Raw genomic sequence first — 106,906 nt, forward strand, 5'->3', positions numbered from 1 at the left:
CTGCCGGAAGGCACGGAGATGGTGATGCCGGGCGACAACGTGACGGTCGACGTGCAGCTGATCGTGCCGATCGCCATGGAGGAGAAGCTGCGCTTCGCAATCCGTGAAGGCGGCCGCACCGTCGGCGCCGGCATCGTCGCTTCCATCGTCGAATAAGAACAAGAGATCTGTCGCGGGCGGGGTAACGCCCGCGCCGCGCCAGAACAAGGAACGACCAGATGAACGGGCAAAATATCCGTATCCGACTTAAAGCGTTCGACCATCGTGTACTCGATGCCTCGACGCGCGAGATCGTCTCGACGGCAAAGCGCACGGGCGCCAATGTGCGTGGCCCGATCCCGCTGCCGACGCGTATCGAGAAGTTCACGGTCAACCGCTCGCCGCACATCGACAAGAAGAGCCGCGAGCAGTTCGAGATGCGTACGCACAAGCGCCTGCTCGATATCGTCGATCCCACCCCGCAGACCGTCGACGCTCTGATGAAGCTCGACCTCGCCGCGGGTGTGGACGTCGAGATCAAGCTCTAAGGCTAAGAACATGAGCCCGAGGTTCGTCCGAAGGCTCCTCTGAAGGAAGAACGAAAAAATGCGTTCAGGTGTAATTGCACAGAAGGTCGGCATGACCCGCGTCTACAACGACGCAGGCGAACATGTGCCGGTCACCGTTCTCCGCATGGAGAACTGCCAGGTCGTGGCGCAGCGCACCCAGGAGAAGAATGGCTACACGGCCGTTCAGCTCGGTGTCGGCCTCGCCAAGGTGAAGAACACGTCGAAGGCGATGCGCGGCCACTTCGCGACCGCTTCCGTCGAGCCCAAGGCCAAGCTGGCCGAGTTCCGCGTGAGCCCGGAGAACCTGGTCGAAGTCGGCGCCGAGATCACCGTCGACCACTTCGTCGCGGGCCAGAAGGTGGACGTTACCGGCACCGCGACCGGCAAGGGTTTCCAGGGCGTCATCAAGCGGCACAACTTCGGTGGCGGCCGCGCGACCCACGGTAACTCGGTTTCGCACCGTACGCACGGCTCGACCGGCCAGCGCCAGGACCCCGGCAAGGTGTTCAAGGGCAAGAAGATGGCCGGCCACATGGGCGCGACCCGCGTCACCACGCAGAACGTCGAGGTTGTGTCGACCGACGCCGACCGTGGCCTGATCCTGATCCGCGGTGCCGTTCCCGGCACCAAGGGCGCCTGGATCCTGGTGCGCGACGCCGCCAAGTCGGCTCTGCCCGAGAACGCGCCGAAGCCGGCCGCCGTGCGCGCCAAGGCTGAAGCCAAGGCCGATACGGCCGTCGAGGGAGCATGACAATGGATCTCAAGATCACCACCCTCGCTGGCAAGGACGCCGGCAAGCTGACGCTCAGCGAAGAGATCTTCGGTCTCGATCCGCGCGAGGACATCCTGCAGCGCGTCGTGCGCTGGCAGCTCGCCAAGAAGCAGCAGGGCACGCACAAGTCGAAGGGCCGCGCGGAGATTTCGCGCACCGGTGCCAAGATGTACAAGCAGAAGGGTACGGGCCGCGCCCGTCACCATTCGGCTCGCGCTCCGCAGTTCCGCGGCGGCGGCAAGGCCCACGGCCCGGTCGTGCGCAGCCACGAGCATGACCTTCCCAAGAAGGTGCGCGCTCTCGGCCTCAAGCATGCGCTGTCGGCCAAGGCGAAGTCGGAAAGCCTGATCATCGTCGACGAGCTGACGCTGACCGACGCCAAGACCAAGGCGCTGACGGCAAGCCTGGCCAAGCTCGGCCTGTCGAACGCCCTCGTCATCGGCGGCGCGGAGCTCGACCTGAACTTTGCGCGGGCTGCTGCCAACATCCCCAACATCGACGTGCTGCCGATCCAGGGCATCAACGTCTACGACATTCTGCGCCGCGGCACGCTGGTCCTTTCGAAGGCCGCCGTCGAGGCTCTCGAGGAGCGCTTCAAATGACGGACCTTCGCCACTACGACGTGATCGTCTCTCCGGCGATCACCGAAAAGTCGACCATGGCCTCCGAGCAGAACCAGGTCGTTTTCAACGTCGCCAAGAAGGCGACGAAGCCCGAGATCAAGGCGGCTATCGAGGCGCTGTTCAGCGTCAAGGTGACGGCCGTGAACACGCTCGTCCGCAAGGGCAAGCTGAAGCGGTTCCGCGGCACGATCGGCCGGCAGGGCGACGTGAAGAAGGCGGTAGTCACGCTGGCTGACGGCCACTCGATCGACGTCGCCACGGGCCTCTGAGACACGGGGCGAGGATAGCAAGATGGCTTTGAAGACTTACAATCCCGTAACGCCGAGCACGCGCCAGCTCGTGCTGGTCGACCGCTCCGCCCTCTACAAGGGCAAGCCGGTCAAGGGCCTCACGGAAGGCCTGACCAAGTCGGGCGGCCGCAACAATGCCGGCCGCATCACGGCCCGCTTCATCGGCGGCGGTCACAAGCGTTCGTACCGCATCATCGACTTCAAGCGCCGCAAGTTCGACATGACGGCGACGGTCGAGCGCATCGAGTACGATCCGAACCGCACCGCGTTCATCGCGCTGGTGAAGTACGAGGACGGCGAGCTGAACTACATCCTGGCGCCGCAGCGTCTGGCCCCCGGCGACAAGATCGTCGCCGGCAACGCGGTCGACGTGAAGCCCGGCAATGCGATGCCGCTCGCCTCGATGCCGGTCGGCACGATCATCCACAATGTCGAGCTGAAGCCCGGCAAGGGTGGCCAGGTCGCCCGTTCGGCCGGTTCCTACGCACAGCTCGTCGGCCGCGACCAGGGCATGGCGATCCTGCGCCTGAACTCTGGCGAGCAGCGCATCGTGTCGGGCCAGTGCCTGGCGACGGTTGGCGCCGTGTCGAACCCCGACCACGGCAACGTCAATCTCGGCAAGGCCGGCCGCAAGGTCTGGCTGGGCAAGCGTCCGCATAACCGCGGCGTCACCATGAACCCGGTTGATCACCCGCATGGCGGCGGCGAAGGCCGCACCTCCGGCGGTCGTCATCCGGTCACGCCGTGGGGCAAGCCGACGAAGGGCAAGAAGACGCGGTCGAACAAGTCGACCGACAAGTTCATCGTTCGCTCGCGCCACCAGCGCAAGAGCTAAGAAGAGGTAGTCAGAAGTGACACGTTCAGTCTGGAAGGGCCCGTTCATCGACGGCTATCTGCTCAAGAAAGCCGACAAGGTGCGCGAAGGCGGCCGCAGCGAAGTGATCAAGATGTGGAGCCGTCGCTCCACCATCCTGCCGCAGTTCGTGGGCCTGACCTTCGGCGTCTACAACGGCCAGAAGCACATCCCGGTGTCCGTGAACGAGGACATGGTCGGTCACAAGTTCGGTGAGTTCGCTCCGACCCGCACCTATTACGGTCACGGCGCGGATAAGAAGGCGAAGAGGAAATAAGATGGGCAAGGCCAAAGCTCCGCGCAGGCTTGCTGACAACGAGGCGCGTGCCGTGCTGCGCACGATCCGTGTCAGCCCGCAGAAGCTGAACCTCGTTGCGCAGATGATCCGCGGCAAGAAGGTCGCGTCGGCGCTCAACGACCTGGAGTTCTCGCGCAAGCGGATTTCCGGGACGGTGAAGAAGACGCTCGAGTCGGCGATCGCCAACGCGGAAAACAATCACGACCTCGATGTCGACGCGCTGATCGTGGCGGAGGCCTATGTCGGCAAGTCGATCGTCATGAAGCGTTTCCACGCTCGTGGCCGCGGCCGCGCCAGCCGCATCGAGAAGCCGTTTTCGCACCTCACGATCGTCGTTCGCGAGGTCGAGGAAAAAGGAGAGGCTGCATAATGGGCCAGAAAATCAACCCGATCGGCTTCCGCCTCGGCATCAACCGGACCTGGGATTCGCGCTGGTACGCGAACACCGGCGAGTACGCCAAGCTGCTGCATGAGGATCTGAAGATCCGCGAGTACCTCGAGAAGGAACTCAAGCAGGCGGCCATCTCCAAGGTGGTGATCGAGCGTCCGCACAAGAAGTGCCGCGTCACGATCCACGCCGCCCGCCCGGGCCTGATCATCGGCAAGAAGGGCGCCGACATCGAGAAGCTTCGCAAGAAGCTGACCGAGATGACGCAGTCCGAGACGCACCTCAACATCGTCGAGGTTCGCAAGCCGGAGATCGACGCGACGCTCGTCGCGCAGTCGATCGCCCAGCAGCTCGAGCGTCGTATCGCGTTCCGCCGTGCCATGAAGCGCGCCGTTCAGTCGGCGATGCGTCTCGGCGCAGAGGGCATCCGCATCAACTGCTCGGGTCGTCTGGGCGGCGCGGAAATCGCCCGCATGGAATGGTACCGCGAGGGACGCGTGCCGCTGCATACGCTGCGCGCCGACGTCGATTACGGCACCGCCGAAGCGCAGACCGCCTATGGCATCTGCGGCGTCAAGGTCTGGGTGTTCAAGGGCGAGATCCTGGAGCACGACCCGATGGCGTCGGAGCGTCGCGCGACCGAGGGTGAACAGCAGCCGTCCGCCCGCAGGCGTGAACGCGAGAACGCCTGAGCGGCGAAGGAATTGGAGTAACGAAAGATGCTGCAGCCAAAGCGCACGAAATTCCGCAAGCAGTTCAAGGGCCGCATCCACGGCGCCGCCAAGGGCGGCACCAACCTGGATTTCGGTGGCTTCGGACTGAAGGCGCTCGAGCCGAACCGCGTCACCGCGCGTGAGATCGAGGCGGCCCGCCGCGCGATCACCCGCGAGATGAAGCGCGCCGGCCGTGTCTGGATCCGCGTGTTCCCGGATCTTCCGGTGACCTCGAAGCCGACCGAAGTCCGCATGGGCAAGGGCAAGGGCGCGGTCGACTACTGGGCCTGCCGCGTCAAGCCTGGCCGCGTCATGTTCGAGATCGACGGCGTCTCGGAAGAGATCGCCCGCGAGGCACTGCGTCTCGGCGCCGCCAAGCTGTCGGTCAGGACGCGCTTCGTACAGCGCATCGCAGAATAGGAAGGGACGCCACGATGAAGGCCTCCGACGTCAGGACCAAGACCGCCGACCAGCTCAACGACGAACTGGCTAGCCTCAAGAAGGAGCAGTTCAACCTGCGCTTCCAGAAGGCGACCGGCCAGCTCGAGAAGACGGCGCGCGTCAAGCAGGTCCGCAGGGACATCGCGCGCATCAAGACCATCGCCGCCGAAAAAGCTTCGGCCAAGAAGGTATAAGGACAAGACCATGCCAAAGCGCATTTTGCAGGGCACCGTCGTCAGCGACAAGAACGAGAAGACCGTCGTCGTGAAGGTCGAGCGTCGCTACACGCACCCGGTGATGAAGAAGACCGTTCGTTCGACGAAGAAGTACAAGGCGCACGACGAGAACAACGCCTGCAAGGTGGGCGACAGCGTGTTCATCCAGGAATCGAAGCCGATCTCCCGGGACAAGCGCTGGGTCGTCGTGACCGACGCACAGGCCTAGACAACAATAATTGGATTGACGGGGAGGGCGCGAGCCGGTCCCCGGTGAAGGAAGAAGGCGGCCAGTCATGATTCAGATGCAAACAAACCTCGACGTCGCGGACAACTCCGGCGCCCGTCGTGTCATGTGCATCAAGGTGCTGGGCGGCTCGAAGCGGAAGTATGCTTCGGTCGGCGACATCATCGTCGTTTCGATCAAGGAAGCCATTCCGCGCGGCCGCGTTAAGAAGGGCGATGTGATGAAGGCGGTCGTCGTGCGCACCGCCAAGGACATCCGCCGCCCTGACGGCAGTGTGATCCGTTTCGACAAGAACGCGGCCGTTCTGGTCGACAACAAGAAAGAGCCAGTCGGCACCCGTATCTTCGGGCCGGTTCCGCGCGAGCTTCGCGCCAAGAACCACATGAAGATCATCTCGCTGGCGCCTGAAGTGCTGTAAGGAGCCGGAAATGCAGAAGATCAGAAAAGGCGACAAGGTCGTCGTCCTGGCCGGCAAGGACAAGGGACGCACCGGCGAGGTGCTGTCGGTCCTGCCGAAGGAAGACAAGGCCGTCGTTCGTGGCGTGAACCAGGTTCGCCGCCACCAGAAGCAGACCCAATCGCAGGAAGGCGGCATCATCACCAAGGAAGCGCCGATCCACCTGTCCAACCTGGCTATCGCCGACCCCAAGGACGGCAAGCCGACCCGCGTCGGCTTCCGCGTCGATGGCGACAAGAAGGTGCGTTTCGCCAAGCGCTCGGGAGAAGTCATCAATGGCTAAGGCAGCAGCACAGGCCCAGGCTAAGGCTAAGATCCAGCCGCGCCTCCGCAAGGTCTATGAAGAGCAGATCCGCAAGGCTCTGATCGAGCAGTTCAAGTACGACAACGTCATGGAGGTTCCGCGCCTCGACAAGATCGTACTGAACATGGGCGTCGGCGAGGCGACCGGCGATTCCAAGAAGCCTTCGGTCGCTGCCGAGGACCTCGCTCTGATCGCCGGCCAGAAGGCCGTCGTCACGCGGGCCCGCAAGTCGATCGCCGGCTTCAAGGTGCGCGAGCAGATGCCGATCGGCGCCAAGGTGACGCTCCGCAGCGAGCGCATGTACGAGTTCCTGGACCGCCTGGTCACGATCGCGCTGCCGCGCGTCCGCGACTTCCGCGGCCTGAACCCGAAGAGCTTCGACGGCCGTGGCAACTACGCCATGGGCATCAAGGAGCACATCGTGTTCCCGGAGATCAACTACGACAAGGTCGATCAGATCTGGGGCATGGACATCATCGTTTGTACGACCGCCAAGACGGACGACGAAGCCAGGGCGCTGCTCAAGGGCTTCAACTTCCCCTTCCGGCAGTAACGGCAGCGAGCAAAGGAAAATCTGAATGGCAAAGACCAGCTCAGTCGAGAAGAACAAGCGTCGCCGGAACCTGACCGCGCGCTACGCCGCCAAGCGCGCCGCGCTGAAGGCGATCGTCATGGATCAGTCCCGTCCGCTCGAGGAGCGCTTCCGCGCGCAGCTCAAGCTGTCGGCGATGCCGCGCAACGGCGCCAAGATCCGCATCCGCAACCGTTGCGAGGTGACCGGCCGTCCGCGTGCGTACTACCGCAAGCTCGGCATGTCGCGCGTGGCGCTTCGTGAACTCGGCAACTCCGGGGCTGTCCCCGGGCTCGTCAAGTCCAGCTGGTAAGGAGGACCGAGATGTCTTTGAGTGATCCTCTCGGCGATATGCTGACCCGCATCCGCAACGCTTACGGCCGCAAGAAGTCGAAGGTTTCGACCCCGGCCTCGAAGCTGCGCGCCCGCGTGCTTGAAGTGCTGAAGGCGGAAGGCTACATCCGCGACTACAGCCAGACCGACTTCGACAACGGCAAGTCCGAGATCGAGATCGAGCTGAAGTATTTCGACGGCGCCCCCGTGGTCCGCGAGATCGCCCGCGTTTCGAAGCCCGGCCGGCGCGTCTACGTCTCGGCCAAGTCGATTCCGCACGTCGCCAATGGCCTCGGCATCGCCATCCTTTCAACTCCGAAGGGTGTCATGGCCGACCACGATGCGCGCGAGCAGAACGTCGGCGGCGAAGTGCTTTGCCAGATCTTCTGATCGGCTGAACAGACACGAGAACGAGGAGACGATAATGTCTCGTATTGGCAAGAAACCCGTATCCGTGCCCCAGGGCGTGACCGCCACGGTCGACGGCCAGACCGTCACGGCGAAGGGTCCGAAGGGCGAACTCAAGTTCGTCGTCAACGAGGAAGTGCTGGTCAAGATGGACGACGGCCAGATCGCCGTCGAGCCGCGCGACCAGTCGAAGGCGGCGCGTTCCAAGTGGGGCATGTCGCGCACGCAGATCGTGAACATCCTGAACGGCGTGAAGGAAGGCTTCGAGAAGAAGCTCGAGATCAACGGCGTCGGCTACCGCGCGGCGATGCAGGGCAAGAACCTGCAGCTTGCTCTGGGCTTTAGCCATGACGTGGTCTATGAGACCCCGCAGGGAATCACCATCGCCGTGCCGAAGCCCACCGAGATCACCGTTTCGGGCATCGACAAGCAGCAGGTCGGCCAGGTCGCGGCCGAGATTCGCAAGTACCGCGGCCCCGAGCCCTACAAGGGCAAGGGCGTGAAGTACGCCGAAGAGCGCATCGTGCGCAAGGTCGGCAAGAAGAAGTAACCGGCGCGCGCCTTGCCTGGAAGCGGAGCTTCCGGGCAGGGCCGTTCCAGCAACGCCACGGAGGCGCGGCCGCGGGAGGTTTTCCTACCGCACATGGCGGCCTCCGGTAGATGAAGGCAGAAGAGACATGGCATCCAAAGAATCCACGCAGCGCCGCGCGCAGCGCATCCGTCGTCAGATCAAGGCCGTAGCCAATGGCCGCCTGCGTCTGTCGGTGCACCGTTCCTCGAAGAACATCCACGCCCAGATCATCGACGACGCCAAGGGTCACACGATCGCGTCGGCGTCGACGCTGGAGAAGGATCTGAAGGGTTCGCTGAAGACCGGCGCTGACGTCGCCGCCGCCGCCGCCGTCGGCAAGCTCGTCGCCGAGCGCGCCGCCAAGGCCGGCGTCAAGGAAGTGGTCTTCGACCGCGGTCCCTACATCTATCACGGCCGCGTCAAGGCGCTGGCCGACGCCGCCCGCGAAGGCGGCCTCGACTTCTGATTCAAGCCGCCGGCCGCCACGGCCGGCAAACAGCAACCCGTGCTTCCGGAAAAGAACAAGGACAGGATATGGCACAGGAACGTAGAGAAGGCGGCCGCGACCGCCGGGACCGCGAGGAGCGCGACAGCGAGTTCGTCGACAAGCTGGTCCACATCAACCGCGTCGCCAAGGTGGTCAAGGGTGGCCGTCGCTTCGGCTTCGCCGCGCTCGTCGTGGTCGGCGACCAGAAGGGCCGCGTCGGCTTCGGCCACGGCAAGGCCCGTGAAGTGCCGGAGGCGATCCGCAAGGCGACCGAATCCGCCAAGCGCGACCTGATCTTCGTGCCGCTGCGGTCCGGCCGCACGCTGCACCACGACGTCGAAGGCCGTCATGGTGCGGGCCGCGTCCTGCTGCGCGCCGCCAAGGCCGGTACCGGCATCATCGCCGGCGGCCCGATGCGCGCCGTCTTCGAGACGCTCGGCATGCATGACGTCGTCGCCAAGTCGATGGGGTCGTCGAACCCCTACAACATGGTGCGCGCCACGTTCGATGCGCTGAAGAGCCAGATGCATCCGAAGGATGTGGCCGCGCAGCGCGGCATCAAGTACTCGACCCTCCAGGCTCGCCGCGGCAACGCGGTCGCGGCCGACGAGTAAGTCGACGCCAGAGGATCATCACGATGGCCAAGAAAGCTACCAAGACCGTGACCGTCGAGCAGATCGGCAGTCCGATTCGCCGGCCGAAGGAGCAGCGCGCGACGCTGGTCGGCCTCGGTCTCAACAAGATGCACCGCCGCCGGACGCTGGAGGACACTCCTTCGGTGCGCGGCATGATCGCAGCCGTTTCCCATCTCGTTCGCGTCGTCGAAGAGAAGTAAGGGCAGGGCGCGAGGAGAAAGACGATGAAACTCAACGAACTGAGCGACAAGGAAGGCGCGACCCATTCGCGCAAGCGCCTCGGGCGCGGCATCGGCTCGGGCTCCGGCAAGACCGCCGGCCGCGGCGTGAAGGGCCAGAAGGCGCGCTCCGGCGTCGCCATCAACGGCTTCGAGGGCGGCCAGATGCCGCTCTACCGCCGTCTGCCCAAGCGCGGCTTCAAGAACCCGAACGCCAAGGACTTCAACGCCGTGTCGCTGGCCCGCATCCAGGCCGCGATCGACGCCAAGAAGCTTGACGCCAAGGCGACAGTGGACGCCGAGGCGCTCGTCAAGGCCGGTGTGATCCGCCGCGCCCGCGACGGCGTGCGTCTGCTTTCCGACGGCGAGCTCAAGGCCAAGCTGTCCTTCGACGTCGCCGGCGCTTCCAAGGCCGCGATCGAGAAGATCGAGAAGGCCGGCGGGTCGGTCAAGCTTCCCGCCCAGGCGGAAGCCTCCGAGTAACGGGCCCTTCGGACGGGCGGCGGCACGCTGTTGCCGCCGCTTGCAACTTCGTCGCCCGCAGCCTATCTCGAAGCCTCGGCGACGCGTGACGTCTGGACGGTACCGGTAGACCGGCCCAACTCGGCGCGACCAAGCGGAGAACTTGCATGGCATCGGCTGCAGAACAACTTGCATCCAATCTGAATTTCGCAGCCTTCGCCAAGGCAGAGGATCTCAAGAAGCGCATCTGGTTCACCCTCGGCGCTCTCCTCGTCTACCGCCTCGGCACCTACATCCCGCTTCCCGGCATCAATCCCAACGCCTTCGCGCAGGCCTTCCAGCAGCAGTCCGGCGGCGTGCTCGGCATGTTCAACATGTTCGCGGGCGGCGCCGTCGAGCGCATGGCGATCTTCGCGCTGGGCATCATGCCCTACATTTCCGCCTCCATCATCATGCAGCTCATGACGTCGGTCATCCCGACGCTCGAGCAGCTGAAGAAGGAAGGCGAGCAGGGCCGCAAGGTCATCAACCAGTACACGCGCTACGGCACCGTGCTGCTGGCCGTCGTGCAGGCCTACGGCATTTCCATAGGCCTCGAGAGCGGCAACGGCATCGTCGCCGATCCCGGCATCTTCTTCCGTATCTCCGCCGTCATCACGCTCGTCGGCGGCACCATGTTCCTGATTTGGCTGGGCGAGCAGATCACCGCCCGCGGCATCGGCAACGGCATTTCGCTGATCATCTTCGCGGGTATCGTGGCCGGCCTGCCGCACGCCATCTCCGGCACGCTCGAGCTCGGCCGCACCGGCGCGCTCTCGACCGGCCTGATCCTGGCCATCATCGTGCTGGCCATCGTCGTGATCGCGCTCATCGTCTTCTTCGAGCGCGCGCAGCGCCGGCTGCTGATCCAGTATCCGAAGCGCCAGGTCGGTAACCGCATGTTCCAGGGCGATACGTCGCACCTGCCGCTCAAGCTCAACACCGCGGGCGTCATCCCGCCGATCTTCGCGTCCTCGCTGCTGCTCCTGCCCGCGACCGTCGCCGGCTTCTCGGCCACGACCAACTTGCCGGCCTGGGCGTCGACGATCATCGCCGCGCTCGGCCACGGCCAGCCGCTCTACATGGCGTTCTACGCCGCCATGATCGTCTTCTTCGCCTTCTTCTATACGGCGATCGTCTTCAATCCGAAGGACACGGCAGACCAGCTCAAGAAGCATTCGGGCTTCATCCCCGGCTACCGCCCGGGCGAGCGCACCGCCGAGTACATCGACTATGTGCTGACGCGCATCACGGTCATCGGCGCCATCTATCTCGTGTGCGTCTGCCTCCTGCCTGAGTTCCTCATCTCGGCGACTGGCGTACCGTTCTACCTCGGTGGCACTTCGCTTCTGATCGTGGTCAGTGTAACGCTCGACACGGTTGCGCAGATCCAGGGTCACCTGATCGCGCACCAGTACGAGGGGCTGATCAAGAAGTCGAAGCTGCGCGGAGGAAAGAGGGGACGATGAGACTGATACTGCTTGGTCCGCCGGGGGCGGGCAAGGGGACGCAAGCGCAGAGGCTGGTCGAGAAGTACGGCATACCTCAGCTTTCCACGGGCGACATGCTGCGTGCGGCGGTTGCCGCCCAGACGCCGGTCGGATTGAAGGCGAAGGCGGTCATGGATGCGGGCGAGCTCGTGTCGGACGACATCGTCAACGCCATCGTCGCCGAGCGAATCGACCAGCAGGATTGCGCCGGCGGCTTCATCCTCGACGGCTACCCGCGCACGCTCGCGCAGGCCGACGCGGTGCAGAAGATGCTGACGGACCGCGGCCAGAAGCTCGACGTGGTGATCGAGCTCGTCGTTGACGACAAGGCGCTGGTCGGCCGCATCGCCAGGCGCGCCGAAGAGACGAAGGCCGCCGGCAAGCCGGTGCGCAAGGACGACGACCCGGCTGTGTTCCCGGAGCGGCTGCGCGAGTACTACAAGAAGACCGCCCCGCTGACCGGCTACTACTACGCCAAGGGGCTGCTCACCGGCGTCGACGGCATGGCCGGCATCGACGATGTCACCGCCGAGATCGAGGCGGTGCTCGGCAAGGTCGGCGCGAAGGTCTGAACGGACGGTTGACGGGGCTGCGCCGCTGGACTATAGCGGCGCATCTCCAAATCAGGCGTGAGGCTGCCGGGTCCTAGGGACAAGGCGGCCTTGTTGAATTGGAAGATACCCGCAAGGGCCGGCCTCCACCGGACGCGGGTCGACAACAACCCGCCGGACAGCAGAGCTGAAGCCGGCCTACATGGAGATGAAGATGGCCCGTATAGCAGGCGTCAACATACCGACCAACAAGCGCGTCGTGATCGCGCTCCAGTACATTCACGGCATCGGCAAGAAGTTCGCGCAGGAGATCGTCGAGAAGGTCGGCATTCCGCTCGACCGCCGCGTGAACCAGCTCACCGACGCCGAAGTTCTTCAGATCCGCGAGGCGATCGACCGCGACTACCAGGTCGAGGGCGATCTGCGCCGCGAGACCTCGATGAACATCAAGCGCCTGATGGACCTCGGCTGCTACCGTGGCCTGCGCCACCGCCGCAACCTGCCGGTCCGCGGCCAGCGCACGCACACCAACGCCCGCACCCGCAAGGGCCCGGCGAAGGCGATCGCAGGCAAGAAGAAGTAATTAGGGGAATAGGGAAGCAAGGGAGTAGGGCGATATGTGATGCCTTTGCGGCCGTCCGCAGCGCTCCACATACGCCCCTATTTCACTGCTCCCCTACTCACCTCTGGTGTAGCCGCTGGCGTTACGGCGGCGTTGAGATCGATAGAAAGGTAAGACATGGCCAAGGAAGCCGCACGCGTCCGCCGTCGCGAACGCAAGAACATCTCGTCGGGCACCGCCCACGTGAACTCCACCTTCAACAACACGATGATCACCATCACCGACGCGCAGGGCAACACCATCGCTTGGTCGTCGGCCGGCGCCCAGGGCTTCAAGGGTTCGCGCAAGTCCACCCCGTTCGCCGCGCAGATGGCTGCCGAGGACGTCGCCCGCAAGGCGCAGGAACACGGCATGCGCATGCTCGAGGTCGAGGTCTGCGGTCCGGGTTCGGGCCGTGAGTCGGCGCTGCGCGCGCTCCAGGCCGGCGGCTTCACCATCACCTCGATCCGCGACGTGACGCCGATCCCGCACAATGGCTGCCGCCCGCGCAAGAAGCGCCGCGTCTGACCAGCCGGCTTTAACACTGCCGCGCGAGCTTCCGGCCCGGAACCGGTCCTGACGCTCCTCCGCGGGTTTCCATGGCGACCGCCACGATTGGATGGTGGCGGTACAACGGAAGGAAGACCAGATGATCCAGAAGAATTGGCAAGAGCTGATCAAGCCGAACAAGATCGAGTTCACGTCGAAGAACAAGACGCTGACGACGCTCGTCGCCGAGCCGCTCGAGCGCGGCTTCGGTCTAACGCTCGGCAACGCGCTGCGTCGCGTGCTGCTGTCGTCGCTGCGCGGCGCCGCCGTCACCGCCGTCCAGATCGACGGCGTGCTGCATGAGTTCTCGTCCATCGGCGGCGTCCGCGAGGACGTCACCGACATCGTGCTCAACATCAAGGAAATCGCCATCAAGATGGAAGGCGACGGACCCAAGCGCATGGTCGTGCGCAAGCAGGGGCCGGGCGCCGTCACCGCCGGCGACATCCAGACTGTCGGCGACGTCGAGATCCTCAATCCCGACCATGTCATCTGCACGCTCGACGAGGGCGCGGAGATCCGCATGGAGTTCACCGTCGACACCGGCAAGGGCTACGTCCCGGCCGACCGCAACCGCGCCGAGGATGCGCCGATCGGCCTGATCCCGGTCGACAGCCTCTACTCGCCTGTCAAGAAGGTCTCCTACAAGGTCGAGAACACGCGCGAGGGCCAGGTTCTCGACTACGACAAGCTGACCATGACGATCGAGACCAACGGCTCGGTCACGGGCGAGGACGCCGTGGCGTTCGCCGCGCGCATCCTGCAGGACCAGCTTGGCCTGTTCGTCAACTTCGACGAGCCGCAGAAGGAAGTCGCTTCCGAGGCCGTCACCGAGCTCGCCTTCAACCCGGCGCTGCTCAAGAAGGTGGACGAACTGGAACTGTCGGTCCGTTCGGCAAACTGCCTGAAGAACGACAACATCGTCTATATCGGCGACCTGATCCAGAAGACCGAGGCGGAGATGCTGCGCACTCCGAACTTCGGCCGCAAGTCGCTGAACGAGATCAAGGAAGTGCTGGCGGCAATGGGCCTGCACCTCGGCATGGAAGTGCCGGATTGGCCGCCGGAGAACATCGAAGATCTCGCAAAGCGCTACGAAGACCAGTACTGAGCCGCAGTAGAGCATGGTGCCAAGGACCGGTTCGTCCGGTCCGACGGCCATGCGGAAAACCATCAGGGGCCGTGGCCTCTTGAACAACTGAAGAAGGAAGACAGCCATGCGCCACGGTTTTAAGGGCCGTCGCTTCGCTCGCAGCGTAAGCCACCGCAAGTCCATGTTCGCCAACCTCGCCGTGTCTCTCATCGAGCACGAGCAGATCGTCACAACGCTCGAGAAGGCGAAGGATTTGCGCCCGATCGTCGAGAAGCTCGTGACGCTCGGCAAGCGCGGCGACCTGCATGCGCGCCGCCAGGTGATCGCCCGGATCGGCAACGAGGACGTCGTGAAGCGTCTGTTCGACGTGGTCGCTCCCCGCTACGCAAGCCGCAACGGCGGCTATCTGCGCATCATGAAGGCGGGCTTCCGCCACGGCGACAACGCCGCGATGGCCGTGATCGAGTTCGTCGACCGCGACACCTCGGCCAAGGGTGCTGCCGACCGCGCACGCGCGGAAGCGGAAGATGCCGGCGAGAGCGAAGCCGCAGCCTGATCCGCGGATATCTTGAAAGAGTTTAAGGGGCCTTCGGGCCCCTTTTCGTTGCTATCGTGTCCGCCACGCTGCATCCCGAAGCGTCAGCGGAGGCAATCCATGTTCGAGAAGTTGATGGCACCGATGGCCTTTGCCGCCATGCTTCTGTCCTGGTGGGCCGCGGTCGCTGGGGGAGGGGATGATGCGATGATTCTCGAGGCGGTCCTTGCCGGCAACCTGCAGCAGGTGCGCATGCTGGTCGATCGTTCGGACCTCGAAGTGCGGGACGGGCAGGGGCGCACGGCTCTGCTGCTCGCCACGCGGGCCGACAATGTCGAGATCGCCCGGCTGTTGATCGAGGCCGGCGCCGACGTCAACGCCAGGGATGCGATCAAGGACACGCCCTACCTCTATGCCGGCGCGGAGGGGCGCGACGAGATCCTGAAGATGATCCTCGCCACCGGCCGGGCCAACCTGAAGGACACCAATCGCTATGGCGGCACCGCCCTGATCCCCGCGGCGGACAAGGGCCATCCATCGACGGTGCGTCTGCTGATCGCGGCGGGCGTCGAGATCGACCACGTCAACAATCTCGGCTGGACGGCCTTGATGGAGGCGGTGATCCTCGGGGATGGCGGCCCGGTCCATCAGGAGATCGTCGGCATCCTGGTCGACGCCAGGGCCCGGCAGATACCCGATCGCGACGGGATCACGCCGCTAGAGCATGCGCGCCGGCTCGGCTTCGGGGAAATCGCCGAGAGGATGGTCTCCGGGCCGCGATAGTCCGCGCGCTCAGCAGCCGATGATGTAGCGGCTGTATTTTCCGGTGATCGCCTTCACCGTCAGGATCGCCGCGAAGCTGATCGCCAGCACCAGCGCGAAATAGAGCGCGAGGTCCGCCATCGGCTCGCCGACATGCGGCGACAGGACTTCCGGCATGCGCATCAGCACGGCGATCACGATGGCATGCACGAAATAGAGCCCGAAACTGTTCTTCGCGATGAAGGAAAGCGGCTTTGCCGCGTGCCTGCCCCACAGCGCGAAGAAGCCGCAGAAGAGGAAGAAGCCGACATATTTCTGGACAAGCATCATGTCGAAGGCCAGCGGCAGCCAGCCGTCGCCGGCGGCGCGCTCGATGTTGCTGGTGTTGTTCAGCACCAGCGCCTGCACCACGGCCGTCGCCAGCATGAGGATGGCAAGGAGGGCGACCGTGCCCGGGCGCGCGACGACCGCGAGGATGCGCTCGCGATACTCCCAGAACACCATGCCGAACATGTAGATGTTGGCGAAGTAGAGGAAGCTGTGGAACGGGTTCAGGTTGTCGAGCGGGCGGTGCACCCACATGGCGACGAGGAAGGCAACTGCGACCAGCGCCAGGCGCGGTCCAGGCTTCATGCGGATGAAGCGGTCGAACAGCGGCGACGCCAGGAACACCAGGAAGATGAAGGGGATGTACCAGTACGCATTGACCATGCGTCCGGTCGTCATCAGCACGACGAGGTCGACGAAGCCGCTATGCGGGTAGGCGACGCCGTCCTTGAAGCTCTCGACGTAGAAGGCGCCGGCCGCGATTTCCGCCAGCGCGATCGGCGTCGCCATGAACAGATAGGGCAGGCCGATGTACAGGGCCTTGCGGCGCATGAACTCGCCATAGGCCATCCGGCCATGGAACACCTGGCGGTAGAGGAAGCCGGAGATGAAGACGAAATAGGCGGTGCCGCTGTTGATCAGCGAGGGGATCACGTTGATGAGGGCGATGCGGGTGGTCGGGTCCTCGTCGGCGAAATGCGTCCAGGCGAGCGCGAAGGTGTGGCCGCAGACGATCAGCAGGATCGCCAGTGCCCTGAAATATTCGATGTAGGCGACATGTTCCCTCGTTCGGGCGGCTGTCTGCGTCGTGGGCACTACCGCCTCATGACGGCCGCGGACGGATGCTATGTCGCTCATCGATGGTCTCGGTATGCGTATCGGTCCGGCGACTATCTATCATCGAGCTGAAGGACGCCAAGCATCATCCTTACCAAAGGGTTAACGGCGATCTGCGTACCGGAATGTGAACCGGCGCTGTCGGGCCTGGCCATTTGCTTTGCACAATCGTCGGGAAAGTGGCATGCGTTCTGCGCTCAAACGCAGGGGATTCTAGATGGACGCGATACGAGTTGGCCTGGTTCTGCTCGGGCTGTGCCTGGCCGGTCCGGGCGTGATCACGGCGACGGTTGCTGCTGCGCAGGAAGGCGAGGGGCTGAGCGACGTCCTTACCGACCTGCTGCGCGGATCCGACGGCGCACCGCTCGCGGGGCCTGAGCGGCGTCTGCCGTTCGGCCGCGAGGACATGCAGCTTTCCTTCGCGCCTCTGGTCAAGGAGACGGCGCCGGCCGTCGTCAACGTCTATGCGTCCAAGAAGCCGCGCGAGGTCCGCTCGCCCTTCGAGGGCGATCCCTTCTTCGAGCAGTTCTTCGGGCGGCAGATGCGTCCGCGCGCGCAGAACTCGCTCGGTTCGGGAGTCATCGTCGACGCCGGCGGCCTCGTCGTCACCAACTTCCACGTCATCCGCGGCGCCGACGAGGTGAAGGTCGCGATGTCCGACGGTCGCGAGTTCGCCAGCCGGGTTCTCCTCAAGGACGAGTCGCTCGATCTCGCGGTGCTCAAGATCGATGCGCCGGAGCCGTTCCCGGTGGTGCCGATCGGCGATTCCGACGCGCTTGAGGTCGGCGACCTCGTGCTTGCGGTCGGCAACCCGTTCGGCGTTGGCCAGACGACCACCAGCGGTATCGTGTCGGCGCTGGCGCGCACCCATGTCGGCGTCTCCGACTTCGGCTTCTTCATCCAGACCGACGCGGCGATCAACCCCGGCAATTCGGGCGGCGCGCTGATCAACATGGGCGGACAGCTGGTCGGCATCAACACCGCCATCTTCAGCCGCAGCGGCGGCTCGATCGGCATCGGCTTCGCCATCCCCTCCAACATGGTGCGCGCCGTCACCCAGGCAGCGGCCAGCGGCAGCGATTTCTTCGAGCGGCCCTATCTCGGCGCCGATTTCGAGGAAGTGACCGCGCAGATCGCCGAGTCGCTCGGAATGGCCAGGCCGACCGGCGCGCTGGTCTCGGCGGTCGCCGCCGACGGCCCCGCCGCCAAGGCCGGACTGCGCGCCGGCGACGTCGTGCTGACCCTCAACGGCGCCGTCATCGAGCATGTCGACGCGCTGAGCTACCGGCTTGCCACCCAGAACATCGGCACCCAGGCCGAGCTGAAGGTGCTGAGCCAGGGCGACGAGAAGACGGTCGGCGTCGATCTCGTCCGCGCGCCCGAAGGCGCCAACGCCGCGCCCGTCATGATCCGCGGCCGCAGCCCCTTCGCCGGCGCCAAGGTGGCCGATCTCTCGCCGCGCCTTGCGCAGCGTCTCGGCCTCGACGCCGACATCAAGGGCGTGGCGGTGGTCGACATCGACGGCAGCTCGCCGTCGGCCCGCTTCGGCTTCCAGCCGCGCGACATCGTGCGCGAGGTGAACGGCGAGGAGATCGACACGGCCGACAAGCTGAAGCAGGTGGCGGAGACGCCGTCGCGCTGGTGGCGCTTCACCGTTGAGCGCGACGGCAAGCTGCTGCGGCAGACGCTCAGGTTCTGATGGGCGACCTCTTCGGGCCAGACGAGCCGGACGGGGCGCGCGCCGCCGCGCCGCTCGCCGACCGGCTGCGCCCGAAGACGCTGGCGGACGTCGTCGGCCAGGAACACCTGACCGGCGACGACGGCGTCCTGACGCGGCTGATCCGCTCCGGTTCGCTTGGCTCGATGATCTTCTGGGGGCCGCCTGGAACCGGCAAGACGACGGTGGCCCGTCTGCTCGCCGGCGAGACGCAGCTTGCCTTCGAGCAGATCTCTGCCATCTTCTCGGGCGTCGCCGACCTGAAGAAGGTCTTCGATGCCGCCAGGCTGCGCCGGCGCAGCGGCCGCCAGACGCTGCTCTTTGTCGACGAGATCCACCGCTTCAACCGCGCCCAGCAGGACAGTTTCCTGCCCGTCATGGAAGACGGCACCGTCGTCCTCGTCGGCGCAACGACCGAAAACCCGTCCTTCGAGCTCAATGCCGCCCTGCTGTCGCGGGCGCGCGTGCTGGTCTTCAACACGTTAGGCGAAGAGAGCCTGGAGCGGCTGCTCGCCCGGGCCGAGGAGGTCGAGGCAAGGCCGCTGCCGCTCGACGCGCAGGCGCGGGCGGTCCTGCTGCGCATGGCCGACGGCGACGGCCGCGCCGCGCTTACGCTTGCCGAAGAGGTCTGGCGCGCCGCCGGGCCGGGCGAGGTGTTCGACGCCGCCCAACTGCAGCACATCGTGCAGCGGCGCGCGCCGATCTACGACAAGGGCCAGGACGGCCACTACAACCTGATCTCGGCCCTGCACAAGTCGGTGCGCGGCTCCGATCCGGATGCCGCGCTCTACTACCTCGCGCGCATGCTCGACGCCGGCGAGAACCCGCTCTATCTCGGCCGGCGCCTGGTGCGCATGGCGACCGAGGATATCGGCCTGGCGGACCCGCAGGCGCTGGTCATCGCCAACGCGGCCAAGGACGCCTACGACTATCTCGGCTCGCCCGAGGGCGAACTGGCGCTCGCCGAGGCGACCGTCTACCTCGCCACCGCGCCGAAATCGAACGCCGTCTACACCGCCTACAAGGCGGCGATGCGCGCCGCCAGGGAGCACGGCTCGCTGCTGCCGCCGAAACACATCCTCAACGCGCCGACCAAGCTGATGAAGGAAGAGGACTACGGCGCGGGCTATCTCTACGACCACGACCAGCCCGACGCCTTTTCGGGTCAGGACTACTTCCCCGAGGCCATGCAGCGCCGCACCTTCTACGATCCGCCCGAGCGCGGCTTCGAGCGTGAAATCAGGAAGCGGCTCGACTATTGGGCGCGGATCAGGCGCGAGCGCGGCGACGGCTGATCGGCGCTCGCAAAGCGCTTCGCAGCGGCCCGGCTGCCCTCGCTCTGTATCGGCTTCGTTGCGTACCCGGCACGCGGTGCCGCGCTTCAAGGCATGATCCGGTTACAGCCAGGCAAATACTACCAACGTCCGGCGCGATCGCTACCTCGGTCGCGTGACAACCGTCTGCCGAGCCGCGGCGACTGCCGCGGCGCCAGGTCCGGTCCAAAGCGAGGACGTTCAAGACATGAGCAGCACCAGACATTCTCTGCCGCAGATGACGGATGGCCTGTTTCTCACCGATGGTGGCATCGAGACGACCCTCATCTTCCACGACGGCTTCGACCTTCCCTGTTTCGCGGCCTTCACCCTCCTCAGGGACGAAAAGGGCATGCGGGCTCTCCGCCGCTACTTCGCCCGCCACGCCGCCGTCGCCAGGAAGAACGGCATGGGCTTCGTCCTGGAAAGCGTAACCTGGCGTGCGAACCGGGACTGGGCCGAAAAGCTCGGCTACTCCGCTCCGGAGCTCGAGCAGGCGAACCGTGACGCGATCCGGCTCCTGCGCGACATCAAGGCGGAATACGAGACGCCGGCCACGCCGATGCTGATCAGCGGCTGTATCGGCCCGCGCGGCGACGGCTACGACCCCGGAACGGCGATGAGCCAGGAGGAGGCGCAGGCCTATCATTCGCAGCAGGTGCGCATCTTCGCCGACGAGAACGTCGACATGGTGTCCGCCATGACCATGACCAACGTCAACGAGGCGATCGGCGTGGTCCGCGCCGCGCAGTCGGCCGAAATCCCGTCGGTGATCTCGTTCACCCTCGAGACCGACGGCAATCTGCCGACCGGCGACAGCCTGGGCAAGGCGATCGAGGCGGTCGACCGGGCGACCGGTGCGGGCCCGGCCTACTACATGATCAACTGCGCCCATCCGACCCACTACGAGAGTAAGCTCGCCGCGGGAGAGCCCTGGCTCGCGCGCATCGGCGGCATGCGCGCCAACGCGTCCAGGCTAAGCCACGCCGAGCTCGACAACGCCACCGCGCTGGACGACGGCAATCCCGTCGAGTTCGGCCGCCAGCTCGCCGACATCCGCGCGCGGCTGAAGCACGTGCGGGTTCTCGGTGGCTGCTGCGGCACCGACCATCGCCACATCGAGCAGATCGCGATGAGTTGCGCCGAGGTCGGGGCTGCCTGACCCTTCCGGCGAGGTGGCCGGGGGACTGTTCCCGGCCGCTTCGCATTGTGGGAAGATGCATCGCGGGCGGGCTCCGCATCGGACGCAAGCGCATCCCGCCCGAATGGCGGTGTCCATGACCCGATCCGACGACCATCGACTGACGGAGGCGCGTTTGCACTACGGCCGCATGATGGCCGAGGCGAGCGGCTCGCCGGACCCGCGCATCGGTCGCGTGTTCGAGACGCTGGCGCGCGAAGACTTCCTGCCGCCTGCGCCCTGGCGCATTCTCGGCGCCCACCGCTATGAGGAGGTTCCGGCGTCGGATGCGGCGCAGCTCTATCGCAACGTCCTTGTTGCGATCGATGCCGAACGCGGCATCAACAATGGCGAGCCTTTCCTGCACGCGCAATGGATCGGCGCGGTTGCCCCGCAGCCGGGAGAGAGCGTCGTCCATGTCGGCGCAGGCGGCGGCTATTACACCGCCGCGCTGGCGCTTCTGGTCGAGCCGGGCGGCTTCGTCGTGGCCTACGAGATCGATCCCCAGCTTGCCGTCATGGCCGGGCGCAACCTCGCGCCCTATGCGAATGTCAGCCTGCGCGGCGCCGATGCGGTGACCGCAGCGCTGGACGAGGCCGATATCCTCTATGTCAACGCCGGCGTGGTCGCGCCGCCGCTCGCCTGGCTGCGCGCGCTGAAGCCCGGCGGCCGCATGATCTTCCCGTGGCGTCCCGCCCGGGAGATCGGCCTGACGGTCCTCGTCACGCGGGCGCCCGGGGGTTATGCAATGCGGATCGTCGGCGGCTCCTGGTTCATCCCCTGCGTCGGGGCGTCCGACGCGCGGCTCTGCCTGAAGACGCCGATGCCCCGCGATGCGCAGTCGGCGCGGTCGATCGTGCCGGCCGCCGACCGCGCGCCGGATAAAACCGCTGTGGCGATCTATCCGGAAATCTGGTTTTCGTCCGCGGCGATCGGAGTCGTCGAACCCACCAGTGACAATTGATAAGATCCGATTAGGTGATTTCAAACAATTGCCTGACAGTATTTCCTCATGGGCAAGGCTAATGGAGAAGTCGCTGTGGGCGATCCTGCCAGGCTGATATCGAGGAAGACAGGCGACTGGTGGCAGGACGACCGCCGAAACTGGTGCGCATACTGTGGCGTCTCCTTGGGCGAGGCCGACATCGGGCTCGAACGCAAGAGGACTTACGATCACGTCATTCCGCGCGCCCACAAGGGGCGTCACGTTACCATCCCGGCCTGCCGGCCCTGCAACGCCACGAAGGGAAAGACCGGCTTGCCCGAATTCATGACGAGCGAATACTTCTCGTCCATCCGCAAGAAGAGGAAGCCGAACCAGTGGTCGCTGCGCGACCTATGGCTGGTAATGGCGCTGGCGGCGGTCGAGCAGGCGAGAAGCAATGCTCAAGCATGGCCGGTTGACGCGAGAGACAGCGATTGACCCTCCGCGCCGACGCGGGCAATAGACTCCCATGTTCCATCTCTTCCTAGTCGCCCTCGGCGGCGCCGTCGGCGCCTCGCTGCGCCATCTCGTGAACCTGTCGGCGTTGCGGCTCGCCGGCCCCAACTTTCCCTGGGGCACGATGGCGGTCAACATCGTCGGGTCGTTCGCGATGGGCGTTTTCATCGAGCTCCTGGCCCGCCGCTTCAACGCCTCCAGCGAGCTGCGCCTGTTCGTCGCCACCGGCATGCTCGGCGGCTTCACCACCTTCTCGGCCTTCTCGCTCGATGTAGCCGTGCTCTGGGAGCGCGGCCAGACACTGCCGGTCATCGGATACACCGTCGTCAGCGTTGTCGGCTCGATCCTCGCCATCTTCCTCGGCCTGTGGCTGGCAAGAAGTGCTGGCTGAGGCTCCGGGCAGGTGCTATTGCGCGCTGCGCAAGGGTTAGAGCGATGGCAGGCGTAGAGCAGATCAAGGTCGAGGACGGCGAGTCGGGCATGCGGCTCGACCGCTGGTTCAAGGTCCATTATCCGGGCCTGGGCTTCGGCCATCTTCAGAAGCTGCTGCGCTCCGGCCAGATCCGCGTCGATGGCGGGCGCGTCAAGGCCGATTCCCGCGTCGAGCCCGGCCAGACGGTCCGCGTGCCGCCGCTGCCCGTCGACAAGGCCGGCAGCGCGCCGCTCACCGCCAAGACCATTCGCGGTCAGGACGACGGCGATGTCCTGCAGCGGATGCTGCTGCATGAAGACCCAAAGGTGTTCGTCTTCAACAAGCCCGCGGGGCTTGCGGTGCAGGGCGGCTCCGGCGTCACGCGCAGTGTCGATTCCATGCTGGAAGCCTGGCGCAACAAGAAGGGCGAGAAGCCGCGGCTGGTGCACAGGCTCGACCGCGACACGTCCGGCGTGCTGGTCGTTGCGCGCACCCGGCTTGCCGCGATGAAGCTCGCCGAGGCGTTTCGCGAGCGCGAGACCGGCAAGACGTACTGGGCGCTGGTCAAGGGCGTGCCGAAGAAGCGCGAGGACAAGATCTCGACCTGGCTGGTCAAGGAGCAGACGCCCGACGGCGACCGCATGCGCGTCGCCAGGCACGGCGAGGAGGGGGCCGACCACGCCATCTCCTACTACCGCGTCGTCGAGCAGGCCGGGCAGTCGCTGACCTGGCTTGAAATGGAGCCCTACACCGGCCGCACCCACCAGCTGCGCGTGCATGCCGCCCATATTGGCTGCCCGATCATCGGCGATCCGAAATATTTCGAGGCGGATACCAACTGGGAGTTTCCAGGCGGGCTCCAGAACAGGCTGCATCTGCACGCGCGCCGCATCGTCATCCCGCACCCCGACAAGGGCGTCATCGACGTCACCGCGCCGATGCCGCCGCACATGCGCCAGAGCTGGAACCTGCTCGGCTTCGACGAGGCCAGCGGAGACGCGGAGTGAGCACTGCCGCGGTGCTCGATCGACGCGAGGCGATCGACAGCTTCGCCGTCGCCGTCATGATCTGCCTGACGCTGTCATGGGGCATGAACGGCGTCGCGGCCAAGCTCACCAATACCGGATACAGTCCCCTGTTCCTGGCGATGGTGCGCTCGGCGATCGGCTGCGCGCTGGTCGTGCTGTGGTCCCGGTGGCGGGGCATCCGGTTGCTGGAACGCGACGGCACGCTGGTTCCCGGGCTCGTGGTCGGGCTGCTGTTCGGCGTCGAGTTCATGCTGATCTTTGTCGGCCTCGACTACACCTCCGTCACGCGAAGCACGCTTCTCGTGAACACCATGCCGTTCTGGGTGCTGGTCGCCGGCCACTTCTTGCTCGGCGAGCGCATCACGGTGCGCAAGACGGCCGGCCTCCTGCTTGCGTTCGCAGGGCTCGTTCTGGTGTTTTCCGACAGGTTGAGCCAGCCCGGCCCCGACGCGCTGGTCGGCGACGTCATGAGCCTGGCTGCCGGCCTCGCATGGGCGGCCACCAGCATCGTCATCAGGCGGACCCGGCTCGCCGCCGTCGCCGCCGAGAAGCTGCTGGTCTACCAGTTGGCGGTTGCAGCGCTGCTTGCGGCGGTGTTCCTGCCGCTCGGCGGCCCGCCCATCCGCGACGGCAATGCACTCGCCACCGGCGCGCTTCTTTTCCAGGCCACCTACATCGTCGGCGTCACCTACGTGATCTGGTTCTGGATGGTGCAGCGCTACCCCGCCACCGGCCTTGCGAGCTTTACGGTCCTTACGCCGATATTCGGCGTGCTTCTCGGCTGGCTTCTGCTTGGCGAGCCGCTCGGAATGACTATCTTTCTGGCAATGGCGTTGATCGTGGCGGGGCTGGCGCTGGTCAACCGATCCCCGAGGAAGGCATTGGGTCAATAATGCGCGACATTCTGAACGATCTCGAGGCAGGCCGGCTGCTGTCCGATCCCGATCCGATGCGGCGCGCGCAGTTGCAGATGCGCACGCCGATGCCCAAGCGGTTCTACAAGGAGGCGGCCGTTGCCGAACGCGACGGCGGTTTCACCATCGAGCTCGACGGCAAGCCGGTCAAGACGCCCGGCAAGTCGCTGCTCGTCCTGCCCACGGCGCGCGCTGCGCAACTCGTGGCCGACGAGTTCTCGGCGCAGGAAGAGCGGCTCGACCTCGCCACCATGCCGGTCTACCGGCTGGTCAACACGGCCATCGACGGGGTGGCGGCCGATCCGCAGGCGGTGATCGAGGACATCCTGCGCTTCTCGTCCTCCGATCTTCTCTGCTATCGCGCGGCCGGTCCCGATACGCTCGTTCGCCGGCAGGACGAAGCCTGGGATCCCGTCATCGACTGGGCGAGGGCGGCGCTCGGCGCGCGCCTCAATCTCGCCGAAGGCGTCATCCATGTCGAGCAGCCGAAGGATGCGATCGCCGCGCTCGGCGTCCACCTCGGCCAGCGCGCCGAGCCCGTGCGGCTGGCCGCCCTGCATGTCATGACGACGCTGACCGGTTCGGCCCTGCTCGCGCTTTCCGTCGATTTCGGCGAGCTCGACATCGAGGCCGCCTGGCGCGCGGCCAACATCGACGAGGACTTCCAGGCCGAGCAGTGGGGCCACGACGCCGAGGCGGTCGCCCGCAACGTCGCCCGCAAGCGCGACATGACGGCGGCCGCATCGCTGATCGAGGCGATGCGCGCCTGACGACGGAATTCGCTCCGCCCCATTGACCTTCCACCGGCTGGAACCCGTAGCACCGTCGCAGCCCCGCGCCAGACGTCGCGGCGGCAGTGTTGGAATGTGAGGATATTCGATGAGACGGATTGTTACTGCGCTGTCCATGGCCGCCCTTCTGGCGGCCGGAGCTTCGATCGCCGTGGCTGGCTCGGACCTGTCGCCGGGCTCGAAGGCGCTCGAAGAGGCCAACGCGGCCATGCATCATGCGATGGCGGTCGAGATGACGGGCGATGTCGACGTCGACTTCATGCGCGCCATGATCCCGCACCATCAGGGCGCGATCGACATGGCCCGGATCGTCCTCGAATACGGCAAGGATCCGGAAACCCGCAAGCTGGCCGAGGAGATCGTCAAGGCGCAGGAAGCGGAAATCGCCTTCATGAACGAATGGCTGGAGCGCAAGGCCGCGGCCGGCGAGGATAATGCCGCCGGCGCCGGCCACGCCGACCACTAGCCGCAAGCGCCCGCAACAAAAAAAGGGTCTCGCGCGCGAGCGCGGGACCCTTTTTGGTCTGGCCCGGAGGCCGGCGTCAGTTCTTGCGCGGCCCCGACGCCTCGTCGACCGCGTCCTGGTGATACCAGGCGGTCTCCGGGGCGATCTTCAGCTTGCGGATCGCGCGGACTTCTGCCGCGAATTTGGCCTTTGCGCTCAAATTTGAGGCAGTGCGTCGTCCGCCTGCCGGGAATGCCAGAATTTTCGCCGACGGGCGATGCATGCTCGCGTCCATTGTCGGAATCCTTGCCGTCATTTCCTTTGACTGAATCAAATAATCAAACGCCGGCCTCTTGCAAGTGAAATGGGCATGATGCCTAGAAAAATATCAGAAGCTGCATAAACAACGTGCAATCGGGTCTCTTGCCGCGCGCGTCGGCAGCGCCGCGCCGGAACTGCCGTCGCACGATGCGATTTCGCGCTGTTGCCGGCATGCGTCCAGCGAACTGGCACGCGGCTTGCTTAACGTCTTCTGACTGCGGCCGTTCAGGCCGGAGGCGCCCCCAGGCGGGCACTGGTTGCACAGATCACTTACGTGAGGTCAGAATGACGAAGTACAAGCTCGAGTATATTTGGCTCGACGGCTACACCCCGGTTCCCAATCTCCGCGGCAAGACGCAGATCAAGGAATTCGATTCCTTCCCGACGCTCGAGCAGCTTCCGCTGTGGGGCTTCGACGGCTCGTCGACCATGCAGGCAGAAGGCCATTCGTCCGACTGCGTGCTGAAGCCGGTCGCGCTCTATCCCGATCCGGCCCGCACCAACGGCGTGCTGGTCATGTGCGAGGTCATGATGCCCGACGGCGTCACCCCGCATGCCTCCAACAGCCGCGCCACCATCCTCGACGACGAGGACGCCTGGTTCGGCTTCGAGCAGGAGTACTTCTTCTACAAGGACGGCCGTCCGCTCGGTTTCCCCGAGCAGGGGTATCCCGCCCCGCAGGGCCCTTACTACACCGGCGTCGGCTACAAGAATGTCGGCGACGTCGCCCGCCAGCTCGTCGAGGAGCATCTCGACCTTTGCCTCGAGGCCGGCATCAACCACGAAGGCATCAACGCCGAGGTGGCCAAGGGCCAGTGGGAGTTCCAGATCTTCGGCAAGGGCTCCAAGAAGGCCGCCGACCAGATCTGGATGGCCCGCTACCTGCTGCTGCGCCTCTGCGAGAAGCACGGAATCGACATCGAGTTCCACTGCAAGCCGCTCGGCGACACCGACTGGAACGGCTCGGGCATGCACTGCAACTTCTCGACCAAGTACCTGCGCGAAGTCGGCGGCAAGGCCTATTTCGAGGCGCTGATGGCCGCCTTCGACAAGAACCTGATGGACCACATCGCGGTTTACGGCCCCGACAACGACAAGCGCCTCACCGGCAAGCACGAGACGGCGCCCTGGAACAAGTTCAGCTACGGCATCGCCGACCGCGGCGCCTCGATCCGCGTGCCGCACTCGTTCATCAAGAACGACTACAAGGGCTACCTGGAAGACCGCCGCCCGAACTCCCAGGGCGACCCCTACCAGATCGCCTCGCAGGTGCTGAAGACCATCGCGGAAGTCCCGACCGGCGCCGAGAAGAAGGCCGCCGCCTGAGCATTGCCGTCATCGAAGAAGGGGCCGCGTCTCGCTCGCGGCCCTTTTTTGTTGCGCGGGGCAGGGCGCCGCGGTAACCGCGCCGTTGCGCTCCGGATGCCGGCGCGGCGTCATCCCGCAACGCCGCCGGCCCAGAACGCTCCCCGAGGAGCACCATGATTGACGATCCGCGCGGACAGATCGAATACGGCGAGCAGGGAGCCGGGCCGACGCTTGTGCTGGTGCCCGGGTCGTGCAGCACCGGCGCCGCCTGGCGGCCGGTCATGAAGGCGCTCGAAGGCCGCTATCGCTTCGTCACCACCAGCCTGCTCGGCTACGGCGAAACCGCCGAGCGGCGCAGCGACGCCGACCCGTCCGTCCTGCCCGAGGCGGAGGCGCTGGAGGCCGTCATCGAGCGCGCCGGCGGCGAGGTTCATCTCGTCGGCCATTCCTTCGGCGGCGCGGTGGCGATGATCGTCGCCATGCGCGGGCGCGTCCCGGTCAGGAGCCTGGCAATCTTCGAGGCGCCGTTGCCGTCGCTGCTCGCCGGCGTCGGCGAGGCAGCCCACCGCCGGGCCTTCGCCGACATGACCGATGCCTATTTCGCCGCCTACCGGACGGGCGACCGCCTGGCGATCCGCTCGATGATCGACTTCTACGGCGGCGCGGGAACCTGGGCGTCCTGGCCCGACAAGGTGCGCGACTACGCCGTCGCGACCACGCCCGTGAACCTGCGCGACTGGGCCTGCGCCTACCGCTATCCGCTGACGCCGGCCCAGCTTGCGACCATCGACATGCCGGTCTCGGTGGCCGTCGGCGCGGCCAGCCATCCTTCCGTCTGCCGCGCCAACGGCATCGTCGCGAGCGCCATCCCGGGTGCCACATTCCGGGCGATCGGCGGGGCCGCCCATTTCATGATCTCGACGCATCCCGTGCAGGTCGCCGAAATCGTCGAGCAGACGGTGCGCCGGGTCGACGCGCCGGTCCTCGCGGCCGCGGCGCAGGCGCCGCGCGGAAACTGCTGCCGATAGGGGCCCCGGCCGCGCGCGTCCGTTCAGGCCTTACCGGCCCGGCCCGAAAGTCTGGTAGAGCCAGATCGAGATGTCGCTCTCCAGCGGAAAGGAGAGCATGCCCATCACCGAATAGCCGAGCAGCCAGGGCATGAAGTAGAAGCGGATCATGAAGAAGAACCAGGCCACGAACAGCGGCACCAGCGGCTGGATCAGGAAGCCTGGCGTGATCGGCCTGAACAGCTTGATGATCGGGTCCGTCACCCTGACGAAGAAGCGCATGAAGAAGAAGCTGGAATCCTCGCGCAGGAAGATGCCCATCGCCACGCGCCCGATCAGCGTCCACATGATGACGCCGAGCACATAGTCGATGACGATCACCCAGAGCGGGTGAATGAAGATCATGTCTTCCAAGATGCCCCTCCCAACACGAAGGGGCGGGACCGGGTCCCGCCCCTTCTCTACTGCTTAGCTCTGGTCAGTGACCGGAGGCAAGGATCGGCTTGCCGGACGGGATGCGAACCTCGTCCACCATGTCCTGGATCTCCTTGGAGGGCTCGCGCGTCGCAAGCGTCACCACGACCATGCAGACCAGGCTCACCGCCATGCCGACGATGCCGAAGCGCACGTCGTCGATGCCGAACCAGGGCGTCATGATCTTGTTGAAGACCAGGTAGAGGTAGAGCGATCCGGAAACGAACCCGCCGATCATGCCGGCGATCGCCCCCGCCGTGTTGGCCCGCTTCCACCAGACGCCCAGGACGAGCGGGAAGAAGAGACCGGAGCACGCGAAGTCGAACGCCCACGCGACCGCGCCCAGGATCCCCGTCAGCTTGAGCGACGCCACGATGGCGGCGGCCGCGCCGATGAAGAGCAGGATGACGCGGGCGACGGTGAGACGCCGCTTCGTGTCAGCCTTGGGGTCGATCATCTTGTAGTAGAGATCGTGGCTGAGCGCGTTGGCGATTGCCAGCAGCAGTCCGTCTGCGGTCGACATGGCTGCCGCGAGGCCGCCGGCGGCGACGAGGCCGGAAATGACGTAGGGCAGGCCTGCGATTTCCGGTGTCGCGAGCACGACGATGTCGGGCCGCATGAAGAACTCGTTCAGCTGAACGATCCCGTCGCCGTTCTGGTCGGCCACGGCGAGCATGCCCACCGACGACCAGTGCTTCACCCACTGCAGGTTGGCCACATCTTCAAACGCCTTGCCGATGACTGACGTCGCCAGGTTCGGGTCGAGCAGCTGCAGCTTCGACAGCGTGGCAAGCGCCGGCGCCGAGAAGTAGAGCAGGAAGATGAAGGTCAGCGACCAGCCGACCGAACGGCGGGCCGAACGGACGGAAGGCGTGGTGAAGTAGCGCATCAGGATGTGCGGCAGCGATGCGGTGCCGGCCATCATGCAGATGGCGAGCGACACCATCGCCCAACCCTTGCCCTCGGGGGCGTTCTGCGGGTTGACCAGCACGGAGACGCCAGGGATGGCCTCGAGCGCGGGCTTCAGCCCGTACTGCGCCTCCAGTTCCGCGATGCGATGCACCGCGTCGCCGTAGGAGAAGTGCGGAATGATGCCGAAGCCCTGGCGGTTGGACATCCAGATGATCGGCACGAGGTAGGCGATGATCAGCACGATGTACTGGGCCACCTGGGTCCAGGTCACGCCGCGCATGCCGCCGAGCATCGAGCATATGAAGATGCCGAGCAGGCCGAGCCAGACGCCGAATTCGAACGGAACGCCGAGCGTCTGCGCCGCGATGGTGCCGGTCGCGTTGATCTGCGCCGTCACGTAGGTGAAGGACGCCACCACCAGGATGATGACCGCGCAGAGCCGGGCGAAGTTGCCGCCGTAGCGTGTGCCGACGAAGTCGGGCACGGTGTAGCAGCCGAACTTGCGCAGGTACGGCGCCATCAGCGAGTTGACGAGCACGTAGCCGCCCGTCCAGCCGACGATGTATCCGAGATAGGGATAGCCGCCGAAATAGACGCCGCCGGCCAGCGCGACGAAGGACGCGCCGGACATCCAGTCCGCCGCCGTCGCCATGCCGTTGTAGAGAGCCGGGACCTCGCGGCCGGCCACGTAGTAGGCGTCGACTTCAGCCGTCCGCGACAGCCAGCCGATGATGGCGTAGATGGCGATCGTGAACATCAGGAAGCCGATGCCGATGGCCTGGGCGCTCATGCCGAGCTGCTCGAGGATGGCCATCAATGCGAAGAAGGCGAGGAATCCGAGCGTGTAGAGCGCGTAGACCTTGCCTAGGTTGTCGATGAAACGCTTCTCGCGTTTGCCTTCTTCTATTGCCATTGGTCAGCCCCCCTCACTCGCCGACGCCGAATTCGTCGTCGATCTGATCCTGACGCCAGTTCTGGATCCAGATCAGCGCCACGAACGCGATGAGCGAACCCTGCACGCACATGTAGTAACCCAGCGGGAACCCAAGGAACGTGTAGGCGTTCAGGGAATCCGCGTTCCATGGGATGATGATGGCGAAGATCGCCCACAGCACCATGATCGTGGTGTTGAGGTTTCGCGTCTTCGTCCAGTGAGCTTCCCGCGAGCCCTTGTCTTGTCCGGGCATCTGTGTCCTCCCGCGTTTCTGCCGACCTCTCCACCGGCAGGCCTGTGGCTGCGCGGACTCGCCGCCAGCCTGCGGCGAGGATTGCAGAAAGCGAAAACCCTGCAAATAATCCCATCGTCGTATTCCGCGGCGGCCCGGGGGCCGCGAAAGTGCAGGCATGAACGGATTTGTCGATCAGTTTTCGCAGGGGCTCCAGTGGTGGGCCGAGTTCGTGTCGCGTCTGTCGATTCGCCGTGATCGCGCGCCGCTCGACAGTGTCGGCCGCATGTTCGAGTTCGTCTCGACGCGGTCCGCGCTGATCACCCAGAAGAAGCTCTACGGCTACCTCAAGGAGCGCATCGGTTTGCGCTACGCAGCCGCCATGGAGGACGATCCGTTCGCGCGCTCGGTGGATATCGCCAAGATGGAGGTTTTCGCCGCCTCGCTATCGGACATGACCATCTATGCCGTCGTCCAGATCGATCGGCGCGCGCCGCTGCCCGATGGCGAACGGCACGCGCTCGCGCTCGCCTGCTATGCCTCGGGCATGCGCGACAATGCCGGCGAGGCGCCGGACCGCTCGGCGGTGGCGCGCTGGACGGACGAATTTCGCGGCAGGCTGGAGGGCGTGAACTGGAAGAACCTGGCCGCCGGCGCGAGCCCGTTCACGGAGAGCCCCAAGGCGCTGGTCCGGTGGGCGCCGATCGCCGACGAGCACAAGCGCTACGACCGCGAGATCGTCGAGAACTCGATTCGATTCGCGTGGAACGAGGTCATCCAGGACTACACCCGCCGCCTCGACGCCGAAGCGGTCATCCGGGACTGGGAAGGCCGCGAGCCGGCCTGAGCACGAAGCAGGAAGAGGCGGGCAGGGGCGCCACGTCGATTTCGCGGCGCCCCCAGAGCGGTCGTCAGACCGAGTAGTACATGTCGAACTCGACCGGATGCGGGGTCATCTCGAAGCGCATGACCTCGACCATCTTCAGCTCGATGTAGGCGTCGATCTGGTCGTCGTCGAAGACGCCGCCGGCCTTCAGGAAGCCGCGGTCCTTGTCCAGGCTCTGCAGTGCTTCGCGCAGCGAACCGCACACGGTCGGGATGCGCTTCAGCTCCTTCGGCGGCAGGTCGTAGAGATCCTTGTCCATCGGCTGTCCCGGATGGATCTTGTTCTTGATGCCGTCGAGGCCGGCCATCAGCATGGCGGCGAAGGCGAGGTAGGGGTTCGCGCCCGGATCGGGGAAGCGGACCTCGACGCGCTTCGACTTCGGCGACGAGCCGAACGGGATGCGGCAGGACGCCGAGCGGTTGCGCGCCGAGTAGGCGAGCAGGACCGGCGCCTCGTAGCCGGGCACCAGCCGCTTGTACGAATTGGTCAGCGGGTTGGTGAAGGCGTTGATCGCCTTGGCGTGCTTGATGATGCCGCCGATGTAGAACAGGCAGTTCTCGGAGAGGCCCGCATATTCGTTGCCGGCGAACGTCGGCTTGCCGCCCTTCCAGATCGACTGGTGGACATGCATGCCCGAGCCGTTGTCTCCGAACACGGGCTTGGGCATGAAGGTCGCCGTCTTGCCGTAGGCGTTGGCCACCTGGTGCACGACGTACTTGTAGATCTGCATCTTGTCGGCGTTGCGGACGAGCGTGTCGAACTTCATGCCGAGCTCGTGCTGCGCGGCGGCCACCTCGTGGTGGTGCTTCTCGACGACGATGCCCATCTCGGCCATCACCGTCATCATCTCGGAGCGCATGTCCTGCGCGGAATCGACCGGCGGAACCGGGAAGTACCCGCCCTTCACGCGGGGGCGGTGGCCGAGATTGCCCGTCTCGTAGTGCGTGTCGTCATTCGACGGAAGCTCGCTCGAGTCGAGCATGAAGCCGGTGTTGTAGGGATCGGCCTTGTACTTCACGTCGTCGAACACGAAGAACTCGGCTTCCGGGCCGACAAAGATCGTGTCGCCGATGCCCTCGGACTTCATGTAGGCCTCCGCCTTCTTGGCGGTGCCGCGCGGATCGCGGTTGTACGGCTCGCCCGAGACCGGATCGAGGATGTCGCAGACGATGACCATGGTCGACTGCGCGAAGAACGGGTCCATGTGGGCCGTCTCGGTGTCGGGCATGAGCACCATGTCGGACTCGTTGATCGCCTTCCAGCCGCCGATGGAGGAGCCGTCGAACATGACGCCGTCCGCGAACATGTCCTCATCGACGGCCATCACGTCCATGGTCACGTGCTGGAGCTTGCCCTTGGGGTCGGTGAAGCGCAGGTCGACGAATTTCACGTCGTTGTCCTTGATCTGCTTCATGATGTCTTTGGCTGTCATGTCCTGGTTCCCTAGATGACGTTATGGTTGCAATTAGCCGATCGGGTCAGATGGCGTCTATTCCGGTCTCGCCGGTGCGGATGCGGATGACTTCCTCGATGTTGGAGACGAAGATCTTGCCGTCGCCGATGCGGCCGGTCTGGGCCGCCTTGCGGATCGCATCGATGGCGCCTTCGACGGCGTCGTCGCCGAGCACGACCTCGATCTTCACCTTGGGCAGGAAGTCGACCACGTACTCGGCGCCGCGATAGAGCTCGGTGTGGCCCTTCTGGCGGCCAAAGCCCTTGGCCTCGGTCACCGTGATGCCCTGGAGGCCCGCCTCCTGCAGCGCTTCCTTGACCTCATCGAGCTTGAACGGCTTGATGATCGCTTCGATCTTTTTCATCAGAATGTGGCCTCCGGAAAACGTGGTGACGGACAGGATCGTCCTCTTTCCGCAACGTCTAGCACGAACCGTGCCAGTCCATGCAACACCGGGTGATCCCTTGCGTTGTGCGCAAGCCACGCGGTTTGCCGAAGTCAAACGAACCGCCCTAGGCGCAATGCGCCGGTTCGGTGCGCATCGCCTGGAAATGATGACAAAATGTGCAGCCTAAAATTTGCGCAAGATGCCTATTCTGGCAGCATTATATGGATCGGAGTATACCTTTGGCCGTCTCGAACGCAGGCCCGGCCTTCGCCTTCGGCCCGGCCCATGCTACCGCGTGGCGAACCGACCGGGATGCCAGGCCAATGTCGCATGAGATCTTGACCCCGACCGAGATGGGCGAGGCCGACAGGCTGGCCATTGCGGCCGGTCCTTTCGACGGCATGGGGCTGATGCGGCGGGCCGGCGCCGCTGTCGCGGCGGCCGTGCTCGAGCGTTTCGGCGGCGCGGAGGCCGCCGACATCCTCTGCGGCCCCGGCAACAATGGTGGAGACGGATACGTGGTCGCCCGGCTGCTGCATGAAGCCGGCGTGCCGGTGCGCGTCTGGTCGCTGGGCGCGCCGCGGCAGGGCAGTGACGCGGCCATCGCCGCGGCTGAATGCCCGGTCACGCCCAAGCCGCTTTCGGACTTTGCACCGGCGCCGGCCTCGGTCGTCGTCGACGCGCTGTTCGGTGCGGGCCTGTCGAAGGCGCTCGACGGCGATGCCGCGGCCGCGATCGAGCGGTGTTCGCGGGCGGGCGCGCCGGTCGTCGCCGTCGACCTGCCGTCCGGCGTCTCCGGCGCAAGCGGCAAGGTGTTGGGCGCCGCCCCCCGGGCGACCATGACCGTTACCTTCTTTCGCAGGAAGCCCGGCCATCTGCTCTACCCCGGGCGGGCGCTTTGCGGCGAGACGATCGTCGCCGACATCGGCATTGGCGCGGCCGTGCTTGAGACGATCCGGCCTGCCTGCTTCCAGAATGTCCCGGCGCTCTGGCGCGAACGCTTCCCGCGGCCCGGGGCCGCCTCCCATAAATATGCGCGCGGCCATGTCGGCGTGCTGTCGGGCGGGCCGACCTCGACCGGCGCGGCGCGGCTGTCGGCGATGGCCGCGGCGCGCGCCGGCGCGGGGGCGGTGACGCTGCTGTCGCCAGGGGGCGCGCTGCAGGTGAACGCCGCCCACCTGACGTCGATCATGCTGCGCCGGGCCGACACCGCCGGCGAGATCGCGCAGTGGCTGGACGAGCGCAGGCCGGGCGCGCTGGTCGCGGGGCCGGGGCTAGGCCTGCAGGACGAGGTGGGCGACATGCTGCTGTCGCTTGCCGGAATCGATGGCGGGGAACTAGGCAACGTCGTGTTCGACGCCGATGCGCTGACCCACCTGTCGCGCCGCCGCGAAGAGTTTCTCGCGGCGTTCCAGATGCCGGGCACGCCGCAGCGTGTGCTGACGCCGCACGAAGGCGAGTTCGCCCGCGTCTTCCCGGAACTTTTGGCGGACGACGGCCTGTCGAAGCTCGATCGCGCGCGCCGGGCGGCGGCGCTGACCGGGGGAACGGTGATCCTGAAGGGTCCCGACACCGTGATCGCCGGCCCGGACGGCCGCGCCGCGATCAACGCCAACGCCGCGCCGTGGCTGGCGACCGCCGGGTCGGGCGACGTGCTGGCCGGCATCTGCGCCGGGCTGCTGGCGCAGGGCATGCCGCCCTTCGAGGCGGCGTGCGCGGCGGCCTGGCTGCATGGCGAGGCCGGCTCGCGCTTCGGCCCCGGGCTGATCGCGGAGGACCTGCCGGGCCTGTTGCCGCCGATCCTGCGCGAGATATCCGATCTTCCGGAGGGCCGCTGAAGATCGTCGCGCGATGCGCCCCCTGGCCTAGGGCTTGTTCCCCCACGCCTGGAAGATGCGCGGCATCGAAAGCGTCGTATCCGGCCGCGCCGCAAAGGCCTGAAGCGCCATCCGGATCGCGGCCACCTCGTCTGCACTGGCGAGATTGGACGCGATGACCGCATCTCTGATCGCCGCGAAGGTCAGCGACGAGATCTGCTTGACGTCGCCGCTCCGCCCGTAGGGCTGCACAAGCGAAGAACCGACGCCGGCGAAACCGGCGTCCTCCAGCAGGCGCACGAGCCGGCGGCCGATGAAGGCGTCGCCACCGCGCAGCCTGGCGGCGGCCACGTAGAGTTCGTTGGAACGGTCGAAGGCTTCGCTTGCCGGGTCGCAGAACAGCCCGCCGAAATCGATGTCCTCGACGACGATGGTCCCGCCCGGCTGCAGGGCCTCGAGGGCGTGCCGAAGCAGCGCGTCCGGGTCCGCCAGATGGGTCAGCACGAAGCGCACATAGGCGAGCGACGCGCCGCGTGCCGGCCACGGCTCGATGACGCTTCCCTTGATGAACCCGACATGCCCGAGCCCGCGACGCTTCGCCTCGTCGCGGGCCGCGGCAAGCTTCGTCTCGTCGAGATCGAAGGCGACGACACGGCCGGTCGGGCCGACCCGCCCGGCGATCTCGAAGCTGACGTCGCCGCCGCCGCAGCCCGCGTCGATCGCCAGCCTGCCCCGCAGCGGCTCGAACCGGTCGAGCAGCGTGGCCGTCGTCGGCGCCAGCACGCGCGCCAGGACCGAGAGCCGGGCGCGTCCTTCCTCGCCGCCCTTGATGATGTAGGACCGGAGTTCGTCCGGTGGCGCCATCGCGTTGCCCCTTCCAGCCGGATCAGCCGCTCCCGACGCGCTCCATGAAGGCCATCGCGCCGTGCGGCGCGCGCTCCTTGCCCGACGTGATGAAGTAGACGAACACGTCGCGCGGCGCGACTTTCGCCTCGCTGCCGGGGTCGGCGCGCCGGAGGTCGCCGGGCGCCTTGCCCTCGGCCCAGATCCTGGCCCGCTTCGCCCAGGCGTCGAGCGCTTTCGGCGCATAGCATGTCGGCTCGTCGTCGGAGCCGGTCTGCAGGCGCGCATAGACGAAATCGCCGGTGACGTCGGCAATGGCCGGATACTTCTCGTGGTCGGCATAGACGATGGCGACGTTGGCCGCGCGGCAGAGTGTCGCGAATTCCGGCACGACGAAGCTGTCGGTGCGCACCTCGACGGCGTGCCTCAGCGCCACGCCGTCCTGCTTCTCCGGCAGCAGCTTCAGGAACGCGCCGAAATCGTCGGCGTCGAATTTTTTCGTCGGCGCGAACTGCCAGAGGATCGGCCCGAGTTTTTCCCCAAGCTCGGTCAGGCCGGACGAGAGAAAGCGCTGCACGGACTCGCCCGCCTCGGCCAGCACGCGGCGGTTGGTGGCGAAGCGGATCGCCTTCAGCGAGAAGACAAAGCCGTCGGGCGCGTCGGCGGCCCATTTGGCGAAGGTCGGCGGCTTGAAAGTGGAATAATAGGTGCCGTTGACCTCGATGGTCGGCACCTGCCGGCTGGCATAGTGGAGCTGCTTCGCCTTGGCGAGTTTTTCGGGATAGAAGGAGGCGTCCCAGGGCTCGAAGGTCCAGCCGCCCATGCCGGCCCGGATCGCGCCGGTCTTCGTTCCACTGGGCATCGTCACCTCCGGTTGATCGCCCGCTCGGGGCATGCCTGCGAAGATGCGTTTCGCCCGGCTGCTTGTCCACCGCTCGGCGGATGGCTCCTGACAGAGGGAGGCGAGGAAGGGAGTAGGGGAGTAGGGGAGTAGGGGAACAGGGGAACAGGGGAACAGGGGATGGGGCGCGCGAGGGCGCGCGCGGCGATTGAGCGCCACGACCGCATGTCCCGGCAGTCTTGCCCGCGGCGTCATGACGTGTCGGGGTTTTCCAGCGCGTGGAGGGCCAGCGCATGGGCATGCGCGAGGATCTGGTCGACCTCGCGGATGGCGGCGGGGCGCCGTGCCGCCGGGTCGTAGCGCCAGAAGCGGCCGCCGGGCGGGCGGCCCGGCCTCAGCGGCGACGGCTGCCGCGCGCGGTTGCGCCCACCCGTGACCGTCTCGGGCGCTCCCGGCGTTCCCTTGGCCGCGTCGGCCCGGCAGGTTGCCGGGCCTTGCCGGACGGCGGGCGGGCCGCCGGACGGGTCGGACGATCGGCCGAAAACCCCCCACGGCGAGGCGGCGGAACCCGCGCCGCCCTCCGCCTGCCGACGCCGGCGCGCCTGCCAGCGGGCAAGACGCCGGGCCTCGCCCGGCAGGTCGTCGAGCGCGGCGGCGAGCGCCGTAAGGCGTTGGGCAAGCCGCGTGGCGTCGACCGGATCGTCGAGCGCGCTTGGCGGTCCGCCCTCGGCCCGCGCCCCGGGGCGGGGGGCGACGTCTTGGGGAAAAGAGATGCGCGGCGCGGCGTGCGCCGGCCGGGCGGCGCTGTGCAACACCCCGATATGCTGGAGGCCAGGCGGCCGCCGCGGCCGGTCGGCGAGCGGCAGGCGGCGCGGCCGCGCGGCGGATGCGGTCGGGGTCGCGGCTGCCCGCCGGGCGCCGTTGGCGCCGATGACGCCGGAGGCTACGATGGCGATGCCGAAGCGGCGAAGCTCGGGCTCCAGGGAGGCCGGCCTGTCGCTCAGCTTGCGCGGCGGCGGCAGCGCCACGATCAGGCCGCGCGCCGACGCGACGATCAGCCGCCGCGCGGCGGATTCGGCGGGACGCAGCAGGCGCAAGATGGCGAGGCGGAGATGGCGGGGCAGGGTGAACGCCTGTTTCACCTCCCCCTTGTGGGGAGGTCGACGCGCAGCGTCGGGTTGCGGCGCTGCAATTACCCCCACCCGGCGGTCTGGCGACCGCTGACCTCCCCACAAGGGGGAGGCGTCGGCGCCAAGCCCCGCCATGGCGAAAAGCCCGGCCAGGATGCGCTTCAGCGCCTCGAGATTGTTTTGTATCGCCGCCGTCCCTGACATCACCGCCTCCTTTCAAGGCGGAGGGATTATGGGTGGGTTGGGAGGGGTGTGGATAAACATAGGAGCGGGCAATGTCTGAAGAATGGATGTCGTTGTTGGCGCATCGCTGCCCAGCTAGAATCGTAACATGCACGAGATTCCCGATAATATATTCGCGACACAACATATGCTGGCCGAACTGGCAGAGGCGCAAGCAGAGAATCTCAGGTCGATTTTTCACTCATACGATGTGAAGGCCAGCGTTGCTGCCGCAGGTGGCCTGCTTACGGTCCCGGAACTTCAAGCAAATACAGTCAGACTTGAGGCCATCTCCCACTTAACCGTCGCCGGTGCTGCCGGAAGGAAAAAGCCAAGCAAGCAGGATGCCGCCCGGTGGTTCAAACAGGTGGGACGGGCATTCGCATACATGGAGGACGCGGCCGAGGACGTGTTTGTCGCCCGCGTCCATATGGATGGCCGAAACTACTGCGTGCTTGAGGGGCTCGCGGAAGCAAATGGCCACCATTTGCAGCACATGCTGACTGCTGTCGAGAATATGCCTAACCATGGCGTATATGCCGCGCTTAAGCAATCATGCCGTTCGATGCTTGTGCTCTCTGACCTTATTTGCAGACGGTCAGGGCTGGAGGCTTTTTGCTGTGGCGGTCAATATGGATTCGATGCGCTGCCGGTCGATGATCTTCCTACTTTAAAAACACTGGCTGCCCGCGTGAGCTTTTCGAATGACGACCTGAGCCGTGCAGGCGTTAGTCCCCGAGCGATTGGCCGATTTTGCTTGCCTCCTTCGCAGCGCAATGTGGGGTTGGGGGGATGTGGCGATAGCTGGCTGGAAAGGCAGCCGCTGATCGATTTTCAGGATGAGTTGGTGGTAGCACTGCCATCGGCCATAGGAACGGCCATCCGGCGGGCAGTTATTGAGACCTGTCACGATGCCGGTGCAGAGTTCGCCCTGTGGACTGGTCTGCTTATAGCTCAAACCGAAGAACTTGCGCTGAATCCCGCTATTTCGCGTATCGGCATCCCTCCCACGGAGATGAAACGGGATTCCTTTGTGGTTCCCTCCGAGCCGGTCGAGTTTCAGCCCGGCTTGTGGTTCCACCTTGTCCTGTTGACCGATGATTTCACAGGATTCAGTGAGACAGGCTTCAGTCGGCCCGGACCATCCAGCGAAAAGACGCAGGCTCAACTAAAGCAGGCGATAGATGACGCCGCGGCCGACACCAAAGCCCGCCCCGGTTTCAAACTCGGATTCTCGCTAATAGTCCTTTGTGGCTTTGGCCGGGGACAATTGGTCGAGTTTACGGGTCCGGCCAATTGGCTGGCCGAAGGCATCAGCAGCTACGACCTCGATGTGTTGGGATGGCGACACGACTTCAATATTGCCGAACTGTTCAAGTTCCTCCTTGCCGAAGGCGCCGCCGGGCATATGGGCTTTCCATTGATGGCGATTAACGGGCTTTTAGCGCGTATCGGCTTTGCTTATGACAATAACGGCCACGTTGTGCCCCATGAAGCCATGCCGGATGGTGCCGAGCGTGCCACGCTCATGGTGCCCACCAACGCGCATTTGCGGCTCAGGGCAGAGCACCATGCCCGCTTCGACAAGCACGCAGTACGCGATGCGGAGGACAAAGTGCTTATTGTCCGCCGTAAGGACGGCGGCAAGCGTTCGCCGCAGAATACGCAGCGGGTCTATGTCGCGCATCATGATGCTCTATCACTTCGCTATCGTGGGGTGTGGAGGTCGGGGAGCCGGACATGGTGGCTCGAAACCGTACCGTTGGAAGAGCGCTCCCACCTCTACCCCATCTTTGAAATGCAGATGGTGTGGACGGAGCGACTTGCCCCAATACTGGCGCAGCACGTTCCGAGTTTGCCGGATGTTCTGACATGGAAACTCGTTACGCCTGCATGGCCCACTATCCGGTCGAAAGAGATCAACCCACCGCCCGTGGAAGAATTGAAGGCAGCCATCGGAGCATCCTGCGATAAAGTTGGATGCGTTATAACCACGGAAATTGGATTGCCATTCTTTCACGGTCTTTCCCATTCCAGCAACGTCTCCGAAGTCACTTTGATAGAAGCCTTCCTTGAGCAGGTTGTTATGCTCGTAGATGGCGCCGAGGTTAATCTTACCGAGCTTTTGCGTGAAATCGTTCCGTCGCCGCAAGCACGGCAGCTACATGCGTTCGCGCCGCAAGACTTCCGCGATCATGTCCGTGAATCTGTTCCGCACCAGGTAGTCAAGATTAGCCAGTTCGACGATGCCGCCATTCGCTTGGGGTTGGGTTGGCATGGGCTTCCTCGGCCAGGTGGAACGGTCAAAGGGCGCGATGAATGCACCAAAGTGCTGAACGCTATCACCGCGGCCGCAGAAGAGATGTTTTGCGGACAACTTGGGCAGTTCGAGAGGCACGCATTGATACGGCGTGTCGTGGAAAATCACGAGGCATCCGTTGTCGACAAGTCCCGGTGGGAGCGGACCTCGGGCGCGATCCTCGACCTTTCGGCCAACCCTAAAGAATCTCGCGAAGAGATTTACAAGAACATTTGGAAAGCGAACGCCACCGGCCAAGCGAGCCGAGTCATTCTGGAGGCGGCGCTTTGCGAATGTCCCGTTGGCGTCGGCTTTGAGATTGCAGATTTCGACCTGTCCAACCTGATGGCTCTGGCGATGATGATTCATCACCTTGGAGGCTATTCCGATGCCATCCGTTATGAAGGCATGCGCCCCGAAGTACGCATATCTCCGGCAGGCGAGGTTCAGATCGATGCTTCTTTCTTCGATGCCATTGTGACCCCTGTTGGGGAGTCCTTCGTGAGCAGCAAGATCGACCAAAGTCGCCGCGACTATTCAGAGTTGCTGCATGATCCTGCACTACTCACCGAAGAACAGGCGACCAGCCAAACGGACATACGCTTTGTCGCCGCATGGGAAGCGGAAATAGGTGTATCCCTTAAGGATTTCCGCACCGCGCTTGAGGCTCTGGAAAATCGTTTATATATGACCAACCAAGCATGGGAGATGTTGCCCAGACCGGCACTGCTTGAGTACCTTGCCAACCACGTCGATTGCGGGGAACAGTTTGTTACTTCCCTCGAATTACTCCCGCGCGACGGCTGGAAGAGCGTTCCACCGCCTTACACTGATCAGGATCGGCAACCGTGGCGATTCAGGCGGCGTTTGTCTATGGTGCGGCGTCCTATTCTTAGACTTGAACCGTCCCCGGAATCGGATGTCATGATCGCGCCCGGCATGATCCGTGACACTTTCCGTATTCTGCTCCATAATTTCTATTACGGCCAATACGACCTCAATTCGATTTCTTCGAAAGAAATGCGAAGCTGGAGAGAACATATCGTTGCGGAGGAAGCCGCCGAGTTTGAAGAACGGGTCGTTGCGTGCCTACTGGAACTCGGATGGCAGGCAAAACGAGGCGCGAAATTCTCTCATATTCTTGGACGTAAGCTGACCGAAGACCCTGGTGATATCGACGTTCTGGCATGGCATACTGACGGGCGCGTCATGCTTCTTGAATGCAAGGATCTACAGTTCGCCAAGACTTCTAGTGAGATTGCCAAGCAGCTATACAAATTCCGCGGCAAGACGGACGAGAAGGGCCGCCCAGACCTGCTCGGCAAGCACCTCAACCGGATAGAACTTGCGCGGGAAAACGCGGTGGAGCTTCAATCCCATCTCCAACTGCCCGAAGTGAGGATAGATGGAGCTTTGGTCTTTGCTCACACCGTCCCGATGAGCTTTGCGGCCGAAAGGATAGGCCACGCCGTAACGCTACTGACCTATGACCAGTTGAATTTGGCATTTGGTGGCCATATCCAAGCCTAGTGCCCGGCGACCGCTTGAGGACGCCTACTCCGCCGCCTGCGCCCGTTTCCCCGGTCGTCGCCCCAACAACTCCTTGAGGAACTGCCCCGTATAACTCCGCTTTTCCGCCGCGATGTCCTCCGGCGTGCCTGAGGCCACCAGTTCGCCGCCGCCGTCGCCGCCTTCGGGGCCGAGGTCGAGGACCCAGTCGGCGGTTTTTATGACTTCGAGATTGTGCTCGATGACGACGACGGTGTTGCCCTGGTCGACCAGCTCGTGGAGGACTTCCAGAAGTTTGGCGACGTCGTGGAAGTGCAGGCCGGTGGTCGGCTCGTCGAGGATGTAGAGCGTCTTTCCGGTCGCCTTGCGCGACAGTTCCTTGGCGAGCTTGATGCGCTGCGCCTCGCCGCCGGAGAGCGTGTTGGCCTGCTGGCCGATATGGATGTAGCCGAGGCCGACCTTGTTCAGCGTGACGAGCTTGTCGCGCACGGCGGGCACCGCGGAGAAGAAGTCGACGCCTTCCTCGACCGTCATGTCGAGCACGTCGGCGATCGACTTGCCCTTGAACAGCACGTCGAGCGTCTCGCGGTTGTAGCGCTTGCCGTGGCAGACGTCGCAGGTGACGTAGACGTCGGGCAAAAAATGCATCTCGATTTTTATCACGCCGTCGCCCTGGCAGGCTTCGCAGCGGCCGCCCTTGACGTTGAAGGAGAAGCGGCCCGGCTGGTAGCCGCGCGCCTTGGCCTCCGGCAGGTTGGCGAACCAGTCGCGGATCGGCGTGAAGGCGCCGGTGTAGGTGGCGGGGTTGGAGCGCGGGGTGCGGCCGATCGGGCTCTGGTCGATGTCGATGACCTTGTCCAGGAATTCGAGGCCCTCGACGCGGTCGTGCTCGGCCGGATGCTCGCGCGACCCCATGATGCGGCGCGACGCTGCCTTGAACAGCGTCTCGATCAGGAAGGTCGACTTGCCGCCGCCCGACACGCCGGTGACGGCGGTAAACGTGCCGATCGGGATGTCGGCGGTGACGTTCTTCAGGTTGTTGCCGCGCGCGCCGACGACACGGATGCGGCGGTCCTTCTTCTTCGGCTGGCGGCGCTCGGCCGGCGTCGCGACCTCCAGCTCGCCGGTCAGGTATTTGCCGGTGATGGAGGCGGGGCTCGCCATGACCTGCTGCGGCGTGCCTTGCGCGATGATCTGGCCGCCATGGATGCCGGCGGCCGGGCCGATGTCGACGACATAGTCGGCGGTCAAAATGGCGTCCTCGTCATGCTCGACGACGATGACCGTGTTGCCGAGGTCGCGCAGGTGCTTCAGCGTGTCGAGCAGGCGGGCGTTGTCGCGCTGGTGCAGGCCGATCGAGGGTTCGTCGAGGACGTAGAGCACGCCGGTGAGGCCGGAGCCGATCTGGCTGGCGAGGCGAATGCGCTGGCTCTCGCCGCCCGAGAGCGTGCCGGAATTGCGGGACATGGTGAGGTAGTCGAGGCCGACGTCGTTGAGGAAGCGCAGCCGCTCGCGGATTTCCTTCAGGATGCGCACGGCGATCTCGTTCTGCTTGGCCGAGAGGCGGTCGGGCAGGTCGGTGAACCAGCGGTCGGCCTTGCGGATCGACATTTCAGAGACCTGGCCGATATGCAGGCCGTCGATCTTCACGGCGAGCGCCTCGGGCTTCAGGCGAAAGCCGCTGCAGGCCGGGCAGGGGGTGGCCGACATGAAACGCTCGATCTCCTCGCGCATCCAGGCGGACTCGGTCTCCTTCCAGCGCCGCTCGAGATTGGGGATCACGCCCTCGAAGGACTTCGTCGTCTTGTAGGAGCGCAGGCCGTCGTCATAGCTGAAGGTGATTTCCTTCGAGCCGGTGCCGTGAAGGATGGCGTCCTGCGCCTCCTTCTTGAGGTCGCGCCAGCGGTCGCCGAGCTTGAAGCCGAAAATCTTGCCGAGCGCGTCGAGCGTCTGCGCGTAATAGGGCGAGGTCGACTTCGCCCACGGCGCCACCGCGCCCTCGCGCAGCGAGACATGGTCCTCCGGCACGACCAGCAGCGGGTCGATGGCGCGCTGGCTGCCGAGCCCGTCGCAGGCGGGGCAGGCGCCGAACGGGTTGTTGAAGGAGAACAGGCGCGGCTCGATCTCGGGGATCGTGAAGCCGGAGACGGGGCAGGCGAATTTTTCCGAGAAAAGGATGCGCTCGTGCGTCTCGTTGGCGCTCTTGTTGACCGCGTCGGCGCCGGTCTGGCTGGCGTCGAGCGGCTTGTCGGCGAATTCGGCGACGGCAAGACCCTCGGCGAGTTTCAGCGCGGTCTCCATGGAATCGGCGAGGCGGGTGGCGAGGTCGGCGCGCACGACGATGCGGTCGACGACGACGTCGATGTCGTGCTTGTATTTCTTGTCGAGCGCCGGCACGTCGGCGATCTCGTAGAAGACGCCGTCGACCTTTACGCGCTGGAACCCCTTCTTCTGGAGCTCGGCGAGTTCCTTGCGGTATTCGCCCTTCCGTCCCCTGACGATGGGCGCGAGGATGTAGAGCCGCGTGCCTTCGTCGAGCGCGAGCACGCGGTCGACCATCTGGGAAACCGTCTGGCTCTCGATCGGCAGGCCGGTCGCCGGCGAATAGGGCACGCCGGCGCGCGCGAAGAGCAGCCGCATGTAGTCGTAGATCTCGGTGACCGTGCCGACCGTGGAGCGCGGGTTCTTCGAGGTCGTCTTCTGCTCGATGGAGATGGCCGGCGACAGCCCGTCGATCTGGTCGACGTCGGGCTTCTGCATCATCTCGAGGAACTGCCGGGCATAGGCCGACAGACTCTCGACGTAGCGGCGCTGGCCCTCGGCGTAGATGGTGTCGAAGGCGAGCGACGATTTTCCCGAGCCGGACAGCCCGGTCATGACGATCAGCGAATCCCGGGGAAGGTCGAGATCGACGTTCTTCAGATTGTGCTCGCGCGCGCCCCGCACGGAAAGGAATTTATGGTCGGCCATGGCCGGTCCGCCGCCTCGTCTCGATCAATGATGGGATGGCAGCAAGGTGCCGGCCAATGCCCTTATTTAGGTGTTTTCGCCGCCGCGTCGAGGGGAGTCGTCCCTACTCGCAAACGGTCTAGCTCCCGGCAGGCCCAAAGGGCAAGCGAAAAGAACAGAGGCAGAACGACATCCTGACATCCGGGCGGCCGGGAAGCAGCCCGCGCGCTGCCTCACGGCGCGCCTGCCGATCACATTTCATTGCAGGCGCCCGTTCGCGGTTGACGCGGCATGGCCGCAGGTCCAAGTTTAGACATGTCTCACGCAGCCGGATGCCCACGCGGCATCATTCGCTGCCAAAGGGTGGTTTGCGAGACGCCGCAGACCGGCGAAGAGGTTTCGGAGAGACGCGCGGAAACTGACGAAGGAGGAAGGCATGACTCCACCGGACAATTTTAGGACGCTCCGCTAGACGAGCGGAGCAGGGCAGGCGCGCCCCGGATTTTTTCCGGCCGGATGATCCGGCACGATGCGGCCTGCTTCCCCAACCACAATCAGAGACCACAAGTCGGATCGTCGGCCAGTGCGCCGCGAGGCATCCGAAAGACAGCCGGCAATGGAATACCGGCATATCGGGTAAAGCCCGAACAAACGGTCCTGTCCTCCCCGCGAGAACAGGACCGTTTTCGTCTTGTCGTTTCGTTTGCCGGTGCTGCCGGTACGCATCCGGGCCTGTCACGAAATTGCTTGCGTTCCGGCGGGAAAGGTCTAGAACAAAAATAGAACAAACAACATGTGGACAGTTCCGCCCTGGCCATGTTTCGGCGGGCTGGCGGCGGCGCGATCCGGTAGGATGCGCGCGCATTTCGGTTTGCGATCTGGTTTCGGACGAGCGTGGAGAAGTATCATGGCAGGTAGCGTCAACAAGGTCATTCTGGTGGGCAATCTGGGCGCGGACCCCGAAATCCGCCGCCTGAACTCCGGCGATCCGGTCGTGAACCTGCGCATCGCGACGTCCGAAAGCTGGCGCGACAAGGGCTCGGGCGAGCGCAAGGAAAAGACGGAGTGGCACCAGGTCGTCATCTTCAACGACAACCTCGCCAAGGTCGCCGAGCAGTACCTCAAGAAGGGCATGAAGGTTTATGTCGAGGGCCAGCTGCAGACCCGCAAATGGCAGGACCAAACCGGCCAGGACCGCTATACGACCGAGGTGGTGCTGCAGAAGTTCCGGGGCGAACTGCAGATGCTGGACGGGCGCGGGCAGGGCGGCGAAGGCGGCCAGGTCGGTTATTCCGGCGGTGGCGGACGCAGTTCGGACTTCGGCCAGTCGGGTCCCGGCGAGAGCTATGGACGTAGCGGCGGTGGCGGCGGGAGCCGTGGCGGGGGCGCGTCGCGCGAACTGGACGACGAGATCCCGTTCTGATCGACGTCGGGCGAGGGTCCGGGCCGAAGGTCGAGCGTCACTTTAAAAGGCGGGTCACAAGCAGTTGAAAACAAGTGTAAAATGGATTGGCGACCGAACGTTTGTCGGCGAGACGACGTCCGGTCACGCGGTGATCTTCGGCACGGCGTCCGGTCCCGACGGCAGCCGGCCGAAGCTTGGCCCCAGCCCGATGGAACTGGTGCTGATGGGGGCCGGCGGCTGCTCGGCCTTCGACGTCGTGCACATCCTCGAGAAGGGCCGCGAGGCGATCGAGGATTGCGAGGTCGAACTGGAGGCCGATCGCGCCGAGACCGATCCCAAGGTCTTCACGCGCATCCACATGCATTTCGTTGTGAAGGGCCGCGCGCTGTCCGAGGCCAAGGTGAAGCGCGCCATCGAACTCTCGCTGGAAAAATACTGCTCGGCGACCGCGATGCTGGCGAAGTCCGCCGTGGTGACACACGACTTCGAGATCGTCGACACGGCGGCCTGAGCGGCCGGCGAACCGGTTATCCCGTCACCATCGCCTTGACGCCGTCGGCGACGAACTGGACGGCGAGGGCGGCGAGCAGCACGCCGAGCAGGCGCGTGAGGATCGAGCGGCCGGTTTCACCGAGGAACCGGTCGACCCGTTCGGCCAGCAGGAAGACCATGTAGGTCAGCGCCAGGCACACGGCGATGATGCCGACGAGGGCCGCCTTGCCCAGCGGCCCCTGGAAGCTGCCCGACAGAAGCACGGTCGCCGAGATGGCGCCTGGGCCGGAAATCAGGGGGATCGCCAGCGGGAAGGCGGCGATGTTGTGCACCATGTCCCTGGTGATGGCGACGTCGGCGGTCTTTTCCTTGCGGTCCTGGCGCTTCTCGAAAATCATCTCGAAGGCGATGAAGAAGAGCAGGAAGCCGCCGGCCACGCGGAAAGCCGGAAGCGTGATGCCGAAAAGCGAGAGGATGGTCGCGCCGGCGACGGCGAAGAGGGCGAGCACGCCGAAGGCGATCAGCGAGGAGCGGATCGACACCTGGTTCCGTTCGTCCCTGTTCATGCCGCGGGTAACCGCCAGGAAAAGCGGCGCCAGCCCCGGCGGGTCGATGGTCACCAGGATCGTCAGGAAGGCATTGAAAATGCTGTCATAAGTGGGCATGTCGGCTCCCCTCGGCGGCAGGCTAGCGCGCCGGCGCGGCCAGCGCCAGTGCGCAACCCCGCCGCGCCGCCGCCACAACGGCTTGCCCAGGAGGCTGCCTGCGCGCCGGGGCTGACCCTGCGGGAGGTCGTGGAAAGCAGGATATCCTTTTGAAATTTCTAGGCAAAACCAACGTTGGAAAAGCACTGCCGTGCGTTGGAGAATTGCTGGCGCTTCCTATATAAAGAAGACCTGATTCCTGAACTGTGTGACCCGTTTTGAACGATCAGAAGACACCGCACGGACCTGACGGCCCGTCCGACATCGAGCCGATTTCCATCATCGAGGAAATGCGGCGTTCCTATCTCGACTACGCGATGAGCGTGATCGTGTCGCGCGCGCTTCCCGACGTGCGCGACGGCATGAAGCCGGTGCACCGGCGCATCCTCTACGCCTCGCATGAGAGCGGCTACCACTGGAACCGCAAGCACGTTAAGTCGGCGCGCCCGGTCTCCGACGTGATGGGTAAATATCACCCGCACGGCGACGCCTCGATCTACGACGCGTTGGTGCGCATGGCGCAGGACTGGTCGCTGCGCGTGCCGCTGATCGACGGGCAGGGGAATTTCGGCTCGATCGACGGCGATCCGCCGGCGGCGATGCGCTACACCGAGGCGCGCCTTACCAAGGTCGCGCACGAGCTGCTCGAGGACATCGACAAGGACACGGTCGATTTCCAGGACAACTACGACGGCACCGACAGCGAACCGCGCGTCCTGCCGGCGCGGTTCCCGAACCTGCTGGTCAACGGCGCGGGCGGCATCGCCGTCGGCATGGCCACCAACATTCCGCCGCACAATCTCGGCGAGGTCTGCGACGGCGCCATCGCGGTCATCGACAATCCGGCGATCGACCTCCCGGCTCTGATGGAGATCATACCGGGTCCGGACTTCCCGACCGGCGGCATCGTGCTTGGGCGTTCCGGCATCTACAACGCCTATTCGACCGGCCGCGGCTCGATCGTCATGCGCGGCAAGGTGCATGTCGAGGAAGCCCGCGGCGACCGCGAGGCGATCGTCGTCACCGAGGTACCCTACCAGGTGAACAAGGCGACGATGATCGAGAAGATGGCCGAACTCGTGCGCGACAAGCGCGTCGAGGGCATCTCCGATATCCGCGACGAGAGCGACCGCCAGGGCTACCGGGTGGTCATCGAACTGAAGCGCGACGCCGTGGCCGACGTCGTGCTCAACCAGCTCTACCGCTACACGCCGCTGCAGACCTCGTTCGGCGCGAACGTGGTCGCCCTGAACGGCGGCAAGCCGGAAGTGATGTCGCTGATCGACATGCTGAAGGCCTTCGTGACCTTCCGCGAGGAGGTGGTGAGCCGGCGCACGAAGTACCTGCTGCGCAAGGCGCGCGACCGCGCCCATGTCCTCGTCGGCCTGGCGATCGCAGTGGCCAACATCGACGAGGTCATCAAGCTGATCCGCCATGCGCCGGACCCGCAGTCGGCGCGCGAGCAATTGATGGAGCGGCGCTGGCCGGCGGGCGACGTGGAGTCGCTGATCCTGCTGATCGACGATCCGCGCCATCGCGTGAACGACGACGGCACCTACAACCTGTCGGAGGAACAGGCGCGGGCGATCCTGGCGCTGCAGCTCTCCAGGCTGACGGCGCTCGGCCGCGACGAAATCGCCGACGAACTCACCAAGATCGGCGTCGAGATCAGCGACTACCTGGACATCCTGTCGTCGCGCACGCGCATCCAGCAGATCGTCAAGGACGAGCTTGCCGCGGTGCGCGAGGAATTCGGCACGCCGCGCCGGACGGAACTGACCGACGGCGACTCCGACATGGAGGACGAAGACCTCATCCAGCGCGAGGACATGGTCGTCACCGTCACGCATCAGGGCTACATCAAGCGCGTGCCGCTGTCGCTGTATCGCGCCCAGGCGCGCGGCGGCAAGGGCCGCTCGGGCATGGCGACCAAGGACGAGGATTTCCTGACCCGGCTGTTCGTCGCCAACACGCACACGCCGATCCTGTTCTTCTCCTCGCGCGGCATCGTCTACAAGGAAAAGGTCTGGCGGCTGCCGATCGGCAGCCCGCAGTCGCGCGGAAAATTCCTGCGCAACATGCTGCCGCTGGAGGAGGGCGACCGCATCACGGCGATCCTGCCGCTGCCCGAGGAATCGGAGTGGGACCGGCTGGACGTTATGTTCGCCACCACGCGCGGCACCGTGCGCCGCAACAGGCTGTCGGATTTCGCGGACGTCCGGCGCAACGGCAAAATCGCCATGAAGTTCGAGGACGAGGGCGACGCCATCCTGGCCGTCGAGGTCTGCACCGAGAACGACGACGTGCTGATGACGGCCGATTCCGGCCTGTGCGTCCGGTTCCCGGTGACCGATGTGCGCGTGTTCCAGAGCCGCGGTTCGCAGGGCGTGCGCGGCATCAAGCTCGGCGACGATGCGCGGGCGATCTCGATGACGATCATCGAGCACGTCGAGGCCAGCCCGGCCGAGCGCGCGGCCTACCTGAAGCGGGCGACGGCCGAGCGGCGGGCGGCGTCCGCCGAGGCCGAGGGCGAAGAGGACATCGCGCTGACCAACGAGGAGGTCGGCGAGGAAACCGACCTGTCGGACGAGCGCTACGAGGAATTGCGGGCGCACGAGCAGTTCGTGCTCACCGTCACCGAGTTCGGCTACGGCAAGCGCTCTTCGTCCTACGATTTCCGGGTGATCGGCCGCGGCGGCAAGGGCATCCGCGCCACCGACGTCTCCAAGGTCGAGGAGATCGGGCCGCTGGTGGCGGCCTTCCCGGTCGGCGCCGAGGACCAGATCATGCTGGTGTCCGACGGCGGCCAGGTCATCCGGGTGCCGGTGGACGGCATCAGGATCGCCAGCCGCGCCACCAAGGGCGTGACCATCTTCAACACCGCCGAAGGCGAGAAGGTGGTTTCGGTCGAGCGCATCTCGGAGCCTGGCGGGGACGAAGCCGAAGGCAGCGAAGGGGCGCCCGAAGGCGAGACGCCGCAGGAAGGGACGGAAGGGGAAGCCTGACGCGGGCGCCGGCTCAACGCGAGCCGAAGCCGCGGATAAGGCTCTTCTTCTCCCTGAGGCGCAGGCGCTCGGTTTCGTCGTGCAGGGCAAAGGCCGTTGCGATCAGCATGGCAACGGTCATGGCGGCGGCAAGCATGTAGATCATCATGGCGACAACTCCTGCAAGACAACGCGTTCGGGTCGATTTGGTTTCCGCAGTCTGCGTCTGCATGTAGGCGGCGCGCCTTTAATCCGGGCTGAGCGGCCCGTTCATCGCCGGTTCATGTGGAATTGCCTTTGCCCCCGCGCATGGATAGAAGCACGCCAATGACCAGCCGCCATGCGATATACGCAGGGTCCTTCGATCCGCTGACCAACGGGCACCTCGACGTGCTCAAGGCCTCGCTTGCGGTGGCCGACACGATCTATGCGGCGATCGGCATCCACCCCGGCAAGCAGCCGCTGTTCTCGTTCGAGGAGCGGGTGGCGCTGATCGAGGCGGTGGCGGCGAAGGAACTGGGCAAGGATGCAAGGCGCATCAAGGTCGTCGCCTTCGAGGGACTGGTGATCGACGCGGCCCGGAAACTCGGCGCGCAGATCATGATCCGCGGGCTGCGCGACGGCACCGACCTCGACTACGAGATGCAGATGGCCGGCATGAACGAGACCATGGCGCCCGAACTGCAGACGGTGTTCCTGCCCGCCAGCCCCTCGGTCCGCACCATTACCGCCACACTCGTGCGCCAGATTGCGTCGATGGGCGGGGATATCCGCCCGTTCGTGCCGAAGGCGGTCGTCGCGCCGCTGAAGGCCAAGTTCAAATCCAGATAAGGTCCAGGAGAGAGTTTCATGCTGAAAAGGCTCGCTTCGGCGTGCGTGGTGGCCGCGACGTTGTTCGCAACGCAGTTCGCTTTCGCCGCCGATCCGGAGAACACGCTCGTCATCACGCTGAAGGACGGCGACGTGACCATCGCGCTCAGGCCCGACCTCGCGCCCAAGCATGTCGAGCAGATCAAGGCGCTGGCGCGCGAGGGCGCCTATGACAACGTCGCCTTCCACCGCGTCATCGACGGCTTCATGGCGCAGACCGGCGACGTGCAGTACGGCGACCTGAACGACGGCTACGACGCGAGCGCGGCCGGCATGGGCAGCTCCGACAAGCCGGACCTGCCGGCGGAATTCTCCAACGAGCCCTTCGTGCGCGGCACGATCGGCATGGCGCGCGCGCAGGATCCGAACTCGGCGAACTCGCAGTTCTTCATCTGCTTCGACGACGCCAGCTTCCTCAACGGCCAGTACACGGTCGTGGGCACCGTCGAAAAGGGCATGGAGCTCGTCGACAACATCAAGAAGGGCGACGCCGCCGACAACGGCTCGGTCAGCGATCCCGATCGCATGATCCGGGTGCGCGTCGCCGCCGACAACAACTGACCGTTTCACGAAAGGATTTTCAGATGGCCGAGATCAAGGATCGCGAGAACGCGCTGATCATGGAGACGACGAAGGGCAACGTCGTCATCGAACTGTTCCCCGACCTGGCCCCCGGCCACGTGGCCCGCATCAAGGAACTGGCCCGCGAGGGCGCCTATGATGGCGTGGTGTTCCACCGCGTCATCGAGGGCTTCATGGCGCAGACCGGCGACGTAAAGTTCGGCAAGTCGGGCGGCAAGGACTTCAACCCCGGCCGCGCCGGCATGGGCGGCTCCGACAAGCCGGACCTGAAGGCCGAGTTCTCCAACGCCAACCACGGCCGCGGAACCTGCTCGATGGCGCGCTCGCAGAACCCCAATTCGGCGAATTCGCAGTTCTTCATCTGCTTCGACGACGCCAGCTTCCTCAACCGCCAGTATTCTGTGTGGGGCCAGGTGATCGAAGGCATGGAGAACGTCGACAAGATCAAGCGCGGCGAGCCTGTCCAGGATCCGGACAAGATCGTTTCGCTGAAGGTCGCCGCCGACGTGGCGTAACCGGAACGGCCATGGCGGCACGGCGATGACAGGGGTCTTCTGGTCCGCGCTCGGCATCCTCGCCGGCGCCTTCATCGCCGTGCAGGCGCCGATCAACGCGCAACTGTCGCGCGGGCTCGGCCTGCCGATCGCCGCCGCGGCCTTTTCCTTCCTGTCGGGCGCGATCGTGCTCGGCGCCGTCGCGCTGGCGGTGACGCGCACGCAGGGCATATCGCTCGACTGGAAGGCGCCGGCGCCGTGGCTGTTCGTCGCCGGCGGCGTGCTTGGCGGCGCCTATGTGACGATCACGACGCTGCTCATCCCGCGCATCGGCGCGGCCGCGCTGATGGCCTTCCTGGTCGCCGGCCAGCTGATCGCCGGACTGATGCTCGACCGGCTGGGCTTTCTCGGCATGGCGGTTCGCGAGATCAGCATCGGGCGAGTGGCGGGAATAGTCCTCCTGATGGCCGGCGCGCTGCTCGTCCGGCTCACCTGACGCCGATGAAGGTCGACCTCTTCGATTTCGAGCTGCCGGAGGACCGCATCGCACTGCGCCCGGCCGAGCCGCGCGACGCGGCAAGGCTGCTGCTCGTCCAGCCGCAGGGCGGGTTCGAGGACAGGACCGTGCGCGACCTGCCGTCGCTGCTCGACCCCGGCGACGTGCTGGTCTTCAATGACACCAAGGTCATTCCGGCGCAGCTCTCCGGCATGCGGCGACGCGGCGACGCCGTTGCCCATGTCGACGCGACGCTGCACATGCGCGTCGCGCCGGACCGCTGGCTCGTCTTCGTACGCCCGGGCAAGCGGGTCGCGGCGGGCGACCGCATCCAGTTCGGCCATGACGGCGAAGCCTGCTTCCTCGGCCAGCTCGACGCCACCGTTATCGAGAAGCGCGAGGGCGGCGAGGTGCTGCTCGCCTTCGACCTCTCCGGCCCGTTCCTCGACGAAGCGCTGCACGCTGTCGGCCATATCCCGCTGCCGCCCTACATCGCCTCAAAACGCGCCGACGACGAGCGTGACCGCACCGACTACCAGACCATCTACGCACGCGACGAGGGCGCGGTGGCGGCCCCGACCGCGGGCCTGCATTTCACGCCCGACCTCTTCGCGGCGCTCGACGCGCGCGGCGTGGAACGGCGCTTCGTCACCCTGCATGTCGGCGCCGGCACCTTCCTGCCGGTCAAGGCCGACGATACGCAGGACCACAGGATGCATGCCGAGACCGGGCATGTCTCGCAGGCCGTCGCCGACGCGATCAACGCTGCCCGGGCGCGCGGAAACCGCGTCGTCTGCGTCGGCACCACATCGCTCAGGCTGCTCGAGAGCGCGGCCGGCGCCGACGGGCGGCTCGCGGCCTGGTCCGGCGCAACCGACATCTTCATCACGCCGGGCTACCGCTTCCGCGTCGCCGACGCGCTGATGACCAACTTCCACCTGCCGCGCTCAACGCTGTTCATGCTGGTATCGGCGTTTTGCGGGCTCGAGCGCATGCAGGCCGCCTATGCCCACGCCATCGCGACCGGCTACAGGTTCTATTCCTACGGGGATGGTAGCTTGCTTTTCAGGGCGGAGGCGTAGTGGCCAAGTCATGCTCGATATCGACGGGTTGCATTCATGACCGACTCCTTCACCTTCCGCCTTCTCGCCACCGACGGCAAGGCCAGGCGCGGCGTGGTGTCGATGCCGCGCGGGCAGGTGCGCACGCCGGCCTTCATGCCGGTCGGCACCGCGGGCACGGTCAAGGCGATGTATCTCGACCAGGTGCGCGACCTCGGCTCGGACATCATCCTCGGCAACACCTACCACCTGATGCTCAGGCCGGGCGCGGAGCGGGTGGCGCGGCTCGGCGGGCTGCATGAATTCGCACGCTGGCCCTATCCGATCCTGACGGACAGCGGGGGCTTCCAGGTGATGTCGCTGTCGCAACTGCGCAAGCTGACCGAAACGGGCGTGACCTTCCGCTCGCATATCGACGGCCAGCGCTTCGAGATGACGCCGGAGCGCTCGATCGAGATCCAGGGCCTGCTCGATTCCGACATCCAGATGCAGCTCGACGAATGCGTTGCGCTGCCGGCCAAGCCGAAGGAGATCGAGCGCGCGATGGAGCTGTCGCTGCGCTGGGCCGAACGCTGCAAGACGGCGTTCGGCGAGCAGCCGGGCAAGGCGATGTTCGGCATCGTGCAGGGCGGCGATGTTGCGGCGCTGCGCGTGCGTTCGGCGCAGGCGCTCAAGGCGATGGACCTGAAGGGCTATTCGATCGGCGGGCTGGCGGTCGGCGAGCCGCAGGCGGTGATGCTCGACATGCTCGACGCGACCTGTCCGGAACTGCCCGAGGAAAAGCCGCGCTACCTGATGGGCGTCGGCACGCCGGACGACATCCTGAAATCGGTGGCGCGCGGCGTCGACATGTTCGACTGCGTGATGCCGACCCGGGCCGGCCGGCATGGCCTTGCCTATACGCGGCGCGGCAAGATCAACCTGAAGAACGCCCGCCACGCCGACGACCCGAGGCCGCTCGACGAGGAAAGCGACTGCCCCGCCGCGCGCGACTATTCCCGGGCCTATCTCCACCATCTCGTGAAGTCGGGCGAGGCGCTGGGCGCAATGCTTCTGACGTGGAACAACCTGTCCTACTACCAGAAGCTGATGCACGACATCCGCGACGCCATCGAGGCGCGGGCGTTTGTCGAGCGGTCCGCCGAAATCAGCGAGGGGTGGGCGAGGGGCGATTTGCCCGCAGTCTGACGCAGCCGAATGGCAGGGATCGACCTGGGACGTTATGTGCGCTCACGTGCTGAGGGCGTTCGATGCCTTCAGGCTGACGCCGGTGATGCGCCAGACGCCGTCGGGCTGGCGTTCGAGCGTGTAGACCGCTTCGTAGTCGCGGCCGTCGGGGCCGGTGATCAGCACCTGCTGGACGATCGCGCCTGGTCCCATCTCCTGGACCTTTCCGAAGGCGAAGCGCGCCGGTTTGCGCACCGGCGCATAGCCGCGCTCGACCATGCCCATGAAGACGTCGACCGTCGGGAAGATGCGCTGGATGTTGGGCGCGGCGTAGGAATAGGCCCGCTCGGTGTCGTCGGCCTGGAAGGCGCGAAGCTGCGCCTCGATGCTGCCCTGGGCCGCCTGAACGTCGGCTTCGCCGGCAATGAGCGGAACCGGCAGGAGCAGCAGGGCCGTCACGATCAGTGCGCGCAAAGACATGCTCGTTCTCCCTCGACTGGCGGTGCGATCATGCCGCCCGACACACTACCATACGCTGAAATGCGGCTTCCGGTTTCGTGCACGCTCAGCGAATCCTTGCCGGACGGCACTCCTACCGGAGGCGGGCAAGGGCCAGTACCGGCGACCGACGCGCACCCGCTGCGGACGCGAAGTGCTTGCAGCTTGGGCAGAGGCTGATCGCGGCCCGCGATAGGCTGCCCGATGTTTTTGCAGTTTTCGCGAGTTGACCAAAGTCTAGGCCGATTTTGGCGATTGCACTTGCCTTTTGCCCCCCGGGCATCTTCAAATACGGCCATAGGGGAGTACGCGATTGGTTGCGTTCGACGAAATGCAGCCGGAGAAATCCGGGCTAAGGCAATCCTACGCGGCATATGACCGCTGGCTGAAGCAGCAGGACCCAGCCAGGCTGACAGAGAAGATGCGCGACGCCGAGCGCGTCTTTCGCAAGACCGGCATAACCTTCGCGGTCTATGGCGAAGAGGAGGCGGCGGAGCGGCTGATCCCCTTCGACATCGTGCCGCGCATCCTCTCGGGCTCTGAATGGCGACGGCTGACGCAGGGCATCGAGCAGCGCGTGCAGGCGCTGAACGCTTTCCTCGACGACATCTACCACCGCCAGGAAATTTTGCGCGCCGGGCGCATTCCCAAGCGGCTGATCGCCGCCAACGACGCCTTCCTGCCGGAGATGATCGGCATGCAGCCGCCGGCCGGCGTCTATACCCACATCATCGGCGTCGACATCGTGCGTACCGGCGAGGACGAGTTCTTCGTGCTGGAGGACAATGCGCGCACGCCTTCCGGCGTCTCCTACATGCTGGAGAACCGGGAGACGATGATGCAGCTCTTCCCGGAGCTGTTCCAGCGCGTCCGGGTGCGTCCCGTGGAAAACTACCCGCAACTGCTCCGCCAATCGCTGGCGAGGGTCGCGCCCGGCAACGTCAGCTCGACGCCGACCATCGCCGTTCTGACGCCCGGCAGCTACAACTCCGCCTATTTCGAGCACGCCTTCCTGGCCGACCAGATGGGCGTCGAACTGGTCGAGGGGCACGACCTGCGCGTCGTCGACGGCCATGTGGCGATGCGCACGACCGAAGGCTACAAGCAGATCGACGTGCTCTACCGGCGCGTCGACGACGCATTCCTCGACCCGCTGAGCTTCCGCCCGGATTCGGCGCTCGGCGTGCCGGGCATCATGGACGTCTACCGCGCCGGCAACATCACCATCGCCAATGCGCCCGGCACCGGCATCGCCGACGACAAGGCGATCTACTCCTACATGCCGGAGATCATCGAGTTCTACACCGGCCGCAAGGCGATCCTGGAGAACATCAGGACCTGGCGCTGTTCGGAGGCCGACAGCCTGAAATACGTGCAGGAGAACCTCGGCGACCTCGTGGTCAAGGAGGTGCACGGGTCCGGCGGCTACGGCATGCTGGTCGGGCCGACGGCCAGCAAGAAGGAGCGCGAGGCCTTCGCCAAGAAGCTGGCCGCCAATCCCGGCAACTACATCGCGCAGCCGACGCTGTCGCTGTCGACCTGCCCGATCCTCACCGACGCGGGACTGGCGCCGCGCCATGTCGACCTGCGCCCGTTCGTGCTGGTTTCGGATCGTATCCAGATCGTGCCCGGCGGCCTGACCCGCGTTGCCCTCAAGAAGGGTTCGCTGGTCGTCAACTCGTCCCAGGGCGGGGGGACGAAGGATACGTGGGTGCTGGATGACTAGGGAATAGGGAGTAGGGAATAGGGAATAGGGAATAGGGAATAGGGAATAGGGAGTAGGGAATAGGGAGTAGCGATGGAGAAAGATGAGCGGCCGATCACCATCGTTTCCTATCGCGATCTGCTGGTCTGGAAGGCCGCTTTGGAATTGGCCGTAAGTTGCTACGAATTGACCAAGGGGTTCCCGAATGCCGAGACCTACGGAATGACGTCTCAGATACGGCGAGCGTCTGCGTCGATCGCGGCAAACATTGCGGAAGGGCATGGGCGGGAGAACACGGGATCGTATGTTCAGTTTCTACGCGTTGCTCAGGGGTCTCTCAAGGAGCTGGAAACGCACGTCATCTTGTCGGGAAGGGTAGGCCTCATGCCGGAAATCGGAACGAACCAGCTGCTCGATCAAGCCGAAGAGGTGGGCAAGATGCTGCGGGCTCTGATCAGGCGTTTGCAGGCGAAATGATGGTCTTGCCCATGCCCTACCTCCTACTCCCTATTCCCTACTCCCTCCCTTCCGGAGCGGCTTGATGCTTCTCGGACGCGTCGCCAACGGCCTTTACTGGATGAACCGCTACATCGAGCGGGCGGAGAACATGGCCCGCCTTGTCGATGCCGGACTGCGCATGGCGCTGACCCGCACCCAGAGCGCCGAGGAGGAGTGGAAGTCGGTGGTGATGTCGGCCGGCGTCGAATTCGGCTTCGCGGCCAAGTACGGCGAGTATACGTCCGCGGCGGTTGCGGATTTCCTGATCCGCGACACCACCAACCCGTCGAGCGCGATGTCGTCGATGGAGACGGCGCGGTTCAACGCGCGCATGGTGCGTACGGCGCTGACGCGCGAGGTCTGGGAAGCGATCAACGAAGCCTGGATGGCGATGAAGCGCATGCTGGCTTCGCCGATCGACGAACGCGACCTGCCGGCGGTGCTCGACGAGATCAAGCGCGAGACGGCGCTGATCCGCGGCTGCTTCTACGGGACGATGCTGAGGAACGAGATCTTCGATTTCGCGCAGATCGGCACCTATGTCGAGCGCGCCGACAACACAGCCCGCATCCTCGACGTGAAATACTACGTCCTGCTGCCCTCGGTCTCGTGGGTGGGATCGACGCTCGACAACTACCAGTGGGAATCGATCCTGCGGTCGGTCTCGGCCCACCGCTCGTATCGCTGGGTCTACGACGCCGAGTACCGGCCGACGAACATCGCCGACTATCTGATCCTCAATGCCCGAATGCCACGATCGCTGGTCTTCTGCTACCGCTTCCTGGCCGAGCACCTGCATTTCCGCGAGCAGGACTACGGCCAGCGGCTGCCGTGCCACCAGCTTGTCGAAGACACGCTGGCCAAGCTGCGCGTGGGCTCGATCAAGCAGATCTTCGACGACGGCCTGCACGAGTTCCTGACCGACTTCATCTCCGACAACAACCGGCTGGGCGACGAGGTCGCCGCCAACTACCGGTTCCACTGACGGCGGCGCCATGCGACTGAAAATCTCGCACCGAACCGAATACCGATACGACGCGCCGCTCCAATATGCGCTGCAGCGGCTGCGGCTGTTCCCGCGCACCTGCAAGACGCAGACGGTGCACAGCTGGTCGCTGGCGGTCGAAGGCGCCGGCGAGGAAGTCCGCTACGTCGACCATTTCGACAACGACACGCGGCTGGTCAGCAACCAGGGCGAGTCGACGCTGATCGGCATCGACGCCTGGGGCGAGGTCGAGACCTTCGATACCGCAGGCGTGGTCGGCGAGAATCGCGGGTTCGCGCCGCTCTGGCTGTTCGAGCAGCAGACCCCGCTGACGGCGGCGGGGGGCGGCGTGCGCGAGCTTGCCGGATCGATCGGCGAGGGATCGGAACTCGACCGGCTGCACAAGCTGTCGGGCGCTGTCGGCGCCTGCGTGGCCTACACGGCGGGCGCGACGCATGCCGGCACGACCGCCGAGGAAGCGCTGAATCAGGGCTCGGGCGTCTGCCAGGACCATGCCCATGTCTTCGCGGCGGCGGCGCGCCTGATGGGATTCCCCGCCCGCTACGTCAGCGGCTACCTGATGATGGACGACGCGATCGAGCAGGCGGCGAGCCATGCCTGGGCGGAAGCCTATGTGAAGGGGCTGGGCTGGGTGGCGTTCGACGCGTCGAACGGCATATCGCCCGACGAGCGATACGTGCGCGTGGCGATCGGCCGGGACTACCGCGACGCCATGCCGGTCACCGGGATCAGGCACGGATGGGCCGAAGAACGACTTGCCGTCTCGGTCTCGGTGGAGCAGTAATCCCCTGTAGCCGGGGCCAGAAGCCGATTCCATGACGTATTGCGTTGGACTGACGATCGACCGGGGGCTCGTGTTCATGTCGGACACGCGCACCAACGCCGGCATCGATTCGATCTCGACCTTCCGCAAGATGCATGTGTGGGAGGAACCGGGCGAGCGCGTCATCGTGCTGATGTCGGCCGGCAACCTGGCGACCACGCAGTCCGTCGTCAGCATCCTCGACGAGCGCAACAAGGCGGTCAACGAACGCTCGCCATCGCTGTTCGAGATGCCGTCGATGTACCAGACCGCGCGGCTGGTCGGGAACGTGGTGAAGGAGGTTATCGCCAGCTCCGCGCCGGTCGGCCAGAGCGCGGATTCCTATTTCAATGCGTCGTTCATCCTGGGCGGTCAGATCCGCGGCACCGAACCGCGCCTGTTCATGATCTACCCGGAAGGCAACTTCATCGAGTCGAGCGAGGACACGCCGTTCTTCCAGGTCGGCGAGACGAAATACGGCAAGCCGATCATCGTGCGCTCCTATGACAAGGCGATGAGCTTCGCCGAATCCGTGAAGCTTCTGCTGGTCTCCTTCGACTCGACGCTGAAGTCCAACCTGTCGGTCGGCCTGCCGCTCGACCTGCTGTTCTACGAGAAGGACAGCTTCAAGGTAGGCTTTAGGAAAAGGATCGGGCAGGACGACGCCTATTACCGGACCGTCTCGGACGGCTGGTCGAACGCGCTGAAGCAGGCGCTGAAGGCGCTGCCCGACTTCCCCGAAAACTAGCTGCCGGGGGCGACGACCCCCCGATCAATCGTCGAGCCGACGGCCCCGGGAGGGATCATGGACACGGAAGAGTTTCAAATATGGTCGCGCCGGGCGGCCGACTGGGGCGTCGCCTACCGTGACACGCTGCGCGAGCGTCCGGTCCGCCCATCGACGCGGCCAGGCGAAATCGCCGCGCGCATCGCCTCCTCCGCGCCCGAGCAGGCGGAGCCGATGGAGACCATCTTCGCCGATTTCGAGCGCGACATCGTGCCGGGCATGACGCACTGGCAGCATCCGCGCTTCTTCGCCTATTTCCCGGCCAACGCCGCGCCGGTTTCGGTGGTGGCCGAATATCTGGTCAGCGCCATGGCCGCGCAGTGCATGCTCTGGCAGACGTCGCCCGCCGCGACCGAACTCGAGATCCGGGTGATCGACTGGCTGCGCCAGGCGCTGGGGCTGCCGGACGGCTTTTCCGGGGTCATCCAGGATTCGGCGTCGTCGGCGACGCTGTCGGCGGTGCTGGTCATGCGCGAGCGCGCGCTCGACTGGGCCGGCAACCGCGCCGGCCTGTCCGGCCAGCCGCGCCTGCGCATCTATTGCTCCGACCAGGTCCACACCTCGATCGACAGGGCGATCTGGGTGTCGGGGATCGGCGAGGAGAACCTGGTGCGCGTGCCGACGGGCGGGCGCTGGCGCTCGATGCAGCCGGCCGCTCTCGAGGCCGCGATCGAGGCCGACCGCGCCGCCGGCTTCCTGCCGGCGGGCATCATCGCCAGTGTCGGCGGCACCAGCGTCGGCGGCACCGACGACATCGCCGCGGTCGCCGCGATCGCGGGCAGGCACGACCTCTACCTGCATGTCGACGCAGCCTGGGCCGGCTCGGCGATGATCTGCCCGGAGTTCCGGCATTTCTGGGCGGGCGTGGAGGCGGCGGATTCGGTCGTCTTCAACCCGCACAAATGGCTGGGCGCGCAGTTCGACTGTTCGATCCATTTCGTGCGCGACCCCGAAAGCCTGGTGCGAACGCTTGCGATAAAGCCGGAATACCTGAAGACCCACGGCAAGGACGGCGTCGTCAATTTCTCCGAATGGACCGTGCCGCTCGGCCGCCGCTTCCGCGCGCTGAAACTGTGGTTCCTGCTGCGCGCGCACGGGCTCGAGGGCCTGCGCGCGATGATCCGCGACCATGTGCGCTGGAGCGAGAACCTCGCCGCCCGGCTGGCCGGGCAGCCGGGCATCGAGATCGTGACCGAACCGATGCTCTCGCTGTTCTCGTTCAGGCACCAGGCCGGCGACGAAACGCGCAACGACGAGCACAACCTCGCCCTTGTCTCGGCGATCAACGACGACGGCCGCATCTACCTGACGCAGACGCGCGTCGACGGGCGCGTTGCGATCCGCTTCCATGCGGGCCAGTTCGAGGCGACCGAGGCCGATGTCGACATGGCCTTCGACGTCATCACGGAGATCGCCGGCCGGATGACCGGGCAGGGCGGCCAGTGGAACTAACCAGCCGGGACGCTGTGCGGGCCGGCGGCCGTTGACATTCGGCGTCGTTTGCCATATCCCGCCGCCATCGCCGGGCCGAAAGGTCCGGCGGTGGCTTTTCGTGGTTCGCGAGACCGGACGGAAAACCGCAATACACTATTCCTGGTTTCGCGAAACTGACGTGTCCCGTGGGTTTTTCCGCAAAGCGTGCGTGGGAAACCCTGTCAGGTCTCGAAAACGGAGGCCAGAGGAGGGCGCGTTTCCTTCACCCGGAACGTGAGGTTTCGGGTGCATCGTTTTGAAAGGGAATGCGATGAGCAAGCGCGAATCCGCGAAATACAAGATCGACCGCCGTCTTGGCGAAAACATCTGGGGCCGCCCGAAGTCCCCGGTCAACAAGCGTGAGTACGGCCCGGGCCAGCACGGCCAGCGCCGCAAGGGCAAGCTTTCCGACTTCGGCCTGCAGCTGCGCGCCAAGCAGAAGCTGAAGGGCCACTACGGCGACGTTTCGGAGAAGCAGTTCCGCAAGGTCTACGAGGAGGCCAACCGCCGCAAGGGCGACACCTCCGAGAACCTGATCGGCCTCCTGGAGTCGCGCCTCGACGCGATCGTCTATCGCGCCAAGTTCGTGCCGACGATCTTCGCGGCCCGCCAGTTCGTGAACCACGGCCATGTCAACGTCAACGGCCGCCGCACGAACATCGGTTCGTACCGCTGCAAGCCGGGCGACGTCATCGAGGTGCGCGAGAAGTCGAAGCAGCTGGTGACGGTTCTCGAGGCCGTGCAGCTCGCCGAGCGCGACGTTCCCGACTACATCGAGGTCGACCACAACAAGATGGTCGCGACCTATGCGCGCGTCCCGGCCCTTGCCGACGTGCCGTTCGCCGTGCAGATGGAACCGAACCTGGTGGTCGAGTTCTACTCGCGCTGATCGCATTCGCTGCGCAGAAACGACGAGAAGCCGCCTCCGGGCGGCTTTTTCGTATGCGGAACGGGAGTTGGTGATGGACGGTCTACAGGCGCTGGTGGACGACATCCGCCGCGAGATCGCGACGCAGACCGAGCGCGGCCGGGTCGCCGACTACATCCCGCAGCTGGCGGCCGTGGATCCCGGCCATTTCGGCATCGCGATCACCACCGTCGACGGGCAGGAATACGTCGCCGGCGAGGCCGACACGGCCTTTTCCATCCAGAGCGTGTCGAAGGTGTTCACGCTGACGCTCGCCCTCGGCATGGTCGGCGACCGGCTGTGGAACCGCGTCGGGCGCGAGCCGTCGGGCACGCCGTTCAACTCGATCGTTCAGCTGGAGCGCGAGCAGGGCAAGCCGCGCAACCCGTTCATCAACGCCGGCGCCATCGCCGTGGCAGACGTGCTGCTGGCCGGGCATCAGCCGAAGGAGGCGATCGGCGAGATCGTGCAGTTCGTCCGCTTCCTGGCCGGCGACGATACGATCGTGATCGACGACAAGGTCGCCCACTCCGAGACCGAGACCGGCTTCCGCAACGTCGCGCTGGCGCAGTTCATGCGCTCCTTCGGCAAGCTCGACCATCCGGCCGAGCACGTGCTCGGCGTCTATTTCCACCACTGCGCGCTCGCCATGACCTGCCGGCAGCTGTCGCGGGCCGGACTGTTCCTGGCAGCCGGCGGCCGCAGCCCCGCGACCGGCGGCACGGTGGTTTCTCCGGGCAGGGCGCGGCGCATCAACGCGCTGATGCTGACCTGCGGCCATTATGACGGTTCCGGCGACTTCGCCTATCGCGTCGGGCTTCCGGGCAAGAGCGGCGTCGGCGGCGGCATCCTCGTCGTCGCGCCGGGCAAGGCGTCGATCACCGTGTGGTCGCCCGGCCTGAACGAGAACGGCAACTCGCTGCTCGGATCGCTTGCGCTGGAGATGCTGGCGCAGCGGACCGGCTGGTCGATCTTCGGCGCCTAGGCGCGGGTCGCCGGGGTCACTGAACCTTGAGGTTCTGGAGGCGGTTGCCGAGCTCGTCGAGCTGTATCTGGAAGCCCGGCGCTTCCTTCTGCACGCGCTCGATGGAATCGATGAGCCGGTCGACGGTGGCGGGATCGAGCGTCTTCTGCTCGATGGCCGTCTTGGTGTAGGCGGAAACGACCGCAGTGTAGAGGGATGGCGGCAGGTTCGTGCCGTCGATCGCCATCGTCACCGCGTAGTCGCCGAAGTTGCGGTCATACTGGCCGAGCGACTGCGCCGCGGCGATGCGCACCGCTTCCTTGGCTTCATTGTTCAGGAGGATTTCGTCGCGGATCTGCCCCTGATAGGCAGGCAACGCGCTGAGATAGGCGACGGCCGACTCCTGCGCCGCCCCTTCGCCCTGCTTCAGATAGGGCGAGATGTAGGACGAGCCGACCTCCGGCGTGGCGAGGGCGAAATAGTTGATGGCCTCGACATCCGAGACTTCGCCCTCCTTCGCCTTGCGGTCGAGGGCGTCGAGCGCGCGCCTGTCGCCGAGCGAGGCGAGCGTGCCGGCGGCGATCCGGCGCAACGTGTCGTCGGGGCGGTCGAGAAGCGTGAGGAGGGCGACCTTGGCGGCCTCGATGCGGGCCATGATCAGGTGGCCGATCTCGGGCATGGTGTCGTGGTCGACCTGGTGGTTGGTCATGACGACGGAATCGGCCAGCAACCGCGCTGCGGGAACGGCCATGTCGGGGTCGTTGATGAGATCGAGGGCAAGGCTGAGCGCGGCGTCGGGGAAGGCGGTCGCCAGTTCGTCGAACGCGGTCCTGCGCGACTCCGGGCTGCCCGATCGGACCTGCCCGGCCAGTTCGTCGATCCTGGCGGCGTTGTCGGCGTAGTAGGTTGCGCTGTCGGAGCCGGCAGGCGGGACGAACGGTTCGACAAACACCTGCGCCAGCGCGCTGCCGCCGAGCAGGAGCAGGATCGCGCCCGCCAGACCTGTCCTCACCAGACCTGTCCTTGTCATCGGTGTCCTCGCAATCCGGCGCCGTTCTGAAGCGCGGTTAGTGTGGATAGGCAAGGTCGTCATAACATGCGTCCAGGGCCGTGCCCGCTCCGAGCACGTCGAGATAGTCTACGGTACTTTTGGGCGACGGTGTGACGCCGTCGACGAGGGTGGCGGGGAACGGTTCCGGCAGCGACGGCCAGTCGTCGAGGCGGTCGGGCGTTCCCTGGTCGCCCTGCAGGCCGGACCAGGGCCACATCACGTCGTCGAGGTAGGAGCCCATGCGGAAGCGGCCGGGCTGGGCGGGGCCGGGATAGGCCCCCTGCGCGTGATAGGATTTCGGCAAGGTGGAGACGAAGCGGTCGGGGTTGGCGTGCTGCCACACCGCCCAGGCGCGGTCGGTGTTGGCGTGCAGCAGGAAGAACAGCGGGTCGGCCGGCGAATAGCCCTGGCCGAGCCAGCCGCCCACAGCGCCGTGCGCGCCGTTGTGGTAGCGCAGTTCGACGCGGCCGTTGAGCAGCTTGTAGGCGCCCTGGTCCGGCCCGGTCGTGTTCTCGACGAGGTCGAGGATCGTCTGCAGCCGGTTGGCCGGCATTGTCCCGCCGGTTGCATCGGCGGTGCGCACCAGCGCGCCGAGGCCGGGCACGTTCCAGCCGAACAGCGGGTTGGTGGGCGCGAACGTCACCCGGAACCCGCCTGCCTGCAGCGCGCCGCCCGAAATCGACCCCATGAAGTTGCGGTTGAAGATGCGCGGGGCGCCGCCGATGCCGCCGGGGTCGGGCTGGTCGAACCGCCAGTAGGGCAGGGCCACGCGCTTGTCGATCGCCTGCAATTCGCGCTCGAGGCTGAGCAGGAAGGCGCGGTGCCATGCCAGGAACAGCGGCCAGAAGCCCGGGTCCGTGGCGTGGTGGATGCCGATGTTGAACGCCTGGGCGTGGGCGCTGGCATATTTGACGAAGCGCGAGGCGACTGCGCCGCCGTCGACATCGTGCAGCGTGCGCAAGGCCGACAGGAAGGTGTCGATCTCGGGCTGCGTGAGCGTACGTGCGTCCTTGCGGACGCGCACCATCACCGGCAGGCTGGCCGGCGGCGCCGCGTTGGCCTCGTCGGTGACGACGATGGAGACGTCCTTGGCGCCGACCGACGCCGCCGACCCGGCGACCCAGAAGGGCACCCAGGAGGAGTCCTGCGGCAAGGTGAGCGACAGCGTCTGGACCGGCTGGAAGGTGGCGGCCGTCGGTCGGGTGGCCCCGAGCCCCTGGAACACCAGACCGCCGCCGCCGGCTTGCGCATCGGCGGCGATGGTGACCTGCATCGGTTGCATGCTGTTCAACGCCCGGACCCGTGCCTCGACCGGGGTCCAGCAGAAATAGTCGTCGTCGGCCGATGCGCTGTTGCGCACTTCGACCTCGATGGACTGGGCATTTGCAAGGACCGGCGTTAACAGGGTAGCAGCAACGGCCACCCGGGCGAGGACCCCCATTCCAACCTCCATATCGAGGACGAACCCTGGTATGAAATCGGAAAGTCCGGAACAGCATACACGCCGCAGGGGGATGGTTGCAATGGTCTGGCGAAAGGTCGTCACAGACGAAGTGTCGTGCTGGCCCCGAAGAAGAAAATATTGCCGAAGTATGTCAAAGAGTTGGTCAAGGTCATGAACGTCATTCCCGACCCGTCGACGATCGATGCCGAGAGCCCCGTCTTCGGCCTGTTCGAGCAGGCGCCGCAGTCGCTCGAGTTCAACAAGCTGCGCAAGCGCCTGGTGCGCAACGCGCGCGAGGCGATCGAACAGTTCGCCATGGCAAGACCCGGCGAGCGCTGGCTGGTGGCGCTGTCGGGCGGCAAGGATTCCTACGGGCTGCTGGCGGTCCTGCTCGACCTCAAGTGGCGCGGGCTGCTGCCGGTCGACCTGCTCGCCTGCAATCTCGACCAGGGACAGCCGAACTTTCCGAAGCACATCCTGCCCGAGTTCCTTGAGCGGCATGGCATCGAGCATCGCATCGAATACCGCGACACCTATTCCGTGGTGACCGACAAGGTCGCCGAGGGCAACACCTACTGCTCGCTCTGCTCGCGGCTGAGGCGCGGGCATCTCTACCGCATCGCGCGCGAGGAGGGGTGCTCGTCGCTGGTGCTCGGCCATCACCGCGAGGACGTGCTCGAGACCTTCTTCATGAACCTGTTCCATGGCGGCCGGCTGGCGGCGATGCCGGCCAAGCTGCTGAACGACGAAGGCGACATCTACGTGCTGCGCCCGCTGGTATTTTCGGCGGAGGCCGACCTCGCGCGCTTTGCCGAGGCGATGCGCTTCCCGATCATTCCCTGCGACCTCTGCGGCAGCCAGGACGGCCTGCAGCGCAACATGATGAAGGCGATGCTGGCGGACATCGAGGCGAAGATGCCGGGCCGCAAGGACACGATGATCCGCGCGCTGACGAATGTGCGGCCGTCGCACCTGCTCGACCGCAGCCTCTTCGATTTCGCCGGGCTGGATGCCCGGAAGGGCTAGCTCGTCGGCTGGCTGTGCGGCTGGAAGAGCTTGCCGCGCTCGGCGATCAGCACGAAGGTCAGCGCCACCAGCGACACCGCGCAGAAGCCGGCGGCAAGCGGCATCGTCGTGCCGTCGAACAGCTGTCCGATGGTCGCCCCGATGACGCCGCCGCCGACGGTCTGCGTGAAGCCCTGGACGGACGAGGCGGTGCCGGCCAGATGGCCGAGCGGCTCCATGGCGATCGAGTTGAAGTTGGAGCCGATCCAGCCGAACTGCAGCATGGCGGCGGCGAACAGCGCCACGAAGACGTAGAGCGGAAGCTGGCCGAACAGCGAAAGCACGAACCAGGTGCTGGTCACCGCGATGAAGCCGATCAGCGCGCCGTGCGACAGCACGCGCATGCCGAACCGGCCGACCAGGCGCGAGTTGACGAAGGAGGAGACCGCCATCATGCCGGCGACGGCGGCGAAGATGACGGGGAACCAGACGCCGAGGCCGTAGATGCCGACATAGACCTGCTGGGCCGAGTTGATGAAGCCGAACAGCGCGCCGAACATCGACGTCGTCGCCAGCATGTAGCAGAGCGCGACACGGTTGGTGAGGACGATCCGGAAGCCGTTGGCGATGGTGCGCAGGTTGAAGGCGCGGCGGTACTCGGGATGCAGCGTCTCCGGCAGGCGCGTGCCCGCCCAGACGGTGAAGACGAGCGCGATGACGGCCATGACCACGAAGATCATGTGCCACTCCGAAAACAGCATGATGACCTGGCCCATGCCCGGCGCGACCACCGGGATCACCATGAACACCATGAACACCAACGACATCACCTCGGCCATGGCCCGGCCACCGAACACGTCGCGCACGATCGACACGGTGATGACGCGCGTGCCCGCCGCGCCGAGGCCCTGCACGAACCGCAGGAGCAGCAGCGTCTCGAAGCTCGGCGCGAACGCCGCCCCGAGCGCGGCGGCGATGTAGACGGCAAGCCCGAGCAGCAGCGGCAGGCGGCGGCCGAAGCGGTCGGAGAGCGGCCCGAAGAACAGCTGGGCGATGCCGAAGCCCGCGACATAGGCAGTGATGACGTATTGCCGGTGGTTTTCGTTGTCGATGCCGAGGCTGGCGCCTATCTGCTGCAGGCCGGGCAGCATGATGTCGATGGCGAGCGCGTTGAGCGCCATCAGCGCCGCGGCGAGCGCGATGAACTCCCAGCGCGGAATGCGCAGCCCCTGGCCGCGGACGGGCTGGGCGGAAGCCTGTTGATCCATGTCGCAATCCCGGATGAAAAGGAAATGCGCCGGAGACCGGCGCATCCAGCAGATCAGCCGCCGCCCTGCCGGCGGCGAATAGCGCGGCGGGAGGTCAGGCGGCCTTGACGGCCACGCCCTTCTCGTCGAGCAGGGCCTGCAGTTCGCCGGCCTGGAACATCTCGCGGATGATGTCGCATCCGCCGACGAACTCGCCCTTCACGTAGAGCTGCGGAATCGTCGGCCAGTTCGAGTATTCCTTGATGCCCTGGCGAAGCTCGTCGGAAGTCAGGACGTTCACGCCCTTGTAGTCGACGCCGACATAGTCGAGAATCTGCACGACCTGGCCCGAGAAGCCGCACTGCGGGAAGCCCGGCGTGCCCTTCATGAACAGCACCACGTCGTTGCCCTTGACCTCGCTGTCGATGTAATCGTTGATTCCGCTCATTGCTTGTCCTTTCACGCCCGTGGGAGACAGGCTCGAAACATTCACAATCAAATAACCCCACTGGCCACCCGAAACAAGACGCGAACCGGGGAGAAGGCCGGCGGGTCGCAAGAAGGCAGGCGGATGGGTGGGGCGGAAACGGACCGGATTGCTGCGACCGACGACAACGGCATGGGCGCTTGCCCTGGTCGGGCTGGGGCTGGCGGCCGCGCTTTCGGCCTGGTGGTGGACGCGGCCCGTGCCTGCTCCTCCTCCTGAAGCGGCCGACGGCCTGCCGGAACCCTGCCGGGACGTCAATTTCGAGGCGGTCCCCTACATCGTCTGCGATCTCGATCTCGACGCCTACGACCTCGTGGTCCGGCGGACGGACGCCGCCGGCAAGGCCTACGGGGACCCGGCGGCGCTGGCCAGGGCCGAACCGTTCGCGCTGGCCACCAATGCCGGCATGTACCACCAGGACCTGACGCCGGTCGGCCTTTACGTCGAAGACGGGCTGGAGCGATTCCCGCTCAACCTCGGCGACGCCCCCGGCAACTTCTTCATGAAGCCGAACGGCGTCTTCTATGTCGACGATGCCGGCAAGGCGGGCGTCATGGAAGCATCCAGGTTTGCACGGTCGGGAATCCGACCGCGGCTTGCGACGCAGTCCGGGCCGATGCTTGTGATCGACGGCGACCTGCATCCGCGATTCGAGGAAAACGGCGCGTCGCGCTACGTCAGGAACGGCATCGGCGCCGATGGAGAGCGGCGGGCGGTGCTGGCGGTCTCGCGCCAGCCGGTGAGCCTCGGCAGCTTCGCGCGGCTGTTTCGCGACGCGCTCGGCGTCAAGAACGCGCTGTTCTTCGACGGCGCGATATCGGCCCTGCATGACGGCCGCAAATATCTGGTCGGCGGCGGCTTCCCGGCCGGACCGATGCTCGCGGTCAAGAAAAAGGCGGGCGGGTAGCCGCTCAGGTGGCGCTGCGCTTCGCTCGCGAGCGAGAACGCACGGTTTTGCGGCGGCTGGTCTGGCGTCTGGCGGGCTTCGCCTGGCGTTTCGTCCGCCGTCGCCGCTCAGCCGCCGTGAGCTTGGCGGTTCGCCTGCGCCGCTTGGCACGCTTGCTCGCCTTGGCCTTGCGCAGCATGTCCTCGAGGACGTCCTGCACCACGCCCCTGACGAAATCGCCGATGCCGGACATCGTGATCAGTCGGGCGCGCTGGTCTGCAGGGCCAGCGCGTGCAGCACGCCGCCCATGTTGCCCTTCAGCGCGTCGTAGACCATCTGGTGCTGCTGCACCCGGGTCTTGCCCTTGAAGCTGGCGGCCACGACTTCGGCCGCATAATGGTCGCCGTCGCCGGCGAGGTCGCGGATCGTCACCGTCGCGTCGGGGATGCCTTCCTTGATCAGCCGTTCGATCTCGTGAGCATCCATCGCCATCAAGCAGTCTCCGCAGCCTTGCCGTCCATGAAGCGCGGGAACCACGATTCGTGAGCGGCCTTCAGTTCGGAAACCGGTATCGCACGGGCCATGCCGAGTTTCAATTCCGCGCCGCCGGTGGTCCCGATGATCGGCGCTGCGAAGCCGTGGGAGAGCGCTTCCTCCACGATGTCGCGCAGCAGTTCCTTGTCGGCGGACGGCACGGTGACAAGATAGCGCGCCTGGTCCTCGCCGAACCAGACCGGTATCGGGTCGGTCGGGTAGGGCAGGGAAACGGTCGCGCCGATGCCCGAGGCCATCGCCATTTCGGCGAGCGCGACGGAGAGCCCGCCGTCGGAGACGTCGTGGACCGCGGTCGCGGCGCCCTGACGGATCAGCGCACGGACGAAGTCGCCGACGAGCTTTTCCCGGGCGAGATCGACCGGCGGCGGCGGCCCGTCGGTGCGGCCGTGAATGTCGCGCATGTAGATCGACTGGGCGAGATGCGCGCCCCAGGAGGGCGGCGCGCCGACCAGGAGGATGGCGTCGCCCTCGGCCGCGAAGGCGGCGCGCGCCATCCGCGACCAGTCGGGGATGAGCCCGACGCCGCCGATGGTCGGCGTCGGCAGGATGCCTTGCCCGTTGGTCTCGTTGTAGAGGGAGACGTTGCCGGAGACGATCGGGAAGTTGAGCTCGCGGCAGGCCTCGCCGATGCCCTTGATGGCCATCACCAGCTGACCCATGATTTCGGGGCGTTCGGGATTGCCGAAGTTGAGATTGTCGGTCGCGGCGAGCGGATCGGCACCGGTGGCGGTCAGGTTGCGCCAACATTCGGCGACCGCCTGCTTGCCGCCCTCGAAAGGATCTGCCTCGCAGTAGCGCGGCGTGACGTCGGACGAGAAGGCGAGCGCCTTGGCGGGGTGGCCATCGACGCGCACGACGCCGGCGTCGCCGCCGGGCAGCTGGAGCGAATTGCCCTGGATCAGCGTGTCGTACTGTTCCCACACCCAGCGGCGGCTGGAGAGGTCGGGCCCGCCCAGCATCTTCAGAAGCGCGTCGGCGACGTCGGCCTGCGGAATGTCGTCTTCCGCGAGCGGCGCCGGCTTCTTCGGCTCGGTCCAGGGGCGATCGTATTCCGGCGCCTTGTCGCCGAGATCCTTGATCGGCAGGTTCGCCGCCTCGGCGCCCCCGTGCAGGACGCGGAAGCGAAGGTCGTCGGTGGTGTGGCCGACGATGGCGAAGTCGAGGTCCCACTTGCGGAAGATCGCCTCGGCTTCCTTCTCCTTTTCGGGCCGCAGCACCATGAGCATGCGCTCCTGGCTCTCCGACAGCATCATTTCGTAAGCGCTCATGCGCTCTTCGCGCACCGGCACCTTGTCGAGGTCGAGCTCGATGCCGAGATTGCCCTTGGCGCCCATCTCGACGGCCGAGCAGGTGAGGCCGGCGGCGCCCATGTCCTGGATGGCGATGACTGCGCCGGACGCCATCAGTTCGAGGCAGGCTTCGAGCAGGCACTTTTCGGTGAAGGGATCGCCGACCTGGACCGTCGGGCGCTTCTCGTCGATCTTGTCGTCAAACTCGGCCGAGGCCATGGTCGCGCCGCCGACGCCGTCGCGTCCGGTCTTGGCGCCGAGATAGACGACCGGCAGGCCGACGCCCTTGGCCTCGGACAGGAAGATCGCGTCGGTGCGGGCGATACCCGCGGCGAAGGCGTTGACGAGGATGTTGCCGTTGTAGCGCGCGTCGAAATTGACCTCGCCGCCGACCGTCGGCACGCCGAACGAGTTTCCGTAGCCGCCGACGCCGGAGACGACGCCCGCCACGAGGTGCCGGGTCTTGGGATGGTCGGGCGCGCCGAAGCGCAGCGCGTTCATGGCCGCCACAGGCCGCGCGCCCATGGTGAAGACGTCGCGCAGGATGCCGCCGACGCCGGTCGCCGCGCCCTGGTAAGGCTCGATGTAGGAGGGGTGGTTGTGGCTCTCCATCTTGAAGACGACGCAGTCGCCGTCGCCGATGTCGACCACGCCGGCGTTCTCGCCCGGTCCCTGGATGACGACCTCGCCCCTGGTCGGCAGGGTGCGCAGCCACTTCTTCGACGACTTGTAGGAGCAGTGCTCGTTCCACATGGCCGAGAAGATGCCGAGCTCGGTGAAGCTCGGCTCGCGTCCGATGAGATCGAGGATGCGCTGGTATTCGTCCGGCTTCAGCCCGTGCGCCTTGATGAGGTCGGGCGTGATGGCGATGGTCGTCTGAGCAGTCATCGGTGCTTTCGGCTCCGGGTCGGGGAGGGCGCTAGGGCTTCCTTATCCCAAGCACGCGCCGGGTCATACCGCACTGCGAAGAAAAATGCAGCTTCCCCGAGTGGGCAATCTACAGCCTAGCCGTAGTTGTCGTACCCCGAATTCGGACTGTCGATCAGGCGGCGGACGGTGGCAAGCCCGCCCCTCAGGTCCTCGCGCCGCGCGAGCGCGGAAAAGCCGAGCCGGAACCGGTGGTAGATCTGCTCGGTGCGGCCGGGCTTGAACTCGTCCTCGTCGTCGATCAGCACGCCCTCGCTGGCGGCGACATTCTTGAACGTGCCCGAAAGCCAGGGGTCCGGCAGCTTGATCCAGGCGAAGGGCGCGCGCTTGTGGGACGACATGTCGAGGCCGGCAAAAGCCTCCCGAACGATCGCCTCGCGCGCCTCGATCTCGTCGCGCGCCGCCTGCCGGATCGCGTCGGCCTGCCCCGAAAGCACCAGCCTTGCGCCGAGCTCTGCGAGCAGGAAGGACATGCCGCCGGTCACCATCTTGTGCGCTACCTGGACGCGCGCCGCCAGGTTGGCCGGACAGGCGACCCAGCCGCCGCGAACGCCTGCAGACACGGTCTTTGCAAGGCCGCCGACATAGAAGGTCCGCTCTGGCAGGAAGGTGGCAATCGGCGTCGGCTGCTCGTCGAGCATGGCCGCGTAGATCGCATCCTCGATCAGCCAGACATTGTGGCGGCGGGCGATCTCGGCGATGTCGCGCCTGCGGTCGACCGGGGTGATGGTCAGCGTCGGGTTGTGCAGCGAAGGAATGAGGAAGGCGAGCTTCGGGTGCTGCTGCGCGCAAAGCCGCTCGAAATCCTCCGGCACCGGCCCGAAATCGTCGGTGCGGATGACGATGCTGCGGCGGCCGATGAGATTGGCGCTTCTTGAAATCGACGAATAGGTCAGTTGCTCGAAGGCGATCTTGTCGCCGGGCGACGTGACCGCCGCGATGACCGCCATCGCCGACGCGTGCACGCCAAGCGTCGGCACGACGGTGCCGGGGTCCGGCGCCCATTGGTCGGCCGCCAGCCAGCGCGCGCCCGCCTCGCGCCAGTCGGCGGGCATGGAGCGCGTGTAGTCGACGATCTTGTCGGGGTGCTCCCTGGCGATATCGGCGAGCAACGTGCCGATCACCTCGCCCTGGCCGAGGTCGGGGGCCGACGTGCTGTCCATCACCAGCTGGCCGCGCCTGGCGCTTTCATCGCTGCGCGCGCGGGTGCCGCCGAAGGGAATGGGGGCCGGGTGGGGCGCGTGGTCGCCAGCCGCGTCATGGCCGAGCACGAACGTGCCCCTGCCCACTTCGCCGCTGACCAGCCCGCGCTCGCGCACGAGCGCATAGGCCCGACCGATTGTGCCGATTGTCACTCCGATGTCGAAGGCCAGGTCGCGTTGTGGCGGCAGCTTCGTGCCGGGAGGCAGGACACCTTGCGCGATGTCGCTCTCGATGCGGTCGGCGAGGCGCTGGTAAATGGGGCCGGATCCGTCGGACAGACTTGGAAGCCAATTTGTCATGGTGACAAGTTCTTATATTGCTTTGACAATGGAGTCAATTCATTGAGCGAGGGCAAATCAATTGGAGCAAATGGACACGGAAGGAGAGGACAATGCGTACATTAACTGCATCCCGCACCGGCATACCGGCGCATACGCGGGCAAGACAGGCATCCTGGCTGCTGCGCGTGGTGTCGATGATCGAGGGCGCGCTGCAGCGCCGCCGCAGCCGGCTCGACCTGATGGAACTCTCGGACGCGCAGCTCAAGGACATCGGTGTTTCGAGGTCGGAAGCGTTCCGCGAAGCCAACCGCCCGTTCTGGGACTGACCCCGGCATGAAAAGTCCAGGCAAACGACGACGGGTATCGTCAAATGACGCTTGATGGCCGCCTCGAAAGGGCGGCCATTTTGCTTTCGGGGCTGCTCGTTCCTGAAAGGCGCGGACTGGTTGGCGCGCGCTCAGGCGGCCGCCGCGCAACTGCCGTCGCCGGATTTCCAGCGCGTGATGTCGGCGCTGATGCGGGACGCCGCGGGGCCCTCCATCATCGGGCCGAACGCCTCGACCGCGCTCGACTGCCCCTGCGCCTGGACGACGAGCAGCGGCTTGCCGCCGTAATTGTTCTTGGGAACGACGAGGAAACGGGGGGTGCCGCCGAAATTGTTGAGCTCGTTGGCCATTGAATAGGTGCGGAAGGCCGGATCCTTGCCGGCGAACCAGCACTTGTGGGCGGCGATGGCCACCTGCTCCATGACGCGCAAAGACGCGCTCTTGCCGGACCCGCCGGGATTGGCCGGCCCGCTCGACTGGCAGGACGCCAGGAGCAGCATGGAAGCCGCGAGGCCGGCAAGCGTCAGGATGTTGGTCGTCATGCAGGCCCCGAATCGCGCGTTCAGCCGCCCATCGTGGACGAGCGCGCGGCAAATGAAAATGTCAGGCGGCCTTCAGGGGTTCCATGCCGAGCGCACTTTCGAAAAGGCCGCGGCCGTCGGTTCCGCCATGCGCCGCCTCGATGAGGTTTTCGGGGTGAGGCATGAGGCCGAGCACGTTGCCGGCGCCGTTGATGATCCCCGCGATGTCGTTGATCGAGCCGTTCGGGTTGGTGCCCTCGGCATAGCGGAACACCACCTGTCCTTCGCCCTCGATGCGCGCCAGCGTCGCGGCGTCGGCGAAGTAGTTGCCGTCGTGGTGGGCGACCGGCGCGCGGATGATCTGGCCCGGAGCATAGTTGCGCGTGAAAGCGGTGTTGGCGTTGGCAACCTCGAGCTTCACCTCGCGGCAGACGAACTTCAGCGAGCTGTTGCGCATCAGCGCGCCCGGCAGCAGGCCCGCCTCGACCAGGATCTGGAAGCCGTTGCAGACGCCGATAACCTGGACGCCGCGCGCCGCCTTGTCGGCGACCGCGCGCAGCACCGGCATGCGCGCGGCGATGGCGCCGCAGCGCAGGTAGTCGCCGAACGAGAAGCCGCCGGGAATGGCGATCAGGTCGACATCGGGGATTTCGGTGTCGGTCTGCCAGACCGTGACAGGGGGCTTGCCGGAAATCTTGGTGAGCGCCGCGATCATGTCGCGGTCGCGGTTGAGGCCGGGGAGGAGGACGACGGCGGTTTTCATTGCGGGTCGTAAGGCCTTTGCGGTTCGGCGAGTTCGCGCAGTTCCAGGCGGCGCTCTATGCGGTCGAGGCGTTCGTCATGGCGGGCAAGGATGCCGTAGATGTTGTGGATGTCGGTCTGGATACCGACCATGTGCCCACGGATTACATTGATTTCGCGCTTGACCTCGGAAACGTCCTGCCGAAGTTCCGAAATGTCGCTGTGCACCCGCTTGAGCAGTTCGTACATCAGTTCGCTGGAAACGTCCGGCACGGCGCAACTCCGTTGCAACCTCAGGTTAGCGCCACACTATAATTCTCGATCACGGTATTCGCCAGCAACTTGTCGCACATCGCCTTCAGGGCCGCTTCGGCCTTGGCCTGATCGGTTTCCTGCAACTCCACGTCGAAGACCTTGCCCTGGCGGACCGAGCCGACGCCGCCGAATCCCAGGCCGGCGAGGGCATGCTCGATGGCCTTGCCCTGCGGGTCGAGGACGCCGTTCTTGAGGGTGACGGTGACGCGGGCCTTGATCACGCTGCGAATGCTCCAGTTGGTTCCGAAATGTCAGTGCGGCTTGCCGCGACGGCCGTCGCCCGTCGAGACCAGGACCGGGCCCGTCGGGCGCGGCGGCTCGTTCTCGTTCATGATGCCGAGTCGGCGCGCCACTTCCTGGTAGGCCTCGACCAGCCCGCCCATGTCGCGGCGGAAGCGGTCCTTGTCGAGCTTGTCCTGGGTGGCGACGTCCCACAGACGGCAGCTGTCGGGCGAAATCTCGTCGGCGACGACGATGCGCATCATGTCGCCCTCGTAGAGGCGGCCGCACTCCATCTTGAAGTCGACGAGCTGGATGCCGACGCCGAGGAAGAGGCCGGAGAGGAAGTCGTTGACGCGGATGGCGAGCGCCATGATGTCGTCGATTTCCTGCGGGCTCGCCCAGCCGAAGGCGGTGATGTGCTCTTCCGACACCATCGGGTCGTCGAGCGCGTCGGCCTTGTAGTAGAATTCGATGATCGAGCGCGGCAGCACGGTGCCTTCCTCGATGCCGAGGCGCTTGGCGAGCGACCCGGCCGCCACGTTGCGCACGACGACCTCGAGCGGAATTATCTCAACTTCCTTGATGAGTTGCTCGCGCATGTTCAGCCGACGGATGAAGTGCGTCGGGATGCCCATGCGGTTCAGGTGGTTGAAGATGTGCTCGGAGATGCGGTTGTTGAGCACGCCCTTGCCGTCGACGATCTCGTGCTTCTTCTTGTTGAACGCCGTCGCGTCGTCCTTGAAGAACTGCACCAGCGTTCCCGGTTCAGGGCCTTCATAGAGGATCTTGGCCTTGCCTTCATAAATGCGGCGGCGGTTTTTCATAGGATTTCCTGAGATTTTTCGGGTCGGCGGCATTCGACCGATCGGCCCGGATGACATAAGGCGCCGAACCCACGGTTCAATGCCGGTCTATCCGAATTGCACTGCTTGCTCAATGCGCAAAGCGGCCGATCAACCGGTTTCCGCTGCGAAATACCGCAGCGCAGCATGGCGTGCGCGTATTGACCCGGGCGTAGGCTTTTGGTTTGTGCAGACAATCACCATGTGTGGTCGAAGCGACCGCCACCACCCGGAGGATTTTGATGAGCGATTTTTCAGACCGCGAGCAGGGATTCGAGCGCAAGTTCGCGCACGACGAAGAGCTGCGGTTCAAGGCCACCGCCCGGCGCAACAAGCTGCTCGGCCTGTGGGCCGCGGAGAAGCTTGGCAAGACCGGCGAGGACGCCGAGGCCTACGCCAAGGAAGTGGTCGCCGCCGATTTCCAGGAGGCGGGTGACGACGACGTGCTGCGCAAGGTCAAGGGCGACCTGGACGCGGCCGGCGTTGCGCAGTCGGAGCATCAGGTCCGGCGCACCATGGACGAATTGATGGCGGCCGCCATCGAGCAGGTGAAGAGCTGATCTCGAATCGGCGCCGATCCTGAAAAACCGCCCACTTCGGGCGGTTTTTCTTTGCGTTTCGCGCGCGTCTCGTCCGACATAGGGACCTTGAGGAGGTAACGGCATGTCTCTGGAAGCACGGTTGGCCGCGGGCGACACGATCTGCACGGCATGGTCCTGCGTGCCCGACGCGCTGACGGTCGAAATCCTGTCGGCGCAGGGGTTCGATGCGGTGACGCTCGACATGCAGCATGGCGGGCACAACGAGGACAGCGTGCTGCGCAGCATCCTGCCCGTGATGCGCAGCGGCAAGCCGGCCCTGGTGCGCATCCCCGTCGGGCGCTTCGACATGGCCAGCCGGGCGCTCGATTTCGGCGCCGAGGCCGTGATCGCGCCGATGGTGAACTCGGTCGACGCGGCGAGGCTGTTCGCCGCATCGACGAAATATCCGCCGGTCGGCGAGCGGTCGTGGGGGCCGACCTACGGCTTCCCGCGGCACGGCAAGGGCGATTTCGCCGAATGGCTCGGCGAGAGCAACCGGCGCACGGTCTCGTTTGCGATGATCGAGACGCGCGCCGCGGTCGACGTGCTGGACGGCATCCTCGACACGCCCGGCATCGACGCCATCTTCCTCGGCCCCTCCGACTTCTCGATCGCGTGGACCGACGGCGCGCGCGTCAACGCGACGCTCGAGGACATGATGCAGGCGATCGAGCAGATCGCCGCGCGGGCGCGCAAGGCCGGCAAATATGCCGGCATCTACGTCATCGACCCGGCCTATGCGGGCCGGTTCGTCTCGATGGGCTACCAGCTGCTGGCGATGGGGTCGGAGCAGACGGTCATCAAGCTCGGCGCCGAAACGCTGCTCGGCTCGGTCCGCGAGTCGCTGGGCAAGGCCGGCGCCTAGCCGGCCTCAGAGCCGCGTCAGAAACTTCGCGAAGGTCAACGAGCCCTCGGGCCACGGCCCGTGGCCCGACTCGGCGTTGATGTGACCGATCGGTCCGGCGTCGATGAACAGCGACCCCCAGGCCCCCGCAATGTCCTCGGCTGCCTCGAACGATCCGTAGGGATCGTTGCGGCTGGCGATGACGATCGAGGGAAACGGCAGCGGGTCGCGCGGATAGGGCCCGAAGGTCATCAGATGCTTGGGCCGGATGGCTGGATTGGCGACTTCCGGGGGCGCGACGAAGAATGCGCCGGCGACCGGGCGGCGCAACTGCGCCATCGCCTGGACGCAGGTCGGCACGCCGAGCGAATGGGCGACCAGGACGACCGGGCGCTCCGCCTCGTTGACGGCTTCCGCGAGCCGCGCCGTCCAGTCCTCGCGAACCGGCTTCGACCATTCCGCCTGCTCGACACGCCGCGCGGTCGAAAGTTTCGACTGCCATCGCGTCTGCCAGTGGTCCGGCCCCGAGTTGGTGTAGCCCGGCACGATCAGGATATCAGCGTCTTTGACCTTCATGCAGCGGATGTAGCGGCAGCGCTTCGGCAGTGCAACAATCGATCGTCAACACTTGATGAACATCATGTTCGAATTTTTGCGGATTGTATGAACGATAGAGGTGGCCGATGTAAGCAGCGCCGGCCGGCAGCGAGATGTTGCGCGGACCGGCGTCAACACGGAATGATGCGGCGATGCCTGCGCATTCCGGCCCGCAGGCGCGTTACCGACGCAGAGGAGAGACAATGAGCGAGCTTCCATTCGCGGCGACCACGCCGATCAGCGTCGGACGTGTTGGACTGAGGGCGCGTGACGCGAAGGCGCTCGCCGATTTCTACAGCGCGGTCGTCGGGCTCGAGCAAATGGAGGCGGACGGCGAGACGATCACGCTCGGCGCGAAGGGCAGGCCGCTGCTGGTGATCGAAGGCGACAAGGCGGCCAAGCCGGACGACCCGCGCAGCGCGGGTCTCTTCCACACGGCCTTCCTGCTGCCGTCGCGCGCCGACCTCGGCCGCTGGATCGATTTTGCCGCTGAGCGGCAGATCCCCGTCACCGGTGCGTCGGACCACCTGGTCAGCGAAGCGCTCTACCTGAACGATCCTGAAGGCAACGGCATCGAGATCTATGCGGACCGCCCGAAGTCGCAGTGGCAATGGGACGGCAACTCGGTCGCCATGGCCACCCAGCGCATGGACGTCGCGGGCGTGCGCGGTGCGGTCCCTGCAGGCGACGCCGGCTGGCGGGGGGCGCCCGACAACACCATCGTCGGGCATGTGCATCTCAGGGTCGGCGACCCCCGAGCTGCCGAGGCCTGGTGGCAGACGACGCTCGGCTTCGACACGGTGGCGAAGTACGGCGCACAGGCGGTTTTCCTGTCGACCGGCGGCTACCACCACCACATCGGCGCAAACAGCTGGCAGAGCGCCGGCGCCGGCAAGCGCGACGACGGCCGCACCGGTTTGGCCTGGGTGGAACTGCAGTCGTCGTCCGGTCAGGCCGGGCGCTACGAGGATCCCTGGGGAACCGTCATCAGCATGGCGCCGAAACAGCCTGGCTGAAGCGGTGACGCCAGCCGGGGCTAATGCCCCAGCATGCGTTCCATCGCGTAGGGCTGGTCGTGGACGGCAAGCTTGTCCATGATCGTCGCGCTCGCCTCGTTGAGGCCCGCGACCTCGACCTCGACGCCTTCGCGCCTGAACTTGAGCACCGCCCGGTCGACCGCGCCGACGCCGGTAAGGTCCCAGATATGCGCTTCGCCGAGATCGATGCGGACGCGCTCGAGCGGTTCGCGGAAGTCGAACGAATCGAGGAAGTCGTCGGACGAGGCGAAGAACAGCTGGCCTTCGATCCGGTAGGTGCGCTCGCGCCCGTCCGGCGACAGGAAGGAGGTCACGCGGAAGATCTGCGAGACCTTCCAGGCGAAGAATATCCCCGACAGCAGCACGCCGACACCGACGCCGAGCGCCAGGTTGTGAGTGCCGACGACCACGATCACGGTCGCGAGCATGACGATGCTGGAGCGGCGCGGGTGCTTCCTGAGGTCGTTCAGGGATGACCAGCTGAAGGTTCCGATCGACACCATGATCATGACCGCGACGAGCGCCGGCATCGGAATGATGCGTACGAAGTCGTCCAGCACCAGGATCAGGAACAGCAGCATCGACCCGGCGACGAAGCAGGACAGGCGGCCGCGCCCGCCCGACTTCACGTTGATGACCGACTGGCCGATCATCGCGCAGCCCGCCATGCCGCCGAAGAACCCGGTGACGAAATTGGCGAGCCCCTGTCCGACGGCCTCCCGGTTCTTGTCGCTGCGCGTATCGGTCATCTGGTCGACAATCGACGCGGTGAGCAGGCTTTCAAGCAGCCCGACGGCCGCGACGCTGACCGAGTAGGGGAAGATGATCCAGAAGGTTTCGAGCGTGAAGGGAACGTCCGGCACCAGGAATTGCGGCAGGCTGTCCGGCAGTTCGCCGAGGTCGCCGACGGTCCTGACGTCGATGTCGAGCGCCACAGCCACTGCGGTCAGGACGACGATGCAGACGAGCGGCGATGGGATCGCCCTGGTCAGGCGGGGGAAGAGGTAGATGATGGCGAGCCCGCCCGCGATCATCGCATAGGTCTGCCACGGCATGCCGAGCAGTTCGGGCAGTTGCGCCATGAAGATCAGGATCGCCAGCGCGTTGACGAAGCCGGTCATGACGGAGCGCGAAACGAAGCGCATCACGTAGCCGAGCCGGGCAAAGCCAGCGAGCACCTGGATGACGCCGGCGAGGATGGTCGCCGCCAGCAGGTATTGCAGGCCGTGGTCGCGGACCAGCGTGACCATCAGGACGGCCGTCGCGGCGGTGGCGGCCGAGATCATGCCGGGACGCCCGCCGGTCATCGAGATGATGACGGCGATGGAGAAGGAGGCGTAGAGGCCGATCTTGGGGTCGACGCCGGCGATGATCGAAAAGCCGATCGCTTCGGGAATGAGCGCCAGGGCGACGACGAGGCCGGCCAGGATGTCGCCGCGGATGTTGGAGAGCCAGTCGCGTCGGAAGGTGTCGAAATAGGTCATTGTATTCCAGGGGACATGGCCTTGGCGGCCGCGCCCGACAGGTCAGCAATCAGATTGCATTCACTGGATTGTCCGGCGGATTGGCGGCCGGAAGAGCCACCCGGAGTTGCACCGGGTCCGATGACTGCGCGCCTTGTGCACAGTTCCGCCCCGAAAATCAACGCCCGGTCGCGGGGATATAGCTTCGGTCGAACCTGCCTGCGATCGCATCGATTTTAAAGAAATGCCAGAAAAACGTTGTGCAGAAAAATTTATTCGTCTTTTTTGCGCAGTAGTTGGATGCAACCTGCCGCTGCTCGTGGAATTTTCCAATTGCGATATTCTGGATATACGGCTGCTGTTTTGAGACAGGCGTTCAAACTTGAGTAGGAGATGTTAGCGGCTTCGGCAATAGGTTCCATTACCTCGGCGCGAACGAACATGCTAAGTTCATTATACTCAGCAGCGGTCAACTCTGCAATTGCGGGGGGAAGTTCGAACGCTCTTGTCGGGCCGGCGGCCAGCAGTACAATTCCTAAAGCCAGAAGTGGACTTGCGATCACAGTGCTCTCTCCTCCCACGCTCCGAGCCATTAACTACACGTCTACTATAAATCGCTGATCGGGAGTAGTTCCAAAAATCACACTATCTGCCGGTTGTTAGGCTTCGCCGAATACCCGCCTGAAGATCGTGTCGACATGCTTGGTGTGGTAGCCGAGATCGAACTTTTCGCGGATCTCGGCTTCGGGGAGGGCTGCCGTCACTTCCTTGTCGGCGAGCAATTCCTCAAGGAAATCCTTGCCTTCCTCCCAGACCTTCATGGCGTTTCGCTGGACCAGCCGGTAGGCGTCCTCGCGCGACACGCCGGCCTGGGTCAACGCCAGAAGCACGCGCTGCGAATGCACCAGGCCGCGGAACTTGTTCATGTTCTTCAGCATGTTGTCGGGATAGACGAGCAGCTTGTCGACGACGCCGGTGAGGCGGGCCAGCGCGAAGTCCAGCGTGACGGTGGCGTCCGGGCCGATCATGCGTTCGACCGAGGAGTGCGAGATGTCGCGCTCGTGCCAGAGCGCCACGTTCTCCATCGCCGGCGCGGCGTAGGAGCGGACCATGCGGGCGAGGCCGGTGAGGTTCTCGGTGAGGACGGGGTTGCGCTTGTGCGGCATCGCCGACGAGCCTTTCTGGCCCGGCGAGAAATACTCCTCCGCCTCCAGCACCTCGGTGCGCTGGAGGTGGCGGATTTCGGTCGCCAGGCGCTCGATGGACGAGGCGATGACGCCAAGCGTGGCGAAGTACATGGCGTGGCGGTCGCGCGGGATGACCTGTGTCGACACCGGCTCGGGTTTCAGGCCGAGCTTGGCGGCGACATGTTCCTCGACGCGCGGGTCGATGTTGGCGAAGGTGCCGACGGCGCCGGAGATCGCGCAGGTTGCGATGTCCTCGCGGGCGTGCACGAGGCGTTCGCGGCAGCGCGTGAACTCGGCGAAGGCGAGCGCCAGCTTGACGCCGAAGGTGGTCGGCTCGGCATGGATGCCGTGGCTGCGGCCGATGGTGACGGTGTCCTTGTGCTCGAAGGCGCGGCGCTTGAGCGCTGCCAGGAGCGCGTCGAGATCGGCGAGCAGGATGTCGGTGGCGCGCACAAGCTGCACCGAGAGGCAGGTGTCGAGCACGTCGGACGAGGTCATGCCCTGGTGGATGAAGCGCGAATCCGGCCCGACGAACTCTGCGAGGTGGGTCAGGAAGGCGATGACGTCATGCTTGGTGACGCGCTCGATCTCGTCGATGCGCTCGACGTCGAATGTCGCGGCGCCGCCCTTTTCCCAGATGGTCCTGGCCGCTTCCTTCGGGATGACGCCGATCTCGGCGAGCGCGTCGCAGGCGTGCGCCTCGATCTCGAACCAGATGCGAAAGCGGGTCTCGGGAGACCAGATGGCCACCATTTCCGGGCGCGAGTAGCGTGGGATCATGTCTGAGCGGTTCCTGTCCGTCTTTGCCGCCGCTCCCTAACAGAGGTGGCCCGAATGCTCAACGCGCCCGGCGCATGAACCAGAAGGATGCGACCAGAAGCGCCACGAATCCGAACGGGAAGTAGAGCCTGAGCCCAAGCACGGCGAACTGGTAGGCCGCGACCGCCCCGGTGTGCACGAACTGCAGGATCCAGGTGCGGGTCAGCGTGTCGGCATGCCATTCGGCGTAGTAGGCGCGGTAGTCGAGCGCATAGATGGCGGCGGTGGCGCAGGCGGTGGCGAGGCCGAGCGAGAGGAAGGCGGCGGCAAAGGCGGCCTCGGGCGACCGCCGGAAGGAGAGGAAGCGCGCCAGCGCGATCGCGAACGGAAACGCCACGAAGCCGCCCGCGGCGAAGAATGCCGCGACGATCCGGATGTTGTCGGGGTTTTCCCAGTTCTCGAGGACGAGCGCGAAGATTGCGCCGGCACCCATGGCGACGCCCCACAGGAGCGCGCCGGCAAGGGTCGGCAGCAGCGGCGGCAGCATGGCGGCGAGCGCGCCGGCCAGCCACGACGATGGCCGAGCGACGGAGCCGGCGGTCATCGCGGCTCGTTCCCGGTTGCGCAGCGTGGCCGCAGGGGGCGTGGCATTGCTTGTCCTTCGACGATTGCGGGTTGCGGCCCCCGCCGCACCCCGGTGGGCGGGTTTGCGGTCAGGCCGGTCTGGACGACCACGCGGGAAACAGGTCGCCGGCGGCGGGCGTCGCGGCATGGACGCCGCGCGCGATGGCGCGGGCCATGGTGGCGCCGGCCGCCGCGTAGAGATCGATCGCGGCGTCGTCGGCCACGGTCTTGCTGCTGGTTCCGGTGGCCAGCGCGAAGACGAGGTCGCCGTCGGCCGGCGTGTGCGCCGGCCAGATGGCGCGCGCAAACCCGTCATGCGCGGCGATCGCCAGGCGCTTGGCGGCGGCCGGCGTCATCACCGCATCGGTCGCGACCACGGCGATGGTGGTGTTGGCCGCCTTGTCGCGGAACTTGAGCCTGACCTCCTGCGCGTCGGCCGGAATGGGCGAGGGGTAGCCCTGGCCACCGAACTCGGCGTCGATCTCGAAGGGGGCAGCCCAGAAATGCCGGCTCCTGCCGAGCGTGACCGAACCGACCGCGTTGACGACCGCGAGCGCGCCGACATGGATGCCGCCGGGGAGCGCGGTCGAGGCGGAGCCGACGCCGCCCTTGAGGCCGGCCGTGAGCGCGCCGGTTCCGGCGCCGGCGCTGCCGAGCGCGAAGTCCCGCGCGGCGGCCCGCGCCGCGGCATAGCCGAGCTCCCGGTAGGGCGGGTAGCGGCCCCAGTCCTTGTCGCCGCCATTGGCGAGGTCGAAGATGATCGCCGCCGGCACCACCGGCACGGTGTGGCCGCGGACCTGGAAGCCGACGCCGTCCTCGCGCAGCGCGGCCTGGACGCCGGAGGCGGCGTCGAGCCCGAACGCCGACCCGCCGGCCAGCACGACTGCATTCACGGTCTCGACCGTGTTGTGCGGCTCCAGAAGGTCGGTTTCGCGGGTGCCAGGCGCGCCGCCCAGCACCTGGACGCCGGCGACGGCCGGGATATCGCAGAGGATGGCGGTGACGCCCGACTTCAGGCGGTCGTCTGAAGCCTGCCCGACGCGGAGCCCGGCGACATCGGTGATCAGGTTGCGCGGCCCCGGCCTGAACATCAGGGCACGCCGACTTCCGTGAACGCCTCGCCGTCGTAGCGGAACAGGCGATAGGGGTTGTCGGAGAGGTCGCCCTTCCGGTCGAAGCGGACGGGGCCGATCGCCGTCGCGAACTCGCGGCCTGCGAGGTCTCCGGCGGGCGCTCCGGGGCCGGCCGCCTGCGCGGACAGGATCTGGTGCGCCACCTCGACCGCCGCATAGGTCGGCAGGACGTAGCCCTTGTCGAGGAGCCGCTTTTCGGCAAAGGCCGCCGTCACCGCCGGCTGCGCGATGTCGGACCAGTCCGGCAGGCCGACCATCAGGGTGCCTGGGGCAAGCGCGATCTCGCCGGGAAAGCGCAGCGTCTCGCCGGCCGCGGCGACCAGCCCTGTCTGCAATTCTTCGGCGCTGCGGCCGATGACGGCGACATCGTCGCGGTCGCCGCCGACGAAGACATGCGTCGCACCGGCGCGCTGCAGCCGCCCGACCAGCGCCACCTGGTTGTCGAGCTGGGGGCGGAACGTGTCGACGAAGACCGGCGAGAGGCCTGCCTGCCTGGTCGCCTCGCGGACGCTCTCGGCGAGTTCGCGGCCGTAGATCGTGCCGTCGTCGACGATGGCGAACAGTTCGCGCTGCCAGAGCCGCGACAGCAGCCGGCCGGCGGCCTGCCGCTCGCCGTCGGCGCGCGGGCCGAGGCGGTAGACGAGCCAGCCGGTGCGATCGCGGCGGTCGGTGAGGCTGTCGGTGCGCACGCCCGGCGTGATCGTCGCGATGCCGGCTTCCTTGAGGATCGGCAGGGCCGCGTCGATGGCCTCGCCGCAAACGAAGCCGACGACCACCTGGACGCGCGCGGCGACCAGCTCGCGCGCGGCCCTGGCGCCGCCGGCGGCAGTGCAGCCGTCGTCGGCGACCGTGAGGGAAAGCGAGGGGCTGCCAAGCCGTTCGACGGCGACGGTGGCGCCCGTGCGCATCTGCTCGCCGAGCACCGCCGAGGGGCCAGACAGCGGCGCGGCCAGCCCGATCGAAGCCTGTGCCGCCGCTTCGCCGGCAAGCGCCAGCGCAGCCAGGGCGCAAAAGGATCGGACGGGCAGTCGCATCGGGTCTTGCTGATTCTCCACCTGGGCGCAGCATGGGACGCGCCGCCAATGAACGGCAAGACGTAAAGGCTGGTCTGGACGAGCGCAACATTCGAATTGGGCGCTTGCTTGTGGGGCATGCTTTCCGGCCATATATAGCGGATGCCGGAAATCGAGCGGGACATTGCGCGTGCTGAAGAAGAATGATGTGGGGCCGCAGACCTATCGCGACGCGATGGCGCGGTTTGCCGGGGCGGTCCATGTCGTGACGACGGACGGGCCCGCGGGCAAGCGCGGCGCGACCGTCATCGCCGCCTGTTCGGTGTCCGACACGCCGCCGACCGTGCTCGTCTGCCTCAACCGCGAAAACGAGAAGAACGACGCCTTTGTGCGCAACGGAAACTTCGCGCTTAACACGCTTGCCGCCGACCAGCAGGCAATTGCCGCGGCGTTTTCGGGCCAGACCGGCCTTTCCGAAGCGGAGCGCTTCAAGCTCGCCGAGTGGGACCGGATCGAGAGCGGCGCGCCGACGCTTGCCGGGGCGCTTGCCGTGTTCGACTGCGAGATCATCGACACCAAGGACCACGCCACCCACCGCATCCTGTTCGGCAAGGTGGCGGGCATCCGCATCGGCGACGCGCTGCATCCGCTGATGTACTTCAACCGCAGCTACCGCAACCTGTGAGCCGCCGGACCGCGACCATGACAGACATCGAGCCGCGTCCGACGCCGCAGTCCATCGACGAGACGCTGAACCTGCTGACCGGCGCCGACTATGTGGCGGACCGCGCGCTGGCGACGGTGCTGTTCCTCAGCCTGCGCATGAACCGGCCGCTTTTCCTCGAAGGCGAGGCCGGCGTCGGCAAGACCGAGATCGCCAAGGTGCTGGCGAGCGCGCTCGGGCGCAGGCTGATCCGCCTGCAATGCTACGAGGGGCTCGACGTCTCCTCGGCCGTCTACGAATGGAACTATGCGGCGCAGATGATCGAGATCCGCATGGAGGAAGCGGCCGGCAAGGTCGACCGCAAGGACATGGAGAAGAACGTCTTCTCCGAAAAGTACCTGATCCGCCGGCCGGTTCTCGATGCGCTGAGCGGCAAGGCGGGCGCGGCTCCCGTATTCCTGATCGACGAACTCGACCGCACGGACGAGGCGTTCGAGGCCTTCCTGCTCGAGATACTCTCCGACTTCCAGGTGACGGTGCCCGAACTCGGCACGATCAAGGCCGAGGAGCCGCCGATCGTCATCATCACGACCAACCGCACGCGCGAAATCCACGACGCGCTCAAGCGCCGCTGCCTCTACCACTGGGTCGACTATCCGGACGCCGCGCGCGAGCTGGAGATCGTGCGCCGCAAGGTTCCGCAGGCGAACGAGCGGCTGTCGGCGGAAGTGGTGTCGTTCATCCAGAAGCTCCGGCAGCTCGACCTCTTCAAGGCGCCGGGCGTCGCCGAGACGATCGACTGGGCCGGCGCGCTGACCGAACTCGACAAGGTCGCGCTCGACCCGGAGACGGTGTCGGACACGATCGGCGTGCTCCTGAAGTACCAGGACGACATCGCGCGGATCGAACAGGGCGAAGGCAGGCGCATCCTCAAGGAGGTCAAGGCCGAGCTTTCCGCCGCCGCGGAGTGAGGCCGGTGGCGACGACCTCCAAGGCCGATCCCGGCGGTCGCCTGGCCGACAACATCGTCTATTTCGCGCGCACGCTGCGCAAGGCCGGCATGCGGGTCGGGCCTGCCTCGGTCAAGGACGCGATCGAGGCCGTGCTGGTGGCCGGCATAGGTTCGCGCGACGACTTCTACTGGACGCTGCACGCCGTGCTGGTGACGCGCCACGAGGATCACGCGACCTTCGACGAGGCGTTCCGGCTGTTCTGGCGGTCGCGCGAGCTGATCGAGAAGATGCTGGCGATGTTCTCGCCGGTCGCCATCGACAACCGCGAGAAGCAGAAGCCGCGCCCGGCGGAGGGCCGCGTGGCCGACGCGATGTTCGAGGGGCACGCCAAGCAGCAGCCGGAGCGCGACGAGCCTGAGATCGAGATCGACGCCCGGCTGACGGTGTCGGGAAACGAATTGCTGCGCGGCAAGGACTTCGCCCAGATGACCGTGGCCGAACTCGCCGAGGCGAAGCGCGCCATCGCGGAACTGCGCCTGCCGTTCGACATGGTGCGCACGCGGCGCTTCCGGCCTGATCCTTCGGGCAGGCGCATCGACCCGCGCGCGATGATGCGGCTGGCCTCGCGCACCGGTGGGCAATTGATCCTGCCGCGCTTCCGCTCGCCGCGCGAAGTCCATCCGCCGCTGGTGATCCTGGCGGACATTTCGGGTTCGATGAGCCAATACACGAGGATCTTCCTGCATTTCCTGCATGCCCTGACCGAGAAGCGGCGGCGCGTGCATGCCTTCGTTTTCGGCACTCGCCTGACCAACCTGACCCGCCAGATGCGCCATCGCGACCCCGACGACGCGCTGGCCGAGTCGGCGTCGGCGGTCAGGGACTGGTCGGGCGGCACGCGCATCGGCGACACGCTCGGCGAGTTCAACCGCCTGTGGTCCAGGCGCGTGCTGGGGCAGGGGGCTATCGTGCTGCTCATCACCGACGGGCTCGAACGGGACGATCCGTCGGGCCTCGCCAGCGAGATGGAGCGCCTGCACAAATCCTGCCGCCGCCTGATCTGGCTCAACCCGCTCTTGCGTTTCGACGGCTTCGAGGCGCGGGCGCGCGGGGTCAGGGCGATGCTGCCGCATGTCGACGAGTTCCGGCAGGTGCACAACCTGAATGCGCTCGCCGATCTCTGCGCTTCGCTGGCCGGAGCGGCGCCACGCGCGGCTGACCCGCGGCTGTGGCTCGACCGCGAGGCAGCCTAGCGGGATCGCGAAAAAGTGCAGACGTCGGCAGGCGCTTCGGGCCTATGTTCGTCAAGGAGGAAGACACAGTGGAAAACGCAGCCCATCTCGACGAAGCCCGCGATCCGCTGATCATCGCGGAGCGCTGGAAGGACGAGGGACGCGACGTCGCGATCGCCACCGTGGTGGCGACCTGGGGCTCGGCCCCGCGGCCGGTCGGCAGCCATCTCGTGATCGACGCGGACGGCAATTTCCACGGCTCGGTGTCCGGCGGATGCGTCGAAGGCGCGGTCGTCACCGAGGCGATCGATGTGATCGGCACGGGCGCGCCGAAGATGCTGGAATTCGGCGTTGCCGACGAAACCGCATGGCGGGTCGGCCTTTCCTGCGGCGGCAGCATCAAGGTTCTTGTCGAGAGGCTCGGCTGACATCATGGACATTTCCGCCCTCAAGGTACTCAACGAGGAACGCCGCCGTCGCCGCGCGGCCGTGCTGCTGACAGATCTCGACGACGGCGGCGTGCGCGTCGTGAAGGAAGGCGATGCCGTTTCGGGCGATCTCGGCGCGGCGCTCGCCAAGGCGTTCCGCACCGGCAATTCCGGATCGGTGGAGGCGGACGGCAAGCGGCTTTTCCTCAACGCCTACCTGCCGCAGCCCCGGCTGGTGGTGATCGGCGCGGTGCATATCAGCCAGGCGCTGGCGCCGATGGCCCGCATCGCGGGCTATCCGATCGAGATCATCGATCCGCGCACCGCGTTTGCCAGCGCCGACCGCTTTCCCGACGTCGACCTCTTTCCGGAGTGGCCGGAACCTGTGCTGGCGCAGCGCCCGCTCGACGCCTACTGCGCGGTCGCCGCCGTCACCCATGATCCGAAGATCGATGATTTCGCCCTGAAGGCGGCGCTCGACGCCGGCTGCTTCTACGTCGGCGCGCTCGGCAGCCGGAAGACGCACGCCAAGCGCGTCGAGCGGCTTCTCGCTATGGGCTGCAAGCCCGAAGACATCGACCGCATCGCCGCGCCGATCGGGCTCGACATCGGCGCGGCGAGTCCCGCCGAAATCGCCGTGGCCGTGCTGGCCCAGGTCGTGCGCGCCTTCCGCTCGCGCGGCATGACCGGCGAGCGCCAGCAGAAAGGCGAGGCGGCATGAAATTCGGGCCGCTGCCGGTTCGCGATGCTGCCGGCGCCGTGCTTGCCCACGCGCTCGCGGCGGGTGACCGGCGCTTTCGCAAGGCGCATCGCCTGACCGATGCGGATGTCGATTTCCTCGCGGCCAACGGGGTGCGCGACGTCGTCGTCGCCAAGCTGTCTCCCGACGATCTCGACGAGGACGCAGCCGCGACCAGGATCGCCGGGGCCATGCAGTTCACCGGCATCGAGACGAAGGCGGCGACAACCGGGCGCGTCAACCTGCATGCCGCTTCGGCGGGCGTATTCACCGTCGACAAGGTGCTTGTGGACCGGCTCAACGCAATCGATCCGGCGATCACACTGGCGACGGTCGCGGCCTACCGGACCGTCGAGAAGGGCGACATGGTCGCAACGGTGAAGATCATCCCCTTCGCCGTCGACCGTGCGCTGGTCGAGCGGGCAAAGGGGCTGCTTGCGGCTTCAGAGGTGTTTGCCGTGCATGCCTTCCGTCCAAGGACAGTCGGGTTGATCCAGACCGTGCTTCCGCTCGTCAAGGAGAGCGTCCTTGCCAAAACCGCCCGCATTACCGAGGCGCGCCTGTCGCACACGCACGGCACGATCGGAGAGGAAGTGCGCACCGCGCACGAGACCGAGCCGGTTGCCGCGGCCATCGAAAGGCTGAGCGCTGCAAACGACATGGTGATCGTGTTCGGGGCCTCGGCGCTCTGCGATTTCGACGACGTCATCCCGGCGGCCATCAGGAAGGCCGGCGGCGAGGTGCTCAGGGCGGGCATGCCGGTCGACCCGGGCAACCTCTTGGTGATCGGCCGCATCGCGGGGAAGCCGGTGATCGGCGCGCCGGGCTGTGCGCGCAGCCCGAAGGAGAACGGGTTCGACTGGGTGCTCGACAGGCTGATGGCCGGGCTCGACGTGACCGACGCCGACATCGCCGGCATGGGCGTCGGCGGCCTGCTGATGGAAATCCAGACGCGGCCGCAGCCGCGCGAGACCGCCAGGCGCTTCGAAGCGGCGGGCGTCGAGGCGATCGTGCTGGCGGCCGGGCGCTCCAGCCGCATGGGCGGTCCCAACAAGCTGATGGCGCATTTTGCCGGCGAGCCGCTGATCCGACGGACGGTCGAGCGCGCCTTGGAAGCGGCAGTGGCGAGGACCGTCGTCGTCACCGGCCACCAGGCCGCGCGCATTCGCGACGCCCTTGAAGGCGTCGATGCCGTGATTGTCCACAATCCGGACTACGCCTCCGGCCTTGCCGGCTCGCTCAGGACGGGGATCGCAGCGGTATCGGAGGAGGCCGCGGGCGCGCTGATCCTGCTCGGCGACATGCCGGCGGTTTCGTCCGCCGACCTCGACCGGCTGGTCGCGGCGTTCGCCGATGCGGGCGGCCGCGCCACCGTGCGCGCGACGCATGGCGGCAAGCGCGGCAATCCCGTCATCCTGCCGCGCGCGCTGTTCAGCGAGGTGGCGCGCCTGGAGGGCGACACCGGCGCGCGCCACCTCGTCGAGAGCGGCCTGACGCCGGTGGTGGACGTCGAGATCGGCGCTGGCGCGGCGATCGACGTCGATACGCCCGAGGCGCTTGAAAGCGCCGGCGGCGTGCTGCAGGACTGACCGATGCGGATACCGGCATTTCTGATCCCCGCTTTGCTGTTGCTTGTCTCGGTCGCCGCCGAGGCGCACGCCCAGGCGCTGAAGCCGTTCAAGGACGAGCTTTTCGCCTATCCCGGCATCCTCTCATCGGAGGCCGGCGGGAACTATCTCGTCGTCGACTACAACGAGGCGCGCGATATCGACCGGCGCGACCAGGTGCCGGAACGGCGGGCCCGAAGCGTCTACGTCTCGACCTCGGTCCGCAGGGCGCAGAAGGACCTGTCGCTGAACACCGACGCCGGCAAGATCCGGCATTTTGCCGTCGGCAGGACGGAAGGCGCGCGGATGATCACCGTCTACCTGCACGGGCAGGGCGGCAGCCGCAAGCAGGGCGTCGACGACTTCACCTTCGGCGGCAACTTCAACCGCATCAAGAACCTGATGGCCGCCAACGGGGGGCTCTACCTGTCGCCCGACTTTTCCGACTTCGGCGACAAGGGCGCGGCCGAGGTGGCGGCGCTCATTTCCTATTACGCGGGGCGCTCGCCGGGCGCGAAGGTCTTCGTCGCGTGCGGCTCGATGGGCGGCATGCTGTGCTGGCGGCTCGCCTCCGACCGCTCTCTCGCCGGCCAGTTGTCGGGACTGCTGCTGCTCGGGTCGCTCTGGGACGAGGGGTTTCTGGGAAGTGCTGCGTTCAAGGGCAGGGTGCCGGTGTTCTTCGGCCAGGGCAGTCGCGACACGGTGTTTCCGGTCGAGAAGCAGGAGGCGTTCTACCGGGCGATCCTGGCGCGCGCGCCAGGCTACCCCGCCCGCTTCGTGCGCTTCGAGACGGGAACGCATGGCACGCCGATCCGCATGACGGACTGGCGCGACACGCTCAACTGGATGCTCGCCGCCCGGCCATGACCGCGCTATGGCGCGGTGTGGAAGTCGAGCACCGGTTCGGGGTTGATCTCGCCGTCATAGGACGCGTCGACATCGTAGCGGACAAGCGTGAACCTGCCGTTCCGGAAGATCCAGGTGCCTGAATCCGAGGCGTCGCCGACGCCGCGCCATTTGTTGGCCGACGTGATCGTCTGCGTGGCTTCGTCGTAGAACGAGTTCACCAGCGTGGCTTCCGTCGTGTAGCCGATGATCCCGATGCTATCGACTGCGCCCTCGACATTGTCGTCCACGTAGCGGATGTCGAGTTCCGGCACGGCGAAGCTGACCTCGCGAAGGCCGTCCGTCTCGTCGTACTGATAGTAGACGTGGTTCTCGTTGTATGCGCCGGCCCCGCAGTAGAAGCGGAAGAGCCGTGCCTCGCGCTCGGGTTCCTCGTCCGCGTCGGTGCTGTAGCGGAAGGGGATCGTGTACTGGTCTTCGCCAGGGCCCGAGCCATCGGGTCCGGGTTCGCAATCGGCGTGCAGGTCGAGGAACATCGTCCTGGCCTCTTCCAGCACCGCGTCCGCCTCGTCGGGCGGCGGGGCGTCCGGGCAGCTTTCGGGCAGCGCCTCATCGAAGGCGAGGTCGGACGGGCTCAACGATCCTTTCTCTATATGCATCGGCCGGAACGGCGGTTCCTGCACCGACGGATTGACCAGGCGCACGACGTAGCAGCCGGCAAAGACCTTCTCGCTGCCATCGGTCTGGGCAGCGAGGATGGCGACCGGAAGGTGGTAGAACGTGCTGCCGGCCGCGCCTTCGGATGCGACGGCGCCGGTGTAGACCTCGACGCCTGCGGTGTCAGCGTAGCCGGCGGCGAACGCGTCGGGGTCCGCTGCCGGCTTCTCGTCGCCGAAATAGTCCCAGGCGCGGGCGAATTCCTTGCGGTTGACGGCGTTGTAGAACGACTCGACGAGGGATGCGGCGCTCGACCGGTCGTCGAGATATGGCACCTCCTGCGCGGCTGCCTGCACGCAGGAGATGCCGGTCAGAAGCGCGCTTGCCGCGAATGCGCCAGCCAGGGACCGCATGGTCGAATCTCCGTTGCTCCGGTCAAGCATACCAGAGTTTGCGGCAGCCCGGTGGCACTTGCAGACCGGCAGTCGCACACCCCATCTCTCAGCATCGACACCTACCGGGAGAAAATTCGTGATTTCCATGTACGACGTATCCGTTCCGGTCTTTTCGGAGCGCCTGAAGGCGCTTGGCATCGTGCTCGCCAAGGCGGAGGCGAACGCCGTCGAGCGCAAGATCGATCCGCAGACCTTCCTGACGGCGCGGCTCGCGCCCGACATGCTGACGCTGACCAGCCAGGTCCAGATCGCGACCGACAGCGCCAAGGGCGCGCCCTGCCGGCTGGCCGGGCGCGAGGTGCCGCGCTACGAGGACAACGAGACGACATTCGCCGAACTGCACGCGCGGCTGGCAAAGACGCGCGACCTCCTGGCGACGTTCACGCCGGCCGACTTCGAAGGCTCGGACGAGCGGACGATCGCGATGAAGCTCGGCAGCTACGATATCCAGATGCCCGGCCTGCGCTACCTGCTCGACGTGGCGATGCCGAACTTCTACTTCCACGTCACCACGGCCTACGCCATCCTGCGCCACAACGGCGTTCCCCTGGGCAAGGCGAATTTTCTCGGCCGCGAATGACGAGCGCGCGCGACGGTGCCCGGCGCCGCCGCGTGCCGACCCTTCGCGCCCATCGCTAAAGTGCGCCTCAAACCGGCCAGTGAATATTAACGCACTGCGGCTAGGGTGCCCGAAAATCGCCGTCCGCCAGAAGGTCGGCCAAGGCAGGGAGGCTGTCACGAAGAAGAACCGCGACTTCGCGTCCCTGCTGGACGACCTGTTCGTCGCAGCGGAAAAGCCGGCGGACGCTCCCCCGCGGACGACCATTCCGTTCGACTATCTCGCCGTCGCGGAAGAACTGCATTCCGGCCGCATCCGGGTGACACCTGGCGACGCGGCGGCGGAATACAGCGCCGCCAGCGAGGACATAGAGGCGGAACTGCGGGCAGTGCTCGGAGCGGTCGGCGTCGAAGAGGCCGGCGACGCGGGCGAGGCGGCGCGCGCCGACATGCCGGCGCTGGAGGAGCTTTCGACCGAACCGGAGGCGATCGCGATCGAACTCGGGCTGGACGGTGCGGCGGAGGCTGACTTCGGCCGCCTGCGGCGCGTCTTCGCGCTGAAGAACCATCCGGACCGCGTTCCGCCGCAGTTGAGGCAGCGCGCGCTGCAGCGCATGCAGGTGGCGAACGGGCTGATCGACGAGGCCAAGCGCCGCGCGCTCGCCAAGGCGAGGCGCTGAGCGCAGGCCGGCGTTTTATCTGCCGGCAAGGCGTTCCATCCCCGGGAAAAACGGTCTACCACCCTGACCGAACCTCTCACGCGAATCTTCAGGAGCCGACCATGGACATGCGACGCCTCGGTCGCACCGACCTCTCCGTTTCGAGAATCTGCCTCGGAACCATGACCTGGGGGCAGCAGAACACCGAGGCCGAAGGCCTCGCGCAGATGGACCTGGCGTTTTCGCGGGGCGTCAACTTCCTCGATACGGCCGAACTCTATTCCATTCCCCCGAAAGCCGAGACGCAGGGCAGCACCGAGCGCATCGTCGGCAACTGGATGAAGGCGCGGGGCAACCGCGACCGCGTCATCGTCGCCAGCAAGGTCGTCGGCCGCACGCAGATGGAATGGTTCCGCGGGGGCCGTCCCTCCAAGCTTGTGCGGGCCGACATATTCGATGCGATCGACAAGTCCCTGCAGCGCCTGCAGACGGACTACATCGACCTCTACCAACTGCATTTTCCCGAGCGGAAGGTGATGTGGGGATCGAACCCGACCCGCTACGGCAAGTGGCCGGCGGACCGCTACGACGACGAGACGCCGATCGAGGAGACGCTCGGCGCGCTGGACGAACTGGTGAAGGCCGGAAAGATCCGCCATTTCGGCGTCTCGAACGAAAGCTCCTGGGGCGTCATGCGGTTCGTCGCCGAGGCCGACAAGGGCATCGGCCCGCGCGTGGCGTCGATCCAGAACGCCTACAATCTGGTCAACCGCACCTTCGAGGTGAACCTCGCCGAGGTCTGCGAACGCGAGGACGTGGCGCTGCTGGCCTATTCGCCGCTCGGGCAGGGCTATCTCACCGGCAAATACGCGAACGGCGCAAGGCCGGAAGGCGCGCGCTCGACGCTGTTCAACCGGGGCCAGCGCTACGAGACGCCGAACGCGGCGGAAGCCATCGCCGACTATTGCGCGCTCGCGCAGGACTTCGGCATGGAACCGGCGCTGTTTGCCGCCGCCTTCGTGCTCAACCAGGACTTCGTCGCATCGAGCATCATCGGGGCGACGACGATGGCGCATCTGGAAACCGCGCTCGCGGCCGCCGACGTGGCCTGGACCAAGGAGATGCAGGACGCGGTCGACGCCGTGCACCAGCGCGTTGGCAATCCCTGCCCATAGCCCGCCGCCGGACTTGGCTCCGGCGCGGCAAGCCTCTATGCCTTGGCAAATCGAGGCAGGGGACATCAGCATGCTGCGCGTGATCAAGGTGCCTACCGAGGGGGTCTATGTTCCCACCGCGCGCCGCAAGACGCTGCACCCCGAAACGGTGCGGCTCCTGGCTGAGGACATCGTCGAGAACGGGCTGAAGACGCCGATCCAGGTCCGCCACGACGGCAAGCGACATATCCTGGTGGAGGGCCTGCACCGCCTTGAAGCCATGAAATGGCTGGGCGAGAGCGAGATCGACGCCTATCTCGTGCAGGCGCGCAAGCATTAGCCGGGCATTCGCGCCGTCAACCCAGCCAGCGGGCGATGCGGTCGAGCGCGGTCTCCATGTCGTCGTGGCTGCCAGCGTAGGAGAAGCGCATGTAGCGATGGCCGGCCAGCGGGTCGAAGTCGCGACCGGGCGTCGCCGCCACATGCGCCTCGGCCAGCATGCGCCGTGCAAAGGCCATGCTGTCGTTGGTCAGCCTGGAGACGTCGCAGAAGGCGTAGAACGCGCCGTCCATCGGCGCGGCGAGCGCAAAGCCGAGTTCGGGCAGGCGGGCGGCCAGCAATTCGCGGTTCCAGGCATAGCGCGCCTTGACGGCCTCCAGTTCGGCGGTTGCGCCGAAGGCTTCGATCGCGGCGACCTGCGAGAGTTCCGGCGCGGAGATGTAGAGGCTCTGGGCGATCCGCTCGACCGGCCGCACCAGCTTTTCGGGAAGCACCATCCAGCCGATCCGCCAGCCGGTCATGCAGTAGTATTTCGAAAACGAGTTGATGACCGTCACGTCGGGGTCGAAGCCGAGCGCAGTGACGTCGGGGGCCGAATAGGCGAGGCGGTGGTAGATCTCGTCGGAGATCACGGCGACGTCGAGCGATGCGGCTTCCTCGATCAGCGCCTTGAGGTCGGCCTGCGGGATGACCGCGCCGGTCGGATTGGCCGGGCTGGCGAAGAGCACCCCTTTCAGCGGCTTCTGCGCATGCGCGGCGCGCAGGTGCTCGCGGTGCAGGTAGGCGGCGCCGTCGAGCTCGATCTCGACGACCTCGAGGCCGAGCGCGGCCATGATGTTGCGATAGGCCGGATAGCCGGGCGCGGCGATGGCGACGCGGTCGCCGGGATCGAACATGGCGAGGAAGGCCAGGTTGAAGGCTGCGGAGGACCCTGTCGTCACGGCGATTCGCGCGGCCGGCACGTCGACGCCGTAGTGTTCGGCGTAGTGCGCGGAGATCGCCTGGCGCAGCGGCGCAAGGCCGAGCGCGTCGGTATAGCCGATGCGGCCGCCGGCGAGCGCTGTCGCCGCCGCCTCGCGGACCGCGAGCGGCGCCGGGTCGGAGGGCTGGCCGACGGCCATGGACACGATCGGCTTTCCCGCCGCCTTGAGCCGGTTGGCCTCGGCAAGAATGTCCATTGCGTGAAACGGCTCGACGTCGCCGCGCCTCGAGATCGCTATCGCCATGTTCTGCCTGTTCCCTGGCCGGTTGCGCCGCACAAATGCCTGATTGATATGGGGATCACAAGTTCATGATGACTCAGGCTGCGCCTTTCCATCGTCGCTTCGCTCGTTTACCTGTCGTGACCGCCATGACCGGACCGCTTCGACCGCTGACCAGACTTGCCCGAGCCGCCGGAGCTATCGCGCTTGCGGGCGCAATCGTGGCCTCCGCATCGGTGGCCGCGTTCGCGCAGGGCAGGGTGCCGATCGTCCGCGACGCCGAGATCGAGGCTCTGGTGCGCGACTATGCGCGGCCGATCTTCAAGGCGGCGGGACTTTCGAAGTCGGGCATCGACATCATCCTCGTCAACAATCCGAGCTTCAACGCCTTCGTGGCCGGGCGGCGCATGTTCATCCACACCGGCGCGCTGCTGCAGGCCGAGACGCCGAACGAGATCATCGGCGTGATCGCGCACGAGGCCGGCCATATCGCCGGCGGCCACCAGGAGCGCCTGCGCGACCAGCTTGCCCGCGCGCAGACCATGGCGGTGATCGCCTCGCTGCTCGGCGTCGGCGCGGTGGCGGCGGGCGCGGCGACGAACACCGACGGGCTGGCCCAGGCCGGCGTCGGCATCGCGGCCGGCGGCGGCGAAGCCGTGCGGCGCGGCCTGCTCAGCTACCAGCGCGCCGAGGAGGCGGCCGCCGACCAGTCGGCGATCAAGTATCTCGAGGCGACCGGCCAGTCCGGCAACGGCATGCTCGTGACCTTCCAGCGCTTCCAGAGCGCCCTTTCGCTGTCGGGCGCCAAGGTCGACCCCTACAAGGTCAGTCACCCGATGCCGCGCGACCGCATCGCGAACCTCGAGACGCTGGTCAAGTCCAGCGCGCATTTCGGCAACAAGGATACGGCGGCGCTGCAGCTGCGCCACGACATGATGCGCGCCAAGATCGCGGTCTACACGCAGGGGCAGGCGGCGGCATCGCGCCTGTTCAAGAAGATGCCGGGCAGCCTGCCCGCACAGTATGGCGAAGCGCTGTCGGCGATGATCAACGGCAATCCCCGCAGCGCGTTGAAGAAGGCGGACGCGCTGATCAAGCAGCAGCCGGACAATCCGTATTTCCACGAATTGCGCGGCGACGTGCTCCTGCGCGCCAACCAGCCGGCAAAGGCCGCCGAAGCCTTCGCGCGCGCCGCCCAGCTCGACCCGGCGAAGTCGAGCATCATCAAGATCGAATACGGTCAGGCGTTGATCGCGACCGGCAAGCCGGAACAGCTGAAGAAGGCGGTGGCCGCAATCAATGACGGCCTGTCGCGCGACAAGGAGAACTTCAACGGCTATTCCTACCTTGCGCAGGCCTATGGCCAGCTGGGCCAGGTGCCGGAAGCCGAACTGGCGACGGCGGAAGGCTATTATTACAGCGGTAACTATCAGCAGGCGAAGATCTTCGCCATGCGCGCGCAGCAGAAGCTGAAGCGCGGCGAGCCGGCCTGGGTGAGGGCGCAGGACATCATCAACTACAAGGCGCCGAAGAAAAAGAAGTGAACCTTCCCGGCGCCCGCGGCGACAGAGCCGGGACAGAACTGGACAAAGGACGAGCGACGATGAGAAACGCGGTTTGGCTTGGCGGGACGGCCCTTGCGGTTTCCCTGGGAATGCTGGCGGTAGGTTATGTGGCCGGGCGGCCCGATGTCGCGAACGCGACGGACGCGCAGGCGCTGACGCTTGCGTCGGCCGACGGAACGGTCGACCGTTCGCAGGTCGAGACGATCATCCGCGGCTACCTGCTGGAAAACCCCGAAATCCTGATCGAGATGCAGCAGGCGCTGGAGACCAAGCAGCGCGAGGAGCAGCGCGTCGCCAACCTCGAGGTCATCAAGGCAGCCAAGGCCGACATCTTCAATGCCTCCTATGACGGCATCGTCGGCAACCCGGACGGCAAGACCACGATCGTCGAGTTCTACGACTACAACTGCGGCTACTGCAAACGCGCGCAGGAAGACATGCTGACGCTGACGGCAGCCGATCCCGACCTTCGCTTCGTGCTCAAGGAATTCCCGATCCTCGGCCCGGATTCGTCCAAGGCGCATGTCGTCTCGATGGCCTTCCGCGCCCTGATGCCGGAGAAGTACGGCGACTTCCACAACCAGCTTCTCGGCGCGCCCGGCCGCGCCACCGAAGCGACGGCGATGAAGATCGCGCTGTCGCTCGGCGCCGACGAGGGCAAGCTTCGCGAGGAAATGAAGAACCCGGAAATCGCCGCGGCCTTCGAGAAGACCTACGAGCTGGCCAATCGCCTGGCGATCACCGGGACGCCGTCCTACGTGGTCGGCAGCGAGGTGGTGTTCGGCGCGCTCGGACACGAGGTGCTGGCGCAGAAGATCGCCGAGGCGCGCGCCGGCGAATTCGACGCCGCCGCGAACTGATCGCCGGCGGGCCCTGCCTATCGCAGCTGGCTGAAGTCGTCCGGCAGGCCGTCATGGTCCGCCGGACAAGCCTCGACCCGGGCGACATGCGCCGCCGACGGGCCGATCCAGAACAGGTCGAGCATCTCCTGCACGGCGGCGTCGGCGCCGCCGACCAGCGCGGCGACCGAGCCGTCCGGCTCGTTCCTCACCCAGCCGCGAAGCCCGAGCGCACGGGCCTGCCGCGCCGTCCACATGCGGTAGCCGACGCCCTGCACGCGACCGCGGATGGATACGAGGACTGCCCTTTCGGTCATCGATCGATCCTTTCGAGCCGGGGCCTGCCGCCGAGACTAGCATACCCCGAGATCATGCGCGCCGAACCGGCCTTTCCTGCCGTTGCGTAACCCGGAAATGCAGCCGCGCGGACCGCGCTCGGGCGAAAACCGCCATTTGCGTGTCGCGAAGAATATGCACTATGGGTGGCGGCGCTGGGAACAAAGCACTTGAACGAACCGAAGATACGAGCCGTCGAACGAGAACGCCCGCTGTTCGGCGCGTCGGCGCCGCGCACGGCGGTGATCGCCCCGCTCTCGGCGGCGCGCTGGCTGCTGCTGCTGGTGATCGCGGCGGGCGTGTATTTCTTCCACGGCTTCATCGTTCCGGTGCTGGCGGCGCTGGTGATCGCCTTCGCGAGCTGGCCGCTCTACCGCAGGCTGCTCGACGCCGTCGGCGGCAGCCGCACCGTCGCGGCGAGCATCGCGCTGCTCTTCATCCTTGCGTTCCTGATCGTGCCGATCATGCTGGCCAGCAGTTATGCGATCACCGAAGTCCGGGAATGGGTGGGCTGGGCGCTGGAAACCAACCGCGACGGCGCGCCGACGCCGCTGTGGATCGCCGACCTGCCCATTGTCGGCGAATGGCTCGACCTGCAGTGGACGACCCATCTCGCGCATCCCGGCGGGATCGGCGAGGTGATCCAGCTGTTCAGCGGCGCCAACATCGGCAGCATTTATCGCGGCGTGGTGGCGGCCGGCGGCAGCGCGTTCGGCCTGCTCCTGACGCTGCTCTTCATGCTGATCGCCCTGTTCTTCACCTATCGCGACGGCGAGACGTTCGCCGCGCAGCTCGATCGCCTCGGCGAGCGCATCCTGCCGATGCGCTGGGAGCGGATTTCGCGCGTCGTGCCAGCGACCATAAGCTCCACCGTGACGGGCATGACGCTGATCGCCATCGGCGAGGGCGTGGTGCTCGGCATCGCCTACTGGATCGCCGGCGTTCCGTCGCCGGTGACGCTTGGCGCGCTGACCGGGCTGATGGCGCTCATTCCGGGCGGCGCGCCGCTTTCGTTCACGCTGGTGTCGATCTACCTCGTGGCGTCCGGGTCGCCGGTCGCGGGCGTGGCGCTGTTCCTGTGGGGTTCGATCGAGCTCTTCATCGTCGACAAGACGCTGCGGCCGAGACTCGTGGGAGGGCCGATCAAGCTGCCCTTCCTGCCGACCTTCTTTGGCCTGATAGGGGGCGTGAAGACGATGGGCCTGCTCGGCCTCTTCATCGGCCCGGTGCTGATGGCGATCCTGGTGTCGATCTGGCGCGAATGGCTGCACGAGGTCGATACCTCGGCCAGTCCGGCCGCCGCACCGGACGAGGCGGACATAGCCGCCGCCGAGCCGCGATCGGCTGTCGCGGCCGAGCCGGCGCCCAAGCGCGCCCGGCAAATGCCACATTCCGGTTGAAAGTGGCGGCGCGGAGACGGTTCAGGAAACCATGACAGACAGTGCGCCATACCGGCGCCGGACGGCCGGCGCCCTTGCCCTGATGTGCCTGCTCGCCCTGGCGGGCTGCCAATCCATGGGCGGCGGCGGAGCCGGTCCCGGCGTCGGCGCGTCGTCGTCCGGCGCGACGTCTCTCGCGGCGATCCGTTCGGAGCACGGGCTTGGGCCCCTGCAGCCGGACGCGCGGCTGGAGCGCGCCGCCGCCCAGCAGGCCGGATACATGGCGAGTGCTGCCTCGATGACGCACCGCACGGGCTGGGGCAAGGATTTCAGGACGCGCATGCGCGAGAACGGCATCGAGGGCGCCGCTGCCGAGAATGTCGCCTTCGGCAGGATGAGCACCGAAAAGCTGTTCTCGATGTGGATGAACTCGGCAGGCCATCGGCGCAACATGCTTGATCCGCGCTTCTCGCACTACGGCCTTGCCTCGGCGCAGGACGCGCAGGGGCGCAAGTACTGGGCGCTGGTCCTCGGTCGCTGAGGCCTCCTCAGGCGGGTTGGCTGATCGCCGCCGCGGCGCGCCGCCGCCTGCCTTCCATCAGCTGCCATACCGAATGCGCGACGAGCGCGACGACGAGGATGACGCCGCCGACCAAGGCGTTGCCGGACGGCTTCTCCAGGAAGATCAGCCACATCCAGACCGGCGCGAGCACCGTTTCCAGGAGGTAGAACATCGCGACTTCCGGCCCGGTGATGTAGCGCGGACCGGTGGCAAGGCAGAAGAACGAGAGCGGCATGATGATCGCGCCGTTGAGAACGATCCACCAGGGCTGCTCGACGTGGAAGCCGACGCTGCCGACCATGACGGCGGCGACCCCGAGCGGCAGGACCACGCCGACCAGCGCGGCGAATCCCATGTCCTCGCCGCTGGCCCGCGAAATGGTGATGGCAGAGGCGATGGTGAGTGCCGACGCGGCCGCCAGCAGGTCGCCCAGTAGGTTTCCGGCGCCGACCGAATCCCAGACGATGATCAGGATACCCATGACCATGACGGCCATGGCGAGCAGCGTTCCCGCGCGCGGTCGCTCGCCGAGGAAGATCCAGGAAAGCAGCGCTGCGAACATCGAGTTGAAGGCAAGGATGAAGACAAGGTTCGCCGTCGTCGTGTTGTAGACGGCCGAGACGAAGAAGATCGATCCCAGCCCGTAGAGCCCGGCGACCATCAGCCCCTTGCGGCCGGGCACCAGCTTCGGCGCGTTCGGCGTGACAAGGCGCCAGACCGCCCAGATCACCAGCGCGGCGAGCAGGGTGACGCCGGTGCGCAGCAGCAGGACCGACCAAGCCTCGCCGTCGGCGAGCTTGAGGAGCGGGATGTCGATCGTCAGCGCGAGTCCGCCGATACCCGTGATGAGAAGCCCCTTGCGGTGGTCGGTCGAAAGCGCTGGCATGAGATGGGGGCTGCTCCGGGCAGATGCGGCTGGAAGCCCCTGTCCGGCGAAGGGGCGCATGAATGCACAGGCCTAGTTGGAAATCGTCGTCGAGGCTTGCTCCACGGGGAGGCCGGCGTGCGGCCAGCGAGGCTAGGCCGGCTCGTAGCGGTCCCAGCCCTTGGGACCGAGATGCTCCTGCGGGAGGAAGCGGACCTTGTAGTCCATCTTGCGCGAGCCGTTCACCCAGTAGCCGAGATAGACATGCGGAAGCCCGGCCGCGCGCGCCCGCTCGATGTGGTCGAGGATCATGAAAGTGCCCAGCGAGCGATCCTCGAACTCCGGATTGAAATAGGAGTAGACCATCGACAGGCCGTCGGCCATGCGGTCGGTGAGGGCGACGGCGATGAGTTCGCCGACGCCGCGGCCGGTGACAAAAGTGTCGGGGCCGCGCTTGCGGTACTCGATCACCTTGGTGTCGACATGGGTGTCCTCGACCATCATCGCGTAGTCGAGCACGGTCATGTCCGACATGCCGCCCTTGCGGTGGCGAGCGTCGAGATAGGTGCGGAACAGCGAGTATTGCTCGGTCGATGGCTGTGCGTCGTGCATTTCGCCGATCAGGTCCGAATTGCGCTGGGCGACGCGGCGCATGTTGCGCGTCGGCCTGAACTCGTCGGCGAGGATGCGGACCGAGATGCAGGCGCGGCAGCTCTCGCAGGCCGGGCGGTAGGCGATGTTCTGGGAACGGCGGAAGCCGCCCTGCGTCAGCAGGTCATTCATCTCCGGCGCCTTGTCGCCGACAAGATGGGTGAAGACCTTCCGTTCGAACTGGCCGTCAAGATAAGGACAAGGCGACGGCGCGGTCAGAAAGAACTGCGGCGACTGTGTCGGGTGCTGCGTCATCGCGTGGCTGAAGGGTCCTGAAGCTGCTCCCTGCGAATCTCTCTACCTTGAAGCGCGCGGCAGAAAATTCAACTGGATTGTGCAGGCGATGATGCGCCAGCCCCGCCGCGGCGGTCAAGCATGAGACAGGACGCGTGGCTAACGATCGGCGCGCGTGACGGCTGTGCCGAGCAGCAGGTCGTGCAGCGTGCGCTTGCGGTCGGCGAAGAGCGAGACGAGCAGGACGAGCGGCGTCAGCACGACATTGGCGGCCCAGAACAGCACCGAATGCACGACGGCGAGCATGCCGTCGACGGGGCGGCCGTCGAGACGGTCGAGCCGGATGCCGGCCATGCGCATGCCAATGGTGGCCTGGTTGGGTCCGCCGAGCGTGTTCCAGATGTAGATCAGCGCGACAGCCGGCCCCAGGATGCCGAACAGCGCCCAGCCGAGGCCGAAGGTCAGCAGGCCAAGAACCGCGACGAGGATGGCGAACGGGATGAGCAGGATGGCGACGATCAGGTAGTCCAGCAGAAAGGCCATGATGCGCCTCGTGCGCACGCCGTCATAGGCGCGCACGTCGTCGAGGCGGGTGGCGATGATCTCGCCGTTCAGGATTCCAGTGTTCACACGTCGCTCCAAGGCGCAGGCAGTTCGCGCCTGCCCGGGAAACATGGTGAAGGGCGCCCTCCGTTTCAAGCGGGTCGGCCACGCCCGCTGGCCTCCCGACATGCGCTGTCAAAAAAGTTTGGGGTTGATGTCGATTTCGCGCGCCCCAGTTCGTCCTATGGGCGAACGCAATGGAGAAACGTCATGCCGAAAATGATCTTCGTGAACCTGCCGGTCGCCAACCTGGCGCGCTCGACGGCGTTCTACGAGTCCGTCGGGGCCGAGAAGAACCCCCAGTTCAGCGACGACACCGCATCCTGCATGGTCATTTCCGAGACCATCTTCGTGATGCTGCTGACGAACGAGAAATATGCGCAGTTCACGTCCAAGACGATCGTCGACGCGAGGACCAGCAGCGAGGTGCTGATCGCGCTGTCCGCCGACAGCCGCGACGGCGTCGATGCGCTGGTCGGCAAGGCCAAGGCTGCCGGAGGCGTACTCGATCCGACGCCGACCCAGGATTACGGCTTCATGTACGGCCGCAGCTTTGAGGACCCGGACGGCCATATCTGGGAGATCGTCTGGATGGATGTCGAGGCTGCCACCGCCGGCGGCCAGACCGCCGCCGCCTGAACACGCAAACAAGGAGGACAAAGCCATGACCGTCACGCTTTCGAAAGTCGTTCCCTTCCTGTGGTACGGCAAGGACGCCGAGGAGGCGGTTCGCCTCTATGTGTCGCTTGTCGCGAATTCGAGCCTGGACAATGTCTGGAGGCTGTCGCCCGATGCCGAGAATGGCCCGTCCGGCCCGGTCAAGGTCATCGAGTTCACGCTCGGCGGCGTCAAGTTCAACGCCATGGAAGCCGGCCCGATGGACACGTTCAACCATTCGGTGTCCTTCGTCATCAACTGCACCGACCAGGCCGAGGTCGACCGGCTCTGGGACGCGCTCGGCGAGGGCGGGACCTATGAGGCCTGCGGCTGGCTGAAGGACCGCTACGGGGTGTCCTGGCAGATCGTCCCGATCGAGTTCATGGAGATGATGAAGGACAAGGATCCGGCACGCGCCAAGCGCGTGGCCGATGCGATGATGAAGATGGTCAAGCTCGAGGTCGAGCCGCTGAGGCGGGCCTATGAAGGCGCAAAGGCCGCCTAGACGCCGGCGCGCGGCGGAGCCGTCGAGGCCCGGACGACCAGTTCGATGTCCATTGTCTCGCGGCGGATCCGGCCGTCGAAGGCCAGGATCATCTCCACAGCCCGGCGGCCCATCGCCGCCATCGGCTGGGCAACCGTGGTGAGCGGCGGCTGCGCCACGGCGCCTTCGGCGACGCCGTCGAAACCGACGACCGAGACGTCGCCCGGCACCGAAAGGCCGCGCCGGGCGAGCCAGTCCAGCGCGACCAGCGCCATCCTGTCGGACATGCAGAGGACGGCGCTCGGCGGATTGGCCACCGAGAAGAAATGGTCGAGGCCGGCCTGCGTGGTCGCCTCGTCGTTGAGCGTCTCGTAGATGGGCACCGACGCCGGATCGATGCCGGCCTCCAAGATTGCCTCGAAATAGCCCGCGATACGGT

The 106,906-nt window shown here is 66.1% G+C and carries 125 protein-coding genes and 1 other annotated feature (1 of these 126 cut by a window edge); of the genes, 84 read left to right on the forward strand and 41 right to left on the reverse strand.

Annotation, left to right across the window (positions count from 1 at the left end; genetic code table 11):
* From ABUE31_RS19110 to ABUE31_RS19250, 29 genes are all read left to right on the forward strand, one after another.
* The coding region (locus ABUE31_RS19110) for an EF-Tu C-terminal domain-related protein (RefSeq protein WP_496400974.1) at positions 1-156 on the forward strand (156 nt) is incomplete at its 5' end.
* Positions 157-218: 62 nt separating this feature from the next.
* Positions 219-527 carry a 30S ribosomal protein S10 gene (rpsJ, locus tag ABUE31_RS19115; RefSeq protein WP_007066362.1) on the forward strand — a complete coding sequence of 103 codons (309 nt, stop codon included), beginning with the start codon at positions 219-221 and terminating at the stop codon, positions 525-527.
* Positions 528-585: 58 nt separating this feature from the next.
* Positions 586-1,299 (forward strand): 50S ribosomal protein L3, encoded by a 714-nt coding sequence (gene rplC, locus ABUE31_RS19120; protein ID WP_367725327.1) that lies wholly within the window; start codon positions 586-588, stop codon positions 1,297-1,299.
* A gap of 2 nt (positions 1,300-1,301) precedes the next feature.
* Positions 1,302-1,922 carry a 50S ribosomal protein L4 gene (gene rplD / locus ABUE31_RS19125; RefSeq protein WP_367725328.1) on the forward strand — a complete coding sequence of 207 codons (621 nt, stop codon included), beginning with the start codon at positions 1,302-1,304 and terminating at the stop codon, positions 1,920-1,922.
* Positions 1,919-2,212, forward strand: coding sequence for a 50S ribosomal protein L23 (locus ABUE31_RS19130; RefSeq protein ID WP_121581821.1), 294 nt, complete (start codon positions 1,919-1,921; stop codon positions 2,210-2,212). The genes rplD and ABUE31_RS19130 overlap by 4 nt, the downstream gene beginning before the upstream one ends.
* A 22-nt stretch (positions 2,213-2,234) precedes the next feature.
* Positions 2,235-3,068: a 50S ribosomal protein L2 gene (rplB, locus tag ABUE31_RS19135; RefSeq protein ID WP_367725329.1), complete on the forward strand. Its 834-nt coding sequence runs from the start codon at positions 2,235-2,237 to the stop codon at positions 3,066-3,068.
* A 16-nt stretch (positions 3,069-3,084) separates the two neighbouring features.
* Positions 3,085-3,363 carry a 30S ribosomal protein S19 gene (rpsS, locus tag ABUE31_RS19140; RefSeq protein WP_367725330.1) on the forward strand — a complete coding sequence of 93 codons (279 nt, stop codon included), beginning with the start codon at positions 3,085-3,087 and terminating at the stop codon, positions 3,361-3,363.
* A 1-nt stretch (position 3,364) separates the two neighbouring features.
* Positions 3,365-3,754, forward strand: a complete 390-nt coding sequence (rplV, locus tag ABUE31_RS19145) for a 50S ribosomal protein L22 (protein ID WP_367725331.1) — start codon at positions 3,365-3,367, stop codon at positions 3,752-3,754.
* Positions 3,754-4,464, forward strand: coding sequence for a 30S ribosomal protein S3 (rpsC, locus tag ABUE31_RS19150; protein WP_367725332.1), 711 nt, complete (start codon positions 3,754-3,756; stop codon positions 4,462-4,464). The genes rplV and rpsC overlap by 1 nt, the downstream gene beginning before the upstream one ends.
* Before the next feature lie 27 nt (positions 4,465-4,491).
* Positions 4,492-4,905 (forward strand): 50S ribosomal protein L16, encoded by a 414-nt coding sequence (gene rplP / locus ABUE31_RS19155; protein ID WP_367725333.1) that lies wholly within the window; start codon positions 4,492-4,494, stop codon positions 4,903-4,905.
* A 14-nt stretch (positions 4,906-4,919) separates the two neighbouring features.
* Positions 4,920-5,120 (forward strand): 50S ribosomal protein L29, encoded by a 201-nt coding sequence (gene rpmC / locus ABUE31_RS19160; RefSeq protein ID WP_367725334.1) that lies wholly within the window; start codon positions 4,920-4,922, stop codon positions 5,118-5,120.
* Positions 5,121-5,130: 10 nt separating this feature from the next.
* Positions 5,131-5,370 carry a 30S ribosomal protein S17 gene (gene rpsQ / locus ABUE31_RS19165; RefSeq protein WP_367725335.1) on the forward strand — a complete coding sequence of 80 codons (240 nt, stop codon included), beginning with the start codon at positions 5,131-5,133 and terminating at the stop codon, positions 5,368-5,370.
* Positions 5,371-5,437: 67 nt separating this feature from the next.
* Positions 5,438-5,806, forward strand: a complete 369-nt coding sequence (rplN, locus tag ABUE31_RS19170) for a 50S ribosomal protein L14 (protein WP_024924768.1) — start codon at positions 5,438-5,440, stop codon at positions 5,804-5,806.
* Between the two features lie 10 nt (positions 5,807-5,816).
* Positions 5,817-6,128 (forward strand): 50S ribosomal protein L24, encoded by a 312-nt coding sequence (gene rplX / locus ABUE31_RS19175; RefSeq protein WP_367725336.1) that lies wholly within the window; start codon positions 5,817-5,819, stop codon positions 6,126-6,128.
* Positions 6,121-6,702, forward strand: a complete 582-nt coding sequence (rplE, locus tag ABUE31_RS19180; protein WP_367725337.1) for a 50S ribosomal protein L5 — start codon at positions 6,121-6,123, stop codon at positions 6,700-6,702. The genes rplX and rplE overlap by 8 nt, the downstream gene beginning before the upstream one ends.
* Positions 6,703-6,727: 25 nt before the next feature.
* A complete protein-coding gene (rpsN, locus tag ABUE31_RS19185) occupies positions 6,728-7,033 on the forward strand; it encodes a 30S ribosomal protein S14 (protein WP_367725338.1) in 306 nt (101 codons plus the stop codon).
* 11 nt (positions 7,034-7,044) lie between these two features.
* Positions 7,045-7,443: a 30S ribosomal protein S8 gene (gene rpsH, locus ABUE31_RS19190; protein ID WP_367725340.1), complete on the forward strand. Its 399-nt coding sequence runs from the start codon at positions 7,045-7,047 to the stop codon at positions 7,441-7,443.
* Between the two features lie 34 nt (positions 7,444-7,477).
* Positions 7,478-8,011, forward strand: coding sequence for a 50S ribosomal protein L6 (rplF, locus tag ABUE31_RS19195; RefSeq protein WP_367725342.1), 534 nt, complete (start codon positions 7,478-7,480; stop codon positions 8,009-8,011).
* A 127-nt stretch (positions 8,012-8,138) separates the two neighbouring features.
* Positions 8,139-8,498, forward strand: coding sequence for a 50S ribosomal protein L18 (rplR, locus tag ABUE31_RS19200; protein WP_367725343.1), 360 nt, complete (start codon positions 8,139-8,141; stop codon positions 8,496-8,498).
* A 68-nt stretch (positions 8,499-8,566) separates the two neighbouring features.
* Entirely contained in the window at positions 8,567-9,133 is a 567-nt protein-coding gene (gene rpsE, locus ABUE31_RS19205) for a 30S ribosomal protein S5 (protein ID WP_367725344.1), read from the forward strand.
* A gap of 23 nt (positions 9,134-9,156) precedes the next feature.
* A complete protein-coding gene (rpmD, locus tag ABUE31_RS19210; RefSeq protein ID WP_367725345.1) occupies positions 9,157-9,354 on the forward strand; it encodes a 50S ribosomal protein L30 in 198 nt (65 codons plus the stop codon).
* 24 nt (positions 9,355-9,378) lie between these two features.
* Positions 9,379-9,855, forward strand: a complete 477-nt coding sequence (gene rplO / locus ABUE31_RS19215; protein ID WP_367725346.1) for a 50S ribosomal protein L15 — start codon at positions 9,379-9,381, stop codon at positions 9,853-9,855.
* Between the two features lie 146 nt (positions 9,856-10,001).
* Positions 10,002-11,342 (forward strand): preprotein translocase subunit SecY, encoded by a 1,341-nt coding sequence (gene secY, locus ABUE31_RS19220; RefSeq protein ID WP_367725347.1) that lies wholly within the window; start codon positions 10,002-10,004, stop codon positions 11,340-11,342.
* Positions 11,339-11,935 (forward strand): adenylate kinase, encoded by a 597-nt coding sequence (locus ABUE31_RS19225; protein WP_367725348.1) that lies wholly within the window; start codon positions 11,339-11,341, stop codon positions 11,933-11,935. The genes secY and ABUE31_RS19225 overlap by 4 nt, the downstream gene beginning before the upstream one ends.
* A 193-nt stretch (positions 11,936-12,128) precedes the next feature.
* Complete coding sequence (gene rpsM, locus ABUE31_RS19230) at positions 12,129-12,497, forward strand: 30S ribosomal protein S13 (protein WP_367725349.1); 369 nt, start codon at positions 12,129-12,131, stop codon at positions 12,495-12,497.
* A gap of 156 nt (positions 12,498-12,653) precedes the next feature.
* A complete protein-coding gene (rpsK, locus tag ABUE31_RS19235) occupies positions 12,654-13,043 on the forward strand; it encodes a 30S ribosomal protein S11 (RefSeq protein WP_367725350.1) in 390 nt (129 codons plus the stop codon).
* A gap of 121 nt (positions 13,044-13,164) precedes the next feature.
* Positions 13,165-14,175 (forward strand): DNA-directed RNA polymerase subunit alpha, encoded by a 1,011-nt coding sequence (locus tag ABUE31_RS19240; RefSeq protein WP_367725351.1) that lies wholly within the window; start codon positions 13,165-13,167, stop codon positions 14,173-14,175.
* Between the two features lie 106 nt (positions 14,176-14,281).
* Positions 14,282-14,713, forward strand: a complete 432-nt coding sequence (gene rplQ / locus ABUE31_RS19245; protein ID WP_367725352.1) for a 50S ribosomal protein L17 — start codon at positions 14,282-14,284, stop codon at positions 14,711-14,713.
* Positions 14,714-14,851: 138 nt separating this feature from the next.
* Positions 14,852-15,475: an ankyrin repeat domain-containing protein gene (locus ABUE31_RS19250; RefSeq protein WP_437344162.1), complete on the forward strand. Its 624-nt coding sequence runs from the start codon at positions 14,852-14,854 to the stop codon at positions 15,473-15,475.
* A 9-nt stretch (positions 15,476-15,484) separates the two neighbouring features.
* Here the strand turns inward: ABUE31_RS19250 and ABUE31_RS19255 are convergent, their stop codons facing one another.
* Positions 15,485-16,639: an acyltransferase family protein gene (locus ABUE31_RS19255; RefSeq protein ID WP_367725353.1), complete on the reverse strand. Its 1,155-nt coding sequence runs from the start codon at positions 16,637-16,639 to the stop codon at positions 15,485-15,487.
* A 196-nt stretch (positions 16,640-16,835) separates the two neighbouring features.
* Between ABUE31_RS19255 and ABUE31_RS19260 the strand changes: the two genes are divergently transcribed.
* From ABUE31_RS19260 to copM, 10 genes are all read left to right on the forward strand, one after another.
* The gene (locus ABUE31_RS19260; protein ID WP_367725354.1) at positions 16,836-18,317 is read left to right on the forward strand and encodes a DegQ family serine endoprotease; all 1,482 of its coding nucleotides are present in this window, start codon (positions 16,836-16,838) and stop codon (positions 18,315-18,317) included.
* A complete protein-coding gene (locus ABUE31_RS19265) occupies positions 18,317-19,630 on the forward strand; it encodes a replication-associated recombination protein A (RefSeq protein ID WP_367725356.1) in 1,314 nt (437 codons plus the stop codon). The genes ABUE31_RS19260 and ABUE31_RS19265 overlap by 1 nt, the downstream gene beginning before the upstream one ends.
* A 226-nt stretch (positions 19,631-19,856) precedes the next feature.
* Positions 19,857-20,810, forward strand: coding sequence for a homocysteine S-methyltransferase family protein (locus ABUE31_RS19270; RefSeq protein WP_367725357.1), 954 nt, complete (start codon positions 19,857-19,859; stop codon positions 20,808-20,810).
* A gap of 115 nt (positions 20,811-20,925) precedes the next feature.
* Positions 20,926-21,792 carry a protein-L-isoaspartate O-methyltransferase family protein gene (locus ABUE31_RS19275; protein WP_367725358.1) on the forward strand — a complete coding sequence of 289 codons (867 nt, stop codon included), beginning with the start codon at positions 20,926-20,928 and terminating at the stop codon, positions 21,790-21,792.
* A gap of 165 nt (positions 21,793-21,957) precedes the next feature.
* Complete coding sequence (locus tag ABUE31_RS19280) at positions 21,958-22,251, forward strand: HNH endonuclease (RefSeq protein WP_367725359.1); 294 nt, start codon at positions 21,958-21,960, stop codon at positions 22,249-22,251.
* A 31-nt stretch (positions 22,252-22,282) separates the two neighbouring features.
* Positions 22,283-22,660, forward strand: coding sequence for a fluoride efflux transporter CrcB (gene crcB, locus ABUE31_RS19285; protein WP_367725360.1), 378 nt, complete (start codon positions 22,283-22,285; stop codon positions 22,658-22,660).
* Between the two features lie 44 nt (positions 22,661-22,704).
* Complete coding sequence (locus tag ABUE31_RS19290) at positions 22,705-23,688, forward strand: RluA family pseudouridine synthase (RefSeq protein ID WP_367725361.1); 984 nt, start codon at positions 22,705-22,707, stop codon at positions 23,686-23,688.
* The gene (locus ABUE31_RS19295) at positions 23,685-24,602 is read left to right on the forward strand and encodes a DMT family transporter (protein WP_367725362.1); all 918 of its coding nucleotides are present in this window, start codon (positions 23,685-23,687) and stop codon (positions 24,600-24,602) included. The genes ABUE31_RS19290 and ABUE31_RS19295 overlap by 4 nt, the downstream gene beginning before the upstream one ends.
* Positions 24,602-25,393 (forward strand): ATP12 family chaperone protein, encoded by a 792-nt coding sequence (locus ABUE31_RS19300; protein WP_367725363.1) that lies wholly within the window; start codon positions 24,602-24,604, stop codon positions 25,391-25,393. The genes ABUE31_RS19295 and ABUE31_RS19300 overlap by 1 nt, the downstream gene beginning before the upstream one ends.
* A 109-nt stretch (positions 25,394-25,502) precedes the next feature.
* Positions 25,503-25,880: a CopM family metallochaperone gene (copM, locus tag ABUE31_RS19305; protein WP_367725364.1), complete on the forward strand. Its 378-nt coding sequence runs from the start codon at positions 25,503-25,505 to the stop codon at positions 25,878-25,880.
* Positions 25,881-25,956: 76 nt separating this feature from the next.
* Here copM and ABUE31_RS19310 read toward each other — a convergent pair whose 3' ends face one another.
* Positions 25,957-26,154, reverse strand: a complete 198-nt coding sequence (locus tag ABUE31_RS19310) for a DUF2735 domain-containing protein (RefSeq protein WP_367725365.1) — start codon at positions 26,152-26,154, stop codon at positions 25,957-25,959.
* A gap of 311 nt (positions 26,155-26,465) precedes the next feature.
* Here ABUE31_RS19310 and ABUE31_RS19315 point away from each other — a divergent pair, with 311 nt between their 5' ends.
* Positions 26,466-27,506, forward strand: a complete 1,041-nt coding sequence (locus tag ABUE31_RS19315; protein ID WP_367725366.1) for a glutamine synthetase beta-grasp domain-containing protein — start codon at positions 26,466-26,468, stop codon at positions 27,504-27,506.
* Positions 27,507-27,661: 155 nt separating this feature from the next.
* On the forward strand, positions 27,662-28,516 hold the full coding sequence (locus ABUE31_RS19320) for an alpha/beta fold hydrolase (RefSeq protein ID WP_367725367.1): 855 nt from the start codon (positions 27,662-27,664) through the stop codon (positions 28,514-28,516).
* 30 nt (positions 28,517-28,546) lie between these two features.
* On the opposite strand, the gene ABUE31_RS19325 is transcribed toward ABUE31_RS19320, so the two are convergent.
* The 3 genes from ABUE31_RS19325 to ABUE31_RS19335 form a co-directional block, all read right to left on the reverse strand.
* On the reverse strand, positions 28,547-28,900 hold the full coding sequence (locus ABUE31_RS19325) for a YggT family protein (RefSeq protein WP_367725588.1): 354 nt from the start codon (positions 28,898-28,900) through the stop codon (positions 28,547-28,549).
* Between the two features lie 73 nt (positions 28,901-28,973).
* Positions 28,974-30,794: a sodium:solute symporter family protein gene (locus ABUE31_RS19330; RefSeq protein WP_367725368.1), complete on the reverse strand. Its 1,821-nt coding sequence runs from the start codon at positions 30,792-30,794 to the stop codon at positions 28,974-28,976.
* 13 nt (positions 30,795-30,807) lie between these two features.
* Positions 30,808-31,068 carry a DUF4212 domain-containing protein gene (locus tag ABUE31_RS19335; protein WP_367725369.1) on the reverse strand — a complete coding sequence of 87 codons (261 nt, stop codon included), beginning with the start codon at positions 31,066-31,068 and terminating at the stop codon, positions 30,808-30,810.
* 157 nt (positions 31,069-31,225) lie between these two features.
* Here ABUE31_RS19335 and ABUE31_RS19340 point away from each other — a divergent pair, with 157 nt between their 5' ends.
* On the forward strand, positions 31,226-31,894 hold the full coding sequence (locus tag ABUE31_RS19340; RefSeq protein ID WP_367725370.1) for a hypothetical protein: 669 nt from the start codon (positions 31,226-31,228) through the stop codon (positions 31,892-31,894).
* A gap of 64 nt (positions 31,895-31,958) precedes the next feature.
* On the opposite strand, the gene glnA is transcribed toward ABUE31_RS19340, so the two are convergent.
* Complete coding sequence (gene glnA / locus ABUE31_RS19345; protein WP_367725371.1) at positions 31,959-33,365, reverse strand: type I glutamate--ammonia ligase; 1,407 nt, start codon at positions 33,363-33,365, stop codon at positions 31,959-31,961.
* 46 nt (positions 33,366-33,411) lie between these two features.
* Positions 33,412-33,750: a P-II family nitrogen regulator gene (locus tag ABUE31_RS19350; protein WP_367725372.1), complete on the reverse strand. Its 339-nt coding sequence runs from the start codon at positions 33,748-33,750 to the stop codon at positions 33,412-33,414.
* Between the two features lie 347 nt (positions 33,751-34,097).
* On the opposite strand from ABUE31_RS19350, the gene ABUE31_RS19355 reads away from it, so the two are divergent.
* On the forward strand, positions 34,098-35,612 hold the full coding sequence (locus ABUE31_RS19355) for an NAD(P)H-hydrate dehydratase (protein ID WP_367725373.1): 1,515 nt from the start codon (positions 34,098-34,100) through the stop codon (positions 35,610-35,612).
* A 27-nt stretch (positions 35,613-35,639) separates the two neighbouring features.
* Here the strand turns inward: ABUE31_RS19355 and ABUE31_RS19360 are convergent, their stop codons facing one another.
* From ABUE31_RS19360 to ABUE31_RS19370, 3 genes are all read right to left on the reverse strand, one after another.
* Positions 35,640-36,455, reverse strand: a complete 816-nt coding sequence (locus tag ABUE31_RS19360) for a methyltransferase domain-containing protein (protein ID WP_367725374.1) — start codon at positions 36,453-36,455, stop codon at positions 35,640-35,642.
* A 22-nt stretch (positions 36,456-36,477) separates the two neighbouring features.
* Positions 36,478-37,296: a DUF72 domain-containing protein gene (locus ABUE31_RS19365; RefSeq protein WP_367725375.1), complete on the reverse strand. Its 819-nt coding sequence runs from the start codon at positions 37,294-37,296 to the stop codon at positions 36,478-36,480.
* Between the two features lie 230 nt (positions 37,297-37,526).
* Positions 37,527-38,609, reverse strand: a complete 1,083-nt coding sequence (locus ABUE31_RS19370; RefSeq protein ID WP_367725376.1) for a hypothetical protein — start codon at positions 38,607-38,609, stop codon at positions 37,527-37,529.
* Positions 38,610-38,736: 127 nt separating this feature from the next.
* Between ABUE31_RS19370 and ABUE31_RS19375 the strand changes: the two genes are divergently transcribed.
* Entirely contained in the window at positions 38,737-42,456 is a 3,720-nt protein-coding gene (locus ABUE31_RS19375; RefSeq protein ID WP_367725377.1) for an anti-phage protein Upx-like protein, read from the forward strand.
* Between the two features lie 24 nt (positions 42,457-42,480).
* Here ABUE31_RS19375 and uvrA read toward each other — a convergent pair whose 3' ends face one another.
* Positions 42,481-45,405, reverse strand: a complete 2,925-nt coding sequence (gene uvrA / locus ABUE31_RS19380) for an excinuclease ABC subunit UvrA (protein ID WP_367725378.1) — start codon at positions 45,403-45,405, stop codon at positions 42,481-42,483.
* Positions 45,406-46,291: 886 nt separating this feature from the next.
* Between uvrA and ABUE31_RS19385 the strand changes: the two genes are divergently transcribed.
* Positions 46,292-46,807, forward strand: coding sequence for a single-stranded DNA-binding protein (locus ABUE31_RS19385; protein ID WP_367725379.1), 516 nt, complete (start codon positions 46,292-46,294; stop codon positions 46,805-46,807).
* Between the two features lie 64 nt (positions 46,808-46,871).
* Entirely contained in the window at positions 46,872-47,300 is a 429-nt protein-coding gene (locus tag ABUE31_RS19390; RefSeq protein WP_367725380.1) for an OsmC family protein, read from the forward strand.
* Positions 47,301-47,316: 16 nt separating this feature from the next.
* On the opposite strand, the gene ABUE31_RS19395 is transcribed toward ABUE31_RS19390, so the two are convergent.
* A complete protein-coding gene (locus ABUE31_RS19395; RefSeq protein ID WP_367725381.1) occupies positions 47,317-47,946 on the reverse strand; it encodes a MarC family protein in 630 nt (209 codons plus the stop codon).
* A 257-nt stretch (positions 47,947-48,203) separates the two neighbouring features.
* Here ABUE31_RS19395 and gyrA point away from each other — a divergent pair, with 257 nt between their 5' ends.
* Positions 48,204-50,990 carry a DNA gyrase subunit A gene (gyrA, locus tag ABUE31_RS19400; protein ID WP_367725382.1) on the forward strand — a complete coding sequence of 929 codons (2,787 nt, stop codon included), beginning with the start codon at positions 48,204-48,206 and terminating at the stop codon, positions 50,988-50,990.
* 13 nt (positions 50,991-51,003) lie between these two features.
* Here the strand turns inward: gyrA and ABUE31_RS19405 are convergent, their stop codons facing one another.
* Complete coding sequence (locus ABUE31_RS19405; RefSeq protein WP_367725383.1) at positions 51,004-51,138, reverse strand: hypothetical protein; 135 nt, start codon at positions 51,136-51,138, stop codon at positions 51,004-51,006.
* A 158-nt stretch (positions 51,139-51,296) separates the two neighbouring features.
* Between ABUE31_RS19405 and coaD the strand changes: the two genes are divergently transcribed.
* From coaD to tgt, 6 genes are read left to right on the forward strand one after another with little or no spacing between them, the layout of a single operon-like run.
* Positions 51,297-51,800 (forward strand): pantetheine-phosphate adenylyltransferase, encoded by a 504-nt coding sequence (gene coaD, locus ABUE31_RS19410; RefSeq protein WP_367725384.1) that lies wholly within the window; start codon positions 51,297-51,299, stop codon positions 51,798-51,800.
* 18 nt (positions 51,801-51,818) lie between these two features.
* Positions 51,819-52,400 carry a peptidylprolyl isomerase gene (locus tag ABUE31_RS19415; protein WP_367725385.1) on the forward strand — a complete coding sequence of 194 codons (582 nt, stop codon included), beginning with the start codon at positions 51,819-51,821 and terminating at the stop codon, positions 52,398-52,400.
* 23 nt (positions 52,401-52,423) lie between these two features.
* Positions 52,424-52,936 carry a peptidylprolyl isomerase gene (locus tag ABUE31_RS19420; protein ID WP_367725386.1) on the forward strand — a complete coding sequence of 171 codons (513 nt, stop codon included), beginning with the start codon at positions 52,424-52,426 and terminating at the stop codon, positions 52,934-52,936.
* Positions 52,937-52,961: 25 nt separating this feature from the next.
* A complete protein-coding gene (locus tag ABUE31_RS19425; RefSeq protein WP_367725387.1) occupies positions 52,962-53,411 on the forward strand; it encodes a DMT family transporter in 450 nt (149 codons plus the stop codon).
* Positions 53,412-53,416: 5 nt separating this feature from the next.
* Positions 53,417-54,493 (forward strand): tRNA preQ1(34) S-adenosylmethionine ribosyltransferase-isomerase QueA, encoded by a 1,077-nt coding sequence (gene queA, locus ABUE31_RS19430; protein ID WP_367725388.1) that lies wholly within the window; start codon positions 53,417-53,419, stop codon positions 54,491-54,493.
* A gap of 36 nt (positions 54,494-54,529) precedes the next feature.
* Complete coding sequence (gene tgt / locus ABUE31_RS19435; protein WP_367725389.1) at positions 54,530-55,660, forward strand: tRNA guanosine(34) transglycosylase Tgt; 1,131 nt, start codon at positions 54,530-54,532, stop codon at positions 55,658-55,660.
* A gap of 42 nt (positions 55,661-55,702) precedes the next feature.
* On the opposite strand, the gene ABUE31_RS19440 is transcribed toward tgt, so the two are convergent.
* Complete coding sequence (locus ABUE31_RS19440; protein ID WP_367725390.1) at positions 55,703-56,119, reverse strand: DUF4864 domain-containing protein; 417 nt, start codon at positions 56,117-56,119, stop codon at positions 55,703-55,705.
* Positions 56,120-56,450: 331 nt separating this feature from the next.
* Here ABUE31_RS19440 and ABUE31_RS19445 point away from each other — a divergent pair, with 331 nt between their 5' ends.
* The 8 genes from ABUE31_RS19445 (at position 56,451) to ABUE31_RS19480 (ending at position 64,300) form a co-directional block, all read left to right on the forward strand.
* Positions 56,451-57,863, forward strand: coding sequence for a circularly permuted type 2 ATP-grasp protein (locus ABUE31_RS19445; protein ID WP_367725391.1), 1,413 nt, complete (start codon positions 56,451-56,453; stop codon positions 57,861-57,863).
* 72 nt (positions 57,864-57,935) lie between these two features.
* Positions 57,936-58,319 carry a four helix bundle protein gene (locus ABUE31_RS19450; RefSeq protein ID WP_367725392.1) on the forward strand — a complete coding sequence of 128 codons (384 nt, stop codon included), beginning with the start codon at positions 57,936-57,938 and terminating at the stop codon, positions 58,317-58,319.
* 64 nt (positions 58,320-58,383) lie between these two features.
* On the forward strand, positions 58,384-59,325 hold the full coding sequence (locus ABUE31_RS19455) for an alpha-E domain-containing protein (protein ID WP_367725393.1): 942 nt from the start codon (positions 58,384-58,386) through the stop codon (positions 59,323-59,325).
* A 10-nt stretch (positions 59,326-59,335) separates the two neighbouring features.
* The gene (locus tag ABUE31_RS19460) at positions 59,336-60,130 is read left to right on the forward strand and encodes a transglutaminase family protein (RefSeq protein ID WP_367725395.1); all 795 of its coding nucleotides are present in this window, start codon (positions 59,336-59,338) and stop codon (positions 60,128-60,130) included.
* Between the two features lie 31 nt (positions 60,131-60,161).
* Positions 60,162-60,896, forward strand: a complete 735-nt coding sequence (locus ABUE31_RS19465; RefSeq protein WP_367725396.1) for a proteasome-type protease — start codon at positions 60,162-60,164, stop codon at positions 60,894-60,896.
* A 57-nt stretch (positions 60,897-60,953) separates the two neighbouring features.
* The gene (locus ABUE31_RS19470; RefSeq protein WP_367725397.1) at positions 60,954-62,387 is read left to right on the forward strand and encodes a pyridoxal phosphate-dependent decarboxylase family protein; all 1,434 of its coding nucleotides are present in this window, start codon (positions 60,954-60,956) and stop codon (positions 62,385-62,387) included.
* A gap of 292 nt (positions 62,388-62,679) precedes the next feature.
* Positions 62,680-63,297, forward strand: coding sequence for a 30S ribosomal protein S4 (rpsD, locus tag ABUE31_RS19475; protein WP_367725399.1), 618 nt, complete (start codon positions 62,680-62,682; stop codon positions 63,295-63,297).
* A gap of 73 nt (positions 63,298-63,370) precedes the next feature.
* Positions 63,371-64,300, forward strand: coding sequence for a glutaminase (locus ABUE31_RS19480; protein ID WP_367725400.1), 930 nt, complete (start codon positions 63,371-63,373; stop codon positions 64,298-64,300).
* A 16-nt stretch (positions 64,301-64,316) separates the two neighbouring features.
* Here ABUE31_RS19480 and ABUE31_RS19485 read toward each other — a convergent pair whose 3' ends face one another.
* Positions 64,317-65,291: a HEAT repeat domain-containing protein gene (locus ABUE31_RS19485; protein WP_367725401.1), complete on the reverse strand. Its 975-nt coding sequence runs from the start codon at positions 65,289-65,291 to the stop codon at positions 64,317-64,319.
* A 55-nt stretch (positions 65,292-65,346) separates the two neighbouring features.
* Entirely contained in the window at positions 65,347-66,771 is a 1,425-nt protein-coding gene (locus ABUE31_RS19490; protein ID WP_367725402.1) for a tyrosinase family protein, read from the reverse strand.
* Between the two features lie 174 nt (positions 66,772-66,945).
* On the opposite strand from ABUE31_RS19490, the gene ttcA reads away from it, so the two are divergent.
* The gene (gene ttcA / locus ABUE31_RS19495) at positions 66,946-67,800 is read left to right on the forward strand and encodes a tRNA 2-thiocytidine(32) synthetase TtcA (protein WP_367725589.1); all 855 of its coding nucleotides are present in this window, start codon (positions 66,946-66,948) and stop codon (positions 67,798-67,800) included.
* Here ttcA and ABUE31_RS19500 read toward each other — a convergent pair.
* The gene (locus ABUE31_RS19500) at positions 67,797-69,047 is read right to left on the reverse strand and encodes a multidrug effflux MFS transporter (protein WP_367725403.1); all 1,251 of its coding nucleotides are present in this window, start codon (positions 69,045-69,047) and stop codon (positions 67,797-67,799) included. The two genes, ttcA and ABUE31_RS19500, sit on opposite strands and share 4 nt — an antisense overlap.
* 94 nt (positions 69,048-69,141) lie before the next feature.
* Positions 69,142-69,474 carry a Grx4 family monothiol glutaredoxin gene (gene grxD / locus ABUE31_RS19505; protein WP_367725404.1) on the reverse strand — a complete coding sequence of 111 codons (333 nt, stop codon included), beginning with the start codon at positions 69,472-69,474 and terminating at the stop codon, positions 69,142-69,144.
* Positions 69,475-69,622: 148 nt separating this feature from the next.
* On the opposite strand from grxD, the gene ABUE31_RS19510 reads away from it, so the two are divergent.
* A complete protein-coding gene (locus ABUE31_RS19510) occupies positions 69,623-70,420 on the forward strand; it encodes a phosphodiester glycosidase family protein (protein ID WP_367725405.1) in 798 nt (265 codons plus the stop codon).
* A 4-nt stretch (positions 70,421-70,424) separates the two neighbouring features.
* Here ABUE31_RS19510 and ABUE31_RS19515 read toward each other — a convergent pair whose 3' ends face one another.
* The 4 genes from ABUE31_RS19515 to ABUE31_RS19530 form a co-directional block, all read right to left on the reverse strand.
* Positions 70,425-70,652, reverse strand: coding sequence for a hypothetical protein (locus tag ABUE31_RS19515; RefSeq protein WP_367725406.1), 228 nt, complete (start codon positions 70,650-70,652; stop codon positions 70,425-70,427).
* A 5-nt stretch (positions 70,653-70,657) separates the two neighbouring features.
* Positions 70,658-70,891, reverse strand: coding sequence for a BolA/IbaG family iron-sulfur metabolism protein (locus ABUE31_RS19520; RefSeq protein WP_367725407.1), 234 nt, complete (start codon positions 70,889-70,891; stop codon positions 70,658-70,660).
* Positions 70,891-73,131, reverse strand: coding sequence for a phosphoribosylformylglycinamidine synthase subunit PurL (gene purL / locus ABUE31_RS19525; protein WP_367725408.1), 2,241 nt, complete (start codon positions 73,129-73,131; stop codon positions 70,891-70,893). Before purL ends, ABUE31_RS19520 begins: the two co-directional genes overlap by 1 nt.
* A gap of 116 nt (positions 73,132-73,247) precedes the next feature.
* On the reverse strand, positions 73,248-74,672 hold the full coding sequence (locus tag ABUE31_RS19530; protein WP_367725409.1) for an aminotransferase-like domain-containing protein: 1,425 nt from the start codon (positions 74,670-74,672) through the stop codon (positions 73,248-73,250).
* A 92-nt stretch (positions 74,673-74,764) separates the two neighbouring features.
* Between ABUE31_RS19530 and ABUE31_RS19535 the strand changes: the two genes are divergently transcribed.
* Complete coding sequence (locus ABUE31_RS19535; RefSeq protein ID WP_367725410.1) at positions 74,765-74,980, forward strand: DUF1127 domain-containing protein; 216 nt, start codon at positions 74,765-74,767, stop codon at positions 74,978-74,980.
* A 131-nt stretch (positions 74,981-75,111) separates the two neighbouring features.
* Here ABUE31_RS19535 and ABUE31_RS19540 read toward each other — a convergent pair whose 3' ends face one another.
* The 5 genes from ABUE31_RS19540 to purC all read right to left on the reverse strand — a co-directional run bounded on the left by ABUE31_RS19540 (position 75,112) and on the right by purC (position 77,603).
* Positions 75,112-75,522 carry a hypothetical protein gene (locus ABUE31_RS19540; RefSeq protein ID WP_367725411.1) on the reverse strand — a complete coding sequence of 137 codons (411 nt, stop codon included), beginning with the start codon at positions 75,520-75,522 and terminating at the stop codon, positions 75,112-75,114.
* A gap of 61 nt (positions 75,523-75,583) precedes the next feature.
* Entirely contained in the window at positions 75,584-76,264 is a 681-nt protein-coding gene (gene purQ / locus ABUE31_RS19545; RefSeq protein WP_367725412.1) for a phosphoribosylformylglycinamidine synthase subunit PurQ, read from the reverse strand.
* Entirely contained in the window at positions 76,261-76,515 is a 255-nt protein-coding gene (locus ABUE31_RS19550) for a hypothetical protein (protein WP_367725413.1), read from the reverse strand. The genes purQ and ABUE31_RS19550 overlap by 4 nt, the downstream gene beginning before the upstream one ends.
* 20 nt (positions 76,516-76,535) lie before the next feature.
* Positions 76,536-76,778: a phosphoribosylformylglycinamidine synthase subunit PurS gene (purS, locus tag ABUE31_RS19555; RefSeq protein ID WP_367725414.1), complete on the reverse strand. Its 243-nt coding sequence runs from the start codon at positions 76,776-76,778 to the stop codon at positions 76,536-76,538.
* 30 nt (positions 76,779-76,808) lie between these two features.
* Positions 76,809-77,603 carry a phosphoribosylaminoimidazolesuccinocarboxamide synthase gene (gene purC / locus ABUE31_RS19560; RefSeq protein WP_367725415.1) on the reverse strand — a complete coding sequence of 265 codons (795 nt, stop codon included), beginning with the start codon at positions 77,601-77,603 and terminating at the stop codon, positions 76,809-76,811.
* 260 nt (positions 77,604-77,863) lie between these two features.
* Here purC and ABUE31_RS19565 point away from each other — a divergent pair, with 260 nt between their 5' ends.
* Together ABUE31_RS19565 and ABUE31_RS19570 are read left to right on the forward strand one after the other, a co-directional pair.
* Positions 77,864-78,181: a DUF1476 domain-containing protein gene (locus ABUE31_RS19565; RefSeq protein ID WP_367725416.1), complete on the forward strand. Its 318-nt coding sequence runs from the start codon at positions 77,864-77,866 to the stop codon at positions 78,179-78,181.
* A 103-nt stretch (positions 78,182-78,284) separates the two neighbouring features.
* Complete coding sequence (locus ABUE31_RS19570; protein ID WP_367725417.1) at positions 78,285-79,067, forward strand: HpcH/HpaI aldolase family protein; 783 nt, start codon at positions 78,285-78,287, stop codon at positions 79,065-79,067.
* A 6-nt stretch (positions 79,068-79,073) separates the two neighbouring features.
* Here ABUE31_RS19570 and ABUE31_RS19575 read toward each other — a convergent pair whose 3' ends face one another.
* The gene (locus ABUE31_RS19575) at positions 79,074-79,622 is read right to left on the reverse strand and encodes an RBBP9/YdeN family alpha/beta hydrolase (protein ID WP_367725418.1); all 549 of its coding nucleotides are present in this window, start codon (positions 79,620-79,622) and stop codon (positions 79,074-79,076) included.
* Positions 79,623-79,846: 224 nt separating this feature from the next.
* Here ABUE31_RS19575 and ABUE31_RS19580 point away from each other — a divergent pair, with 224 nt between their 5' ends.
* On the forward strand, positions 79,847-80,659 hold the full coding sequence (locus ABUE31_RS19580; protein ID WP_367725419.1) for a VOC family protein: 813 nt from the start codon (positions 79,847-79,849) through the stop codon (positions 80,657-80,659).
* 20 nt (positions 80,660-80,679) lie between these two features.
* Here the strand turns inward: ABUE31_RS19580 and ABUE31_RS19585 are convergent, their stop codons facing one another.
* The 6 genes from ABUE31_RS19585 to ABUE31_RS19610 all read right to left on the reverse strand — a co-directional run bounded on the left by ABUE31_RS19585 (position 80,680) and on the right by ABUE31_RS19610 (position 86,880).
* Complete coding sequence (locus tag ABUE31_RS19585; RefSeq protein ID WP_367725420.1) at positions 80,680-82,164, reverse strand: SulP family inorganic anion transporter; 1,485 nt, start codon at positions 82,162-82,164, stop codon at positions 80,680-80,682.
* Between the two features lie 66 nt (positions 82,165-82,230).
* Positions 82,231-82,286 (reverse strand) — a sequence feature (sul1 is cis-regulatory element that is thought to sense ions involved in sulfur or methionine metabolism; They are found in Alphaproteobacteria).
* Positions 82,287-82,415: 129 nt separating this feature from the next.
* Entirely contained in the window at positions 82,416-82,706 is a 291-nt protein-coding gene (locus ABUE31_RS19590) for a hypothetical protein (protein ID WP_367725421.1), read from the reverse strand.
* Between the two features lie 96 nt (positions 82,707-82,802).
* Positions 82,803-84,110, reverse strand: a complete 1,308-nt coding sequence (gene purB, locus ABUE31_RS19595) for an adenylosuccinate lyase (protein ID WP_367725422.1) — start codon at positions 84,108-84,110, stop codon at positions 82,803-82,805.
* 58 nt (positions 84,111-84,168) lie between these two features.
* On the reverse strand, positions 84,169-84,693 hold the full coding sequence (locus tag ABUE31_RS19600) for a hypothetical protein (protein ID WP_367725423.1): 525 nt from the start codon (positions 84,691-84,693) through the stop codon (positions 84,169-84,171).
* Between the two features lie 109 nt (positions 84,694-84,802).
* Positions 84,803-85,804: a P1 family peptidase gene (locus ABUE31_RS19605; RefSeq protein WP_367725424.1), complete on the reverse strand. Its 1,002-nt coding sequence runs from the start codon at positions 85,802-85,804 to the stop codon at positions 84,803-84,805.
* Positions 85,804-86,880, reverse strand: a complete 1,077-nt coding sequence (locus ABUE31_RS19610) for a branched-chain amino acid ABC transporter substrate-binding protein (RefSeq protein ID WP_367725425.1) — start codon at positions 86,878-86,880, stop codon at positions 85,804-85,806. Before ABUE31_RS19610 ends, ABUE31_RS19605 begins: the two co-directional genes overlap by 1 nt.
* A 169-nt stretch (positions 86,881-87,049) precedes the next feature.
* Here ABUE31_RS19610 and ABUE31_RS19615 point away from each other — a divergent pair, with 169 nt between their 5' ends.
* The 7 genes from ABUE31_RS19615 to ABUE31_RS19645 are packed head-to-tail and all read left to right on the forward strand — an operon-like array spanning position 87,050 to position 93,349.
* The gene (locus ABUE31_RS19615) at positions 87,050-87,544 is read left to right on the forward strand and encodes a flavin reductase (protein ID WP_367725426.1); all 495 of its coding nucleotides are present in this window, start codon (positions 87,050-87,052) and stop codon (positions 87,542-87,544) included.
* Between the two features lie 17 nt (positions 87,545-87,561).
* Positions 87,562-88,494 (forward strand): AAA family ATPase, encoded by a 933-nt coding sequence (locus ABUE31_RS19620; RefSeq protein ID WP_367725427.1) that lies wholly within the window; start codon positions 87,562-87,564, stop codon positions 88,492-88,494.
* On the forward strand, positions 88,491-89,729 hold the full coding sequence (locus ABUE31_RS19625; protein WP_437344157.1) for a vWA domain-containing protein: 1,239 nt from the start codon (positions 88,491-88,493) through the stop codon (positions 89,727-89,729). The genes ABUE31_RS19620 and ABUE31_RS19625 overlap by 4 nt, the downstream gene beginning before the upstream one ends.
* A 44-nt stretch (positions 89,730-89,773) precedes the next feature.
* Positions 89,774-90,136 (forward strand): XdhC family protein, encoded by a 363-nt coding sequence (locus ABUE31_RS19630; protein WP_437344158.1) that lies wholly within the window; start codon positions 89,774-89,776, stop codon positions 90,134-90,136.
* Positions 90,137-90,140: 4 nt separating this feature from the next.
* Positions 90,141-90,857: an XdhC family protein gene (locus ABUE31_RS19635; protein ID WP_367725430.1), complete on the forward strand. Its 717-nt coding sequence runs from the start codon at positions 90,141-90,143 to the stop codon at positions 90,855-90,857.
* The gene (locus tag ABUE31_RS19640; protein WP_367725431.1) at positions 90,854-92,464 is read left to right on the forward strand and encodes an NTP transferase domain-containing protein; all 1,611 of its coding nucleotides are present in this window, start codon (positions 90,854-90,856) and stop codon (positions 92,462-92,464) included. The genes ABUE31_RS19635 and ABUE31_RS19640 overlap by 4 nt, the downstream gene beginning before the upstream one ends.
* Before the next feature lie 3 nt (positions 92,465-92,467).
* Positions 92,468-93,349: an alpha/beta hydrolase gene (locus tag ABUE31_RS19645; protein ID WP_367725432.1), complete on the forward strand. Its 882-nt coding sequence runs from the start codon at positions 92,468-92,470 to the stop codon at positions 93,347-93,349.
* Between the two features lie 5 nt (positions 93,350-93,354).
* On the opposite strand, the gene ABUE31_RS19650 is transcribed toward ABUE31_RS19645, so the two are convergent.
* Positions 93,355-94,398, reverse strand: coding sequence for a DUF1176 domain-containing protein (locus tag ABUE31_RS19650; protein ID WP_367725433.1), 1,044 nt, complete (start codon positions 94,396-94,398; stop codon positions 93,355-93,357).
* 127 nt (positions 94,399-94,525) lie between these two features.
* On the opposite strand from ABUE31_RS19650, the gene ABUE31_RS19655 reads away from it, so the two are divergent.
* The 4 genes from ABUE31_RS19655 to ABUE31_RS19670 all read left to right on the forward strand — a co-directional run bounded on the left by ABUE31_RS19655 (position 94,526) and on the right by ABUE31_RS19670 (position 97,151).
* On the forward strand, positions 94,526-95,020 hold the full coding sequence (locus tag ABUE31_RS19655; protein ID WP_367725590.1) for a DUF1993 domain-containing protein: 495 nt from the start codon (positions 94,526-94,528) through the stop codon (positions 95,018-95,020).
* 79 nt (positions 95,021-95,099) lie between these two features.
* The gene (locus ABUE31_RS19660; RefSeq protein ID WP_367725434.1) at positions 95,100-95,678 is read left to right on the forward strand and encodes a hypothetical protein; all 579 of its coding nucleotides are present in this window, start codon (positions 95,100-95,102) and stop codon (positions 95,676-95,678) included.
* Between the two features lie 101 nt (positions 95,679-95,779).
* A complete protein-coding gene (locus ABUE31_RS19665; protein ID WP_367725435.1) occupies positions 95,780-96,832 on the forward strand; it encodes an aldo/keto reductase in 1,053 nt (350 codons plus the stop codon).
* Positions 96,833-96,902: 70 nt separating this feature from the next.
* On the forward strand, positions 96,903-97,151 hold the full coding sequence (locus ABUE31_RS19670; RefSeq protein ID WP_367725436.1) for a ParB N-terminal domain-containing protein: 249 nt from the start codon (positions 96,903-96,905) through the stop codon (positions 97,149-97,151).
* Positions 97,152-97,167: 16 nt separating this feature from the next.
* On the opposite strand, the gene ABUE31_RS19675 is transcribed toward ABUE31_RS19670, so the two are convergent.
* Entirely contained in the window at positions 97,168-98,316 is a 1,149-nt protein-coding gene (locus tag ABUE31_RS19675; protein ID WP_367725437.1) for a pyridoxal phosphate-dependent aminotransferase, read from the reverse strand.
* Positions 98,317-98,441: 125 nt separating this feature from the next.
* Here ABUE31_RS19675 and ABUE31_RS19680 point away from each other — a divergent pair, with 125 nt between their 5' ends.
* Both ABUE31_RS19680 and ABUE31_RS19685 read left to right on the forward strand, forming a co-directional pair.
* The gene (locus tag ABUE31_RS19680) at positions 98,442-99,836 is read left to right on the forward strand and encodes a M48 family metalloprotease (RefSeq protein WP_367725438.1); all 1,395 of its coding nucleotides are present in this window, start codon (positions 98,442-98,444) and stop codon (positions 99,834-99,836) included.
* A 59-nt stretch (positions 99,837-99,895) separates the two neighbouring features.
* On the forward strand, positions 99,896-100,717 hold the full coding sequence (locus ABUE31_RS19685) for a DsbA family protein (RefSeq protein WP_367725439.1): 822 nt from the start codon (positions 99,896-99,898) through the stop codon (positions 100,715-100,717).
* A gap of 17 nt (positions 100,718-100,734) precedes the next feature.
* On the opposite strand, the gene ABUE31_RS19690 is transcribed toward ABUE31_RS19685, so the two are convergent.
* Positions 100,735-101,013: an acylphosphatase gene (locus ABUE31_RS19690; protein ID WP_367725441.1), complete on the reverse strand. Its 279-nt coding sequence runs from the start codon at positions 101,011-101,013 to the stop codon at positions 100,735-100,737.
* Positions 101,014-101,202: 189 nt separating this feature from the next.
* Between ABUE31_RS19690 and ABUE31_RS19695 the strand changes: the two genes are divergently transcribed.
* Complete coding sequence (locus ABUE31_RS19695; protein WP_367725442.1) at positions 101,203-102,432, forward strand: AI-2E family transporter; 1,230 nt, start codon at positions 101,203-101,205, stop codon at positions 102,430-102,432.
* 31 nt (positions 102,433-102,463) lie between these two features.
* Positions 102,464-102,952, forward strand: a complete 489-nt coding sequence (locus ABUE31_RS19700) for a CAP domain-containing protein (protein ID WP_367725443.1) — start codon at positions 102,464-102,466, stop codon at positions 102,950-102,952.
* A 7-nt stretch (positions 102,953-102,959) separates the two neighbouring features.
* Here ABUE31_RS19700 and ABUE31_RS19705 read toward each other — a convergent pair whose 3' ends face one another.
* From ABUE31_RS19705 to ABUE31_RS19715, 3 genes are all read right to left on the reverse strand, one after another.
* Positions 102,960-103,859, reverse strand: a complete 900-nt coding sequence (locus ABUE31_RS19705) for a DMT family transporter (protein WP_367725444.1) — start codon at positions 103,857-103,859, stop codon at positions 102,960-102,962.
* Positions 103,860-103,991: 132 nt separating this feature from the next.
* A complete protein-coding gene (locus ABUE31_RS19710; protein WP_367725445.1) occupies positions 103,992-104,744 on the reverse strand; it encodes an arginyltransferase in 753 nt (250 codons plus the stop codon).
* A 138-nt stretch (positions 104,745-104,882) separates the two neighbouring features.
* Positions 104,883-105,398, reverse strand: a complete 516-nt coding sequence (locus ABUE31_RS19715; RefSeq protein ID WP_437344163.1) for an RDD family protein — start codon at positions 105,396-105,398, stop codon at positions 104,883-104,885.
* Between the two features lie 138 nt (positions 105,399-105,536).
* Here ABUE31_RS19715 and ABUE31_RS19720 point away from each other — a divergent pair, with 138 nt between their 5' ends.
* Together ABUE31_RS19720 and ABUE31_RS19725 are read left to right on the forward strand one after the other, a co-directional pair.
* Complete coding sequence (locus ABUE31_RS19720) at positions 105,537-105,965, forward strand: VOC family protein (RefSeq protein ID WP_367725447.1); 429 nt, start codon at positions 105,537-105,539, stop codon at positions 105,963-105,965.
* A 25-nt stretch (positions 105,966-105,990) separates the two neighbouring features.
* Entirely contained in the window at positions 105,991-106,488 is a 498-nt protein-coding gene (locus ABUE31_RS19725; RefSeq protein ID WP_367725448.1) for a VOC family protein, read from the forward strand.
* On the opposite strand, the gene ABUE31_RS19730 is transcribed toward ABUE31_RS19725, so the two are convergent.
* Positions 106,485-106,906, reverse strand: the 3' end of a protein-coding gene (locus tag ABUE31_RS19730) for a LacI family DNA-binding transcriptional regulator (protein WP_367725449.1). 649 nt of this gene lie beyond the right edge of the window; 422 of the gene's 1,071 nt are visible here — the last part of the coding sequence; the start codon falls outside the window, past its right edge; the stop codon is at positions 106,485-106,487. The two genes, ABUE31_RS19725 and ABUE31_RS19730, sit on opposite strands and share 4 nt — an antisense overlap.

Source organism: Mesorhizobium marinum (assembly GCF_040813675.1).
Lineage (GTDB): Bacteria > Pseudomonadota > Alphaproteobacteria > Rhizobiales > Rhizobiaceae > Mesorhizobium_K > Mesorhizobium_K marinum.

What these genes read in the sequence shown, in the direction of transcription:
- rpsJ (WP_007066362.1), top strand. Translation starts at nt 219, where the DNA reads ATGAACGGGCAAAATATCCGTATCCGACTTAAAGCGTTCGACCATCGT.
- rplC (WP_367725327.1), top strand. Translation starts at nt 586, where the DNA reads ATGCGTTCAGGTGTAATTGCACAGAAGGTCGGCATGACCCGCGTCTAC.
- rplD (WP_367725328.1), top strand. Translation starts at nt 1,302, where the DNA reads ATGGATCTCAAGATCACCACCCTCGCTGGCAAGGACGCCGGCAAGCTG.
- ABUE31_RS19130 (WP_121581821.1), top strand. Translation starts at nt 1,919, where the DNA reads ATGACGGACCTTCGCCACTACGACGTGATCGTCTCTCCGGCGATCACC.
- rplB (WP_367725329.1), top strand. Translation starts at nt 2,235, where the DNA reads ATGGCTTTGAAGACTTACAATCCCGTAACGCCGAGCACGCGCCAGCTC.
- rplV (WP_367725331.1), top strand. Translation starts at nt 3,365, where the DNA reads ATGGGCAAGGCCAAAGCTCCGCGCAGGCTTGCTGACAACGAGGCGCGT.
- rpsC (WP_367725332.1), top strand. Translation starts at nt 3,754, where the DNA reads ATGGGCCAGAAAATCAACCCGATCGGCTTCCGCCTCGGCATCAACCGG.
- rplP (WP_367725333.1), top strand. Translation starts at nt 4,492, where the DNA reads ATGCTGCAGCCAAAGCGCACGAAATTCCGCAAGCAGTTCAAGGGCCGC.
- rpmC (WP_367725334.1), top strand. Translation starts at nt 4,920, where the DNA reads ATGAAGGCCTCCGACGTCAGGACCAAGACCGCCGACCAGCTCAACGAC.
- rpsQ (WP_367725335.1), top strand. Translation starts at nt 5,131, where the DNA reads ATGCCAAAGCGCATTTTGCAGGGCACCGTCGTCAGCGACAAGAACGAG.
- rplN (WP_024924768.1), top strand. Translation starts at nt 5,438, where the DNA reads ATGATTCAGATGCAAACAAACCTCGACGTCGCGGACAACTCCGGCGCC.
- rplX (WP_367725336.1), top strand. Translation starts at nt 5,817, where the DNA reads ATGCAGAAGATCAGAAAAGGCGACAAGGTCGTCGTCCTGGCCGGCAAG.
- rplE (WP_367725337.1), top strand. Translation starts at nt 6,121, where the DNA reads ATGGCTAAGGCAGCAGCACAGGCCCAGGCTAAGGCTAAGATCCAGCCG.
- rpsN (WP_367725338.1), top strand. Translation starts at nt 6,728, where the DNA reads ATGGCAAAGACCAGCTCAGTCGAGAAGAACAAGCGTCGCCGGAACCTG.
- rpsH (WP_367725340.1), top strand. Translation starts at nt 7,045, where the DNA reads ATGTCTTTGAGTGATCCTCTCGGCGATATGCTGACCCGCATCCGCAAC.
- rplF (WP_367725342.1), top strand. Translation starts at nt 7,478, where the DNA reads ATGTCTCGTATTGGCAAGAAACCCGTATCCGTGCCCCAGGGCGTGACC.
- rplR (WP_367725343.1), top strand. Translation starts at nt 8,139, where the DNA reads ATGGCATCCAAAGAATCCACGCAGCGCCGCGCGCAGCGCATCCGTCGT.
- rpsE (WP_367725344.1), top strand. Translation starts at nt 8,567, where the DNA reads ATGGCACAGGAACGTAGAGAAGGCGGCCGCGACCGCCGGGACCGCGAG.
- rpmD (WP_367725345.1), top strand. Translation starts at nt 9,157, where the DNA reads ATGGCCAAGAAAGCTACCAAGACCGTGACCGTCGAGCAGATCGGCAGT.
- rplO (WP_367725346.1), top strand. Translation starts at nt 9,379, where the DNA reads ATGAAACTCAACGAACTGAGCGACAAGGAAGGCGCGACCCATTCGCGC.
- secY (WP_367725347.1), top strand. Translation starts at nt 10,002, where the DNA reads ATGGCATCGGCTGCAGAACAACTTGCATCCAATCTGAATTTCGCAGCC.
- ABUE31_RS19225 (WP_367725348.1), top strand. Translation starts at nt 11,339, where the DNA reads ATGAGACTGATACTGCTTGGTCCGCCGGGGGCGGGCAAGGGGACGCAA.
- rpsM (WP_367725349.1), top strand. Translation starts at nt 12,129, where the DNA reads ATGGCCCGTATAGCAGGCGTCAACATACCGACCAACAAGCGCGTCGTG.
- rpsK (WP_367725350.1), top strand. Translation starts at nt 12,654, where the DNA reads ATGGCCAAGGAAGCCGCACGCGTCCGCCGTCGCGAACGCAAGAACATC.
- ABUE31_RS19240 (WP_367725351.1), top strand. Translation starts at nt 13,165, where the DNA reads ATGATCCAGAAGAATTGGCAAGAGCTGATCAAGCCGAACAAGATCGAG.
- rplQ (WP_367725352.1), top strand. Translation starts at nt 14,282, where the DNA reads ATGCGCCACGGTTTTAAGGGCCGTCGCTTCGCTCGCAGCGTAAGCCAC.
- ABUE31_RS19250 (WP_437344162.1), top strand. Translation starts at nt 14,852, where the DNA reads ATGCTTCTGTCCTGGTGGGCCGCGGTCGCTGGGGGAGGGGATGATGCG.
- ABUE31_RS19255 (WP_367725353.1), bottom strand. Translation starts at nt 16,639, where the DNA reads ATGAGCGACATAGCATCCGTCCGCGGCCGTCATGAGGCGGTAGTGCCC.
- ABUE31_RS19260 (WP_367725354.1), top strand. Translation starts at nt 16,836, where the DNA reads ATGGACGCGATACGAGTTGGCCTGGTTCTGCTCGGGCTGTGCCTGGCC.
- ABUE31_RS19265 (WP_367725356.1), top strand. Translation starts at nt 18,317, where the DNA reads ATGGGCGACCTCTTCGGGCCAGACGAGCCGGACGGGGCGCGCGCCGCC.
- ABUE31_RS19270 (WP_367725357.1), top strand. Translation starts at nt 19,857, where the DNA reads ATGAGCAGCACCAGACATTCTCTGCCGCAGATGACGGATGGCCTGTTT.
- ABUE31_RS19275 (WP_367725358.1), top strand. Translation starts at nt 20,926, where the DNA reads ATGACCCGATCCGACGACCATCGACTGACGGAGGCGCGTTTGCACTAC.
- crcB (WP_367725360.1), top strand. Translation starts at nt 22,283, where the DNA reads ATGTTCCATCTCTTCCTAGTCGCCCTCGGCGGCGCCGTCGGCGCCTCG.
- ABUE31_RS19290 (WP_367725361.1), top strand. Translation starts at nt 22,705, where the DNA reads ATGGCAGGCGTAGAGCAGATCAAGGTCGAGGACGGCGAGTCGGGCATG.
- ABUE31_RS19300 (WP_367725363.1), top strand. Translation starts at nt 24,602, where the DNA reads ATGCGCGACATTCTGAACGATCTCGAGGCAGGCCGGCTGCTGTCCGAT.
- copM (WP_367725364.1), top strand. Translation starts at nt 25,503, where the DNA reads ATGAGACGGATTGTTACTGCGCTGTCCATGGCCGCCCTTCTGGCGGCC.
- ABUE31_RS19310 (WP_367725365.1), bottom strand. Translation starts at nt 26,154, where the DNA reads ATGGACGCGAGCATGCATCGCCCGTCGGCGAAAATTCTGGCATTCCCG.
- ABUE31_RS19315 (WP_367725366.1), top strand. Translation starts at nt 26,466, where the DNA reads ATGACGAAGTACAAGCTCGAGTATATTTGGCTCGACGGCTACACCCCG.
- ABUE31_RS19320 (WP_367725367.1), top strand. Translation starts at nt 27,662, where the DNA reads ATGATTGACGATCCGCGCGGACAGATCGAATACGGCGAGCAGGGAGCC.
- ABUE31_RS19325 (WP_367725588.1), bottom strand. Translation starts at nt 28,900, where the DNA reads ATGATCTTCATTCACCCGCTCTGGGTGATCGTCATCGACTATGTGCTC.
- ABUE31_RS19330 (WP_367725368.1), bottom strand. Translation starts at nt 30,794, where the DNA reads ATGGCAATAGAAGAAGGCAAACGCGAGAAGCGTTTCATCGACAACCTA.
- ABUE31_RS19335 (WP_367725369.1), bottom strand. Translation starts at nt 31,068, where the DNA reads ATGCCCGGACAAGACAAGGGCTCGCGGGAAGCTCACTGGACGAAGACG.
- ABUE31_RS19340 (WP_367725370.1), top strand. Translation starts at nt 31,226, where the DNA reads ATGAACGGATTTGTCGATCAGTTTTCGCAGGGGCTCCAGTGGTGGGCC.
- glnA (WP_367725371.1), bottom strand. Translation starts at nt 33,365, where the DNA reads ATGACAGCCAAAGACATCATGAAGCAGATCAAGGACAACGACGTGAAA.
- ABUE31_RS19350 (WP_367725372.1), bottom strand. Translation starts at nt 33,750, where the DNA reads ATGAAAAAGATCGAAGCGATCATCAAGCCGTTCAAGCTCGATGAGGTC.
- ABUE31_RS19355 (WP_367725373.1), top strand. Translation starts at nt 34,098, where the DNA reads ATGTCGCATGAGATCTTGACCCCGACCGAGATGGGCGAGGCCGACAGG.
- ABUE31_RS19360 (WP_367725374.1), bottom strand. Translation starts at nt 36,455, where the DNA reads ATGGCGCCACCGGACGAACTCCGGTCCTACATCATCAAGGGCGGCGAG.
- ABUE31_RS19365 (WP_367725375.1), bottom strand. Translation starts at nt 37,296, where the DNA reads ATGCCCAGTGGAACGAAGACCGGCGCGATCCGGGCCGGCATGGGCGGC.
- ABUE31_RS19370 (WP_367725376.1), bottom strand. Translation starts at nt 38,609, where the DNA reads ATGTCAGGGACGGCGGCGATACAAAACAATCTCGAGGCGCTGAAGCGC.
- ABUE31_RS19375 (WP_367725377.1), top strand. Translation starts at nt 38,737, where the DNA reads ATGCACGAGATTCCCGATAATATATTCGCGACACAACATATGCTGGCC.
- uvrA (WP_367725378.1), bottom strand. Translation starts at nt 45,405, where the DNA reads ATGGCCGACCATAAATTCCTTTCCGTGCGGGGCGCGCGCGAGCACAAT.
- ABUE31_RS19385 (WP_367725379.1), top strand. Translation starts at nt 46,292, where the DNA reads ATGGCAGGTAGCGTCAACAAGGTCATTCTGGTGGGCAATCTGGGCGCG.
- ABUE31_RS19395 (WP_367725381.1), bottom strand. Translation starts at nt 47,946, where the DNA reads ATGCCCACTTATGACAGCATTTTCAATGCCTTCCTGACGATCCTGGTG.
- ABUE31_RS19405 (WP_367725383.1), bottom strand. Translation starts at nt 51,138, where the DNA reads ATGATGATCTACATGCTTGCCGCCGCCATGACCGTTGCCATGCTGATC.
- coaD (WP_367725384.1), top strand. Translation starts at nt 51,297, where the DNA reads ATGACCAGCCGCCATGCGATATACGCAGGGTCCTTCGATCCGCTGACC.
- ABUE31_RS19415 (WP_367725385.1), top strand. Translation starts at nt 51,819, where the DNA reads ATGCTGAAAAGGCTCGCTTCGGCGTGCGTGGTGGCCGCGACGTTGTTC.
- ABUE31_RS19420 (WP_367725386.1), top strand. Translation starts at nt 52,424, where the DNA reads ATGGCCGAGATCAAGGATCGCGAGAACGCGCTGATCATGGAGACGACG.
- ABUE31_RS19425 (WP_367725387.1), top strand. Translation starts at nt 52,962, where the DNA reads ATGACAGGGGTCTTCTGGTCCGCGCTCGGCATCCTCGCCGGCGCCTTC.
- queA (WP_367725388.1), top strand. Translation starts at nt 53,417, where the DNA reads ATGAAGGTCGACCTCTTCGATTTCGAGCTGCCGGAGGACCGCATCGCA.
- tgt (WP_367725389.1), top strand. Translation starts at nt 54,530, where the DNA reads ATGACCGACTCCTTCACCTTCCGCCTTCTCGCCACCGACGGCAAGGCC.
- ABUE31_RS19440 (WP_367725390.1), bottom strand. Translation starts at nt 56,119, where the DNA reads ATGTCTTTGCGCGCACTGATCGTGACGGCCCTGCTGCTCCTGCCGGTT.
- ABUE31_RS19450 (WP_367725392.1), top strand. Translation starts at nt 57,936, where the DNA reads ATGGAGAAAGATGAGCGGCCGATCACCATCGTTTCCTATCGCGATCTG.
- ABUE31_RS19455 (WP_367725393.1), top strand. Translation starts at nt 58,384, where the DNA reads ATGCTTCTCGGACGCGTCGCCAACGGCCTTTACTGGATGAACCGCTAC.
- ABUE31_RS19460 (WP_367725395.1), top strand. Translation starts at nt 59,336, where the DNA reads ATGCGACTGAAAATCTCGCACCGAACCGAATACCGATACGACGCGCCG.
- ABUE31_RS19465 (WP_367725396.1), top strand. Translation starts at nt 60,162, where the DNA reads ATGACGTATTGCGTTGGACTGACGATCGACCGGGGGCTCGTGTTCATG.
- ABUE31_RS19470 (WP_367725397.1), top strand. Translation starts at nt 60,954, where the DNA reads ATGGACACGGAAGAGTTTCAAATATGGTCGCGCCGGGCGGCCGACTGG.
- rpsD (WP_367725399.1), top strand. Translation starts at nt 62,680, where the DNA reads ATGAGCAAGCGCGAATCCGCGAAATACAAGATCGACCGCCGTCTTGGC.
- ABUE31_RS19480 (WP_367725400.1), top strand. Translation starts at nt 63,371, where the DNA reads ATGGACGGTCTACAGGCGCTGGTGGACGACATCCGCCGCGAGATCGCG.
- ABUE31_RS19490 (WP_367725402.1), bottom strand. Translation starts at nt 66,771, where the DNA reads ATGGGGGTCCTCGCCCGGGTGGCCGTTGCTGCTACCCTGTTAACGCCG.
- ttcA (WP_367725589.1), top strand. Translation starts at nt 66,946, where the DNA reads ATGAACGTCATTCCCGACCCGTCGACGATCGATGCCGAGAGCCCCGTC.
- ABUE31_RS19500 (WP_367725403.1), bottom strand. Translation starts at nt 69,047, where the DNA reads ATGGATCAACAGGCTTCCGCCCAGCCCGTCCGCGGCCAGGGGCTGCGC.
- grxD (WP_367725404.1), bottom strand. Translation starts at nt 69,474, where the DNA reads ATGAGCGGAATCAACGATTACATCGACAGCGAGGTCAAGGGCAACGAC.
- ABUE31_RS19515 (WP_367725406.1), bottom strand. Translation starts at nt 70,652, where the DNA reads ATGTCCGGCATCGGCGATTTCGTCAGGGGCGTGGTGCAGGACGTCCTC.
- ABUE31_RS19520 (WP_367725407.1), bottom strand. Translation starts at nt 70,891, where the DNA reads ATGGCGATGGATGCTCACGAGATCGAACGGCTGATCAAGGAAGGCATC.
- purL (WP_367725408.1), bottom strand. Translation starts at nt 73,131, where the DNA reads ATGACTGCTCAGACGACCATCGCCATCACGCCCGACCTCATCAAGGCG.
- ABUE31_RS19530 (WP_367725409.1), bottom strand. Translation starts at nt 74,672, where the DNA reads ATGACAAATTGGCTTCCAAGTCTGTCCGACGGATCCGGCCCCATTTAC.
- ABUE31_RS19535 (WP_367725410.1), top strand. Translation starts at nt 74,765, where the DNA reads ATGCGTACATTAACTGCATCCCGCACCGGCATACCGGCGCATACGCGG.
- ABUE31_RS19540 (WP_367725411.1), bottom strand. Translation starts at nt 75,522, where the DNA reads ATGACGACCAACATCCTGACGCTTGCCGGCCTCGCGGCTTCCATGCTG.
- purQ (WP_367725412.1), bottom strand. Translation starts at nt 76,264, where the DNA reads ATGAAAACCGCCGTCGTCCTCCTCCCCGGCCTCAACCGCGACCGCGAC.
- purC (WP_367725415.1), bottom strand. Translation starts at nt 77,603, where the DNA reads ATGAAAAACCGCCGCCGCATTTATGAAGGCAAGGCCAAGATCCTCTAT.
- ABUE31_RS19565 (WP_367725416.1), top strand. Translation starts at nt 77,864, where the DNA reads ATGAGCGATTTTTCAGACCGCGAGCAGGGATTCGAGCGCAAGTTCGCG.
- ABUE31_RS19570 (WP_367725417.1), top strand. Translation starts at nt 78,285, where the DNA reads ATGTCTCTGGAAGCACGGTTGGCCGCGGGCGACACGATCTGCACGGCA.
- ABUE31_RS19575 (WP_367725418.1), bottom strand. Translation starts at nt 79,622, where the DNA reads ATGAAGGTCAAAGACGCTGATATCCTGATCGTGCCGGGCTACACCAAC.
- ABUE31_RS19580 (WP_367725419.1), top strand. Translation starts at nt 79,847, where the DNA reads ATGAGCGAGCTTCCATTCGCGGCGACCACGCCGATCAGCGTCGGACGT.
- ABUE31_RS19585 (WP_367725420.1), bottom strand. Translation starts at nt 82,164, where the DNA reads ATGACCTATTTCGACACCTTCCGACGCGACTGGCTCTCCAACATCCGC.
- purB (WP_367725422.1), bottom strand. Translation starts at nt 84,110, where the DNA reads ATGATCCCACGCTACTCGCGCCCGGAAATGGTGGCCATCTGGTCTCCC.
- ABUE31_RS19600 (WP_367725423.1), bottom strand. Translation starts at nt 84,693, where the DNA reads ATGACCGCCGGCTCCGTCGCTCGGCCATCGTCGTGGCTGGCCGGCGCG.
- ABUE31_RS19605 (WP_367725424.1), bottom strand. Translation starts at nt 85,804, where the DNA reads ATGTTCAGGCCGGGGCCGCGCAACCTGATCACCGATGTCGCCGGGCTC.
- ABUE31_RS19610 (WP_367725425.1), bottom strand. Translation starts at nt 86,880, where the DNA reads ATGCGACTGCCCGTCCGATCCTTTTGCGCCCTGGCTGCGCTGGCGCTT.
- ABUE31_RS19620 (WP_367725427.1), top strand. Translation starts at nt 87,562, where the DNA reads ATGACAGACATCGAGCCGCGTCCGACGCCGCAGTCCATCGACGAGACG.
- ABUE31_RS19630 (WP_437344158.1), top strand. Translation starts at nt 89,774, where the DNA reads ATGTTCGTCAAGGAGGAAGACACAGTGGAAAACGCAGCCCATCTCGAC.
- ABUE31_RS19635 (WP_367725430.1), top strand. Translation starts at nt 90,141, where the DNA reads ATGGACATTTCCGCCCTCAAGGTACTCAACGAGGAACGCCGCCGTCGC.
- ABUE31_RS19640 (WP_367725431.1), top strand. Translation starts at nt 90,854, where the DNA reads ATGAAATTCGGGCCGCTGCCGGTTCGCGATGCTGCCGGCGCCGTGCTT.
- ABUE31_RS19645 (WP_367725432.1), top strand. Translation starts at nt 92,468, where the DNA reads ATGCGGATACCGGCATTTCTGATCCCCGCTTTGCTGTTGCTTGTCTCG.
- ABUE31_RS19650 (WP_367725433.1), bottom strand. Translation starts at nt 94,398, where the DNA reads ATGCGGTCCCTGGCTGGCGCATTCGCGGCAAGCGCGCTTCTGACCGGC.
- ABUE31_RS19655 (WP_367725590.1), top strand. Translation starts at nt 94,526, where the DNA reads ATGTACGACGTATCCGTTCCGGTCTTTTCGGAGCGCCTGAAGGCGCTT.
- ABUE31_RS19665 (WP_367725435.1), top strand. Translation starts at nt 95,780, where the DNA reads ATGGACATGCGACGCCTCGGTCGCACCGACCTCTCCGTTTCGAGAATC.
- ABUE31_RS19670 (WP_367725436.1), top strand. Translation starts at nt 96,903, where the DNA reads ATGCTGCGCGTGATCAAGGTGCCTACCGAGGGGGTCTATGTTCCCACC.
- ABUE31_RS19675 (WP_367725437.1), bottom strand. Translation starts at nt 98,316, where the DNA reads ATGGCGATAGCGATCTCGAGGCGCGGCGACGTCGAGCCGTTTCACGCA.
- ABUE31_RS19680 (WP_367725438.1), top strand. Translation starts at nt 98,442, where the DNA reads ATGACCGGACCGCTTCGACCGCTGACCAGACTTGCCCGAGCCGCCGGA.
- ABUE31_RS19685 (WP_367725439.1), top strand. Translation starts at nt 99,896, where the DNA reads ATGAGAAACGCGGTTTGGCTTGGCGGGACGGCCCTTGCGGTTTCCCTG.
- ABUE31_RS19690 (WP_367725441.1), bottom strand. Translation starts at nt 101,013, where the DNA reads ATGACCGAAAGGGCAGTCCTCGTATCCATCCGCGGTCGCGTGCAGGGC.
- ABUE31_RS19700 (WP_367725443.1), top strand. Translation starts at nt 102,464, where the DNA reads ATGACAGACAGTGCGCCATACCGGCGCCGGACGGCCGGCGCCCTTGCC.
- ABUE31_RS19705 (WP_367725444.1), bottom strand. Translation starts at nt 103,859, where the DNA reads ATGCCAGCGCTTTCGACCGACCACCGCAAGGGGCTTCTCATCACGGGT.
- ABUE31_RS19710 (WP_367725445.1), bottom strand. Translation starts at nt 104,744, where the DNA reads ATGACGCAGCACCCGACACAGTCGCCGCAGTTCTTTCTGACCGCGCCG.
- ABUE31_RS19715 (WP_437344163.1), bottom strand. Translation starts at nt 105,398, where the DNA reads ATGTTTCCCGGGCAGGCGCGAACTGCCTGCGCCTTGGAGCGACGTGTG.
- ABUE31_RS19720 (WP_367725447.1), top strand. Translation starts at nt 105,537, where the DNA reads ATGCCGAAAATGATCTTCGTGAACCTGCCGGTCGCCAACCTGGCGCGC.
- ABUE31_RS19725 (WP_367725448.1), top strand. Translation starts at nt 105,991, where the DNA reads ATGACCGTCACGCTTTCGAAAGTCGTTCCCTTCCTGTGGTACGGCAAG.